The sequence below is a fragment of the Leifsonia sp. 10L418 genome, assembly GCF_056395445.1.
In genome coordinates this window covers 114,106-228,276 of record NZ_JBFTJN010000003.1, presented here as the reverse complement: position 1 = coordinate 228,276, position 114,171 = coordinate 114,106, and the positions used below count along the sequence as shown (strand labels likewise).

103 protein-coding genes, 5 tRNA genes and 1 other RNA gene (2 of these 109 cut by a window edge) are annotated in these 114,171 nt (G+C 64.8%); 72 read left to right on the top strand and 37 right to left on the bottom strand.

The annotated features are described in order from the left end of the window. From dnaG to AC1DCF_RS08965, 9 genes are all read left to right on the top strand, one after another. Positions 1–212, top strand: partial view of a DNA primase gene (gene dnaG, locus AC1DCF_RS09005; protein WP_477210712.1) — the 3' portion only. It extends 1,660 nt beyond the left edge of the window; 212 of the gene's 1,872 nt are visible here — the last part of the coding sequence; its start codon lies beyond the left edge, outside the window; the stop codon is at positions 210–212. 156 nt (positions 213–368) lie between these two features. Then, entirely contained in the window at positions 369–2,012 is a 1,644-nt protein-coding gene (locus tag AC1DCF_RS09000; RefSeq protein ID WP_477210711.1) for an ABC transporter substrate-binding protein, read from the top strand. A gap of 96 nt (positions 2,013–2,108) precedes the next feature. Continuing rightward, a complete protein-coding gene (locus AC1DCF_RS08995) occupies positions 2,109–3,200 on the top strand; it encodes an ABC transporter permease (RefSeq protein WP_477210710.1) in 1,092 nt (363 codons plus the stop codon). Positions 3,201–3,202: 2 nt separating this feature from the next. Beyond that, a complete protein-coding gene (locus AC1DCF_RS08990) occupies positions 3,203–4,297 on the top strand; it encodes an ABC transporter permease (protein ID WP_477210709.1) in 1,095 nt (364 codons plus the stop codon). Beyond that, positions 4,294–5,982 (top strand): dipeptide ABC transporter ATP-binding protein, encoded by a 1,689-nt coding sequence (locus AC1DCF_RS08985; RefSeq protein ID WP_477210708.1) that lies wholly within the window; start codon positions 4,294–4,296, stop codon positions 5,980–5,982. Before AC1DCF_RS08990 ends, AC1DCF_RS08985 begins: the two co-directional genes overlap by 4 nt. A 4-nt stretch (positions 5,983–5,986) precedes the next feature. Then, positions 5,987–6,853 (top strand): ATP-binding cassette domain-containing protein, encoded by an 867-nt coding sequence (locus tag AC1DCF_RS08980; protein WP_441791658.1) that lies wholly within the window; start codon positions 5,987–5,989, stop codon positions 6,851–6,853. Next, entirely contained in the window at positions 6,837–7,211 is a 375-nt protein-coding gene (locus tag AC1DCF_RS08975) for a TfoX/Sxy family protein (protein WP_477210707.1), read from the top strand. The genes AC1DCF_RS08980 and AC1DCF_RS08975 overlap by 17 nt, the downstream gene beginning before the upstream one ends. Further along, the gene (locus tag AC1DCF_RS08970) at positions 7,208–8,212 is read left to right on the top strand and encodes a D-isomer specific 2-hydroxyacid dehydrogenase family protein (protein ID WP_477210706.1); all 1,005 of its coding nucleotides are present in this window, start codon (positions 7,208–7,210) and stop codon (positions 8,210–8,212) included. Before AC1DCF_RS08975 ends, AC1DCF_RS08970 begins: the two co-directional genes overlap by 4 nt. Before the next feature lie 77 nt (positions 8,213–8,289). After that, positions 8,290–8,362 (top strand) — tRNA-Asn (locus AC1DCF_RS08965). 50 nt (positions 8,363–8,412) lie between these two features. Here the strand turns inward: AC1DCF_RS08965 and AC1DCF_RS08960 are convergent. Then, on the bottom strand, positions 8,413–9,180 hold the full coding sequence (locus AC1DCF_RS08960; RefSeq protein WP_477210705.1) for an EI24 domain-containing protein: 768 nt from the start codon (positions 9,178–9,180) through the stop codon (positions 8,413–8,415). Between the two features lie 68 nt (positions 9,181–9,248). After that, entirely contained in the window at positions 9,249–10,829 is a 1,581-nt protein-coding gene (locus AC1DCF_RS08955) for a deoxyguanosinetriphosphate triphosphohydrolase family protein (RefSeq protein WP_477210704.1), read from the bottom strand. Positions 10,830–11,088: 259 nt separating this feature from the next. Between AC1DCF_RS08955 and AC1DCF_RS08950 the strand changes: the two genes are divergently transcribed. From AC1DCF_RS08950 to AC1DCF_RS08940, 3 genes are read left to right on the top strand one after another with little or no spacing between them, the layout of a single operon-like run. Next, positions 11,089–11,967 (top strand): sensor histidine kinase, encoded by an 879-nt coding sequence (locus AC1DCF_RS08950; RefSeq protein WP_441791648.1) that lies wholly within the window; start codon positions 11,089–11,091, stop codon positions 11,965–11,967. Continuing rightward, entirely contained in the window at positions 11,942–12,691 is a 750-nt protein-coding gene (locus AC1DCF_RS08945; protein ID WP_477210703.1) for an AzlC family ABC transporter permease, read from the top strand. Before AC1DCF_RS08950 ends, AC1DCF_RS08945 begins: the two co-directional genes overlap by 26 nt. Continuing rightward, positions 12,688–12,993 carry an AzlD domain-containing protein gene (locus AC1DCF_RS08940; RefSeq protein ID WP_477210702.1) on the top strand — a complete coding sequence of 102 codons (306 nt, stop codon included), beginning with the start codon at positions 12,688–12,690 and terminating at the stop codon, positions 12,991–12,993. Before AC1DCF_RS08945 ends, AC1DCF_RS08940 begins: the two co-directional genes overlap by 4 nt. A gap of 3 nt (positions 12,994–12,996) precedes the next feature. Here AC1DCF_RS08940 and def read toward each other — a convergent pair whose 3' ends face one another. Next, positions 12,997–13,563, bottom strand: coding sequence for a peptide deformylase (gene def / locus AC1DCF_RS08935; RefSeq protein ID WP_477210701.1), 567 nt, complete (start codon positions 13,561–13,563; stop codon positions 12,997–12,999). A gap of 40 nt (positions 13,564–13,603) precedes the next feature. On the opposite strand from def, the gene AC1DCF_RS08930 reads away from it, so the two are divergent. From AC1DCF_RS08930 to AC1DCF_RS08910, 5 genes are all read left to right on the top strand, one after another. Continuing rightward, complete coding sequence (locus AC1DCF_RS08930; protein ID WP_477210700.1) at positions 13,604–14,518, top strand: DMT family transporter; 915 nt, start codon at positions 13,604–13,606, stop codon at positions 14,516–14,518. Positions 14,519–14,668: 150 nt separating this feature from the next. Continuing rightward, a complete protein-coding gene (locus AC1DCF_RS08925) occupies positions 14,669–15,928 on the top strand; it encodes a glycosyltransferase (RefSeq protein ID WP_477210699.1) in 1,260 nt (419 codons plus the stop codon). 81 nt (positions 15,929–16,009) lie between these two features. Further along, positions 16,010–16,083: transfer RNA gene (locus AC1DCF_RS08920), tRNA-Ile, on the top strand. 101 nt (positions 16,084–16,184) lie between these two features. Then, positions 16,185–16,493, top strand: coding sequence for a helix-turn-helix transcriptional regulator (locus AC1DCF_RS08915; RefSeq protein WP_477210698.1), 309 nt, complete (start codon positions 16,185–16,187; stop codon positions 16,491–16,493). Continuing rightward, entirely contained in the window at positions 16,493–17,680 is a 1,188-nt protein-coding gene (locus AC1DCF_RS08910) for a tyrosine-type recombinase/integrase (RefSeq protein WP_477210697.1), read from the top strand. The genes AC1DCF_RS08915 and AC1DCF_RS08910 overlap by 1 nt, the downstream gene beginning before the upstream one ends. Positions 17,681–17,732: 52 nt before the next feature. Here AC1DCF_RS08910 and AC1DCF_RS08905 read toward each other — a convergent pair whose 3' ends face one another. After that, positions 17,733–17,939 carry a hypothetical protein gene (locus tag AC1DCF_RS08905; RefSeq protein WP_477210696.1) on the bottom strand — a complete coding sequence of 69 codons (207 nt, stop codon included), beginning with the start codon at positions 17,937–17,939 and terminating at the stop codon, positions 17,733–17,735. A 1,605-nt stretch (positions 17,940–19,544) separates the two neighbouring features. Between AC1DCF_RS08905 and AC1DCF_RS08900 the strand changes: the two genes are divergently transcribed. Next, positions 19,545–19,829, top strand: a complete 285-nt coding sequence (locus tag AC1DCF_RS08900; protein WP_477210695.1) for a hypothetical protein — start codon at positions 19,545–19,547, stop codon at positions 19,827–19,829. Positions 19,830–20,956: 1,127 nt separating this feature from the next. Here the strand turns inward: AC1DCF_RS08900 and lepB are convergent. Further along, positions 20,957–21,613, bottom strand: coding sequence for a signal peptidase I (gene lepB / locus AC1DCF_RS08895; protein ID WP_477210694.1), 657 nt, complete (start codon positions 21,611–21,613; stop codon positions 20,957–20,959). Between the two features lie 375 nt (positions 21,614–21,988). Between lepB and AC1DCF_RS08890 the strand changes: the two genes are divergently transcribed. From AC1DCF_RS08890 to AC1DCF_RS08875, 4 genes are all read left to right on the top strand, one after another. After that, positions 21,989–22,582 carry a DUF4232 domain-containing protein gene (locus tag AC1DCF_RS08890; protein WP_477210693.1) on the top strand — a complete coding sequence of 198 codons (594 nt, stop codon included), beginning with the start codon at positions 21,989–21,991 and terminating at the stop codon, positions 22,580–22,582. Between the two features lie 39 nt (positions 22,583–22,621). Beyond that, the gene (locus AC1DCF_RS08885; protein WP_477210692.1) at positions 22,622–23,239 is read left to right on the top strand and encodes a class I SAM-dependent methyltransferase; all 618 of its coding nucleotides are present in this window, start codon (positions 22,622–22,624) and stop codon (positions 23,237–23,239) included. 454 nt (positions 23,240–23,693) lie between these two features. Beyond that, the gene (locus AC1DCF_RS08880; RefSeq protein ID WP_477210691.1) at positions 23,694–23,879 is read left to right on the top strand and encodes a hypothetical protein; all 186 of its coding nucleotides are present in this window, start codon (positions 23,694–23,696) and stop codon (positions 23,877–23,879) included. Continuing rightward, a complete protein-coding gene (locus AC1DCF_RS08875; RefSeq protein WP_477210690.1) occupies positions 23,879–24,688 on the top strand; it encodes a DUF3560 domain-containing protein in 810 nt (269 codons plus the stop codon). The genes AC1DCF_RS08880 and AC1DCF_RS08875 overlap by 1 nt, the downstream gene beginning before the upstream one ends. A 213-nt stretch (positions 24,689–24,901) precedes the next feature. Here the strand turns inward: AC1DCF_RS08875 and AC1DCF_RS08870 are convergent, their stop codons facing one another. Together AC1DCF_RS08870 and AC1DCF_RS08865 are read right to left on the bottom strand one after the other, a co-directional pair. Beyond that, positions 24,902–25,567 carry a hypothetical protein gene (locus tag AC1DCF_RS08870; protein ID WP_477210689.1) on the bottom strand — a complete coding sequence of 222 codons (666 nt, stop codon included), beginning with the start codon at positions 25,565–25,567 and terminating at the stop codon, positions 24,902–24,904. A gap of 14 nt (positions 25,568–25,581) precedes the next feature. Then, a complete protein-coding gene (locus AC1DCF_RS08865; protein ID WP_477210688.1) occupies positions 25,582–26,748 on the bottom strand; it encodes a NucA/NucB deoxyribonuclease domain-containing protein in 1,167 nt (388 codons plus the stop codon). Positions 26,749–27,635: 887 nt separating this feature from the next. Here AC1DCF_RS08865 and mobF point away from each other — a divergent pair. Beyond that, entirely contained in the window at positions 27,636–31,085 is a 3,450-nt protein-coding gene (gene mobF / locus AC1DCF_RS08860) for a MobF family relaxase (protein ID WP_477210916.1), read from the top strand. A gap of 512 nt (positions 31,086–31,597) precedes the next feature. Beyond that, positions 31,598–32,461, top strand: coding sequence for a hypothetical protein (locus AC1DCF_RS08855; protein WP_477210687.1), 864 nt, complete (start codon positions 31,598–31,600; stop codon positions 32,459–32,461). 175 nt (positions 32,462–32,636) lie between these two features. Here the strand turns inward: AC1DCF_RS08855 and AC1DCF_RS08850 are convergent, their stop codons facing one another. After that, positions 32,637–33,674, bottom strand: a complete 1,038-nt coding sequence (locus tag AC1DCF_RS08850) for an NAD(P)-dependent alcohol dehydrogenase (RefSeq protein WP_477210686.1) — start codon at positions 33,672–33,674, stop codon at positions 32,637–32,639. A 204-nt stretch (positions 33,675–33,878) separates the two neighbouring features. Here AC1DCF_RS08850 and AC1DCF_RS08845 point away from each other — a divergent pair, with 204 nt between their 5' ends. After that, on the top strand, positions 33,879–34,175 hold the full coding sequence (locus AC1DCF_RS08845) for a hypothetical protein (protein ID WP_477210685.1): 297 nt from the start codon (positions 33,879–33,881) through the stop codon (positions 34,173–34,175). An 84-nt stretch (positions 34,176–34,259) separates the two neighbouring features. Here AC1DCF_RS08845 and AC1DCF_RS08840 read toward each other — a convergent pair whose 3' ends face one another. Continuing rightward, positions 34,260–35,186 carry a PfkB family carbohydrate kinase gene (locus tag AC1DCF_RS08840; RefSeq protein ID WP_477210684.1) on the bottom strand — a complete coding sequence of 309 codons (927 nt, stop codon included), beginning with the start codon at positions 35,184–35,186 and terminating at the stop codon, positions 34,260–34,262. Beyond that, the gene (locus AC1DCF_RS08835) at positions 35,183–36,235 is read right to left on the bottom strand and encodes a LacI family DNA-binding transcriptional regulator (protein ID WP_477210683.1); all 1,053 of its coding nucleotides are present in this window, start codon (positions 36,233–36,235) and stop codon (positions 35,183–35,185) included. Before AC1DCF_RS08835 ends, AC1DCF_RS08840 begins: the two co-directional genes overlap by 4 nt. Positions 36,236–36,352: 117 nt before the next feature. Between AC1DCF_RS08835 and AC1DCF_RS08830 the strand changes: the two genes are divergently transcribed. From AC1DCF_RS08830 to AC1DCF_RS08810, 5 genes are all read left to right on the top strand, one after another. Then, positions 36,353–37,456 (top strand): substrate-binding domain-containing protein, encoded by a 1,104-nt coding sequence (locus tag AC1DCF_RS08830; RefSeq protein WP_477210682.1) that lies wholly within the window; start codon positions 36,353–36,355, stop codon positions 37,454–37,456. Positions 37,457–37,556: 100 nt separating this feature from the next. Beyond that, a complete protein-coding gene (locus AC1DCF_RS08825) occupies positions 37,557–38,603 on the top strand; it encodes an ABC transporter permease (protein ID WP_477210681.1) in 1,047 nt (348 codons plus the stop codon). Further along, positions 38,600–39,409 (top strand): ATP-binding cassette domain-containing protein, encoded by an 810-nt coding sequence (locus AC1DCF_RS08820; RefSeq protein ID WP_477210680.1) that lies wholly within the window; start codon positions 38,600–38,602, stop codon positions 39,407–39,409. The genes AC1DCF_RS08825 and AC1DCF_RS08820 overlap by 4 nt, the downstream gene beginning before the upstream one ends. Then, the gene (locus AC1DCF_RS08815; RefSeq protein ID WP_477210679.1) at positions 39,406–39,729 is read left to right on the top strand and encodes a putative quinol monooxygenase; all 324 of its coding nucleotides are present in this window, start codon (positions 39,406–39,408) and stop codon (positions 39,727–39,729) included. Before AC1DCF_RS08820 ends, AC1DCF_RS08815 begins: the two co-directional genes overlap by 4 nt. A 480-nt stretch (positions 39,730–40,209) precedes the next feature. Continuing rightward, a complete protein-coding gene (locus AC1DCF_RS08810; RefSeq protein ID WP_477210678.1) occupies positions 40,210–41,727 on the top strand; it encodes an HNH endonuclease signature motif containing protein in 1,518 nt (505 codons plus the stop codon). Between the two features lie 135 nt (positions 41,728–41,862). Here AC1DCF_RS08810 and AC1DCF_RS08805 read toward each other — a convergent pair whose 3' ends face one another. The 7 genes from AC1DCF_RS08805 to kdpF all read right to left on the bottom strand — a co-directional run bounded on the left by AC1DCF_RS08805 (position 41,863) and on the right by kdpF (position 50,749). Then, positions 41,863–42,633, bottom strand: coding sequence for a metal-dependent hydrolase (locus AC1DCF_RS08805; RefSeq protein WP_477210677.1), 771 nt, complete (start codon positions 42,631–42,633; stop codon positions 41,863–41,865). A 146-nt stretch (positions 42,634–42,779) separates the two neighbouring features. After that, positions 42,780–43,529, bottom strand: a complete 750-nt coding sequence (locus tag AC1DCF_RS08800; protein ID WP_477210676.1) for a response regulator — start codon at positions 43,527–43,529, stop codon at positions 42,780–42,782. Then, the gene (locus AC1DCF_RS08795; protein ID WP_477210675.1) at positions 43,526–46,135 is read right to left on the bottom strand and encodes a DUF4118 domain-containing protein; all 2,610 of its coding nucleotides are present in this window, start codon (positions 46,133–46,135) and stop codon (positions 43,526–43,528) included. The genes AC1DCF_RS08800 and AC1DCF_RS08795 overlap by 4 nt, the downstream gene beginning before the upstream one ends. A gap of 3 nt (positions 46,136–46,138) precedes the next feature. Further along, positions 46,139–46,750: a potassium-transporting ATPase subunit KdpC gene (gene kdpC / locus AC1DCF_RS08790; protein ID WP_477210674.1), complete on the bottom strand. Its 612-nt coding sequence runs from the start codon at positions 46,748–46,750 to the stop codon at positions 46,139–46,141. 41 nt (positions 46,751–46,791) lie between these two features. Next, positions 46,792–48,981: a potassium-transporting ATPase subunit KdpB gene (kdpB, locus tag AC1DCF_RS08785; RefSeq protein ID WP_477210673.1), complete on the bottom strand. Its 2,190-nt coding sequence runs from the start codon at positions 48,979–48,981 to the stop codon at positions 46,792–46,794. 5 nt (positions 48,982–48,986) lie between these two features. Continuing rightward, positions 48,987–50,660: a potassium-transporting ATPase subunit KdpA gene (gene kdpA, locus AC1DCF_RS08780; protein ID WP_477210672.1), complete on the bottom strand. Its 1,674-nt coding sequence runs from the start codon at positions 50,658–50,660 to the stop codon at positions 48,987–48,989. Beyond that, positions 50,660–50,749, bottom strand: a complete 90-nt coding sequence (gene kdpF / locus AC1DCF_RS08775) for a K(+)-transporting ATPase subunit F (RefSeq protein WP_441792221.1) — start codon at positions 50,747–50,749, stop codon at positions 50,660–50,662. Before kdpF ends, kdpA begins: the two co-directional genes overlap by 1 nt. Positions 50,750–51,177: 428 nt before the next feature. Between kdpF and AC1DCF_RS08770 the strand changes: the two genes are divergently transcribed. Together AC1DCF_RS08770 and AC1DCF_RS08765 are read left to right on the top strand one after the other, a co-directional pair. Next, positions 51,178–52,365 carry a ScyD/ScyE family protein gene (locus AC1DCF_RS08770; protein ID WP_477210671.1) on the top strand — a complete coding sequence of 396 codons (1,188 nt, stop codon included), beginning with the start codon at positions 51,178–51,180 and terminating at the stop codon, positions 52,363–52,365. Positions 52,366–52,521: 156 nt separating this feature from the next. After that, positions 52,522–53,055, top strand: coding sequence for a COG4315 family predicted lipoprotein (locus AC1DCF_RS08765; protein ID WP_477210670.1), 534 nt, complete (start codon positions 52,522–52,524; stop codon positions 53,053–53,055). Here the strand turns inward: AC1DCF_RS08765 and AC1DCF_RS08760 are convergent. Beyond that, positions 53,049–53,429, bottom strand: coding sequence for an A1S_2505 family phage non-structural protein (locus AC1DCF_RS08760; RefSeq protein ID WP_477210669.1), 381 nt, complete (start codon positions 53,427–53,429; stop codon positions 53,049–53,051). The genes AC1DCF_RS08765 and AC1DCF_RS08760 overlap by 7 nt on opposite strands. A gap of 57 nt (positions 53,430–53,486) precedes the next feature. Continuing rightward, positions 53,487–54,209 carry a VOC family protein gene (locus AC1DCF_RS08755; RefSeq protein ID WP_477210668.1) on the bottom strand — a complete coding sequence of 241 codons (723 nt, stop codon included), beginning with the start codon at positions 54,207–54,209 and terminating at the stop codon, positions 53,487–53,489. 158 nt (positions 54,210–54,367) lie between these two features. Here AC1DCF_RS08755 and AC1DCF_RS08750 point away from each other — a divergent pair, with 158 nt between their 5' ends. Next, the gene (locus AC1DCF_RS08750; RefSeq protein WP_477210667.1) at positions 54,368–55,111 is read left to right on the top strand and encodes a phosphoribosyltransferase; all 744 of its coding nucleotides are present in this window, start codon (positions 54,368–54,370) and stop codon (positions 55,109–55,111) included. Positions 55,112–55,175: 64 nt separating this feature from the next. After that, complete coding sequence (locus AC1DCF_RS08745) at positions 55,176–56,924, top strand: bifunctional 3'-5' exonuclease/DNA polymerase (RefSeq protein WP_477210666.1); 1,749 nt, start codon at positions 55,176–55,178, stop codon at positions 56,922–56,924. Between the two features lie 15 nt (positions 56,925–56,939). On the opposite strand, the gene AC1DCF_RS08740 is transcribed toward AC1DCF_RS08745, so the two are convergent. Next, positions 56,940–57,518: a PadR family transcriptional regulator gene (locus tag AC1DCF_RS08740; protein ID WP_477210665.1), complete on the bottom strand. Its 579-nt coding sequence runs from the start codon at positions 57,516–57,518 to the stop codon at positions 56,940–56,942. A gap of 240 nt (positions 57,519–57,758) precedes the next feature. On the opposite strand from AC1DCF_RS08740, the gene AC1DCF_RS08735 reads away from it, so the two are divergent. After that, the gene (locus tag AC1DCF_RS08735) at positions 57,759–58,280 is read left to right on the top strand and encodes a DUF3145 domain-containing protein (protein ID WP_477210664.1); all 522 of its coding nucleotides are present in this window, start codon (positions 57,759–57,761) and stop codon (positions 58,278–58,280) included. Between the two features lie 190 nt (positions 58,281–58,470). Here AC1DCF_RS08735 and AC1DCF_RS08730 read toward each other — a convergent pair whose 3' ends face one another. The 6 genes from AC1DCF_RS08730 to aceE form a co-directional block, all read right to left on the bottom strand. Then, positions 58,471–59,706, bottom strand: coding sequence for a beta-ketoacyl-[acyl-carrier-protein] synthase family protein (locus AC1DCF_RS08730; RefSeq protein ID WP_477210663.1), 1,236 nt, complete (start codon positions 59,704–59,706; stop codon positions 58,471–58,473). A gap of 99 nt (positions 59,707–59,805) precedes the next feature. After that, on the bottom strand, positions 59,806–60,054 hold the full coding sequence (locus AC1DCF_RS08725) for an acyl carrier protein (RefSeq protein ID WP_179577782.1): 249 nt from the start codon (positions 60,052–60,054) through the stop codon (positions 59,806–59,808). A gap of 62 nt (positions 60,055–60,116) precedes the next feature. After that, positions 60,117–61,121 (bottom strand): beta-ketoacyl-ACP synthase III, encoded by a 1,005-nt coding sequence (locus AC1DCF_RS08720; protein ID WP_477210662.1) that lies wholly within the window; start codon positions 61,119–61,121, stop codon positions 60,117–60,119. A gap of 63 nt (positions 61,122–61,184) precedes the next feature. After that, positions 61,185–62,105 carry an ACP S-malonyltransferase gene (locus AC1DCF_RS08715; RefSeq protein WP_477210661.1) on the bottom strand — a complete coding sequence of 307 codons (921 nt, stop codon included), beginning with the start codon at positions 62,103–62,105 and terminating at the stop codon, positions 61,185–61,187. A 163-nt stretch (positions 62,106–62,268) separates the two neighbouring features. Next, positions 62,269–63,474 (bottom strand): PucR family transcriptional regulator, encoded by a 1,206-nt coding sequence (locus AC1DCF_RS08710; RefSeq protein ID WP_441792233.1) that lies wholly within the window; start codon positions 63,472–63,474, stop codon positions 62,269–62,271. A gap of 8 nt (positions 63,475–63,482) precedes the next feature. Further along, positions 63,483–66,209: a pyruvate dehydrogenase (acetyl-transferring), homodimeric type gene (gene aceE, locus AC1DCF_RS08705; protein WP_477210660.1), complete on the bottom strand. Its 2,727-nt coding sequence runs from the start codon at positions 66,207–66,209 to the stop codon at positions 63,483–63,485. A gap of 237 nt (positions 66,210–66,446) precedes the next feature. On the opposite strand from aceE, the gene AC1DCF_RS08700 reads away from it, so the two are divergent. Beyond that, positions 66,447–66,914, top strand: coding sequence for a peroxiredoxin (locus tag AC1DCF_RS08700; RefSeq protein ID WP_441792235.1), 468 nt, complete (start codon positions 66,447–66,449; stop codon positions 66,912–66,914). Between the two features lie 3 nt (positions 66,915–66,917). Here the strand turns inward: AC1DCF_RS08700 and AC1DCF_RS08695 are convergent, their stop codons facing one another. Further along, entirely contained in the window at positions 66,918–67,343 is a 426-nt protein-coding gene (locus AC1DCF_RS08695) for a DUF1003 domain-containing protein (RefSeq protein WP_477210659.1), read from the bottom strand. 140 nt (positions 67,344–67,483) lie between these two features. Between AC1DCF_RS08695 and AC1DCF_RS08690 the strand changes: the two genes are divergently transcribed. The 3 genes from AC1DCF_RS08690 (at position 67,484) to AC1DCF_RS08680 (ending at position 68,819) form a co-directional block, all read left to right on the top strand. After that, positions 67,484–67,556, top strand: a tRNA-Val gene (locus tag AC1DCF_RS08690). Between the two features lie 82 nt (positions 67,557–67,638). After that, positions 67,639–68,073 carry a hypothetical protein gene (locus AC1DCF_RS08685; protein WP_477210658.1) on the top strand — a complete coding sequence of 145 codons (435 nt, stop codon included), beginning with the start codon at positions 67,639–67,641 and terminating at the stop codon, positions 68,071–68,073. Between the two features lie 140 nt (positions 68,074–68,213). Beyond that, positions 68,214–68,819 (top strand): HdeD family acid-resistance protein, encoded by a 606-nt coding sequence (locus tag AC1DCF_RS08680; RefSeq protein ID WP_477210657.1) that lies wholly within the window; start codon positions 68,214–68,216, stop codon positions 68,817–68,819. An 83-nt stretch (positions 68,820–68,902) separates the two neighbouring features. Here AC1DCF_RS08680 and AC1DCF_RS08675 read toward each other — a convergent pair whose 3' ends face one another. Next, positions 68,903–69,712, bottom strand: a complete 810-nt coding sequence (locus AC1DCF_RS08675; RefSeq protein WP_477210656.1) for a CPBP family glutamic-type intramembrane protease — start codon at positions 69,710–69,712, stop codon at positions 68,903–68,905. A 120-nt stretch (positions 69,713–69,832) separates the two neighbouring features. Between AC1DCF_RS08675 and AC1DCF_RS08670 the strand changes: the two genes are divergently transcribed. The 3 genes from AC1DCF_RS08670 (at position 69,833) to AC1DCF_RS08660 (ending at position 72,791) form a co-directional block, all read left to right on the top strand. Continuing rightward, on the top strand, positions 69,833–70,174 hold the full coding sequence (locus AC1DCF_RS08670; RefSeq protein ID WP_477210915.1) for a transposase: 342 nt from the start codon (positions 69,833–69,835) through the stop codon (positions 70,172–70,174). A 297-nt stretch (positions 70,175–70,471) separates the two neighbouring features. After that, the gene (locus AC1DCF_RS08665) at positions 70,472–70,891 is read left to right on the top strand and encodes a hypothetical protein (RefSeq protein ID WP_477210655.1); all 420 of its coding nucleotides are present in this window, start codon (positions 70,472–70,474) and stop codon (positions 70,889–70,891) included. Between the two features lie 244 nt (positions 70,892–71,135). Continuing rightward, positions 71,136–72,791, top strand: coding sequence for an AbgT family transporter (locus AC1DCF_RS08660; RefSeq protein ID WP_477210654.1), 1,656 nt, complete (start codon positions 71,136–71,138; stop codon positions 72,789–72,791). Here the strand turns inward: AC1DCF_RS08660 and AC1DCF_RS08655 are convergent. Further along, on the bottom strand, positions 72,788–75,175 hold the full coding sequence (locus AC1DCF_RS08655) for a glycoside hydrolase family 3 C-terminal domain-containing protein (RefSeq protein ID WP_477210653.1): 2,388 nt from the start codon (positions 75,173–75,175) through the stop codon (positions 72,788–72,790). The genes AC1DCF_RS08660 and AC1DCF_RS08655 overlap by 4 nt on opposite strands. A gap of 176 nt (positions 75,176–75,351) precedes the next feature. On the opposite strand from AC1DCF_RS08655, the gene AC1DCF_RS08650 reads away from it, so the two are divergent. From AC1DCF_RS08650 to rnpB, 6 genes are all read left to right on the top strand, one after another. Beyond that, on the top strand, positions 75,352–75,789 hold the full coding sequence (locus tag AC1DCF_RS08650; protein WP_477210652.1) for an SRPBCC family protein: 438 nt from the start codon (positions 75,352–75,354) through the stop codon (positions 75,787–75,789). Positions 75,790–75,900: 111 nt separating this feature from the next. Further along, positions 75,901–77,799: an APC family permease gene (locus AC1DCF_RS08645; protein WP_477210914.1), complete on the top strand. Its 1,899-nt coding sequence runs from the start codon at positions 75,901–75,903 to the stop codon at positions 77,797–77,799. 54 nt (positions 77,800–77,853) lie between these two features. Then, the gene (locus AC1DCF_RS08640; protein ID WP_477210651.1) at positions 77,854–78,411 is read left to right on the top strand and encodes a hypothetical protein; all 558 of its coding nucleotides are present in this window, start codon (positions 77,854–77,856) and stop codon (positions 78,409–78,411) included. 58 nt (positions 78,412–78,469) lie between these two features. Then, positions 78,470–79,288, top strand: coding sequence for a Nif3-like dinuclear metal center hexameric protein (locus tag AC1DCF_RS08635; protein WP_477210650.1), 819 nt, complete (start codon positions 78,470–78,472; stop codon positions 79,286–79,288). A gap of 77 nt (positions 79,289–79,365) precedes the next feature. Beyond that, complete coding sequence (locus AC1DCF_RS08630; protein WP_477210649.1) at positions 79,366–80,103, top strand: zinc ribbon domain-containing protein; 738 nt, start codon at positions 79,366–79,368, stop codon at positions 80,101–80,103. Positions 80,104–80,122: 19 nt separating this feature from the next. Next, an RNA gene (gene rnpB, locus AC1DCF_RS08625) (RNase P RNA component class A) lies at positions 80,123–80,523 on the top strand. A gap of 14 nt (positions 80,524–80,537) precedes the next feature. Here the strand turns inward: rnpB and ppgK are convergent. Beyond that, complete coding sequence (ppgK, locus tag AC1DCF_RS08620) at positions 80,538–81,347, bottom strand: polyphosphate--glucose phosphotransferase (RefSeq protein ID WP_477210648.1); 810 nt, start codon at positions 81,345–81,347, stop codon at positions 80,538–80,540. 107 nt (positions 81,348–81,454) lie between these two features. Between ppgK and AC1DCF_RS08615 the strand changes: the two genes are divergently transcribed. The 6 genes from AC1DCF_RS08615 (at position 81,455) to AC1DCF_RS08590 (ending at position 87,365) form a co-directional block, all read left to right on the top strand. Continuing rightward, on the top strand, positions 81,455–81,943 hold the full coding sequence (locus tag AC1DCF_RS08615; protein WP_477210647.1) for a ribose-5-phosphate isomerase: 489 nt from the start codon (positions 81,455–81,457) through the stop codon (positions 81,941–81,943). A gap of 2 nt (positions 81,944–81,945) precedes the next feature. Further along, positions 81,946–82,932, top strand: coding sequence for an Fpg/Nei family DNA glycosylase (locus tag AC1DCF_RS08610; RefSeq protein ID WP_477210646.1), 987 nt, complete (start codon positions 81,946–81,948; stop codon positions 82,930–82,932). A 107-nt stretch (positions 82,933–83,039) separates the two neighbouring features. Further along, positions 83,040–83,675, top strand: a complete 636-nt coding sequence (locus AC1DCF_RS08605; RefSeq protein ID WP_477210645.1) for an FMN-binding negative transcriptional regulator — start codon at positions 83,040–83,042, stop codon at positions 83,673–83,675. 270 nt (positions 83,676–83,945) lie between these two features. After that, complete coding sequence (locus tag AC1DCF_RS08600) at positions 83,946–84,908, top strand: hypothetical protein (RefSeq protein WP_477210644.1); 963 nt, start codon at positions 83,946–83,948, stop codon at positions 84,906–84,908. A gap of 198 nt (positions 84,909–85,106) precedes the next feature. Next, the gene (locus AC1DCF_RS08595; RefSeq protein ID WP_477210643.1) at positions 85,107–86,627 is read left to right on the top strand and encodes a sensor histidine kinase; all 1,521 of its coding nucleotides are present in this window, start codon (positions 85,107–85,109) and stop codon (positions 86,625–86,627) included. A gap of 42 nt (positions 86,628–86,669) precedes the next feature. Beyond that, entirely contained in the window at positions 86,670–87,365 is a 696-nt protein-coding gene (locus AC1DCF_RS08590) for a response regulator (protein ID WP_477210642.1), read from the top strand. Between the two features lie 11 nt (positions 87,366–87,376). On the opposite strand, the gene AC1DCF_RS08585 is transcribed toward AC1DCF_RS08590, so the two are convergent. Both AC1DCF_RS08585 and AC1DCF_RS08580 read right to left on the bottom strand, forming a co-directional pair. Beyond that, the gene (locus AC1DCF_RS08585; protein ID WP_477210641.1) at positions 87,377–88,147 is read right to left on the bottom strand and encodes a hypothetical protein; all 771 of its coding nucleotides are present in this window, start codon (positions 88,145–88,147) and stop codon (positions 87,377–87,379) included. A 60-nt stretch (positions 88,148–88,207) separates the two neighbouring features. After that, entirely contained in the window at positions 88,208–89,533 is a 1,326-nt protein-coding gene (locus tag AC1DCF_RS08580) for an MFS transporter (RefSeq protein ID WP_477210640.1), read from the bottom strand. A 101-nt stretch (positions 89,534–89,634) separates the two neighbouring features. Here AC1DCF_RS08580 and AC1DCF_RS08575 point away from each other — a divergent pair, with 101 nt between their 5' ends. Further along, positions 89,635–89,988, top strand: a complete 354-nt coding sequence (locus AC1DCF_RS08575; RefSeq protein ID WP_477210639.1) for an MmcQ/YjbR family DNA-binding protein — start codon at positions 89,635–89,637, stop codon at positions 89,986–89,988. A gap of 115 nt (positions 89,989–90,103) precedes the next feature. Further along, positions 90,104–91,480: an NAD(P)-binding protein gene (locus AC1DCF_RS08570; protein WP_477210638.1), complete on the top strand. Its 1,377-nt coding sequence runs from the start codon at positions 90,104–90,106 to the stop codon at positions 91,478–91,480. Between the two features lie 393 nt (positions 91,481–91,873). Here the strand turns inward: AC1DCF_RS08570 and AC1DCF_RS08565 are convergent. Next, positions 91,874–91,947, bottom strand: a tRNA-Gly gene (locus AC1DCF_RS08565). Positions 91,948–92,146: 199 nt separating this feature from the next. Here AC1DCF_RS08565 and AC1DCF_RS08560 point away from each other — a divergent pair. The 6 genes from AC1DCF_RS08560 (at position 92,147) to AC1DCF_RS08535 (ending at position 97,967) form a co-directional block, all read left to right on the top strand. Next, positions 92,147–92,223 (top strand) — tRNA-Pro (locus AC1DCF_RS08560). Between the two features lie 39 nt (positions 92,224–92,262). Then, positions 92,263–93,666, top strand: coding sequence for a trigger factor (tig, locus tag AC1DCF_RS08555; protein ID WP_477210637.1), 1,404 nt, complete (start codon positions 92,263–92,265; stop codon positions 93,664–93,666). A 211-nt stretch (positions 93,667–93,877) separates the two neighbouring features. Continuing rightward, complete coding sequence (locus tag AC1DCF_RS08550; RefSeq protein ID WP_345062255.1) at positions 93,878–94,477, top strand: ATP-dependent Clp protease proteolytic subunit; 600 nt, start codon at positions 93,878–93,880, stop codon at positions 94,475–94,477. An 18-nt stretch (positions 94,478–94,495) separates the two neighbouring features. Then, complete coding sequence (locus tag AC1DCF_RS08545) at positions 94,496–95,194, top strand: ATP-dependent Clp protease proteolytic subunit (RefSeq protein WP_441792263.1); 699 nt, start codon at positions 94,496–94,498, stop codon at positions 95,192–95,194. A gap of 145 nt (positions 95,195–95,339) precedes the next feature. Next, positions 95,340–96,620 (top strand): ATP-dependent Clp protease ATP-binding subunit ClpX, encoded by a 1,281-nt coding sequence (clpX, locus tag AC1DCF_RS08540; protein ID WP_477210636.1) that lies wholly within the window; start codon positions 95,340–95,342, stop codon positions 96,618–96,620. Between the two features lie 78 nt (positions 96,621–96,698). Then, positions 96,699–97,967 carry a benzoate/H(+) symporter BenE family transporter gene (locus AC1DCF_RS08535; RefSeq protein WP_477210635.1) on the top strand — a complete coding sequence of 423 codons (1,269 nt, stop codon included), beginning with the start codon at positions 96,699–96,701 and terminating at the stop codon, positions 97,965–97,967. Here AC1DCF_RS08535 and AC1DCF_RS08530 read toward each other — a convergent pair. Further along, a complete protein-coding gene (locus AC1DCF_RS08530; RefSeq protein ID WP_477210634.1) occupies positions 97,964–100,009 on the bottom strand; it encodes a M3 family metallopeptidase in 2,046 nt (681 codons plus the stop codon). The genes AC1DCF_RS08535 and AC1DCF_RS08530 overlap by 4 nt on opposite strands. A 55-nt stretch (positions 100,010–100,064) precedes the next feature. Between AC1DCF_RS08530 and AC1DCF_RS08525 the strand changes: the two genes are divergently transcribed. From AC1DCF_RS08525 to AC1DCF_RS08515, 3 genes are all read left to right on the top strand, one after another. Next, the gene (locus AC1DCF_RS08525) at positions 100,065–100,913 is read left to right on the top strand and encodes a class I SAM-dependent methyltransferase (RefSeq protein ID WP_477210633.1); all 849 of its coding nucleotides are present in this window, start codon (positions 100,065–100,067) and stop codon (positions 100,911–100,913) included. An 85-nt stretch (positions 100,914–100,998) separates the two neighbouring features. After that, on the top strand, positions 100,999–102,474 hold the full coding sequence (locus tag AC1DCF_RS08520; RefSeq protein WP_477210632.1) for a class I adenylate-forming enzyme family protein: 1,476 nt from the start codon (positions 100,999–101,001) through the stop codon (positions 102,472–102,474). Continuing rightward, complete coding sequence (locus AC1DCF_RS08515) at positions 102,458–103,705, top strand: thiolase family protein (RefSeq protein ID WP_477210631.1); 1,248 nt, start codon at positions 102,458–102,460, stop codon at positions 103,703–103,705. Before AC1DCF_RS08520 ends, AC1DCF_RS08515 begins: the two co-directional genes overlap by 17 nt. A gap of 62 nt (positions 103,706–103,767) precedes the next feature. Here the strand turns inward: AC1DCF_RS08515 and AC1DCF_RS08510 are convergent, their stop codons facing one another. The 3 genes from AC1DCF_RS08510 to valS are packed head-to-tail and all read right to left on the bottom strand — an operon-like array spanning position 103,768 to position 107,121. Further along, positions 103,768–104,034, bottom strand: a complete 267-nt coding sequence (locus tag AC1DCF_RS08510) for a hypothetical protein (protein WP_441792271.1) — start codon at positions 104,032–104,034, stop codon at positions 103,768–103,770. A gap of 2 nt (positions 104,035–104,036) precedes the next feature. Continuing rightward, positions 104,037–104,483 carry a GNAT family N-acetyltransferase gene (locus tag AC1DCF_RS08505; protein ID WP_441792272.1) on the bottom strand — a complete coding sequence of 149 codons (447 nt, stop codon included), beginning with the start codon at positions 104,481–104,483 and terminating at the stop codon, positions 104,037–104,039. A gap of 10 nt (positions 104,484–104,493) precedes the next feature. Then, complete coding sequence (gene valS, locus AC1DCF_RS08500; protein WP_477210630.1) at positions 104,494–107,121, bottom strand: valine--tRNA ligase; 2,628 nt, start codon at positions 107,119–107,121, stop codon at positions 104,494–104,496. 287 nt (positions 107,122–107,408) lie between these two features. On the opposite strand from valS, the gene AC1DCF_RS08495 reads away from it, so the two are divergent. The 7 genes from AC1DCF_RS08495 to AC1DCF_RS08465 form a co-directional block, all read left to right on the top strand. Beyond that, complete coding sequence (locus tag AC1DCF_RS08495; RefSeq protein ID WP_477210629.1) at positions 107,409–108,491, top strand: translation initiation factor eIF-2B alpha/beta/delta subunit family protein; 1,083 nt, start codon at positions 107,409–107,411, stop codon at positions 108,489–108,491. Further along, positions 108,488–109,690, top strand: coding sequence for a hypothetical protein (locus tag AC1DCF_RS08490; protein ID WP_477210628.1), 1,203 nt, complete (start codon positions 108,488–108,490; stop codon positions 109,688–109,690). The genes AC1DCF_RS08495 and AC1DCF_RS08490 overlap by 4 nt, the downstream gene beginning before the upstream one ends. Next, entirely contained in the window at positions 109,687–110,409 is a 723-nt protein-coding gene (gene mtnC / locus AC1DCF_RS08485) for an acireductone synthase (RefSeq protein WP_477210627.1), read from the top strand. Before AC1DCF_RS08490 ends, mtnC begins: the two co-directional genes overlap by 4 nt. Then, complete coding sequence (gene mtnB, locus AC1DCF_RS08480; RefSeq protein WP_477210626.1) at positions 110,406–111,062, top strand: methylthioribulose 1-phosphate dehydratase; 657 nt, start codon at positions 110,406–110,408, stop codon at positions 111,060–111,062. The genes mtnC and mtnB overlap by 4 nt, the downstream gene beginning before the upstream one ends. Positions 111,063–111,243: 181 nt before the next feature. Continuing rightward, on the top strand, positions 111,244–112,290 hold the full coding sequence (locus AC1DCF_RS08475; protein WP_477210625.1) for a BMP family ABC transporter substrate-binding protein: 1,047 nt from the start codon (positions 111,244–111,246) through the stop codon (positions 112,288–112,290). After that, a complete protein-coding gene (locus tag AC1DCF_RS08470) occupies positions 112,287–113,888 on the top strand; it encodes an ABC transporter ATP-binding protein (RefSeq protein ID WP_477210624.1) in 1,602 nt (533 codons plus the stop codon). The genes AC1DCF_RS08475 and AC1DCF_RS08470 overlap by 4 nt, the downstream gene beginning before the upstream one ends. Next, on the top strand, positions 113,885–114,171 hold the start of the coding sequence (locus tag AC1DCF_RS08465; protein ID WP_477210623.1) for an ABC transporter permease. 769 nt of this gene lie beyond the right edge of the window; only the first 287 of its 1,056 coding nucleotides appear in the window; its start codon is at positions 113,885–113,887; its stop codon lies off the right edge, out of view. The genes AC1DCF_RS08470 and AC1DCF_RS08465 overlap by 4 nt, the downstream gene beginning before the upstream one ends.

Sequence of the window (114,171 nt, the reverse complement as noted above, 5' to 3'; positions counted from 1 at the left end):
CACCGCTGCCGGAGCGCACAGAACGAGACCTGACGCGCTACGTGAAAGACATCGCTGTGGCACTGATCGACCGTGATCTGCTGCGTCAGAAGGCCGAACTGCTCGGGCGTCTGCAACGCACCGATACGAGCGATCGCGAGGTCTACGTGGCCATTCAGCGCGAGCTCGTGCGCGTCGAGGCTGAGCGCCGCAACCTGCGCGAACAGTCTTAAATTCGGCCGTCGGCCAACGTTGCAGCTTCGTAAAGACTTCTACCTTTTCTCCGACTGGCCCGTTTTCTGTGCTAGTTCTATCCCTACAGCAATGTCGCCGTAACCCCTTTTTTCGGCGACACCGCATGAGATAAACGACAGGAAGAGGTTACGGATATGACATCCGCACCCACGAACGGTAAACGCGTTTTCGCGGTCGCAGCAACAGCAGCTGCGGCCGCTCTCGTTCTCGCTGGTTGTTCAGCCGGCGGGTCGTCTGGAGGCTCCACGGACGCCGCCGGCGGCGGAACGATCATCATCGGCACGACCGACCTGGTCACCGTGCTCGACCCGGCAGGTTCGTACGACAACGGCTCGTTCGCCGTGATGAACCAGGTGTTCCCCTTCTTGCTGAACACGCCGTACGGCAGCCCGGATGTCGAGCCCGACATCGCGGCGACGGCCGAGTTCACGGCACCGACGGAATACACCGTCACGCTGAAGCCCGACCTCAAGTTCGTCAACGGCAACCCGCTCACCTCGTCGGACGTGAAGTTCACCTTCGACCGTCAGCTCAAGATCAACGACGCCAACGGTCCGGCCTCGCTGCTCTACAACCTCGACAGCGTTGAGGCGAAAGACGACACGACCGTCGTCTTCCACCTCAAGCAGGCCGACGACCAGATCTTCCCGCAGATTCTGTCGAGCCCGGCCGGCCCGATCGTCGACGAAGACGTCTTCTCGGCCGACGCGATCACCACCGACAAGGAGATCGTCGACGGTCACGCGTTCGCCGGCCAGTACGACATCACGAGCTACGACTTCAACAACCTCATCGCGTACAAGGCAAACCCCGACTACAAGGGTCTGCTCGGTCCGGCGAAGAACGACGTCGTCAACGTGAAGTACTACACCGACGCGTCGAACCTGAAGCTCGAAGTGCAGAAGGGTGACATCGATGTCGCCTGGCGCAGCCTGTCGGCCACCGACATCGACAGCCTCCGTAGTGACAAGAATGTCAAGGTTGTCGACGGCCCCGGTGGAGAGACGCGCTACATCGTCTTCAACTTCAACACCCAGCCGTACGGCGCGACCACGGCAGAAGCCGACCCGGCCAAGGCCTTGGCTGTGCGTGCTGCAGCCGCAGACCTCGTCGACCGTGCTGAGATCGCCAAGCAGGTCTACAAGGACACCTACACCCCGCTCTACTCCTACGTTCCGGCCGGTTTGACCGGTGCGACAGAGTCGTTGAAGCCGCTTTACGGCGACGGCAACGGTGGGCCGGATGCCGACAAGGCGAAGGCGGCACTGGAGGCAGCAGGCGTGACCACCCCGGTCGTGCTGAACCTGCAGTACAGCAACGACCACTACGGCCCCTCCTCGGGTGACGAGTACGCGCTGATCAAGTCCCAGCTGGAATCAACCGGTTTGTTCACGGTGAACCTGCAGACGACCGAGTGGGTGCAGTACTCAAAGGACCGCTCCAGCGACGTCTACCCGGCCTACCAGCTCGGCTGGTTCCCCGACTACTCAGACGCCGACAACTACCTCACGCCGTTCTTCCTCAAGGAGAACTTCCTGAAGAACCACTACGACAACCCGGAGGTGAACGACCTGATCCTGCAGCAGGCCGTCACGCCCGACGCGACGGAGCGCACCGCACTGATCGAACAGATCCAGGACAAGGTAGCGGGCGACCTGTCGACCCTGCCGCTGCTCCAGGGCGCCCAGGTGGCCGTGACCGGCGCCGACGTGACGGGAACCTCCGACACGCTCGACCCGTCGTTCAAGTTCCGTTACGCCGCACTCTCGAAGGGCTAGTCAGATCCACCGTTAGGTTCGCCCTAGCTTGAAATGACGGGGGCATCCAGTCGTACCGGCTGGATGTCCCCGTCGCCTTGAAATCGTAAGGACAGCATGACCACTGTGGCAACGGCGCCGGCAGCATCATCACACGCTCCAGCCGGGCGCAAACGAACTTCACCGGGCGGGGGGATCGGGCGCTACATCCTGATTCGTTTTCTGCTCATTTTCCCGACTATCTTCATCCTGGTCTCCATGGTGTTCTGGCTGATGCGCACCACCGGAGACCCGATCACCGCAGCACTCGGCGGCCGGCTCAGCGCCGACCAGCTCGCCGAGCGCATCCACGCGGCCGGCTACGACCGACCGATCCTGATCCAGTACGTCGAGTATCTCGGCCAGATTTTCACCGGAAACTTCGGCACGACGATCAGCACCAACCGCCCCGTCGTCGAGGTGCTCACCACCTACGGCACGGCGACGGCCGAGCTGGCGTTCTACTCGCTCCTCGTCGCGTTCATCGTGGGTATTCCGCTCGGAATGGTCGCGGCGTACTGGCGTGACCGGGGCCAGGATGCCTCCCTGCGCGTCTTCGCAATCCTCTGCTACGCCACACCGGTGTTCTTCTCCGGTCTGCTGTTCAAACTCGTCTTCGCCGTCTGGCTCGACGTGCTGCCGGTCTCCGGCCGGGCCTCGACGCGGGCCGAGCTTCAAATGCAGATGCTGCCGAACAAGACGGGCTTCTATACGATCGATGCGATCCAAACCGGAAACCCCGCGGTGTTGGCGGATGTCCTCCAACACGCCGTGCTTCCCTCGCTCGCACTCGGGCTTCTCACCGCCGGCGTCTTCTTGCGCCTTGTGCGCGCCAACGTGATCGGCACGCTCGGCACGGACTACGTCGACGCCGCGCGATCCCGCGGGGTCAGCGAGTTCCGCCTTGTGAGCAAGCACGCCTACCGGCCGGCGCTCATCCCGATCATCACCGTCATCGGACTGCAGATCGCGCTGCTGCTCGGCGGTGCTGTGCTGACCGAGACGACGTTCGAGTGGAAGGGCCTCGGCTTCATGCTCTCCGAATTCCTGAAAGCGCGGGACTTCGTCGCGGTGCAGGGCATTGTCGCCCTGCTCGCCGTCATCGTCGCGCTCTCGAACTTCATTGTCGACATCATTGCCGCGATCATCGACCCGAGGGTGAGGTACTAGCCATGACCGAACTCATCGACACCCCGACTGCCGACATCCGTCGCCCGTCGCTGTGGCAACGCCTTCCCGTCGTGCATCAGGTGCGGCAGAGCGTCGGACTGCAGCGCGGGATGCTCCTGGCCGGCCTCACGATCACCGGCTTGTTCATCTTCACCGCGATCTTCGCGCCACTGCTCGCGCCATACGGCTACGACCAACTGCGCGACGCGAGCGGAGTCTTCGGAGCGCAGCAACCGCCCGGAGGGGCCCATCTGCTGGGCACGACGGTCGGTGGCTATGACGTGCTGTCCCGGGTGATCTGGGGAGCGCAGACCGCGATCTTCGTGATCGTCGTCGCCGTCACACTGTCGCTGTTCGCGGGGGTGGCGCTGGGACTCGTTTCCGGCTACTTCGGCGGCTGGCTCGACCGCGTGCTCGTCGTCGTCTGCGATGCCGTCTACGCTTTCCCTTCGCTGCTACTCGCCATCGTCATGTCGATCGTGATCTCGGGCGGAAAGTCCGACCTCGTCGGTGGTGTGCTCGCCGCGGCGATCTCGATCACCGTGGTGTTCATTCCGCAGTACTTCCGGGTGATCCGTGCGGAGACCGTGCGGATCAAATCCGAGGCCTATGTCGAATCGGCGCGAGTTCTCGGCGCCAGCAACAGCCGGATCATGTTCCGTCACGTTCTGCGCAACGCCACCCGCACCCTGCCCCTGATCTTCACCCTGAACGCGTCGGAGGCGATCCTCACGCTCGCCGGACTCGGCTTCCTCGGCTTCGGTATTGAACCGTCGTCGGCCGCGGAGTGGGGTTACGACCTGAACAAGGCGCTCTCAGATGTCACGAGCGGCATCTGGTGGACCGCGCTGTTCCCCGGCCTGGCCATTGTGCTTGCCGTGCTCGGCATCACGCTCGTCGGGGAGAGCCTCAACGACCTCGCCGACCCGCGCCTGCGCGGCCGGCGCCGGGTCGGCCAAGACTCAGGTCTGGTGGCCGAAACCTCGGTGGTTCCCGGTGGCTCGCTCGACTCGGTGCCCGGTATTTCCGGCATCGAACCCAGCGGAATGCCCGACTACAGACGGCCTGAAGACGACGGATTCGAGGGACGACCATGAACGACATCGTGACAATCACCAACCTGGGGGTGTCCTTCTCGACCGACGCCGGAGCGGTGAAGGCCGTCGACGGGGTCAGCCTCACCGTCGCGCCGGGGGAAGTGCTCGCCATCGTCGGCGAGAGCGGCAGCGGCAAAACCGTCACCGCGAAAACTCTTCTCGGCCTCCTCCCGGAAACGGCGACCACCAACGGTGTCGTGATCCTGCGGAGCAAGGACGGCTCCGACCAGAACGACGTGCTCTCGGTCAGCAAGAGCCGGTTGCGCTCGCTCCGCGGCACCGACGTTTCGATGGTGTTCCAGGAGCCCTCCACGGCTCTGAACCCCGTCTACACCGTCGGCTGGCAGATCGCCGAAGGGATCATGGCGCACGGCAAGTTCTCCAAGGCCGAGGCGCGGGCCAAAGCGATCGACATCCTGGGCCGGGTCGGAATTCCCGAGCCGGAGGTGCGCGTCAACTATTACCCGCACCAGTTCTCGGGCGGCCAGAAACAGCGAGTCGTCATTGCGATGGCCTTGGTGCTCGACCCCGGCCTGATCGTCGCCGACGAGCCGACCACGGCACTGGATGTGACGGTGCAGGCTGAGATCCTCGATCTGTTGCGTCGCTGCCGTGACGAGTTCGGTACCGCGATCGTGCTGATCACCCACAACATGGGAGTCGTCGCCGATCTGGCCGACCGGGTCGCGGTGATGTACCAGGGCAAATTGGTCGAGGAAGCCGATGCCCAGACTCTGTTCAGCAACCCGCAGGCCGACTACACCAAGCGCCTGCTGGCCGCGGTGCCGCACGTCGGGCAGGGCATCGCGTATGCCCGGGCTCGCGCAGAAGCGCGGACTCCGGAGTGGGAGGCGCAGGCTCCGGTCGTCGTCGCCGACAATCTGCGCATCGACTATCCGGGACGGTTCGGCCGGGCCGCATTCACCGCCGTCGACGGGATCAGCTTTTCGATCAGACCGGGCGAGGTTCTGGGCCTGGTGGGGGAGAGCGGATCCGGAAAGACCACGACCGGGCGAGCGATCGCCGGCCTGACACGGGTCACCGGCGGGTCGCTGCAGGTGCTCGGTCACGAGATGAACGGGGTCAAGGAGCGTCGCTTCAAGAAGATCCGGAACAACATCGGATTCGTCTTTCAGGATCCGGCGTCGAGCTTCAACCCGCTCTTGACCATCGCCGACTGTGTGGCGGAGCCGCTCATCGTTCACGGGAGGTTCGCGAATCCCGCAACGGCGAGAAAGCGAGTCGACGAACTGCTCGAGGCGGTGCAGCTACCGCGTGCCTACGGCGATCGGTATCCGCACGAGTTGAGCGGTGGGCAGCGGCAGCGCGCCAGCTTGGCCAGGGCACTCGCCCTGGAACCCGCGCTGTTGATCGCCGACGAGCCGACCTCCGCACTCGATGTGTCGGTTCAGGCGCGTGTGCTCGAGTTGTTCGCCGAGCTGCAGCGCGAGTTCGGGTTCGCCGCACTGTTCATCAGCCACGACCTGGCCGTCGTCGATATTCTGGCCGACCGGATTGCCGTGCTCTACCGCGGCAAACTCGTGGAGGAGGGAACCGGCGCCGAGGTGCTCGGCGCGCCGCAGGATCTCTACACGCAACGGCTCCTCGCCAGCCTGCCGGTGCCGGATCCAGCCGAGCAAGCACTGCGGAGGGAAGGGCTTCGACGTCTGCGTGCGGCAGGATAGGAACATGACCAGCGGCAAAGTCTCAGCCTTTCCGATCTCGACGAGCGATCTGACGATTGAGTACCCGCCACACGGCGCCAGCGCGGCGTTCGTCGCGGTGCACGGTCTCACGCTGCGTCTCGCCCCCGGGGAGGTGCTCGGTCTGCTCGGCGAGAGCGGATCGGGCAAGAGCACCGTGGCGCGCATCCTCTCCGGTGCGGCGCTCAGGAGCGACTACGGCGATGTGCGCCCGGTGATCACCGGGGGAGAGGCGAGCGTACTCGGTCACAAGCTGCGGCGAATCGGTCGTCGGGCGCTCAACCAGGTCACCTTCGGGGTGGGCATGCTGGCTCAGGATGCCGCCGAAACGCTGCCGGCCACGATGACGGTTTCTGAGATCGTTGCGGAGCCGGTGCTCGACCGGGATCGCCGGTTCAACAACGTCGCGCTGGCGAACCGAGTGGCCACGATGATTGACGCGGTGCGGCTTCCGCTGGCGGTTCTCGACAAATTTCCCTACGAGCTCAGCAGCGGTCAGCGCCAGCGGGTTGCATTGGCCCGTGCGCTCGTGTTCGGGCCGGAGCTGCTAATCGCCGACGAGCCGACCGCCGGGGTCGATGCGACGGTGCGCAATGCGGTGATCGACCTGATCGGTGAGTTGCAACGTGAGCGCGAGTTCTCCGCCCTGGTGATCAGCCACGACCTGGCCGTGCTGCGCCGGGTGGCGAACCGGATCGCTGTCATGCACCAGGGTGTTCTGGTCGGACTCGGAACCATCGACGATGTCTTCACCGACCCCTGGCATCCGTATGTGGCCGAGATGGCGAAGGCGTTGACGATCACATCAGTCGATCATCACGAGAAGGCCAACAACCATGTCGACAAGCCCTGACACCGTTGCATTCATCGAAGATCAGCTCGGCGGGCTGAACGTTCGCACCCGGGCCATGTTCGGCGAATTCGGCCTGTACTGCGATGAGAAGATCGTGGCGCTGATCTGCGATGACTCCCTGTTTCTGAAACCCAGCGCCATCGATCAGGGGCTGCTCGAACGCACCGAGCTCGCGCCGCCGTATCCGGGGGCGAAGAACTACCACCGGGTGCCGGGCGACGCCCTGGAAGACCGGGACTGGCTGGGCGAGGTGGTGCAGGCCACCGCCGACGCGTTGCCGCTGCCGAAGCCGCGCGCGCCGAAGGCTCGCACCTCGAAATCAGCGTCGGGCCCGTCTTCGTCGGATAGCCAGCGATGACCTCGTCGGGCGCTCCACGCCACCGCGCGATTCTGGCCACCGAAGTTCTCCCGCTTCCCGCCCCGCGGCGCCCGGTTCCCGGCCCGATCGCGGTGCTGCCGAATGCCGAAAAGCTGTTCACCGACGCGGTGACGGATGCCGGTGGCACCCTGGCGCCGCTCTCAAACGAGACGCGAGGCCTCGTCTGGCTCTCCTACTCTCGTTCCGACGAGCTGGGGGAGATTCTCGCGGCACATCCGCAGCTCGGCTGGGTGCAGCTTCCCTGGGCCGGTGTAGACGCGTTCAGCGCCATTCTGGCGGCTCACGACCGCCCCGGACTGCTCTGGACAAGTGCGAAGGGTGCCTACGCACAGCCCGTTGCCGAGCACGCGCTCGCCCTGACGCTCGCGCAGCTTCGCGTGCTGCACACCCGCGCGCGGGCGACGGCGTGGGATTCGGTGCCGGCAGGTCGCTCACTGTACGGCCGCAACGTCGTCATCATCGGCGCGGGCGGCATCGCGCTCGAACTGATCAGCCTGCTCGCCCCGTTCGGAGCACACGTCACGGTGGTGCGACGGAGCGAGGCCCCGGTGCCCAGCGCCGAGCGTACGGTGCCCACCGGTGACCTGCTGCAGGTACTGCCGGAAGCCGACGTGGTGGTGGTGGCGGCCGCGCTCACCGGCGACACCCGCCACCTGATCGGCGCGGCCGAGCTGGCTGCCATGAAACCGGAGGCGGTTCTCGTGAACATTGCCCGGGGCGGCCTCGTCGACACCGCTGCGCTCGTGCAGGCTCTGGCGACGGGAGTGATCGCCGGGGCGGCGCTCGACGTCACCGATCCGGAGCCACTGCCCAATGGGCATCCGCTCTGGAGCGAGCCACGATGCCTGATTACCCCGCATATGGCCGACACGCCCGAGATGACTTCGCCGCTGCTCGCCGAGCGAATTCGTCTCAATGTGCGTGCGTTCCTTGAAGATTCAAGGTTCGTAGGCGTCGTCGACCCCGCCCGGGGCTACTGAACGGGCGGCTGAGGAGGCCTGCTGGATTTGGTGATGCGGCAACCTTTGATAAAGTAGCAACGCTGCTTCGGCAGTATTCCTCGATAGCTCAATTGGCAGAGCAGCCGGCTGTTAACCGGCAGGTTGTTGGTTCGAGTCCAACTCGGGGAGCGAAAGGCCACCAAGGGCTCCACCCCTGGTGGTCTTTTTTGCTTTAACCGCTACGCCGCCTTGGTTTTTGTGTTCCGACCGGATCCTGACGCAACGTCGAGCGCCGCGCGCGCAAGGAACGTCGACCCGGCAACGGCCGCCGGCATCGTGAACACAGCGCCCAGCGGAATCAAGTACAGCAGCTGAGTGGCCACCCCGAATCCGAGTAGCCGCCAGCGGATCCCACGGCGAAGCGTCCGCTGAGCAGGCCCGGGAATTCCGCGAGCGTCAAACGCTCGGGCACTGAGTTCCACAGCCAACAGGCGTCCCGACAGCACGACGCTCAGCGAAGGTGCCAAGAGGCCGCCAATGACGGGGACGAAGCCGAGAAGGCCGACGCCGAACGCGGTGAGAATTCCCAACCCGATCAGGCCCAGTGAGCTGCGCACCGCGCGCCAGAAGCCGGCGCCTGATTCTGGAACCACCCCGCCGGCATCCTGCTCGGCAGCACGCCAAATGCGCTCGTAGAAGGGGTCGCCGACCGCGAGCGTCAACGCGGTGAACGTCACGGCAGCGATAACGATCGCCATCGCAAGGATTGCTGCGCCGGTGGCGGCACTGATAACGCTGGGCCAGGGATCGGGCCACGTTTCATCGAATGGTGTCAGCCAGTCGACGAGCGCCGGCAGCGAGAATCCGAGCGCGATCAACGCGGCCACCATCAGGGCGAAGACAATTGCGGCCGGCACAAGCCCGAGCATCATCACCGCGGGGCGCCGTTTCCAGAAGCCGAATCCGCGAATCAGACAGGCGACACCTGAGAAGAACTCTCCTGGCACAGTCAGTATCGGAGGGTCGGGGAGTTATCGGTCGGCATTGCCTCAGCCTAGATGAGCGCTGCGGTTGCCTACAGGCTGCGGCCCGACTCCCAGAGGTTGTCGGAGGTTCCGCTGACGAGGGCCGCGACCGAGATCGCCTGCGCATCGGTGAATGAGGCGATGTAGTCGACGACCGCACGCGATCGGCCCAAACGCGCGAGATCGTTGTCGCTCGTGCCGAGGCCGACCGCTGTGAAGAACTCGGGGCCGTTCGCACGAAGCACACGGTACTCGGCTGTCGCAGCCTCGATCGAGTCGAGCAACCTGCGTGGGGCGCGCGGCGCGTCATCCGGATCATTCAGCCAGAGGTGAAAACCGTCGGCGAGCGTTTCGAGCACGCGAGCCTGGCCGCGCTGGTACACAGCCAGGTCGCTGCGGTCGAGCACGAAGCGGGTATGCACGAACTTGAGCACGACGACGTCGTGCCAGGCGTGGCTGCTGAGGCGAACGTGCCCGCTGCGCACGTTCGGGTTGTGCTCGACCCGGATGGAGCCCTTCAACCGGTCGATCCACCGCCGGGTGAACGCCGACACAGCGCGGTCGGCCTCGAGGCCGCCGTCATAGGGAATGGTGAGAAGCCCCTCGACGAGGTCGTTCGTGACGCGCTCGACCGATTGGCGGAAGCGCTCGGAATCAGCGATCCAGGAATCCTTCGCCCAGGTGTGCCGCCAGGCCGCCTCGAGCGCGTAGCCGGGGCGCCGCAGTGCGACTCCGGCCTGCAGCTCGAGGGCATCCAGTGCTCCGAGCACGCTTTGCGCCGCGAGCCAGCCGTTCAGCTCGGCCGACACAGAGGTGTACTGCAGAACGCCGGCGCGGTAGAAGTCATCGAGGTCGTGCACCGAGTAGGCGATGTCGTCGGCGATGTCCATCACCGAGCACTCGACGGTCTGCTGGTGCCGGTCGATCGCGGGGAATGCTGAGCGCACATCGGCCATCTCGAGGGCATCAATCGAGTACGCCGAGAACTTGATGGCTCCGGATGCCGAATCGGCGCCGACGCCGCGCGGGAGCAGTTCAGCAGGCTGCGGGGGCAGCGACCGCCACTCATTGCGGGTCCACGGGTACTTCAGCACTGCGGCCCGCACGGCCTTGGTGAGGTTGAGGCCGCGCGGGGTGGCGTCGCAACTGTCGAGAGCGGTGAGGATGCGGAAGGTCTGGGCGTTGCCCTCGAAGCCGTCGGGCAGGCCGAGCTTGGTACGCGCCACTCGATCGAGCACCTGCTCACCGAGGTGGCCGAACGGCGGGTGGCCGAGGTCGTGCGCCGCCGCGGCCGCCTGAACGACAACGGGGTCGCAGCCGCCGAGATCTGTGATCGTCGCGCGAACGACATCCGGGGCGTCGCGAAAGCCGACAGCGATCGAGCGCGCGACGGCGGAGACCTTGAGCGAGTGGGTGAGTCGGTTGTGCACGGTGGTGCCGGACCCGGCCTGCGGGATCACCTGGGTAACGGCCGAGAGCCGCGAAAAATAGGGGGAGAAGCGGATGCGCTCAAGGTCAACGCGAAACTCGTCCTCGCCCGGGGCGCCGGGCTCACCGGTTCCGGTCGCGGTGCTCTCGGCGATCGCGCGCTCGCGTCCGTCGCCGGTGTGTGATCGTGCATAGGTCTGCATAGTGTCAGTCAGCCTAGCCGCGTGACGGATGACGGTGAATCAAGCAGTGCCCGTATAGTGATCGAGGAGCAATCGCTGAGTGATCAGCGGAAATCCACGGATTTCGGTTCTTCCCGAACCACGCAAGACTGCGGCCGTTGCGCTGCTGACTCTGCGGAGTTCGATTCATTCTTCGGGGGCGAAAGACCATCCAGGGCCCACCTGGCGGTCTTCTCGTTTACCGCGCACGGCACAGGTCGTCGAACGAAAGGCGATTCAGATGGATCTCTGGCTCATCATCAGCGTGGGGCTCGCGGTACTCGCCGTCGCCTTCCTTGTGCTCTGGATCGTTGCAGCACGAAAGGCACGTCGCACCACGTTCGACCGCTCGGCGGCCGAGCGGGCGCGCATCGAGCTGGAGCTCTCACTGGCCGAGCAGCAGGGGCGTCTGGGCATCATCCGCGAGTTGCAGGATGTCGCTGTGTTGTCGATCTCCCGTCTGATCACTCGTGCAGAGGGTGCGAAATACACTGCGGAAAGCGATCCGTCGACCGCCGTGCGCGCGGTGACCGCCGTCGTCACGGACGGCCGCGATGCCCTCGCCGACATGCGCCGTGTTCTCACCATTGCCCGCGAAGGGGAATCAGTGGCGGCGCCAGGCCCCGGCCTGCAGTCGGCCCGCGACCTGTTTCGAGTCATGCGGGACGCCGGCCTCGTGGTCAGTTTCACCGAGACCGGACAGGGATTTGCGCTGAAGCCTGGTGCCGAACTGGCCATCTTCCGCATTCTGCAGAGCGCGCTGGCGAACACCCTCAAGCACGGCGGCATCGGCACCGAGGCCCGCATCTCTTTCACGTGGACCCAAGACGGCCTGCAACTGTTGATCGACGATGACGGCATCCGTGCCGCTGCGCGTCGTGAGAGCGCCGATGCCGGCGAGTTCGCCGCCCGCACGAGCTACACGATCGACGACGACCTCAAGGCTTTGAGCGAGAACATCGCCGGCGCCGGTCTCACCCAGATGCGCGAGCGCACTCAGCTGTTCGGTGGCGTCTTCAACGCCGTCACGGTTCCGGGGGTGGGTTTCACCGTCTCCGCCGTTTTCCCGTCTCTTCGCTTTCACAACGGTGTGCATGGTGTCGACCTCGCCCAGCGCTGATCTCGACGCTGAGGTCGGCGCCCTCACCCGTCAGCAGGCGACCAGGGCATCGCTCGCTGTGGGCATCGCCACCGCTGCCTATGGAATCTCGTTTGGTGCGCTGGCAGTCGCCTCGGGTTTGGATATCTGGCAAACCTGCTTTCTGAGCCTCGTGATGTTCTCCGGTGGGTCGCAGTTTGCAATGATCGGAGTGCTCGCATCCGGAGGCCTTGCGGCCGGACCGTCGGCAATCGCCGGTGCCGTGCTGCTCGGTACCCGCAATAGCATCTACGGGATGCGCACGTCCTCGATCGTCGGACCGGGATTCTGGCGGCGCGTGGCGGCGGCCTGGATCACGATTGACGAGTCAACAGCGGTTGCGCTGGCACAGCCGACGCCGCGGAGCCGATCGATCGGGTTCTGGGTGACCGGGCTGATCATCTTCGTCGGGTGGAACCTCACCACTCTGCTCGGTGCTCTGATCGGCGACGCCCTCGGCGATACGAGCGCCTACGGGCTCGACGCTGCTGCGGCGGCCGCTTTCGTCGGGCTTCTCTGGCCGCGGTTGAAGCGACTCCAGCCCGTTGTTGTTGCCGTGGCTGCGGCGGTAGTTGCAGCGTTGCTGACGCCAGTGCTGATGCCGGGACTGCCGATTCTCGCCGCGGCGGTCGTCGCGATTGTCGTCGGCTGGTTCAACTGGTTCGGTGAACCGGCGTCGGCCCGGGTGGGGGAGGCGACGCGATGACCCTCTGGCAAATCATCATCCTGGCGTCGATCGGATGCCTCGTGCTCAAGCTCGCCGGCTACCTGGTTCCGCCGTCGCTGCTGACGAAACCGGCGCCGGCCCGCATCGCGGACCTGCTGACGGTGGCCCTGCTCGCGGCGTTGATCGCGGTGCAGACGCTCGGGGCAGGGCAGGCGATCGTCTTCGACGCGCGGATTCCCGCCGTGCTCGTCGCCGTCGTGCTCTTCGCCCTGCGCGTGCCGTTCATCGTGGTGGTGATCGCGGCGGCCGGAGTGGCCGCCGCGATCCGTGCGTTCGTCTAAGCCTTAGCCCTCGAGGTCATCGACGCCGGGCATCCAGCTGAGACCGTCGACGCCCCAGCCGTTCTTGCGGCGCACCTTGACGGCGATCTTCGCGTAGTGGTGCTCCAAGCGGTCCACATAGAGAGTGCCGTCGAGGTGGTCGAATTCGTGCTGGAAGATGCGGGCGAGCCAGCCGTCGGCATGAATTTCGAACGGCTTCTGGTCGAGGTCGACGGCCTTCAGAATTGCCGATTCGGCTCGGCGAAGCGGAAAGCGTTCGCCGGGGAACGAGAGGCAACCTTCGACGTCCTCGTCTTCATCGGCCTCATCGGCCGGAACTGGGGTGATCCACAGTTCGGGGTTGATTGCGACGCCTCGCCACGCCACATCGTCGTCGTCGACGTACCCGAAGGTGAAGAGCCGCAGGGGCACTCCAACCTGGGGGCCGGCCAATCCGACGCCGGGGGCGGCATCCATCGTCTCGAACATGTCTTGCACCAACTCGCGCAGTGTGTCGTCGAAATCGACGACGGGTTCTGCGGGGGAGTGAAGAACGGGGTCACCTGAAATTACTATCGGTCGTACGGCCATTCAGCAAGAATATCTCTCCCGCGCTCGATAGGGTCGTTGAGTGACCCCCGACCTGATCAACCTCGCCGTGGACATTCCTATCGACCCGCGTCAAGCCATCGGAATCCCGCTGGCCCTGATCGGAGCTGTCTTTCTCTCGCTCGGCGCCCAGTTCCAGCATCGTGGCGTGACCAAGGTCGAGGCGCACACCGAAGAGGTCACCGGCGGACTCAATGTTCGTCAGCTGACACTGCTTCTTGCCCGGCCGTCGTGGGTGTTCGGAACGATCATGCTCGGGCTTGCGATTGTCTTTCAGCTCACGAGCCTCTACTTTGCACCGCTCATCGTTGTGCAGCCGCTTGGCGCGGTCGCCCTGGTGATCACGGCGATTCTGAATTCACGAATTTCGAAGGTCAAGCTCAACCGGTCGTCGATCATTGCGATCTGCATGTGTGTCGGTGGTGTCGGTCTCTTCGTCACGGTTGCGGCATTCACCGCCGTCGACAAGCCAGTGACCGACCAGAATCTGGTCACGATTCTGATCATCCTCGCGGTCGTGCTGCTCATCGCCGGCGTGGCCTTCTTCTTTTTGCGCAAGAGCTTCAAGGCAATCTTCTACATCATCGCGGCCGGGGTGCTCTACGGTTTCGTGGCGACCCTGGCGAAGGTAGTGCTCAACCGCGTCCAGCACGGCAATGTTGAGGTACTCACCGTGCTCTGTCTGCTCGGTCTGCTCACGGCCGCGCTGCTCGGCGGCTACTTCGTGCAGAACGCCTACGCCTCTGGGCCGCCAGACCTCGTGATCGCCGGTCTCACCGTCGTTGACCCGCTGATCGCGGTTGGTATCGGAATCCTTGTTCTCGGTGAAGCATCCCAAGCTCCGCTCTGGGCCGCCATCACCTTCGTGGTTGCCGGCGTCATCGCAATCTGGGGTGTGTTCTTGCTTGCGAGATACCACCCGCAGGCCAAGGACTGACCCCGGATTGTCGGCTCGCCAGGGTTTGCCGGACTCGTTCAGCCGCATCGGATTAGACTGGGACGCGAGCGAAGCTGTTCGGCGGGGGCCGTCGACACTCATTCTTAGCCGGTCGACATTCCCGGCCCACCAACGTAGGGATTATTCCTCTTGACTGATTCGACCGATTTGCCGAGCACCGTGCCTTCTCGCACAGAGCCGGTGGCGAAGAAGCCGATCCGGGTGCTGATTGCCGCTGACACTTTTGCACCCGATGTGAACGGCGCGGCCCGGTTCGCCGAGCGTCTGGCTGCCGGCCTGGTCGCACGGGGGCATGATGTGCGCGTTGTCGCACCGGCCGCGTCACGCAAGCACGGCACCTTTGCTGAAACGCACGAAGGTCAGCCGCTGACCGTGTACCGCCTGCACAGCTGGCGCTGGTACCCGCACGACTGGTTGCGTTTCGCGCTGCCGTGGATCATTCGCCGCAATGCGCGTCAGATTCTCGACACCTTCCAGCCCGACGTTGTGCACTTCCAGTCCCACATCAACATGGGTCGTGGAGTGACCATCGAGGCGGCGAAGCGGGGGATCCGCATCATCGGAACCAACCACTTCATGCCCGAGAACATGCTTGAGTTCTCCATGGTTCCGAAGGCGCTGCAGGACCGGGTGATCAAGGCGGCTTGGAAGGCTGCCCGTCGCACCTTCGGTCGTGCCGAGGCCGTCACCACGCCGACGCTGCGTGCTGCACAGTTTCTCGAGAAGTACACCGGGCTGACCGGCGTGCATGCCATCTCCTGCGGTATCAACGCCGACAACTACACCCCGAATTTCGAACCGCGCACCGAGAATCGCATCTTGTTCGTCGGACGCGTCACCGGTGAGAAGCAGATCGACGTGCTGTTGAAGGCCGTCGCGTTGCTCGATCCGCAGCTGAAGACTCAGGTCGAGATCGTGGGCGGCGGCGACCAGAAACGCAACCTTGAGAACCTGGCCGATGCCCTCGGCATCCGCAACCGGGTCACGTTCACCGGTTATGTGACGGATGCTGAGCTGCGCGCCGCGTACACACGCGCCACCGTGTTTGCCATGCCGTCGATCGCAGAGCTGCAGAGCATCGCCACGATGGAGGCGATGGCGTCTGGTCTGCCGATCGTCGCAGCGAATGCGATGGCATTGCCGCACCTCGTTCATGACACCGAGAACGGCTACCTCTTCGAGCCGAGCAATCCTGACGATCTGGCTGCGAAGTTGACGACGGTGCTCACGGCCAGCCCTGAAGAGCTCAACGCGTTGAAGAACGAGTCGTTGAAACTCATCGAGGCACACGACATCAATCGCACGCTCAACACCTTTGAGAGTCTGTATCGCGGTGAGCCGGTGGCCGAAAACGTCAACAACAGCGCAGCGGCGCACTCAACGGAGTAGCAGGTTCTCGCGAACCTGTATCGTAGGTCTTCGATGGCCGGACCGGCCATCGAATGTCGTGGGCGTCACTGACGCACACGCGGGGCGGTAGCTCAGCTGGTTAGAGCAGCGGACTCATAATCCGTCGGTCATGGGTTCAAGTCCCATCCGCCCTACTCTGAAACATCGATTGACCAGGGTTTCTTGTCCTAGCTGAAAAGACAAAGACTCGATGCGTTTAACGCTTATTCAACGAATATTCGTCGATACCCGCCTCGTGGAGGCCTCTCTCGACGCGGCGCACGGCCCGGTTCGGGCCAGCTGGGGTGGCCTCGAGCACCTACCGGCTATGGACACCGAACGCTTCTTGGGGCTTGGTCTTGAGCCCATTCTCACCACGAGCGAGCTCGCCGAGTATCTCGGCGTGCACGTGCAGGCCATCTACGATCTGCGCTCCGACGGGCGCGGCCCGTCTGGTATTCGAGTCGGCCGGGAAATTCGCTACCGCGTCTCCGATGTCCTCCGCTGGTTGGATGCTCTTCACGAGCCCTCATCCAGCATGAGGACCCGTGAGGGGGCGCGCTGATGGCCGGCCGACCACGCCTGCCGATCAGCACGTTCGGCTCGATCAAAACGACCGAAGTCGGCGCCGGGCGCTTCCGGGCTTGGACCCGCTTCCGCGACTGGGACGGTCAGACACGCCAGGTCACCGCTACCGGGTCGAGCCGGAACGGGGCGGCGACCGCGCTCAAGGTCGACCTTGCCCAGCGCATGCGCGCCGGCGATGCCACCGACTCGTTGGACGCGGGCTCGCCGTTCCCGATGCTTGCCGATGCATGGCTCGAGGACCTGCTGCTCGACGTCGACCGCGCCGAGAGCACGAAAGAGATCTACGAACGGGAGCTGCGGGGCCTCGTGCTGCCGTCCTTCGCGCACTACACAGTTCGCGAGGTGACTGTCGGGCGAGTCGAGCGGTACCTGAAGATGCAGCGCGCGACGTCGTACACGCGCGCGAAGCACTCGCGCACGATCTTGAGCATGGTGTTGGCGTTCGCGGTACGGCGGGAGATCATCCCTCGCAATCCCGTCAAGGAGACCTCGCGAATGAAGAAGCCCAAACGCACCCCCAAGGCGCTCTCCCCGGAGCAGATCGCAGCGATCCGCGCCGCGGCCCGCGAGTGGCGCACGGCGGAGGGCACGAAGGGGCCGAAACCCGACGGCCAGGTGCGTGACCTCATCGAGGTCATGCTCGGCACGGCGACGCGCATCGGCGAGACGCTGGCGCTCCGCAAATGCGACGTGGATATGGCCGCCGACCCGCCCCGAGTTCACATCAGCGGAACGGTCGTGGTTCGGACGGGTGCCGGCGTGCTCCGTCAAACGCATCCGAAGACCCACGAGTCGAACCGGGTCGTCGCAGTGCCGCCGTTCGCGGCCGAGGTCATTCGCCATCGACTGGCGTTGACCGCGGGGGAGGACGCCGAGCACCTGCTGTTCTTCACGCGGAAGGGAACCCCGCTCGCGCCGCACAACGTCAGACGCACCTTCCGCGAGATCCTCAAGGTCGCCGGTCTCGAGGGCATGGAAATCACCCCGCATTCATTTCGCCGGACCGGTGCTACGCTGCTTGCCAACGAGCTCGGTATTCAGGCCGCGGCCGACGTGCTCGGACACACTTCGACGTCGACGACGAAGGAGCACTACGCCGAACCCGACCGCACGGTGAAATCAGAGCCGGCGGCGGTGCTGCAACGGTTGGCGCCGGACTTATAAATTTCAGGTTTGACGGTGCCGCCACCGTGGCGGCACCGTCTGACCTGGCCTTTTACCGATCAATGGTGAACCGGGTGGCTTCCTGACGACGTGCGGCGTCTTCAGCGATGAGATCCCTGACCTCGCGGTACAGGGACGCGGCTTCGGAGCGCGCCAAATCGGCACCGGTGATGAGTCTCTCGACCGCGCCGGTGAGTTGCTCATGCAGCGCATCGATCTTCGCGTCGCGCGCTTCTCGGGAATCTGGCCTTGTGGCCATGTGCGCACCTCCATCGTCTGATCGCCAGAGCTCTGTGACTCTGTGACTCTGTGACGATGAGGTGCGCCAGGTGTGCCAGCCGGACATGGGGATGACGCTACGGCCGCCTCGCAGGACGTCCCAAGTGCTGTCGAACTACCGTTCACTACTTGATGCGCAACCGACGAGAAACCTCGGGTAGCAAAACGCGCGATTCTTCCGGCGCCCATTGACGAAACCCGCTGCCTGAGGAATTCCGCGCGATGAGCGCGTACCTGGAAGCTGAACGGCCGACTCTTTGAAACGAGAAGTGCCCACACTGGGCCCGCGCCTCAGCTGACAAATCGAAGAATTGTGTCACTTTCAGAACGAGTCTGCGCCTGAGCGGAAGGATCGATATGTGTGAGTCAGGCGTGGCCAGGGTTGTTGCGTATGACGCCCCCTCATCGGGCATAATGTCGGGCGGGGTAAACGCGGCGGCGCGCGCCGCCGAGCTCCTCGATCCCTGCAGCTGCGTAGGAGTGTCCGAATGCGGTCCGGCCTACGGGCTGGCCCGCTACTGGGCCCACTGGCGGGCGGCGGTCGGGGGTGGCACTTCAAATAGGGGAGCATTGCCCAGGGTCAACTGTTCGGGTCGAAGCTTCGACTTTGGGCGAGCTTCCCGCCGTGATGCGTAGACGGCCGAGCCATCTGATAGTCCATGATGAGGTCATGCCGCTGTACCCTCACCTTGCCAACCGATTGGCAAATGCCGTTCCTGGCCTGTGCCTTGTTGTATTCGCCGCATCGCAGCTTCCGAACGCGGAAGTCTCGTGGTTCCTCTTCATCATTGTCATCGCCGGGACATTATTAATGATCCGCGGGTACAGAATGGGCGCGCGATGCAACGAGTCCGCGGTAATCGTCTATGGACTCCTCTACACACGCACCATCGCGAAGAGCGCCATCACGTCCGCGCGGACACCGATGTGGATGCTTTCCCCTCTCTCCGTTGGCGAACCACGGGTAACAGACGGAGGTGGACCCCAATTATTGCCTTCTGGGGAGTCAGCCGGGAGTTCCAATCCATCCGCCTGATCAAGTTGCGAAGACTCGAACAACTCCGAGGCTGGCTTGAACGTGGACCGAGGCGATAAAGCAACGTCCACTGAGATCCCCACTACCGGCGGACAGAAAAGTGGTTCTGTGGTCAGATCGACTCGGAATGCGCCAGGAAACCGTCCCGCAAGGGGTTCCTTTCAGGAACGGCGCTCGCTCCCCGGGGACAACGGTCGGGCGGCCCAAGGTGCGTCCGTTCAACGTCAACATCGGGGAATCGTGCTCGCCGCGACCGGCCGGGAGAGCTGAGGCCGCCTGATCTCGAGGTCGCGTGCGGGCCGCGCTCGCGCCGATGTGCCCACCCTTGCCGCCGTCAATGGCACTGAAGTCTCTAGCCCTGAGTTACGGAACTCATTCTTCGGCCGATTGAAGAGTGTGAGGAGCTTTACGACAACCTCGTCAACTACACCTACCAGTGGGGAATTTCGTATGTCATTGAGCGTCAACTTCGCCCCATCGATCGCTGGACTCACCTTGAGTCGAACTTCTGCCCCTCGCCCCATCGAAGAGCCTTCGACCTACAACCTCATGTCTGCCTTGACGGCATCCGATCGAGAGATCGTCTATCAGGCGACCGGACGTCGAGTCGATGAAAACTCAAAACTCGTTTCCATCTTCGCCGTCGAAATCGCGTTGGACCGCCAGTCGGGATACCTTTCCGCCGGTGAAGACATTTCACCTGCCTACCTTCAGCAGATGGCCACCAAGTATGCCGGTGAAGAGTACGCACAATCGTTCGGGGTCGCCATCGGTAACGCATTGAGCTACCTCGCAGGACAGACGGCCCGAACAAGTCTCGACGTCACGGTGTAGCCCTCACCAAAACCTCTGTTGTATGCCGAGAGCAACGCTTCTCGTAGCTGCTAGACAAGTGGACATGAACAAGCAGGTATCCACGCGCTTCTGCGTTGTGGATTCCTGCTCGTTCGTTTTGCCTGTGTCACACTGGCGATCGCACACGACTGTCCTCAGCCAAGCTGAGCGGCGGATCGAGGCCAAGGGCCGCGCAGCCCGCCGGCGTTAACACCGTTGCAATCCGATTCGTAAGTGACGTGTCTCGTAACGTCTATGTGTCGAAACACAGGTTGCGAGACAGTATTGCTTGCGAGACATGTCGCGCTGAGGGTCCCTGCTGCGACACCGAGGCCGTCGGTCCTTATCCGAGTCCACTCAAGAGCCAGTCGCCGGTTCTTTGCATTGAGAAGAGGGAACTTGCGATGACGAGCAAAGCCACGAATGCCATGACTGCTATCAGCCCTCTAGACCGCTTCCAGATACTGAAACCGACTAGTGCGAGGGCAGTGAGGATCGCGATAGTTTGTCCTGCGACTTGTCCAAATGCCATCCGGACATACGCATCCGCGTCCGGCGCCTGCCAGCTGTTCACTGCAACGACGATCAGCATGGGAAGTATCACGATACCCAGGACACCGATCGAACCCAGCAATCGAGTGAATCGAGACTGGGCATCCGGCGACTTCACGCGCGCGCTCTGATCTAACCTCTGGGGCGACATTGGCCAAGCTTGGCATGCTCCATGCTTTCCGAACAATAGTCCTGCGGGAACGCCGACATAATCACCTCGCCATGGAGGTTCCTCTTCGCGGCGCCCTCTCGAGTCAAAGAGCATCATGCTAGACATCGAAACTGCGCTCTCTTGAAACACCCCGATGAGACTCGTTCCCCTCGAGGCTTCTGCTTTGCCCGGAAACCAGAACGGAGGCAAACCTAGACGCGCGGCCCAGCAGAGCCTAATTGCTCGGGCGGCCGGTCTTGGGCCGACGTAGGCCGAGCACCACCAGGATGATGCCGACGACCGCGACGATCAGCCCGATGGAGAGCCACATTCGGTTACCGGTCACGAAACTTCCCGGGATCAGGTTCATTCCCTACCCGGCGAGCACTCGCCGACTCTTCTGTTGTGGATGTGAATGGTCGGGCTAACCGACGGATGTGAGTTCAACAGGAAAGTTGTCAAGCCAGGCCCATCGGTCAAGCGGCCAGGACACGACGAACGCCCGCCCGACGACGCTGCCGAGCGGCACGAAGCCCTTGCTGGGGAGTGATTGTTGCTTGGACGAGTCTTGCGAGTTGAAACGATTGTCACCCATGACCCAAAGGCTCGCTTCCGGGACAACCACATCGAACTGGACTGAGGCCGCATTGATGTCGGTGTCCGAGCGGAGGATGTACGGCTCGTCCACCGGCTGACCGTTGATTTCCAAATGACCCTGTATGTCGCAGCAAACAATGTGGTCACCTGGCAGCCCAATTACGCGCTTGATGAGGTGGTCGTTGCTTTCGCTCGCTCCGAGCCCCACAAACGAGAGGAACGTGCTCGAAGCCTGTTCCCAGAAATTCAGGGTTGGCTCCGGCGCTGGCAGGAGCCATCCGCCCGGGTCTTTGAAGACGACTATGTCTCCGCGCTGGATGGGAAAGAAACGTGGCTGCAACTCATTGACCAAGATGCGGTCGTTTACTTGAAGGGTACTTTCCATCGAACCCGACGGAATGTAGAAAGACCTGACCAGGAAAGTCTTCACCAAGAATGCAACGGTTATGGAAACCAGCACGATAACGAGCAGGTCGCGAGCCAACCCAACAGCACCTGAGCGTCGACGCCTCTTTGGGCGCCTGATGGCCTCAAGCGCGTGAGCCAAGAGCCCTGCCCCCTAGGACCCATTCCAGGGCATTGGCAGTGGCAAAGTGGCCAACTCGCAAGTTTCTGTTCACACTTGGATTATTGCAGTCTCTACGGAGGCGCATCTCCGGTTTCCCGCATCGTGCGACGTCCTGTGCAGGCATTCTCGAGCCATCGATGGACATCCGTTTAGTTGCGCGTCTTCATCGCGAATTTCAGGAAGCCGGGTGCCCTGTAATCCTCGAACTTGGCGTCGGCGACATAAGGAAATGTTGAATGAAATGGGCCGGGTTCACCCCGAAATGAAGGCGACTCTGCCAGGATCACTGTCATGACACCCAAACTTCGAACTGGCGCGGTCGTTTTGACGCTCTCTTTGCTCGTCACTGTGCTCAGCGGATGCGCGGCCACCGGGCCGACCGCCGTCACACCCTCGGCCGAGGCCTCTGAACCAAGTGCGACGGCGACTGAATCCCCAGCTGCGTGCGCCGATGAATTCGACTTCTCAGTTCTCGAATCGGCCTACGATCCCGCCGTTCCTCAGGTGAGCTGGCTTGCAGCGACGAACGAAGGAGAGTCGTCCTGTGAGCTGACTGGGTTCCCCAAGATCACGTTCGAAACCGACGACGCGGCAGCGGTCGGAGTGTTGTCCGAGGCCGACGCATTTCAGCGTGCGGGCGATCCCGTTTCTGTTCCTGCGGGGGGACAAGCCTTCATCTGGACGTGGGTGACAACGGCTGATCTGCAGCAAGACTCCTGCGACGTGCCGACTGCTGTGCGAGCGCTTAACGTAACTTTGCCCGGAGCAACGAAATCCGTGTCCGTAGACAGGTCGTTCACGATCTGCCTTGGTAGTTCTCCCGTCGGCGATATTCAGGTTGGTCCGGTTGATTCGGAACCACGTACGGCCTCCAAGGGCTATTAGGACGCGATGCGTCGGTGGGGGGACACATTCGCGCGAGGGATGCAGCGGATCAATGCACGCCACCCGTGGAGTCACAACGACCACTTCCACGGCTGGATTGTTGCGAACCTCCCCAAGTCCTGCGGTTCAGCGCTCGATGTTGGTTGCGGCCAGGGCGAACTCCTCGCCTGCCTCGCGCCGCACGTTGACCGCGTCATCGGCAATGACACTGACGCCGCGATGGTCGATCAATCGGTAAAGCGCTGTATTGGGTTGCCCAACGTATCGGTCATCGACGGACCGTGGACCGCGGTTGCCGGACCGTTCGACGTGGTCACAATGATCGCAGTACTGCATCACCTCGCGATTGAGGAGGCACTACAAGAGGTGAACCGTCTCCTCGTGCCCGGAGGCCGCTTCCTCGCCGTTGGACTCGCTGTGCCGCGGTCGTTCCGTGACCATCTGTGGGAAGCCGCCTCCATCATCACGAACCCAATCATCGGGTTCGTGAAGCACCCCCGGCCCAGCAAGGCCGAAACTCATCCACCACCGTTTCCTATTCAGGATCCCTCGATCACTTTCAGTGAGCTACGGACCATTCTCGAGCGCGTCATGCCCGGGTCGACCATCAGACATCACTTGGGATTTCGGCACACCATCGCGTGGACAAAGCCATAAAGGATCCACAGGTGCGGGTTGAGAGGTCTGCCTTGCCACATGCCGTAGCCTCCTGCCATGCCACTTTCCTAAGCGTCCCGCTAAGGGTTCGGCTTTCGGGCGCCTCGGCTCAGCGTCGGCGCGAGCCATTTCATGCTTTCTATGCGCCCGCTGAACGTCCGGCGCATTCAACCCATCGTTGCAACGACTGGTTGAATCCGCCAGCCTTTTGCGGACAGCTGGCCAGTTTGGATTCCATCCAGATGCCTCGTCGACTTGCTCATTCCGAGAGGGGGGGGTCAGGCAAAAGGACCTAGGCCCTCTGCGTCAGGCTGGTTAGTCGACGCGGCAAACGCGGTGATCTGCACGGAACCGCAACGCCCGAGGGCGATCTGCAGGACCAATGTCCGGCATATGTCGGCGTCGAGTTCGACAGAAAACGAGAGTTCTCCCGCCATCTGAGAGAGAGAAACCCATGACCACCACGCACGCGCCCGATCTGCCCGGAGTGCTCACCGCCGAAAACCTCCTGGTCAGCGCCGACATGTCCACGTACTGGAACACGCAAAGCTATCCCAACCCTCGCGGCAGGTTCGTGATCATCCAGACCCCGAACGGCTCCCGCATCATCGATTGCCGCACCGAGGAAGAGGCACGCTGATGCTGACCATCACCCACACCCACGCTGCCGGAACCCTGATCGAGGGCACCAACCGAGGCGACGGAACCGCCGACGTGCTCAAAGCTTGCGGTTCGCGTTGGGGGCGCAGCATCAGCGCCTGGTTCGTGCCCCAGTCCCGCGACCGTCTCCCCAAGCTCCACATCATCACCCACACCGAGACGGCGCTGGAAGCGGCGGGCTTCGGCGTCGAGACCAACATCGACACCGCGCACCGCCCGATGGCCGACGTGGAGGCCGGAAAGATCGAGCGTCAGGCCGACCGGGTCGACGCCCTCGCCGCGAAAGCCGAGCGCAAGAGCACCGCCGAAGACGCAGCCTGGACCAAAGCCCGCGCCGCACACGACCGGCTACCCGAAGGAGGCGAACCGATCAAGGTCGGCCACCACTCCGAAAGCCGCCACCGCAACGCAATCGCCCAAGCAGACAACGCCATGCGTAAATCAGTCGAAGCCAGCACCGACGCCACCACCGCCCAGGCACACGCCGACGCCGCAACCCTCACCACCGACGCCCGCTACCGGCCGGTGACGGATTCCAACCGCATCGAGACGTTGGGGCGGAGCTTCGAAAGCTGGAACGACTTATCATCGCACCGCGTTACGACGACGCACGCGGCTACGTCGACGCAACCGAAGCGCAGCAGCAGGCACGCGCGGACCGCCTCACGCCTCACATTGAGGAGAAGCGCGACCAGCTCGCCTACTGGGAAGCCGTGCGCGCCGCCCAGATCGAGAGCGGCACAGCCACCGGCTACGACCGCAACACCGTCAAGAAGGGCGACCGGGTGATGATTCGCGGCCAGTGGCCCGACGTCGTCCGAGCCAACCTCAAAACCGTCAGCGTCACCACCGGTTACACCTGGACCGACACCGCCCCGTATGCGGAGATCCAGCAGCCAGCGGCCCGAGTAACACGGCCCCGCCGGCTGGCCCACACGGGCCGGCCGGCGTGGGGTATCCCCTCACGCTCCCCGCCTTGGACCCAGATGGAGGAGCCGGTGGCTACTTCGTTGGTGTCTCACCCGGTGGGCGGGGTGCGGTGCCTTTGGCGGTCGCTGCGCGAAGTGAGCTCTCCGCGCGGTTTCGTTGTTCGCGGGCGGCCTGACCAGCTTCGGTCGGCCCGCCGGTTTCTACCTTCCAGTCGGTGCCGAGGGCCAGATGGCGGCGCGTCGACTCGATCCAGCCGGCGCTCGTCTTCGATGCGGCCGCGATCGCCTCCGGAGCGGCAGCCGGCGCGAGCCAGCTGATGATGAGGTAGTCCTCGGTCGGTTCCGACACCGTCGCGTCGTAGGCGGTGTCGCGGCCGCGCCCGTAGACGCGAATCCGGTACGTACCGGCGCCTTGCTCGTCCAGGCGCGGGGCGGAGGCCTCCGGGGTGTCGAAGTGGCCGAGCAGTTGGAGGGGGCCGTCCTGCACCTCCACCGAGAACTCGGCGATGTCCTCCCACCCCGTCTCCGGGCGTGCCGGGGCGGCAGGGAGCGAGTCGAGCGTGATCGTCACCGGGCCTGCGGCAACCCCCGTCACCAGTTGGACGCCTGGACCCAGCGGTTCCTCCGCTACGAGGCCGGTGAGACCGAGGCTCGCCTTGAGCTGGGATGGCGACACCACACAATTGAGGAACCTCACCACGTGCCATTCGGCGTGAGGCTCGACAACGTGAGCCGCCATCCCCGCCCTCCTTCTCAGACGATATCCACGTAGAACGGGTCGCCGTCAATGATGCGATACGGCACGTAGAGAACACTGTTCAAGAGAGACCCTGCTGAACTGTTTTCCGCGGCGTCGATCATGCAAATGCTATAACCGGTCGCCCCGGTGGACGGCGGCCCGCTCAGGGTAATTTGGCACCAGGATTGAGTTCGTGCCGTCCCACCACCCGTGTAGGCGCCCTCCCACGAGGAGGCGAATGGGTACTCATCGCAGGATCTGTTCGGATCGGGGTGAGGCACACCGCCGCAAGCTGTGGCGCGGTTGAGGTTTCTGAGCGTCGGATCGGTCAACCTGTGAAGGGGCGACGATGTCACAGATCCGGGCAACCCCGAGGCTTGCGCTCCTGACACGTGGGCTCCGAATTCAATAAACGAGGTTCCGTCGTAGCGAATGAAGCCCGGAGCGTATGGAACGACACACCCAGCGGACGCAGAGCCGGGCAACGCCTGATCGCAGCGAATATCAGGGGCGCTTCGAGTCATCACGGCCGCATTCGCAGTGGACGGCGCTTTGAAGCGGAGAGTCCAGTCGGAGGATCCGAAACCCACATCACCCGACGCACCGAGCCAGTTGTAGTACGACTCACCGCTGGCCGAGACGCCCACTCCGGGAGTCTGCGCCGGGAACGAGGACGACGCGTAGACGCAGCTCCCCGTGCAGAACGGAGTGCCGGTGATCGTCGTGCCCGCGGCGGTGCCGCTGATGGTCGACGGCTGAACCTCAATCTGGTTCGCCCAAGTCGTCAGACTGCCCGACGTGTAGAGGTAGTTGTAGATCAAGAAGTTCATAATGCCGGTGACAGTGGTGACTCCGTTCGTCGTCGACGTCACCGTGAGGGTGCCGTTGAAGATACCGCACGCATCAAACCGCGAAACGTAGTAGGTGTTGGAAACGCCGGCATCGATGCACCACTGCGGTAGACCGACGACAGCTTGGGGTTGCGCCGGTGAGCCGAGCGCTTTGGAGTCCTTACCTACCGGCTCCCCCAGCGATACACACGACTGTGTGCCGGCTGCATCGATCGAGGTACATTGTTCGGCCGCGCCGGAGCGTCGCAACTCGTCGAGCGGGAGCGCTATCGGCGCTCCGCCGGTTTCCACACCGGTTCCGGCATCCGAAGTCAGCGACACTGGAGGCATGAGCGGCGGATCGGAGCTAAAACTGCCGGCTGTTGCCGGACCCGCCGGACCCGCCGTAATCGCAGTAAGAGCGATAAGCGCTGCGGCGGCAATGCCGATACAGGTCAGAAATGTTCGCGGTCTGTTCCGTGCGCTTGCATACATTCGCTTTTCCCCACTAGCTCGTGTTGAGTAAGAGCGACCCCCGCTCTCGTGAAACCGAACCTAGGCCAAGCAGTCTCCCGTCCGCGCCCCCACTATGGGGCTGCTACTTCGCGGGTGGCTCAGCCTATGTGCAACGGGCGGCGCCCTTGGTAGTCACTGCTCGAGGGTGAGCTCGTTGTGTGTCGGCCTTGTTCGAGCGGCTTCGTTGTGAGCGAGCCGCATGGCGTGCTTCGGCCAGTGAAGAGCGTGAGGAAGACCGTAGCGACAGCCATCACAAACGCGATGATCCCGACGATCCCGAACGCACTCAGGGCAAGGGACCGAGACCGCTCATCGAGCGGTATTCCAGAGGTAGAACACGTCACGAAATATTGGCCGCCCGTCTGTGTTCGATGAGGGTTCCTCTTCCGGGCAGGCCTGGCTTTCCGCGGGTGCGGCAGGAGGAATCAAGGTGCTGCACCCAGGTCAATAGCGTGCTGTTGGATGATCTGGACCGTGAACGCGCAGTGATCTCCAGAGCGCGCGCCCAGCCAGCACCCGAGATGAGTCTCTCGGCTGCGCCGGTGATCTGCTCATGTAGCGCGTCGACATTTGCATCCTGTGCTGCCCGGGCATCCGTCCGCGAGACCGATGAGCTGCCACGCTTCTTGCAGATCGAGGGTGCCCTGCGCTGACTGCATCTGATGCGCCCGGCCCCGGCGGTTCACCTTCTCTATGGAGGTGGTGTCGCGGTGACGGTTTCGATGCGGGTGATGAGCGCGGGCGACGGGTACAAGTATCTGCTGCGGACTGTCGCGGCCGGCGATGGTGAGAGATCGCTGTCGACTCCACTCACGAGGTACTACGCCGAGGAGGGATCGCCGCCCGGCCGATGGCTGGGGAGCAGTGTGCGGTCGCTCGGTGACGGTCAAATCGTCGTCGGAGATCCCGTCTCGGAGGAGCAGCTCCAGCTGCTCGTCGGTATGGGCCGCGACCCCATCACGGGCGAGACATCCGCTGCAATCGAAGTCGAGGAGACGGCCCGCGGCACCCGCCGCGCAGTTGCGGGGTTCGACTTCACGTTCTCCGTCCCGAAATCTGCTTCGGTGCTGTGGGCGGTCGCCGACGCGGGCACTCAGGCGCTCATCGTCGACGCCCACCACGCCGCGGTTGCGGAGATGGTTGCGTTCATGGAGCGCGAGGTTGCAGCCACCCGGACGGGCGCAACCGGACGCGACGGCGCCATTGCCCAGGTCGACGTCACCGGGTTGATCGCAACGGCGTTCGACCACTACGACTCCCGAGCCGGCGACCCCAACCTGCACACGCACGTCGTCATCAGCAACAAGGTTCGCACCACGTTCGATGAGAAATGGCGTTCGCTCGACGGGCGTCCGATGCACGCGGCCGTCGTCGCGCTGTCCGAGCTGCACGAAGCCGTGTTCGCCGATCACCTCAGCCGCGCGCTCGGCGTTGAGTGGGAACAGCGCGAGAGAGGCTGTGACCGCAACCCGTCCTGGGCGATCTCGACGGTGCCCGCGGAGATCGTCGCAGAGTTCTCCAGTCGGTCTCGGCACATCGACACAGAAGCGCGTCGCCTCGTCGAGGAATGGGCGGCGGCGCACGGGCGGCAACCCTCGAATGCCACGATCATCCGGCTGCGTCAGCAGGCGACTCTGACGACCCGCCCGGAGAAGGAGGTCAGGTCGCTTGCGGACTTGACGGCGGGGTGGCGTGAGCGCGCGAGCAACCTGCTCGGTCAGGATGCAACACGATGGGCGCGCACCGTCACCAACCATGAGACTCCCGTGCTGTTGCGTGCGGATGATGTGCCGTTGGACGTTGTCGCCCACCTCGGGCAGTCGGTTGTCGAGGCTGTGGGGGAGAAGCGCTCGACGTGGCGGCGGTGGAACCTGTATGCGGAGGCGGCACGGCAGACGATGGGATGGCGGTTCGCCAGCACTCGAGACCGCGAGGCCGTCGTCGGGATGGTCGTGGATGCTGCCGAGGCAGCCTCCATGCGGCTCACCCCGCCGGAGTTGGCGGCCAGCCCCGCGGTGTTCCAGCGCCCCGACGGGACGAGTGTGTTTCGGCCCAAGCATTCCGTGGTCTTCTCGTCGGAGGCACTTCTCGCCGCCGAGGACCGGCTTCTCGCACTTGAACATGACAGGAGCGGCCCAGTCGTCGGGCCCGACGTGGTGGAGCGGATCACCGAGCGCCCGGATGTGCGGGGCCGGCTGCTTGGTGGGGATCAAGCTGCCGCGTTGGCGTCCGTCGCGGTGTCCGGGCGCGTGATCGATGTCCTGGTCGGACCGGCGGGTGCGGGGAAGACCACGGCGATGAATGCGCTGCGCCGGGCGTGGGAGGTCGAGTACGGAGCGGGTTCCGTCGTCGGACTGGCACCATCCGCGATCGCCGCGCAGGTGCTCGCCGATGACTTGGGTATCGCCACGGAGAACACCGCGAAATGGTGGCAGAACCACCTCACTCACGGCACGACCTTCACCGCCAGACAGCTGGTCATCATCGACGAGGCATCTTTGGCCGGGACGCTCACCCTCGACCGTATCGCCGGGCTCGCGGCGGATGCCGGAGCGAAAGTGCTGCTGGTCGGTGACTGGGCGCAACTCCAGTCCGTCGACGCGGGTGGGGCGTTCGCGATGCTCGTCGGCGACCGAGACGACGCCCCCGAACTCGTCGACGTCCACCGCTTCACCCATGCCTGGGAGAAGACCGCCTCGCTCGGCCTCCGGCATGGCCGCCCCAGTGCGATCGACACCTACGCCGACAACGACCGGATCATCGGCGGCGATACCGAGGAGATGATGACCGCGGCGTACATAGCCTGGCGGCACGACCGCGCCGCCGGCTTGGCGTCCATCCTGATCGCCGAGACGGGGGAGGCCGTCACCGAGCTGAACAAGCGCGCCCGCGCCGACCTTATCCTCGACGGGATTGTCGAAGCGAGCCGGGAGGTCGGGCTGCGCGACGGTACTGCGGCCTCCGTTGGAGACATCGTGATCAGCCGCCAGAACGACAGGCGGCTGCGCTCGGGCCGGGATTGGGTGTGCAACGGTGACCGCTGGCGCGTCACCGGCGTGCGGGGCGACGGCTCGCTGACCGTGCAGCGCCCCGGCAGGAGGTGGGGCGGGTCACTCGTGCTGCCCGTCGACTATGTGGTCGCGCATATTGAGCTTGGCTATGCCGTGACGGCGCACCGCGCCCAAGGAATCACCACCGACACCGCCCACGCGCTCATCGGGCCGACCACCACGCGCGAGAACTTGTATGTGGCGCTCACCCGCGGTCGGGAGTCGAACATTGCCTATGTCGTGGTCGACCGGCCCGACGACGTTCACGCGATGCCGCGTCCCGGCGACCCGGCGGATGCGACGGCGCACAGCGTTCTCTACGGGGTACTCCAGCACGTCGGTGCCGAGCTGTCCGCGCACGAGATTATTGATGCCGAGCAGGATGTCTGGGGATCGATCGCACAGCTGGCTGCGGAGTACGAAACCATCGCCGCGGCAGCCCAACACGACCGGTGGGCGGCGTTGATCCGGGCATCCGGCTTGTCGGATGCCGACACAGAGGATGCGATCGCATCGGACGCGTTCGGGCCACTGGCTGCCGAGCTGCGCAGAGCCGAGGCCAACCATCACGACATCGACACGTTGCTCCCGCGGCTGGTGGCCGCGCGCGGGTTCACCGACGTTTACGATATCGCCGCAGTGCTCCACGCACGCGTGGCTCGGGCGACCGCTCGACCCACAGGTGCCGGACGAACCCAGCGCGCGCCGCGGATGATCGCCGGCCTCATCCCAGCGGCAACCGGCGCGATGAGCGCGGATATGCGCCAGGCTCTCGACGAACGCCGTGACCTCATCGAACAGCGAGCTATCGCCCTGGTCGACGCGGCGTTGTCGTTGTCCACGCACGAAGCGTGGATCGACGTAATGGGGGAGGGGCCACGTGGCCCACGGCAAGCTGAGGCGTGGCGGCAGCAGATGCGCGTCGTTGCCGCCTACCGAGACCGATACGGCATCACCGCAGACAGCGCGCTCGGTGCTCCCGCCGCGAATGCGGCCCAACGCACCGACGCAGCGCTTGCACGCATCGCGATGGACCGTGCACGACAGCTGGGCTCCGGTGTCGTTGACGCTGCAGCGCGTGCCCGGCGGGCGGGCGCCGAACGGGGCAGGCCGAGCTTGTAGTTGCGCGGGTCTTCCTGCTCTACGGCCGGGCGTACAATGACGCGCGAGGAAGGCTCTCTTAAACTTCGGGTCCTCCGGGACGTCCCATCGGGCGCTCATACATAGTTGCTTCCTCGGCGGAGTAACACGCGAGTGAAGAGCGACCCGACCACGTTCCGACTGCTTTGCAATTATCGTGTGGTTGGAGGTTGCTGGGCGGAGCACTGGGACTCGATGCGCGCACGTTTATTTAACGCTTATTGCGTCGAGACCGGCCTAGGCGAGCCGAGGCATTGCGATAGAATGAGCGTAGATCGCACAAGGAACACCTGGTCAGGGCGAGATTAGTCTAGGTTTCGGAGTGCAGGGCTGACCGGCGAAAGTGGGTCCGTCGCAATCCGTCGGTCATGGGTTCAAGTCCCATCCGCCCTACCAAAGTTTCATTGGGAACCACGCCTGTCGGCCCAAACGGGGGCAGTGCCGATCCCGTCCAAAAACCGTCCCATGTCGGATGCGACCGATAGTCTCCGAGGATGACACTGGAGTGGGTGCCCTTGGGCGAGGACGAGCTGAAGTACAAAGCGCTGCATGAAGATATCCCGGCGTGGTTAGTACGACCTCTCTGGACTTGGATTTCAGAAGTCACATGGTTTGAACAACGTTTCACCGCCCCTCGATGCAGGGCGATTTTCGAGAGACTCGATCTCGCACTAAGGCAGCCTCATTCTGCAACTGACGCTGTGTTCAGCATTCATGGATTGGATTTCCTCAAGAACAACTTTGACGCGGATCACATTCTGAAGATTGTGGACTTCCTCATCGTCGACAATCTGACATGGGGGAGTACGGCACACAACGATGACCTCGAAGCGCTGCTCAGCCAGGCAGGGTCCGCGTGGAGAGTCGGCCAAAGACGTGGCAACGTCGGGCTGGAACGACGAGTCCCGCTTGGCGTCCAGGAAGCGGCCGAAGGCGTAATGCAGTCAGCGGCGGACGCGGGGGTGCGATTGTCTGAGGCATGGCATGCGGTGTTCGGGCGCACGCCCGATCCTGACAAAGCATACAAAATGGCGATCGTAGCTATCGAGGAAGCAATGCTCCACAAGGTGACATCGCGAGATCTTCAGGGGACCCTCGGAAAGGCAACAACCACCCTTTTTCAGCAGGGCGATTGGAGTCTTCCTATCTTAGACAACCCTTCGAAGTCGGCCACTGACGTGGTGTACAAGTTGTGCAGGGCAATTCTGAACGGCGAGGAAGGAAGACACGGTGGCAACAACTACCGCAAGCCGACGCAGCAGGAGGCTGAAACTGCAGTGATGTTGGCGGTGCCGTTGGTTCACTTCTTCTCGACCGGCCTGGTTGATCGCCGCTCAACGGCGGTGGCCGTTCGCTAACTCACGGCGGCCCCCGCGCGAGCGGCATGCCTGGCGAACAGCGACGCAGAGCCGTAGCAATTTGAGGGTTCCCCGAGCAATGCGATCAGCAACACGCCATGGTTGAGTACGTAGGGGTATGAGACCCCGCTCATCATCAGGCGAACGGGGACCTTTGTCGCGGGAGCGATGACGGTCATGACATCGGTCCTTGCTCGCGGTGCTCGTTGGGGTCGGCGACGTGCAGCACGACGTTGCCGCGCTTGCGCCCGGTGTCGACGTAGCGGTGCGCCTCGACGACGTCAGCGAGGTCATAGCTGCGGTCAATGACGGCCCGGAAGCGCCCCGAGTCGGCGAGGCTGACGAGATAGGCGAGGTCGTCGGCGTTCGGCTTCCCGACGTCGGAGGTGACGAGTTTTCCCGACCTGCGGCTCTGTCCACGGCTTCGAAGCATCCCCCTGAGGTCCGAGATGACCAGGAGGAGGGCTCCGCCCGGGTTGATGGATGCACCGGACCGGTCGAAGGGGGCGTTGCCGACGCACTCGACGACGACGTCATACGTGTCGCCGGCCGTGGTAAAGTCCTGCTTCGTGTAGTCGACTACCCGGTCGGCGCCCAACGAGGTGACGAGCTCGGCATTTGCCCCGCTGGTCACGGCGGTGACCTGGGCGCCGAGCTGCTTGGCGAGCTGGATGGCGGCGGTGCCGACGGCGCCTGACGCACCGTTGACGAGCACCGTGGTGCCGTGCCCGATCGTGACCTTCTTGAAGAAGCCGTGGGCGGTGGTGCCGCCGAACACCAGTGTGACCGCCTCCTCAAAGGTCATGCTTTCGGGAGCTCGCGTGATCGCGCCATCCTGAGGCATGCACACATACTCGGCGTGCCCGCCGAAGGCGCCGGCCATCAACGCGATGACCCTGTCTCCCGGGGCAAAGGCGGTGACGCCGGTGCCGATGGCTTCGACGACACCCGCAGCATCCATGCCGAGGACGCGGTGGCTCGGCCGGATTATGCCGAGCCCGAGCGCGGCGAGCAGCCCGAGGCCGGCGGGGATGTCGCGGCTGCGGGCCCGGTGGTCGGCGACGCTCACGGTGCTCGCATGAACCCTGATGAGCACTTCGCCGGGCCTCGGCGTGGGGATGGCGAGTTGCTCGAGGCGGACAACGTCGGGTGCGCCGAAGTGCCGGTACACGGCCGCGGTCATCGTGGGACGGATGCTGGTTGTCATTGTCATACCTCGATGGTCGTCGCCGCGTCGCCCCCGGGTATCGGCGGAATGGTCAGAATCGGATCGGCCGAAAGTACGGTGTTCGCTGTGTATTGCCAATACTGTGCATTCTTTCGCACCGAGTTGCCGCGTAGTGGTGAGAGAGACTGCGGCGTACGCTGACAGCGCGGGGCTCGGGACCTGCCTGGGCTTTGCGTCTAGGAGGACAACATGAGCGTCATAGTGACGATGAGAGTCGCAGGGGATGCGACCAAGGTTGAGCAGGAAGACGACGCGTCGATGCAGAGCATCCTCGCAAAGGCCAAGGAGCACGGTGTCATTTCCCACCGCTTCTACGGAAACGACAAGGAGATCCTCGTCGTGGACGAGTGGCCGGACGAAGAGTCGTTCCGGCGGTTCTTCGACGCGAGTCCTGAGATAGGCGGCATGCTCGAGCGATCGGGCGCAACGGCCGCGCCTGAAGTGACATTCTGGCGGAGCCTCGACACGGGGGATGCGGTCGGCTGAGTTGTATGCACGGTGTAGTCGCGGTCTCAGAGCCGCCGACACCCGGCTCCGTTGGTACGCGAAAATTCGCGGTGGGCTGGGTGATTAGTGTGACGCCTGTGGCAGCGATCCGGGGTGCGGCTGGAGGAGCGCGCCCTCGACACGGCACGTTGCTGCTGCGGTATCCATGGAGTGTCCGAGCAGGCGAGCCCAGCCTTCCTCGTGCGCCGGGATTCCGTCGTGAACGAGGGCGCTGACCGCTGCCGCGAGAGTCGCGTCGCCTGCCCCCATCGTGTCGATCACCTCGCCGGGCATTTCGGTGATTCCGGATGCAGCGGTGATGCCGGTTGATGTCGTGATCGTTGCACCGTCGCGGCCAGCTGTGGCGAGAACCGTTCGTGTTCCTGCGGCAATCAACCGGTCTCGCAGATCGGCCAGAGAGGAGTTGTAGAGCAACTGCGCATCTTCGTCACCCACCTTGGTGAGGAGGCTCGTGCCGGCCAACGCCTCGAAGTTCTTCACGAACGCCGCCCTGTCGCTGAGCATGCCCGCGCGTGGGTTCGGGTCAAGGACCAGACGAGCCTCTGGTCGCAGAATGCTCGCAGTGAGTAACGCGGATTGCGCGGGGTTGTCGAAGGGAAAGCAGCTGACGACGACGAGTGTTGCGGTGTTAATGGCGGCCAAGACCTCCGGTGAGAAGGTGACTTCGCGTTGTTGGGCGGCCTTGTTGAAGACATATCGCGGCTCGCCGTCGACGCGCTCGGACAGGGCGACGGATGTTCCCAGCGCGGCCGGAGAGGCGAGCAGCGTTACGCCGTGGCCGCGGAGGTGCTCCCGCACGCGAGTGCCGTCGGCATCCGCCCCCAGCGTCGCAACAAGGGTGGTGGTGACTCCGAGTGTGCGGAGGCCGACGGCGACGTTGAGCCCGGCTCCGCCAACGAAGTCCCGGCGCTCGTCGCCGTCGACGATGCGATCGATCAGCGCGTCGCCGATCACGACGACGTGTGCGGCTGTGGGGGAGACGGCGCTCATGACGGGGTGATCTCCCCAGACCCGCGGGTGATGAGTTGGGTCGGCACTGCGTAGTTGCGTGCCGGTGACTCATCGCCATCGAGGCGCGCGAAGATGCGCTCCGCTGCGAGCTCGCCGATGCGCTGCGGGTTCTGGGCGACGACAGTGATGCCGGGTTCGAGCAGATCGGCGAGCGGGATGTCGTCGAAGCCGACAATTGCCACACGGTGCTGCAGGCCCCGCTCGCGGAGCGCGCGTACCGCCCCGATCGTGACGAGGTTCTGGCTGCTGAATACCGCCGTTGGAGGGGTTGCCGAGTCGAGCAGCGCGAGAAGTGCGATGCGCGCCGTCTCCTCATCGTGCAGGCCGTCGATCACGGGGATGTCTGAGGTGGCGACGCCCGCGCGGCCGAGCTCCTCGAGAAAGCCGCGGCGGCGCTCTTTGGCGCTTTGAATATCAACGCGGTCGCCGAGGTAGGCAATGCGGCGGTGCCCGTGCTCAAGCAGATGCCGAGTGGCGGTCGCTGCACCGGCCGCGCCGTCACTCGCCACGACATCGGCCTCGACGCCGGCTGGCTCGCGGTCGACGAAGACGACAGGGGTGCCCCGACGCAGTTCGGGCAGGAGATAGGCCTGGCTGCGGGAGACGGTCGTGAGAATCAGTCCGTCAACCCGCCGCCTCAGAAAGGCGTCGACCATCAACTCCTCGCGCTCGGGGTCGTCGTCGAGGCTGGAGGCGAACACCGCGATGCCGCGCGCGAGTGCTGCTTCCTCGACGGCGCGGTGCAATGCACCAGAGAAGGGGTTCGCGACGCTACCGACCAACAGCCCCAGTGTTTTGGTGCGCCCGTCAGCCCTGCGTAGGTTTCCGGCGTGCAGGTCCGGCTGGTAATTGAGGCTCGTCGCTGCCTTCATGACGCGCTCGATCGTGGCCTCAGAGACATTCGGCTCGCCGTTGATCACGCGCGACACCGTCTTGATTCCCACGCCGGCAAGGGCGGCGACATGTTTCATCGTCGGCCGGGGCTGCGTGTGGTGCGGCTCAGGAAGATGTTTTGACAACGATGTCACGTTTATGTCTCCAATGTGCTGAATGGACTTGACTCTAACAGTATCGATGACATAGAACTACCTATGACATCGTTGTCAGGGAGTTGAACTCCCTTCAAACCAAGGAGAGATTCACCGATGAATCGCACACCAAACAATCGATTCGCCAAGCGCCTTCTCGCGGCCGGGTCGATCACGGCAATTGCAACACTCGCCTTCACTGCTTGTTCCTCAAGCACCCCGGAGGCCGCCGGCGCCGCTGCCGACGCCGGATCAGACGCCGTTGGTGTCTCGCTCATCGTCAAGACCACGGCGAACCCCTTCTTCGTCGCCATGCAGGATGGCGCCAAGGCCGCGGCCAAATCGGCTGGAGTCACTCTCACCCTCGCTGCCGGCAAGACCGATGGGGACGAGGACACACAGATCCAGGCGATCGAGAACGCCATCTCCAAGGGCGACGCCGGAATCTTGATCACTCCGAACGGCCCTGGTGTCGAAGACGCCCTCGTCAAGGCACGCGATGCCGGACTCTACGTGATCGCGCTCGACACGGCGCCGTCCAACCCCGACTCCGTTGACATCACCTATGCCACAGACAACTTCCTCGCCGGCCAGTACATCGGCGAGTGGACGGCAGCCAAGCTCGGCGGCGAGAAGGCAACAATCGCCATGATCGACCTCTTCGACGACAAGATCGTCTCCGTCGACGTCGACCGCGACCAGGGCTTCCTCGACGGCATGGGCATCGACCTTGCCGATCCCGCGAAGAACGGCGATGAGGCCGACAGTGGAAAGTACAGTGGCGGCGAGTACGAGATCGTCGGCAATGCGGCCTCGCAGGGCGCTGAGGACGGCGGCCGTTCTGCCGCAGAGAACCTCATCAGCAAGAACCCGAAAATCAACGTCGTTTACACGATCAACGAGCCAGCCGCCTACGGCGCATCCCAGGCGCTCAAGGCGGCGGGAATCACCGACGCGATCGTGGTGTCGATCGACGGCGGATGTGCCGGCGTCGGCCAGGTTGAAGAAGGCATCATCAACGCAACGAGCCAGCAGTACCCGGTGAAGATGGCAGAACTCGGTGTGCAGGCGATCGTCGACCTCGTCGCCAACGGCACCAAGCCGGAGGTCACCCAGGGCCTCGACTTCTACAACACCGGGGTTGCTCTTGTCACCGACGACCCGCAGGCCGGCGTCGACTCGATCGACTCGACCGAAGCACAGACCATCTGCTGGGGCTAGCCACGCCCCGCCACGAGTAAAGCGGGTTCGGGGCGCCGCCCACGCGGTCCCCGATCCCCGCCGCCTCACCACCACCGCACGAAACCATCGGAGTTTTCACGTGAGTCAACAAACCAGCGCGGTTGCACCAGAAACCGCAGCGATTGATCTGGCCGAGGAGTTCCTCGACCGCACGACGCCCCTCAGCCGCGTTCGAAATGCGCTGCACCGCTACCCGGCAATCAGCCCGGCCATCGTCCTTGTGCTCGCGGTGATCGTGTTCGGGCTGCTCAACGAGCGCTTCCTGAATCCGGCCAACCTCTCGCTGATCACCCAACAGGTCGCGGTAGTCGGCACGCTGGCCATTGCACAAACCCTCATCATCTTGACGGCCGGAATCGACCTCTCCGTCGGAGCCGTCATGGTGCTGAGTTCCATGGTCATCGCCCAGAGCACCGTACAGGCGGGGCTGCCCGCCATCCTCGGGCTCGCCGCCGGCCTTCTCGTCGCCCTCGGCGCCGGCGCCCTCAACGGGTTCCTGGTGACGAAATTCCGTCTTCCACCATTCATCGTCACCCTCGGAACGCTCAACATCTTCGTGGCGCTCACGCTTCTCTACTCATCCGGTGCCACGGTGCGTGGCGCGGAGATGCCCGCGCTGCTCACGTGGACGGGCGAGACCTTCCAGGTCGGAGGAGTGAACTTCACAATCGGCGTCGTATTGATGCTCGCGGTTTACATCATCGTCGCCTTCATTCTCGGTCGAACGGCCTGGGGGCGTCACGTCTACGCGGTCGGTGACGACAAAGAGGCAGCACGTCTCGCTGGCATCAGTGTGAACCGAGTGCTGATGAGCGTGTACTTGGCCGCCGGTGCGATCCTCGCCATCGGCGCGTGGATTCAGATCGGCCGGAGCAATGCGGCTTCCCCGAACGCCGGGCTCGACCTCAATCTCGACTCCATCACCGCCGTGGTGATCGGAGGAACCAGCCTGTTCGGTGGCCGCGGCACCGTCTGGGGCACCCTGCTGGGTGCGCTCATCGTGGGCGTGTTCCGCAACGGCCTCTCCCTCGCCGGGCTTGACGTGCTCTGGCAAACCTTCGCCGTCGGTGTGCTCATCGTCGTCGCGGTCTCGGTCGACCAGTGGATTCGAAAGGTACGCAAATGACCCTCAGCACGCCCACCCAGCAGGCAGACGATGCCGCGGCCACAGAATCCCGCACGCCCATCCTCCAAGCAAAGCGCCTCGTCAAGACCTTCGGTCGAGTCGTCGGCCTCGATGGCGTGAGCTTGGAGCTCTACCGCGGCGAGGTTCTCGCCATCATCGGAGATAACGGTGCAGGCAAGTCGACACTCATCAAGTGCCTGACGGGGGCCGAGATCCCTGACGAAGGTGAGCTCTTCCTCGAAGGCCAGAGGGTCAGCTTCAAGCGCCCGCAAGACGCGCGCGCCGCCGGCATCGAGACCGTGTACCAGAACCTCGCCGTCTCGCCGGCGCTCGATGTCGCCGCGAACCTGTACCTCGGACGCGAGATTCGCAAGGCAGGTGTTCTCGGCTCGCTGTTCCGCATCGTCGACACCAAGGGTATGAGGCAACGGGCTCGCGCCGAGCTCAACGAACTCGGAATCACGACGCTGCAGGACGTGACCGTTCCCGTGGAGAACCTTTCTGGCGGCCAGCGCCAGGCCGTCGCTGTGGCGCGTGCCGCCGCATTCGGTTCCAAGGTCGTCGTGCTCGACGAGCCGACCGCTGCGCTCGGAGTGCGGGAATCGAACCAGGTGCTGGAGCTGGTCAAGAAACTGCGCGACCGAGGCATCCCGGTCATTCTCATCAGCCACAACATGCCGAACGTGTTCGAGGTTGCCGACCGCATCCACATTCAGCGTCTTGGCAAGCGTGCGGCCACAATCACTCCGCAGTCGCACTCGATGACGGATGCCGTCGCCATTATGACCGGGGCGCAGCGCGCGTGAGCACGCCAGTTTCAACCGGGACGGTCGCCCTCTCTGCAGAGTTCGCGGCCGTTCCGGGGCGCGGGGGTGAAGTCGAGAAGTTGATCGCTGCATTCGCCGACGTAGTTCGTGCGGAGCCCGGCAATCTAGTCTTCGACGTGTATCGCAAAGTCGACGCGCCCGATTGCTTCTTCGTCTACGAGATCTATCGTGACCAAGCGGCGTTTGAAACCCATATCGCAGCCGACGCGGGCGCCGTGTTCAACGCGGCCCTCAACAAACTCACCGTCGGCGACGGATCAACGCTCACCTTCTTGCGCGCAGTCGGCGGGCTCAACTGAGTGGTTGTCGCGGCGTAGTGGTTGTCACGGCGTAGTGGTGCTGCAGAGCGCGGTGCACGCTGACAGTGCGGGGCTCGGGACCTGCTTCGACCGGTTTCGACTCGACTACCGGCGGAATCGCCGCGGGCATCCTGGTGATGCTCGGCGCTGCACTTGCCTTCGTCGCAGCTCGACGTCGCACGGCGTAGCTCGACACTGCTAGTTCGAGATAGTGGGAACAGGCTCGACTCTTCGGAGTCGGGCCTGTTCTGCGTTGCTCTCGGTGATCGAGCTTGTCGAGATCCCGCGAGCCGATGCCTGAACGCGCCCCGGTGATCGAGCCTGTCGAGATCCCGCGAGCCGGCCTCTGAACTCACCCTGTTCTGAGGCTCACTCCTCACGTTTCCGAGCTTGCTCCTCCACAGAACACATGTTAGAAAAGTTATCCACTGATCCTGAGAAAAACTCGTATTCCAGTTCTGATTTTGAGAGAATTGAAGCATGGAATCAGAGCCTGTTTCCCTCATCATTACCCCGACCACCGACACTCCGGTGGCCGCGGTCATGGCGCAGGTTCAGGCGCTTCTGGTCGACGTGATGGCCGACCTTCAGCCCCATTTACTCTCCGACGATGACGTTCTCGGGAGCTTGGGGGCGATGGAGGCCGTGGGCCGCCTGGTTGATGCCGGCCGGGTCGCCCTCGCCGCCGATGTCGACGCGCGCTCCGACACGAGAACCCAGAACGAGTCTCTGGCCCGCACGCGCGGCTGTGCCACCGGCACCGACCTGATCACGATGGTCACCCGGGTCTCCGCCCGGGAGGCGAAACGCCGGGTCAGGCTCGGCGCGAAGACCCGGATCACCCAGGTCGTCGGCGCGACACTGCCACCGCGCTACCCGGTCGTCGCCGACGCGCTGACCGCCGGGATCATCGGCGTCGACGCGGCCGAGCAGATCGTCACCGGCCTGACCGACCTACCCAGCTTTCTCGCCCCGGACGCCGTCGATGCGGCCGAACGCGGTTTGGTCGCCTCGGCGACCGGCACGGTCACGGCCGAGAACGCGGGCCTGCCGAATGCGGGGTTCGCGTTCCCGGCCGACCTGATCCGCGGGCAGGTGCTGCAGTGGAAGGCGCTCCTCGACCCCGACGGCACCGCCCCGGCCGACGGGACCGCAATGGAGGTGCGCAGCACCGTCGGCTTCGGCCAATTCCGTGACGGGCTCTACCCCTTGCGCGGTGGGGTCACCCCGGAACTCCGCGGGGTGATGAACGGGATCTTCGACACCTATCTCAGTGCTCATTCTCAGCCCGTTCCGGCCGAGCCCGGCCGGTTCCCGACCGCCGAGGAACAAGCCACCCAGCAGGCCGAGGAGCAGGCCCGGATCGACGCCGGCGAGGTCATCCCCGGCGCCGACCAGTTCGAGGCGCTCGATACCCGCACCGGCGGCGAGAAGTGCGCCGACATCCTCCGCGGCGTGTTCGATGCCGCCGCGCGGGACGCCGGCACCCCGACGATGGGCGGGGCGGCGCCGACCGTGATGGTGCACGTGAATGCGACCGACCTGATCGATGGCACCGGGGTCGGCTGGGCCGACGGCGTCGAGGCGCCTCTGTCGATCAGCACCGTTCAACGCCTGGTCTGTGCCGGGGGGATGCAGAAGATCGTCTTCGCCGCCAACGGCGAAATCCTCCAACTCGACATGACGACACGGTTCTTCACCCGGGTGCAACGCCGGGCGATCCTCGCCCGCGACGGCGGCTGCGTCATCCCCGGCTGCCTCTCCCCGCCGAACTGGGCGGAGATGCACCACGTCATCCCCTGGTATCGCGGCGGCCCAACGAATGTCAACAACGGTGTCGCGCTCTGCTGGTACCACCACCACACGATCGACACCTCCGGCTGGCTGATCCAACTCGTCGACGGGGCCGTGCAGGTCAAGGCACCACCCTGGATGGGACTCGGCGGAGACTGGCTCCCCGCCAACCAGCACCGCGCCCACACCACACTCGGCCGGTAACGATCGGCACACCGGGTCTCGACAGGCTCGACCACCGGGATGGCCGCGTTCCCGAGATCGGCACACCGGGTCTCGACAGGCTCGACCACCGGGACGACCGCGTTCCCGAGATCGGCTCACGGGATCACCGGAACGTTAGCGCTGAACGACTCGCCACACCTCGAGGCCGACACCGGCAAGCGCATAGATCCCCAGTGGAACCATCAAGCACCACTCCCGCCAGGAGCCTGTGTTGCCGAGAATCGGCAAGGCAAAGTACCCGCCTTTGGACCAGAGGGCCTTGAGCAGTGGAGTCCGAGTGACCAATCGGGGTGCCTTGACTTTCAGCGGCCAGAACAGCGGGAGCCCTCCGGTGGTCAGAAAGTCGCCGGCGAGATGTGCGGCCCAACCGATGGCGATGCAGAGTGGCAGCCACTCCCACTGGTGCGGGCTCAGCCAGCTGATCAACGCCGCGATCGTGCCTCCGATCGCCCAGGCTTGGCACCATCCCGGCACGACAGTCAGCACCTTCACCGCGAATGCCAGTAGCGCAGCGGCGGCGATGGCCGATCCGACGAAGACCGCTCCGGTGCTGTCCTCGGCATACCAGCTCGACTGAGCGAGCCAGAGCGCGGTGCCGAGAACCAGAATCGCGGAGAGCAGTGAATGGGTGCCGTGGCGATGCCCACCTGACGCGGCACGGACGGCTCCGGTCGCGAGCCGTCCGACACCCGGCAGTGAATGGGCGATCGTCGCATTGTGGTGATCGGCATCGGGCAACAACGCTGCGCCGGCGCAGACGACCGCGCCGAGCACGATGCTCACCGGGCCGAGCGGATGCCAGCCCAAAGTCGGAATCTGAGTGGCGGTGGAGGTCACGGCGACCCACGCGGCGGCGCCGGTGATCGCGTGATGGGTTCCCATCATGGTGGTGCTGCTTTCGGGTCAACGGGCTGTAGCTTCGTTGCCCCGGGTTCTCCGGTCACGCCCACCACAAGCATGACAGCCACCACTGACACGACCCATGTGAGCGAGGAGTGCCCGGCCGGAGCCGGCCGAAGTCGGGCGACGTCCTACGCGTCAGGAGTGAAGCGATACCCCATCCCGGCCTCAGTCAGCAGGTACCGCGGTCGTGACGGGTCCGTTTCAAGCTTCTTGCGCAACTGAGCCAGGTAGAGACGAAGGTAGCCGCTGTCACCGGTGTGGTTCGGCCCCCACACCCGTGTGAGTAGCGCCTCCCGCGTGACGAGTCGGCCGGGGTTGCGCAGCAGCTCCTCGAGGATCAGCCACTCGGTGGGCGTCAGCCGCACTGCCTCCGTCTGTTGGCCGGAAGCCCCGTCAACGGTAGCCCCGTCAACCGTCATCCCCTCGCTGGCGGCTCCATTGGCCACGACTCGAGTGACCTGCTTGGCCGCCAAATTGACGGTGATGTCGCCGAAGCTGACCACCGGTTCGTCATCCGGCGCGACAACGCGGCGCGTGAGCGCACGGATGCGCGCAAGCAACTCATCGATCGAGAACGGCTTGGTGACGTAGTCGTCGGCGCCCGCATCGAGAGCGTCAACCTTGTCTGCGGCGCCACTGCGCCCCGACACCACGAGAATTGGAACCTGCGACCACCCGCGCAACGCGGTGATCACCCCGATGCCGTCGATGTTCGGCATGCCAAGGTCGAGCATCACCAGGTCAGGATGGTGCGCGATCGCCGCGTTGAGCGCCGCAGCACCGTCGTCGGCAGTGACGATCTCGTAACCGCGTGCACCCAGGGTGATGCGCAGGGCGCGCAGAATCTGGGGGTCGTCATCGGCGATGAGAATCTTCATGCGTCTGCCTTTGTTGGTGAGCCTGGTGAGCCTGGTGAGCCTGGTGAGCCTGGTGAGCCTGGAGCGTCTGGAGCGTCTGGAGCGTCTGGTGCATCTGGTGATCCCAATGCACCGGGAATTTCTGGAGATCCGGTCGCGACGGCCGGCAGCGAGATCACCATAGTGAGCCCGCCTCCCGGAGTATCATCGGCCTCGAGCGTTCCACCCATCCCCGCGACGAACCCTTGCGACAGAGCCAGACCGAGTCCGAGCCCGGTGAGATTGTCGGTGTCGCCGAGGCGCTGGAACGGAATGAAAACCACATCGCGGCGGTCTGCCGGGATTCCGGGTCCGTGATCGATCACCCTGATCTCCACCGTGCCGGCGAATTCGCTCGCCGAGATGCGGATGCGCCGCCCAGTGGGGGAGAACCTCGTCGCGTTGGCCAGCAGATTGACGATGACTCGCTCGAGCAGCCCCGGGTCGGCCAGGATCAGGCTGAGATCTGCAGGCAGGTCGAGTTCGACGTCGTCGGGCCCGAGCCCCAGCTCGTCGAGCGCCGGAAGGATGACCTCCGCCGCTTCAACCGGCTCGGCCGCAATGGCCAGCGCACCCGCCTGCAGCCGGCTGACGTCGAGCAGGTTCGTGATGAGCGCGGCGAGAGAGTCGAGGCTTTCACCGGCGGTCTCCAGAAGCTCGGCGCGGTCGTCCGCCGAGAGCGTCACATCCGTCGCCCGCAGCCCGCTCACCGCAGCCGTCGCAGCAGACAACGGCCGACGCAAGTCATGACCGACCGCGGCGAGCAAGGCGCTCCGGATGCGATCGGCCTCGGCCAACGGACCGATCTCGCTGGCCGTCTTGGCCAGGTCGTTGTGCTCGAGCGCCGCATCCATCTGGCTGGCAATGACGGTGAGCAGCCGGCGTTCCGACGATTCCAGGTCCGCGCCGTGAAGCTCAAGCACTGCCCGCTCGCCGACCGGAATGGTCGAGGTGTGATCGTCGGCGTGCGACTCGCCGTCTTCATAGACGACCGTGTCGCCGACCCGCAGCTGCACAGCGGTGAGGGAGAACGCCTCGCGCGTGCGGGTGACAAGCGCCTGCAGGGCATCTTCGCCGCGCAGCACACTGCTCGAGACGGTGGCCAGGAGTTCGGACTCGGCCGCCGCCCGCTTGGCCGTGCGCCCTCGCCGCGCGCTGATGTCGACCACATAGCTGACGAGCACCGCGTTGACGATGTAGAGCACGAGGGCGAAAAGATGCAGGGGCTCCGCCACGGTGATCGTGTAAAACGGCTCGACGAAGTAATAGTCGAGGGTGAGCCCCGACAACACGGCGGCGAACAAGGCAGGCCACATGCCGCCGACGAGAGCGACCAGAACGACGAGAAGCTGGTAGCTGAGCACATCACTGGTGATCGACTCGGTCGTGCGAAATGACACGAGCAGCCAGGTGAGGAGCGGGCCGCCGATGAGCGCGAGGGCGAAGCCGAGGATGCGCCGACGCAGCGAGAGAGCACCGCCGAGGCGGGGAAGCGCGAACTTGCCGCCCGCCGCCGAGTGGGTGACGATGTGCACGTCGATGTCGCCGGATTCCCGGATCACCGTCGACCCGATGCCCGGCCCGGTGAAGGCGGCCATCAGCCGGGTGCGCCGGCTGACGCCGAGCACGAGTTGAGTGGCGTTCGCGGCCCGGGCGAATTCGACGAGCGCGCGCGGGATGTCGTTGCCGACGACCTGGTGGTAGCTGCCACCCAGTTCCACAGCCAGGGCACGCTGATCGGCAAGGGCCTGCGGATGCGGCGTGCGCAGGCCGTCCTGACTGATCACGTGCACGACGAGCAACTCGCCGCCGGCCGAGCGGGCGGCGATGCGCGCGCCCCGGCGGATCAGGGTTTCCCCCTCGGGGCCACCGGTCAGCGCGACGACAACGCGCTCCCTGGCCTCCCACTTATTGCTGATGCCGTGCTCGGTGCGATACGCCTTCAACGCGCTGTCGACCTCGTCAGCCAGCCAGAGCAGGGCCAATTCGCGGAGCGCGGTCAGGTTGCCGAGCCGAAAGTAGTTAGACAGCGCCGCGTCGATGCGCTCGGCCGGGTAAACGTTTCCCTCGGCCAGACGGTCGCGCAGCGCCTGGGGCGCCAGGTCGACGACCTCGATCTGGTCGGCCTCCCGCAACACCGCGTCCGGCAACGTTTCGCGCTGCACGACGCCGGTGATCTGTTGCACCACGTCGTTCAACGATTCGATGTGCTGAATGTTGACGGTCGAGATCACGTCGATGCCGGCGGCGAGCAGGGTCTGCACGTCTTGCCAGCGCTTCTGATTCACCGAACCGGGGGCGTTGGTGTGGGCGAGTTCGTCGACGAGCGCGATCTGCGGGTGGCGTTCCAACACCGCAGCCATGTCCATCTCGGTCAGTTCGACGTCACGGTGCGAGACGGTGATCCGAGGGATGACCTCGAGTCCCTCCACCATGCCGGACGTGGCCGCGCGACCGTGGGTTTCCACGATCGCGACGACCACATCTTTGCCTTCCTCGCGGAGGCGTTTGCCTTCTTCGAGCATGCTGTAGGTCTTACCGACGCCCGGAGCGGCGCCGAGCAACACTCGAAGTCGGCCGTGTTTCATCGGTTACTGGTCCATCTCTGAAAGGGCGACGTTCAACTGCAGAACATTCACGGTGGGATCGCCCAGAATGCCGAGGTCCCGTCCCTGAATCTTAGACTCGACGAGGGTTCGCAGCTGCTCTGCGGAGACTCCGCGTGCCGTGGCCACCCGGTCCACCTGCATCAGCGCGTTGGCCGGGCTGATCTGTGGGTCAAGCCCCGACGAGGATGCGGTCAGCGCGTCGGCGGGGATGTCGCCGGGAGCGACGCCGTCCGTCGCGGAGATCTCGGCCTTGCGGGAGGCGATCGCGTCGATCAGATCTTTGTTCTCCGGACCCCAGTTGCTGCCGCTCGATGCTGCGGCGTCGTAGCCGTCGCCCGCGGCCGACGGCCGAGGCTGGAACCACTCGGCGAGCGGCTGACCCTTGTCGTCGGTGAACGACTGCCCGATCAGGGCGGACCCGACCGTGGTGCCCCCGACGGCCACGGCGGAACCATTGGCCTGCCAGGGGAGCGCCAGCTGGCCGATCGCGGTGATCGCGAGTGGATAGACCAGCCCGAGTGCCACGGTGAGAACCAGCATGGCTCGCACGGCGACCCAGTAGTGCCGAGCGGTGGAGCGTTGTGTTGAGCTCATTTTCCTATTCCGTTTCGAGAATTCAGCTGAGAAGTTCCGGTTTAGAAGCCGGGGATGAGGCTGACGAAGAGGTCGATCAGCTTGATTCCGAGGAACGGGGCGATCACACCGCCCACGCCGTAGATCAGCAGGTTGCGGTTGAGGATGCGTGAGGCATTCATCGGCCGGTATTTCACGCCGCGCAGCGCCAGCGGGATCAGCGCCACGATGATGATGGCGTTGAAGATGATCGCCGACAGGATGGCCGACGCCGGGGAATGCAGCTGCATCACGTTCAGCAGCGCGAGGCCAGGGAACACCCCGGCGAACATCGCCGGAATGATGGCGAAGTACTTCGCCACGTCGTTGGCGATCGAGAACGTCGTCAACGCACCCCGGGTGATCAGCAACTGCTTGCCGATCCGCACGATGTCGATCAGCTTCGTCGGGTCGGAGTCGAGGTCGACCATGTTGCCGGCTTCCTTGGCCGCCGACGTTCCCGTGTTCATCGCCACACCGACATCCGCTTGAGCCAGAGCCGGGGCATCGTTGGTGCCGTCACCGGTCATCGCAACGAGGTTGCCGCCCTCCTGCTCGCGCTTGATCAGCGCGAGTTTCTCTTCGGGGGTGGCCTCGGCCAGGTAGTCGTCGACGCCGGCCTCTGCAGCGATGGTCTTCGCCGTCAGCGGGTTGTCGCCCGTCACCATGATGGTGCGGATGCCCATGGCTCGCAGCTCGGCGAACCGTTCCTTGATGCCTTCCTTGACGATGTCCTTGAGGTAGACAACGCCGAGGATGCGGGCGTGGCCGGTTGCCGACTTCGTGGCCACCACGAGCGGGGTGCCACCGGCCAGCGAGATGCGCTGCACCTGGGCGTCGAGTTCGGCCTTGGCCTGCGCCGTGACGGCGTCGGCGTCACGCATGCCGGAGTCACGCATCCATTCGATCACCGCAGAGCCGGCACCCTTGCGGATCTCGGCGCCGCCGGCGAGGTCGATGCCGCTCATCCGGGTCTGGGCCGTGAACGGCACGATGTCACCGCTCAGCGCGGTCGGCCTGACGAAACCCTGTTCCTCGGCCAGGTCGACGATCGACTTTCCTTCAGGGGTCGGGTCGCTCAGCGACGAGAGCGCGGCGGCCTCGATCAGGTCGGCCATCGCCACGCCCGACAGCGGGGCGAATTCTGCCGCACGGCGGTTGCCGTAGGTGATGGTTCCGGTCTTGTCGAGCAGCAGCGTGGTCACGTCACCGGCGGCTTCCACCGCGCGGCCGGACATGGCCAGAACGTTGCGCTGCACCAGGCGATCCATGCCGGCGATTCCGATGGCGGAGAGCAGGGCGCCGATCGTGGTCGGGATGAGGCAGACCAACAACGCGATCAGTACCGGAAGGCTCACCGTGGCGTCTGAGTAGCTGGCGATCGGGTTCAGCGTCAGCGTGACGACGACGAAGACGATCGACAGGCTGGCGAGCAGGATGTTCAACGCCATCTCGTTCGGCGTCTTCTGGCGGGAGGCGCCCTCGACGAGGGCGATCATCCGGTCGATGAATGTCTCACCCGGCTTGCTGGTGATCTGCACGACGATGCGGTCGGAGAGCACCCGGGTGCCGCCGGTGACGGCGCTGCGGTCGCCGCCCGACTCCCGAACGACCGGGGCGGACTCTCCGGTGATCGCCGACTCGTCGACCGAGGCGATGCCCCAGATGATGTCGCCATCACCGGGGATCAGTTCGCCGGCCGTGACGACGACGACATCCCCGAGTTGCAGTTCGGCGGAGGAGAGGCCGCGCGTGGTGGCATGCAGTGCTGCAGGATCGCCGAGCGGGTTGTAGTCGCTGACCCGATTCGCCGTGGTGTCGGTGCGGGTCTGGCGCAGGCTGTCGGCCTGGGCCTTGCCGCGCCCCTCTGCCACCGACTCGGCCAGGTTCGCGAAGAGCACGGTGAGCCAGAGCCAGACGGCGATCGCCCAGGTGAACGAAGGCGGAACGGCGGAGCCGCCCGACTCGGCCGGGCCGCCGAGGAACGGCTCGGCGATCGCCAGAACGGTGGTGAGCACCGCACCGATCTCGACGATGAACATGACGGGACTCCGCCACATGAGTCGCGGATCGAGCTTGGTGAATGCACCGGGCAGCGCGGCCACGAGCTGAGCGACACTGACCGCGCTTTTCTGCGCGGGTCGGTGCGGCGCTTGCGGAGTGCCTGGAGCAGAGTGCTCCGGTGCCGAAGACATGCGTGTGAGCGTTGACATGGTTGTTACTGCAACCCTTCAGCTAGGGGACCTAGCGCAAGAACGGGGAAATAGGTGAGGGCGGTGAACACGATCGTCACGCCGACGAGCAGGCCGACGAACTGCGGCTTGTGGGTCGGCAGGGTTCCGGCGGTAGCAGGCACCTTGTCCTGAGCGGCGAGCGAACCGGCCAGGGCCAAGACGAACACGATCGGGATGAAGCGGCCGAGCAGCATGGCCACGCCGAGAGCGGTGTTGAACCACGGGGTGTTCGCGGTCAGGCCGGCGAAGGCCGAACCGTTGTTGTTCGCCGCCGAGGTGAACGCGTAGAGCACCTCGGAGAAGCCGTGAAGCCCGGAGTTCCAGATCGACGTGGAGAGCACATCCGCTCGCACGGCGGGAATCGCGAAGCTGAGCGCGGTTCCGAGCAAGACGATGGTCGGCGTGACCAGGATGTAGAGGCTCGCGAGCTTGATCTCGCGGGTGCCGATCTTCTTGCCGAGGTACTCGGGTGTGCGACCGACCAGCAGTCCGGCGAGGAACACGGTGATGACGGCGAGCACGAGCATGCCGTAGATGCCAGAACCGACACCACCCGGCGCAACCTCACCGAGCATCATGTTGATCATCGGGACCATGCCACCGAGTGAGGTGTACGAGTCGTGCATCGAGTTCACCGCACCGGTCGAGGTCAGGGTGCTCGTGGTGGCGAACAAGGTCGATCCGGCAATGCCGAACCGCGTCTCCTTGCCCTCCATCGCGCCGCCGGCCGCCATCGGCGCTGTGCCGGCCCCGGCGGACTCCAGCAGGGTGAGCGCCGTGAGTGAGACGACGAAGATCGTTGCCATCGCGGCGAGGATCGCGTACCCCTGCTTGCGGTTGCCGACCATGGTGCCGAAGGTGCGCGGCAGGCTGAACGGGATCATCAGCATCAGCACGACCTGAAAGAGGTTGGTCCAGGCCGTCGGGTTCTCGAACGGATGCGACGAGTTGGCGTTGAAGAAGCCGCCACCGTTGGTGCCGAGCAGCTTGATCACCTCTTGCGACGCAGCGGGCCCGCCTGGAATCGACTGCGTGCCGCCGCTCAGCGTGGTCACCTCGGTGAAACCGTTGAAGTTCTGGATGACGCCGCCGGCGATCAGGATGATCGCGCCGAGAGCGGCGATCGGCAGCAGCAGGCGCAGCGTGCCCCGAGTCAGGTCGACCCAGAAGTTTCCGATTGTGCCCGTCTTGCGGCTGGCGAATCCTCGGATCAACGCGATGGCGATGGCGATGCCGACGGCGGCAGAGACGAAGTTCTGCACGGCGAGACCCATGATCTGCACCGTGTAGCCCAGCGTCACGTCAGGCGAGTAGGACTGCCAGTTGGTGTTGGCGACGAAGGAGGCAGCGGTGTTGAACGAGAGCCCTTCCGGCACCGCCGGGAAGCCGAGCGAGTAGGGCAGGATCGCCTGGGCACGCTGAAGCCCGTAGACGAAAAGCACGCCGATGGCCGAGAACGCGAGAACCCCGCGGAGATAGGCCGGCCAGGTCTGCTCGGCCCGGGCATCCACCCCGATCAAGCGGTAGAAGCCGCGTTCGACTGCGAGGTCTTTCGAGCTCGTGTAGAGGCGTGCCATGTAGTCGCCGAGCGGGCGATACAGGGCAGCGAGGATGACGACCAGCGTGGCGGCCTGGAGAATCGCGAACCACGCGTTCATCAGAACTTCTCCGGTTTCACGAGGGCGTAGACAAGGTAGGCAATCGAAGCGACGGCGAGCGCTGCGGCCAGGATGTTGAAGAAGATCACAGCTTCTCCACCCCCCAAGCGACGAGGCCGACGAGTGCGAACACGGCGATGATGCCGAGAACGTAAACAAGGTCGAGCACGGAAACTCCTGCTGTTTGAGCGACGCGAACCCCCGGTCGGGGTGCGTGCACCACGGGGGTGCAGAGAACGATTAGATACCTCCTGGTAGCGCGTGGCGCTGGTCCTAACGGTTTCCTCACGGTGCCGGCGCAAAACCTAACGGTTCTGTTCCAGCACCGTGTTCTGCGATTCCTTGGAGGGTTCTCCTGGTTCCTTGGCGGGTTCATTGCCCGTGCAGAACGCGCTCAGTCAAGCTCCCTAGATATACCCCCCGAACGGGGGTATCCTTCGCGGCGTCAAGCCCTCGTTGCGTGAAGCGATTGCGAGCCCCCTTCGAGGCATCACCCATCGAAAACAGGGAGGACTCAATGAAAAAGCCGTTGCTTGTTGCCGCAGTAAGTGCAATTGCGCTCGCCGCGATGACCGTTGCCGCACCGGCGCTCGCCGGCGGCCGCGATAGAAGCTCGCCCCCGCAACCAGGAACTCCGGTCACCCTCACGGACGGCCTCACTTCGCCGCTCAGCCTCGCCGTGCAGCGCGACGGAATCGTCTACACCACCCAGAACTTCATCGGGCAGCTCACCCAGGTGACGCAAAGCGGCACGGCTTCGGTTGCGGCGAGCGCGCCCGGTCAGGAGATCGGCGCTGTCTCGGAGCGGGGCGGCACCGTCTACTACGCACAGAACGCGATGGATCACAGCAGCTCTTCACTGATGAAGATGGAGAACGGCGGTGCACCGACCCCGGTTGCCGACCTCTGGGCCTACGAAAACTCAGCAAACCCCGACCAGATCAACACCTACGGGTTTGAGGGGTTGCCACAGGCCTGTGCCGATCAAATCGACCCTTCGGCTCCGCCATACCAACCGGCCAGCTACACCGGCGTCATTGACACCCACGCCTATGGAAGCGTGGCACTCGATGATGCGGTCTATGTGGCCGATGCCGGAGGCAACGACATCCTGAGAGTGGACTACGACGGCACCGTGTCGACGACCGCTGTTCTGCCACCCGCCGATCCGATCGTCGCCACTGCAGAAGTGGTGGCTCAATTTGGGTTGCCGACGTGCACTACGGGATACAACTACCGGTTTGAGCCGGTGCCGACGGATGTCGAGCTCGGCCCCGACGGGTGGCTGTACGTCACCTCACTTCCGGGTGGCCCGGAGTCGCAAGAACTCGGCGCCCGCGGCTCGGTTGTCAAGGTCGATCCTGACAGCGGAGAGGTTGTGAAGGTGGCCTCCGGATTCGGTGGAGCCACAGGGCTTGCCGTCTCGCCGAAGTCGGGAACCATCTATGTAGCCGAGCTGTTCGGTGGACCGACCGGCAGCGGCCAGATCTCGGTCATCCCGCGCGGGGCATCCACACCCTCGGTATTGCTGGCGCTGTCGTCACCGGCAGCCATCGAACTGCACAAGGGCAGCCTCTATGTCACGACCGACTCGTTCGTGCCCGACGCGACAGGGAACCCGCAACCGATCGGCAAGGTCACCATCGTTCCGCTGGGCGGCCCGGGCAGTCATGACGGTCAGGGCAGTCACGACGACAGCGACTAAGGAGGAGGAGCAGGGTCACCGCGGTCGGGAGAACGACGAATGACCCAACGCCCGGTTCAGCGAGTCGGCTGAACCGGGCGGCTTCATGTCTCGTGTTCATGAGTGGGGGTTGCCCATCGTCGGAGAAATCACAAACCGGGGGAGAAAGACCCACTCATGAACACGAAGATTCGAGGAGCACTCGTCGTCGGGGCGTTGGCCGTGCTGGCGCTCGCCGGATGCTCCCAAACCGGTGGGGGTGGTGGCTACGGCTCGACCCCCAGCTCGTCAAGCAGCTCCTCGTCGAGCAGTTCGTCGACGGCCATGCCCGGCGCCTCGACGGCGGCCCTCTCAACAGCGTCGAGTTCGCTCGGCATGATCGTCGTCGACGGCACAGGAATGACTGTCTACGTCTTCGACAACGACACGGCCAATTCCGGCAAGAGCGCCTGCGAAGGCAACTGCCTTGCGAGTTGGCCGCCGGTGACGACCACGGGTACCCCGACGGCTGAGGGAGTCACCGGCACGCTCGGCACCATCACTCTCCCCGACGGAAAAGATCAGGTGACTCTCAATGGGCTTCCGCTCTACCGTTATGCGGCAGACACGGCAGCCGGCGATGTGAACGGGCAGGGAGTCGGCGGAATCTGGTGGGTGGTCGGTCCCGACGGGGCCAAGGTCACAACCCCGGCAGCGGGCGGCGGCTACTGAGTCGTCCCTGGCTCACCGGACTCACCGAGTTCACGTATGAAACGGTCGGGAAGCACCACATTGCTGGTGCTTCCCGCAAAGAGCGGCGCGATCTGGTGCGGCTGGTACCCCGCGATCCCGCAGCCGATCGCGGTGACCAAGAAACGCAGTTCCGGATGCGCCGCGGCAAACTCGAGAAACCCAGCCACCTCCTGCTCGATCACGGGCAAGCCGCTCATCGTGTCGATGCCGTAGCTCTGTCCGTGCAAGCCGTGGCCTTCGCCCCAGACGGCGCCGAATCGCTCCCAGGCCAGACGAGCGGCGCCCCCACCGTGCGCGCCGGCGGCGTTCGAGCCGAAAACGAAGACTTCGTTCGGAGCCAGTGTTGTGATCATCGGTGTCCCTTCAGTCAGGCCTGCTCGTCAGGCACGGTGGGTCACAACGTCAGTGGGTCACAAGGTCAGTGACGTGAGCTTGAAGAATGACCCGCCCGGGTCGGTAGCGCCGGCGAGCCGACCGAACGGAGTGTCTTCGGCCTCTTCGACGATGCTTCCGCCCAACTCGACGATCCGTGCCAGGGTGGCATCGACATCCGCTGAGCCGAAATAGACCTGCCAGCTTGACGGCACGCCCTCCGGCAGAAATCCGTGGGCGTCCATGATCCCGGCCAACTGTTCGGGCCCGGAGACCTGCACGGTGTAGCGGAATTCGTCGGTGTCTCCGGTGATCTCCGTTTGCCAACCGAAGACCTTCTGATAGAACGGCACGACGGCCGGGTAATCGCGGGTGTGCAATTCATGCCAGTACGCCGTTCCCGCCAGGCCATGTGCGGCGAACCCGGTGAGCTCATTCGGTTCCCACACTCCGATCGAGGCGCCGCCGGGGTCGGCGATCACGGCCATCCGACCGAGCGTCACCACGTCCATGGGCTGCAGCAGGATGGTTCCGGCCGCCGACTCCGCAGCGGACACTGTCGCATGGATGTCGACGCTCGACAGGTAGGTAGACCAGCCATCGGGATACCCGGAATCTGCCTCGTTCTTCATCAGCCCGGCAACGATGGCGTCGCCCTGGTACAAGCTGATGTAGCCGCCGTACTCCTCGCCGCCCTGTTCAGCGCGCCAGCCGAAGATGTCGCCGTAAAACGACACGGCACGATCGGTGTCAGAACTCATCAGATCGATCCAACACGGTGCGCCAAGAGGGGCGGTATATCGAGGTGCCATGGGAATCTCCTTTGACTCGTGGTCAGGGTAGCGGGGCGATGCGGACCGAGCGTAGCGCCCCCTGTCGTTCCTCTCAACCCGGGCTAGGCTTTCGACAAGGAAGCGAAATGGTGATGTTCAGCGACCGCAGACAAGCCGGGCGTCGACTCGCGACGCGACTTGTCGCGTTGCACCTCGACGATCCGATCGTGCTCGCCCTGCCGCGCGGCGGCGTTCCGGTCGCCCTGGAGGTGGCGCGGGCACTGGCAGCGCCATTCGATCTGCTGATCGTGCGAAAGATCGGTGCCCCCGGGTATCCGGAAGTGGCGCTCGCGGCAGTGGCGGATGCGGCGGATCTGCCCGGCGGCGCAGCGCGCGACGGTCTCGCTCACGACGCTGACGCGTGGGACGCCGATGCTCGGGACGATGCGGCACTCCCCGACACCGAGGCGCCGACCATCGTGAATCTCGACGTGTTCCGGGCCACGGGCAGCGACGTTCAGGGACTCGATGCGGGCCGCACCCGTGAGCTCGCGGAGATCGAGCGGCGTCGGCGACGCTATCGCGGTGACCGCCCGACTCTCCCGGTGCGCGGACGGGAGGTCGTGGTCGTCGATGACGGGGTGGCGACGGGCGCCACGGCAAAGGCGGCGGTTGCCGTGTTGCGACGGGAGGGCGCCGCACGGGTCGTGCTCGCGGTTCCGGTTGCGCCGGCCGATCAGCTCGATGAACTGGCTGAGGTGGTTGACGCCCTCGTGGTCGTGGAGGCGCCCCATGTCTTCTGGGCCATCGGGCAGTTCTATTCGGACTTTCACCAGTTGAGCGATGAGGAGACGTTGGCCTTGCTCGCGGAGGCCTGGGGCGAGAGCTGACGGGTCGAGCCAACGTTCAGACGTGTGGTGATGCCGTGTCAGTGGTCCGGGAGAGAATTGCAGTGTGTATCGCGTCGTGAGTGAGTCGGGTAGTGGGGGAGTCCTCGTGCAGAGCGTCGAACTCACCGCTGACGGCGTCGCTCCATCGGCCGCGCCCCAGACCTTCACCGAGGCGGAGTTTCACGCGTACGTGCTGGGCGAGGAGCCCGACGCCACCCGGTGGGTCTGGGACGACACCGCACGGTGGTATCCGGGATTGCTGCGGGCGGGCATCCGTGTGCAGCGCGCCCACGACTTGCGACTCTCTCACGCAATCCTGCGCAACTCCGAGTTGACCGCAGACAGCGGTCTGGCTCGTGCCGCACCCACCCAGTGGGATGGCGCGTCGGCGATCGCCGACGCCTCCGCCGTCGCGCCGGCCACACTCTTCGATTTCTTCGCATCCGAACCCGGCTCAAGCGACTCCGATGATTCCGAATCCGCCGACGGCGATGCTCTGGCCGAGTTCACCCGCCAAATGGATGCCGTCGCGACGTCGGCAGAACCGGCCGGACTGCGTCTTCTCCTGGCCGCGGAGTCGGTGGGCGCCCTGATCGCGGCAGAGATGCAGTTCGCCGGGCTTCCGTGGCGCACCGACATCCACGCTCAGCTGCTCACCGCTGAACTCGGGCCCCGGGTGCCGTACGGCACCCGGCCGAGCCGGCTCGAGCAGTTGGCCGGCCAGATTCGCACGGCACTCGGCGACCCCGTGCTGAACCCCGATTCGCCGCAAGACGTCTTGAAATCGCTGCAGCGGGCTGGGCTCCGGGTGACGTCCACTCGAGCCTGGGAGCTGCAGGAGCTCACGCACCCGGTCATCGCGCCGCTACTGGAGTACAAGAAGCGCTCGCGCCTGCTCACCGCGAACGGCTGGTATTGGATGGACACCTGGATCGTCGACGGCAGATTCCGGCCAGACTACGTTCCGGGCGGCGTCGTGACCGGGCGCTGGGCAGCCAAGGGCGGCGGCGCCCTCCAGCTACCCAAGCAGGTGCGCGGAGCCGTCGTCGCCGATGACGGCTGGAAGCTGGTGGTGGCCGACGCCGCGCAGCTGGAGCCGCGCATCCTTGCCGCGCTCTCCCGTGACATGGCGATGGCTGATGCCGGACGCGGCACCGACCTCTACGCCGGAATTGTCGCGCGTGGCGTCGTTGAGACGCGCGATCAGGCGAAGATTGCGATGCTCGGCGCCATGTACGGGGCGACATCCGGCGAGAGCGGCAGGCTGCTGCCGAGCCTGGCGAAGGCGTACCCGCGGGCGCTCGCGTTGACCGAGGCCGCGGCACGTGCCGGCGAACGCGGCGACGTCGTGTCGACCCGTCTCGGTCGCTCCTCGCCGCGCCCGGGCGAACGATGGCTGGCCACCCAGGCGCAAGCGTACGACCCCGCCGCCTCCTCGACCGACGAGCGGCGTGCACGCAGCGAGGCGCGCGATTGGGGACGCTTCACCCGCAACTTCATTGTGCAAGGAAGCGCCGCGGAATGGGCGCTGTGCTGGATGGCCGAGATTCGCAAGGCGTTGCTCGTGCTCGGCGTCCAACATCCGCAACCGGAGTCAACGGGCGCAGCGGCCGGGCCCTTCAGTGAAGCACCGCACCTCGTCTTCTTCTTGCACGATGAGGTGATCGTGCATGCACCGGCCGAACGAGTCGAGCAGGTGGTGGCGCTCATCCATGAGGCTGCGGCCCGGGCCGGCCGGTTGTTGTTCGGTGATTTCCCCGTTGACTTTCCGCTGACCGTCGCCGTCGTCGACAGCTACGCAGACGCGAAGTAGCAGGCGGGCGAACGGTCAGCCCGCGCTCTCCTGCACGTCGGTCACGTGTGCCGGCCGGCGGCCCCGCCGCGGGCGTTCGTCGCTCAGCTCACGCTCGAACGAACCGGGTTCGGAGGCACTGATTGCCGTCGCAGCCGCATCCAGCCAGGCCAGCGCCGCGGCGGCAAGGGCCGTCTCTGCCGCGGCGACCAGCCGTTCCTGTTCGTTCTCCGCCGGGCGCTCAGGGCTGGCCGACCAGGCTCGGCGGTAGGCCGCAATGATCTCAAGCGCATCAATCTCGGGCAGCGACGAGGCAATCAGCACTCGGTCAAGACACTCCGACCATTCCTCGCCGGCCACACTTGACGTGTCGTGTAGCCAGGCGAGCGCTTCACGGCGGCCGGGCTCGGCCAGCCGATAGAGCGGCAGGCCGTCATCGGTCACCCCGGCGGCGTCTACCGCTCCCTGCGTGACCAGGCGGTCGAGGGTGGCGTAGATCTGACCCACATTGACGGTCCGTCGCGCTCCGGTGCGTGAGCGCAGTTCAACATGAAGTTGAAATCCGTAGGCCGGGCCGAGAGTCAGGATCGCGAGAAGACTGCTTCGAACTGACATCGGGGCTCCTGATCAACTGACCGCTGAATATATACCGAATATACATAATTGCGCGGGTGCGGAGCTGAACGTTGCAGAACTGACGACGACACGCAGGTACATTTCCGCGGTTGTGGTCCTCGGAAGCGGTAGGGCATAATCAGCTAACGGCCTCACCGCCGCATAATTTCACAGCATTGCCGAATCAGATTCGTTTCGAGGTCGTTGGGGAAGACGCACCTCACCAGAACGGAGAAATTGATGACGGCAGCACAAACCCGTCAGGTACCCACTGCACGGGGAGTTATTTATGTTCACTCGGCACCGCGAGCGCTCTGCCCGCACGTCGAGTGGGCGGTTGGTCGAGCGCTCGGCGAGGCGGCGAATTTTGCCTGGTCTGAGCAACCGGTCCTGAAGGATGCCCAGCGCGCCGAGTATTACTGGGAGGGCGTACCCGGTACCGGGGCCTCTCTCGCGTCAGCCCTGCGCGGTTGGGAACACCTCCGCTATGAGGTGACGGAAGATCCCGGTCCCGGCACGGATGGCGGGCGTTGGCTGCACACGCCCGATCTCGGGATCTACTTCGCTCAGACCGACGCGGTGGGCAACATCGTGATCCCCGAAGATCGGCTGCGCAGTGCGCTCGAGCTGGCCGGGATGAACGTGCGCGAGTTGCATCGGGAGCTCCGCTTGGTGCTTGGTCAGGCCTGGGACGACGAGCTTGAGCCGTTCCGGCACGCCAGTGACATGAACTCAATTGTCTGGCTGCACAACGTGGGCTGAGATCGAGTATTCTGCCTGAACTTGCGGTTCAGGTTGCGTGGCGTCACATGCGCAGGTCGGTGGAAATGTCCCGGTCGTACACAGACGAAACGCCCTGAACCGCATCGAAGAAAAGACCCCGCCGGTGGCTTCCCGGCGGGGTCTTTCTGTGGGTGCTCCAGTCGGAGCGTGGCGGTGCGAGTGTTCGAGGTTAGACGCTGCGGAACGCGACGACCGCGTTGTGTCCGCCGAAGCCGAAGGAGTTGCTGATCGCCAGCAGGTCTCCGGCCGGCAGTGCACGCGGCGACGTCACAACATCCAGCGGAATCGCCGGGTCCTGCTCGGTCAGGTTGATCGTCGGCGGGGCCATGCGCTCGTGCAGGGCCTTCACGGTGAAGAGGGCTTCGATCGCTCCGGCGCCACCGAGAAGGTGGCCGGTCGAGGCCTTCGTCGCCGAAACGGGGATGCCGTCGAGCAGGTCGCCGAAGACGCGACGCAGTGCGTTGTACTCGGCGATGTCACCGACCGGGGTGCTGGTGGCGTGGGCGTTGATGTGGGAGACATCCGCCAGGCTGGCACCGGCGTTCTGGATAGTCGTGAGCATCGCCCGTGCCGCGGCGGAACCCTCGGGATCCGGCGCGGTGATGTGGTACGCGTCGCTGGTGATCGAACCGCCGAGCAGTTCGGCGTAGATGCGAGCGCCGCGGGCGAGAGCGTGCTCTTCGGTTTCGACGACGAGCGCAGCTGCGCCCTCGCCGAGCACGAAGCCGTCACGTGTCAGGTCGTACGGACGTGAGGCGGTGGCCGGGTCGTCGTTGCGCTTCGACAGCGCCTGCATCGCGGCGAACGACGCGATCGGCAGCGGGTGAATCGCGGCCTCGGAACCACCGGCGATGATCACATCGGCCAGGCCCGCCTGCAGGCGGTCATACGCGTTGACGAGGGCTTCGGTGCTGGACGCGCAGGCCGAGACGACGGTGCGGATGCCGGCACGTGCGTGCAGGTCCATGCCGATTGCTGCTCCGGGGCCGTTCGGCATGAGCATCGGAACGGTCATCGGCAAGACACGGCGGGGACCGCGTTCGCGCAGGGTGTCCCACGCGTCGAGCAGGGTCCAGACTCCGCCGATGCCGGTTGACCAGTCAACGGCGAGGCGTTCGGGGTCAACCTCAGGCGAGCCGGCATCCGCCCAGGCTTCACGCCCGGCGATCAGAGCAAACTGGCTGGAGGGGTCGAGGCGCTTGGTCTCGTGACGTTCGAGCACAGAGCTGGGGGAGACCTTGGCCTGAGCGGCGAAGGTCACCGGGAGCTGCGTTTCAGCAACCCACGGATAGTCGAGGGGGCTCGCGCCTGAGGCGCCGGCGAGCAGGGCGGACCAGCTGTCGGCGGCCGTGCCGCCGAGCGGGGAGGTCGCACCGATGCCGGTGATAACGATCTTTTTGGTCATAACGGTCAACTCTCCAAGGAACGGGGTAACACGAAGGGGCATGCCCCAGGGAGAGCTGGCCGACCGGTTTCCCGGCCGACCCGCTCTCGATACGAGGTCTTAGTCCTGTGCCTTGACGATGAACTCGACGGCGTCGCCGACGGTCTTGAGGTTCTTGACCTCTTCGTCGGGGATCTTCACATCGAACTTCTCTTCTGCGTTGACGACGATGGTCATCATTGAGATGGAGTCGATGTCGAGGTCGTCGGTGAACGACTTACCCAGCTCAACCGAGTCGGTTGCAATGCCGGTCTCGTCGTTGATGAGCTCGGCCAGGCCGGCAAGAACTTCTTCGGTGGACAATGCCATTTTTTTCTCCTTGGGGGGTGTCTCGTTTGACCGAGACCTAGTTTAGGGGGACGGGGGAGGCCTTAAGGCAGAACGACGACCTGCGCGCCGAAGACAAGACCGGCTCCGAAGCCGATCTGCAGGGCGAGACCGCCGCTGAGTTCAGGGTTTTCTTCGAGCAGACGGTGGGTTGCCAGCGGGATCGAGGCGGCCGAAGTGTTGCCGGTGGTTGCGATGTCACGGGCGATCACGACGGATGCCGGCAGCTTCAGCTGCTTCGCGAACTCGTCAATGATGCGCATGTTCGCCTGGTGCGGAATGAATGCGGCCAGGTCGTCGCTGGTGATTCCGGCGGCGTCGAGCGCCTGCTTGGCCACCTTGGCCATGTCCCAGACTGCCCAACGGAAGACCGTCTGGCCTTCCTGGCGCAGCGTCGGCCACTCGGATTCGCCGCGACGGAACTCGGCCAGCGTGTGGTTCATCGCCACAGCGCCGGCCTTCGATCCGTCGGAGCCCCAGACGGTGCTGGAGATGCCCGGGAATTCGCTCGGACCGATGACGACAGCGCCCGCGCCGTCGCCCAGAAGGAAGGAGATGCTCCGGTCGGTCGGGTCGACGACATCCGAGAGCTTCTCGGCGCCGATGACGAGCGCGTAGTGAGCGGCGCCGGAACGGATCAGCGCGTCGGCCTGAGCCACCGCGTAGGCGTAGCCGGCGCAGGCGGCGTTCATGTCGTAGGCGGCAGCCGGGTTGGCACCGACGGAGTCGGCCACGACGGCGGCGATCGACGGGGTCTGCTGAATGTTGCTGATGGTGGCCACGATCACGAGGTCGATGAGCTCGGGGGCGATGCCGGAGCGTTCGATGGCCTCACGGGCGGCATCCGTGGCGAGGTCGACGGCGTTGATGTCGCGGCTCGCACGAGTGCGGGTGATGATGCCCGTGCGCTGCTGAATCCACTCGTCGGAGGAGTCGATCGGACCGACCAGCTCGTCGTTCGGAACGATCAGGTCGCCGCGGGCGGCGCCGACGGAGAGGATGCGGGTGAACGCGGGGCCGTGCGACTGTACAAGGAGGGGCTTCGTCATGGGTATCTCTTGGTCGAGGGCTGGGTGGGCCGGGCTGTGTGGGCCGGGATGGGGGAGGAGCGATCAGGCGTGCTGATCGATCAGCTCCCAGGCGGCGGGAAGGTCATCCGGAGTGCGGATGGCCACGCTGGGAATGCCCTTCAATGCACGTTTGGCGAGTCCCACCAGGGCGCCGGCGGGGGCGACCTCGATGATTCCGGTCACGCCGGCCTCCGAGAAGGCGGCCATGCACAAGTCCCACCGTACCGGCGACGACACCTGGCCGACGAGAAGCTCGACGAATCGGGAGCCACTTGTCACGCGGCTCCCATCGTTGTTCGTCCAGATGGGAAGAGTGGGATCGTTCGTCTGCAAACCGGTCGCGACCTCGGCAAGACGCTCGACGGCGGGCTTCATATACCGGGTGTGGAATGCGCCGGCCACCTGAAGGGGAATCACTCGGGCGCGTGTCGGCGGGTTCTCGGCCAGGGCGGCGAGGGCGTCAGGTGCGCCGGCGACGACGATCTGTCCGCCGCCGTTGAAGTTGGCCGGTTCGAGACCGAGCTCGTCGAGGCGCGTAAGAAGTTCGGCTTCATCGCCGCCGAGGACCGCGCTCATGCCGGTCGGCGTCAGAGCGGCGGCCGCCGCCATTGCCGCACCGCGCTCGCGCACGAAACGCACGGCCTCAGCATCACTGAGGATGCCGGCACCTGCTGCGGCGGTGAGCTCGCCGACCGAGTGCCCGGCGATGCCGGCGACACGCTCACGACGGCCGTCGGCGAGCAGCGCTTTGAGGGTGAGGAGACCGGCGGCGACGATCAGCGGTTGGGCAATTGCTGTGTCGCGGATGGTGTCGGCATCGCTGGTCGTGCCGTGGGCAACCAGATCGAGTCCGACCGCGTCGGAAATCGCGCGCAGGTCTGCGGCGAAATCGGGGCGTTCCAGCCAGGGTGCGAGGAAACCGGGGGTTTGCGAGCCCTGTCCAGGGCAAACGACGACAATCACCTGACTAGTCTCTCAATCCTGTCGGAGGACGGTGTGTTGACACTCCACCAAGAATTGGCGTATCCCTTGTGGGAACACTCAGACGCTCGGTGATCGAGCCACTCCGGTGATCGAGCTTGTCGAGATCCGGTGACCTGGTCTCGACAAGCTCGACCAACGAACGCTAGCGCCGCCGCGTCGACCCGTCGTGATCGCTGATCGAGCCGAGAATCAATGCCGACTGCAGGATCAGCGCCTCCCGGGCGCCGGTCGCGTCGTAGCCGATCACCTCGGAGACCCGCTTCAGGCGGTAGCGCACCGTGTTCGGGTGCACGAAGAGCTCCCGCGCTGTCGCCTCAAGTGAACGACCGTTGTCGAGGTAGCACCACAGTGTCGTCAGAAGTTCGGTGGAGTGAGCCTGTAGCGGTCGATAGATGCGGTGAATCAAGGTGGCGCGAGCGAGCGGGTCGCCCGCCAGAGCGCGCTCCGGCAGCAAGTCGTCTGCCTGCACCGGCCGTGGAGCGTTGCGCCAGGAACGGGCGACGGCGAAACCGGCAAGGGCCGCCTTGGCGCTCTTCGACGCATCGACGAGGTTCGGAACCTCGTGGCCGAGCACGAGATGCCCCGGCCCGAAGTTGGGCTCGAGTGCCATCGCGATTTCCATGAAGGTCAGCGTGGCTGCGGTGCCGATCGCGTCGTCGCTGTCGACCGGGGTCGGGTGCGCGCGGCCGATCACCAGAACCAGCCGGTTGCCCTGCACTCCGATCAGAACGTCGGCCGACATGTGGCGGGCGGCGCGACGCAACTGGTCGACGTCCAGCATTTTGGGGGTGGTGCCGACGAGCACACACGCTTCGCCGTGACCGTGCCAGCCCAGAGCAGCGATGCGGCTCGGTAGCTCATCGTCATATTCCCCGGAGAGAATGGAGTCGACGACGAGGGCTTCAAGGCGGGCGTCCCAGAGGCCGCGGGCCTCGGCGGCGCGAGCGTAGACATCCGCCGAGGCGAATGCAATCTCCCGGGAGTAGAGCAGGATCGCTTCACGGAGAAGCTCGCCGCCCTCCTTCACCCGTTCTTCGACGACCTCGACGGTCACACGAATGAGTTGAAGAGTCTGCTGCAGGCTGATCGACCGCAGCAGTTCACGTGGGGCGGCGCCGAAGACGTCGGCAGCAATCCAGGGTGTCGACTTGGGGTCGTCGAACCAGGAGATGAACGAGGTGATCCCCGCTTGCGCGACAAGGCCGACGGCGGACCGCCGCCCTGGTGGCATTTCGCCATACCAGGGCAGCGTGTCCTCGAGTCGCTTGAGTGTCGCTGTCGACAGCTCGCCTGAAATCGTTCGAAGCCAGGCGAGCGTCTGCTCTTTCGTCTTGGGCGCCGGTGCCACGGTGTGAGTTAGCTCTCGCCCCCGGCAGAGCCGGTGGTTCCAGCGTTCACGTCGTGCAGCTGGTACTTCTCGATTGCTGCGGCGACCACGCTGCGGTCGATCTTGCCCTGACGGGCGAGCAACTGGAGGGTGCGCACGACCATCGACGGGCTGTCGATCTTGAAGTAGCGACGTGCTGCGGCGCGGGTGTCGGAGAATCCGAAGTCGTCGGCACCCAGCGTTGCGAAGTCGCCGGGAACGAACTGGCGAATCTGGTCGGGTACCGCGTGCATGTGGTCGGAGACCGCAACGAACGGGCCTTCGGCTCCGGCGAGCTTCTCGGTGACGTAGGCCGTGCGCTCGGCAGCTTCGGGGTAGAGGAAGTTGTGCTCCTCTGCCGCGAGGCCGTCGCGACGCAGCTCGGTCCACGAGGTGACAGACCAGACATCGGCCGATACACCCCAGTCGTTGGCGAGAAGCTGCTGGGCTTCGAGGGCCCACGGCACCGAAACACCGGATGCCATCAACTGCGCCTTCGGACCGGCGACGGTCGACTGGTTCAAGCGGTAGATCCCGCGCAGAATGCCGTCGACATCCACGTTCTCGGGCTCGGCCGGCTGCACCAGGGGCTCGTTGTAGAGCGTGATGTAGTACATCACGTTCGGGTCGGAGTGGGTGCCGCCGTACATGCGGTCGAGGCCGGCGCGCATGATGTGGCCGATCTCGTAACCGTAGGCCGGGTCGTAGGAGACCATGGCCGGGTTTGTCGAAGCGAGCAGGTGCGAGTGGCCGTCGGCGTGCTGCAGGCCTTCACCGGTGAGGGTGGTGCGACCGGCCGTGGCGCCCATGATGAATCCGCGAGCCATCTGGTCGCCGGCAGCCCACATGGCGTCGCCCGTGCGCTGGAAACCGAACATGGAGTAGAACACGTAGATCGGAATGAGAACTTCACCCTGGGTGGAGTACGAGGTTCCGACATTCGTGAACGCAGCCATGGCGCCGGCTTCGTTGATGCCGACGTGCAGGATCTGGCCCTGCGGGCTCTCCTTGTACGACAGCAGCAGTTCGCGGTCGACCGAGGTGTAGTGCTGGCCGTTCGGGTTGTAGATCTTGGCGTTCGGGAAGAACGCGTCGATGCCGAACGTGCGGGCCTCGTCGGGGATGATCGGCACGATGCGGTTGCCGAACTCCTTCGACCGCAACAGGTCTTTCAGCAGACGAACGAACGCCATGGTGGTGGCGATCTCCTGCGTGCCGGAGCCCTTCTTGGCGATCGCGTAGGTCGAGTCGTCCGGCAGGTTCACCTGGGTGTACTTGGTGCGGCGTTCCGGCAGGTATCCACCGAGTTCGCGGCGGCGTTCGTGCATGTACTCGATCGCCGGGTCCGACGCGCCGGGGGTGTAGTACGGCGGCAGGTAGGGGTTCTCTTCAAGCTGAGCGTCGGTGATCGGCACGTGCATGCTGTCACGGAAGGTCTTGAGGTTCTCCAGCGTCATCTTCTTCATCTGGTGGGTCGCGTTGCGGCCCTCGAAGCTCGGTCCGAGGCCGTAGCCCTTGACGGTCTTCGCCAGAATGACGGTCGGCTGGCCCTTGTGCTCTGATGCAGCCTTGAACGCGGCGTAGACCTTGCGGTAGTCGTGGCCACCGCGCTTGAGGTTCCAGATCTGGTCGTCGGTGTAGCCCTCGACGAGCTTGAGTGCACGCGGGTCGCGACCGAAGAAGTTCTCGCGGATGTATGCGCCGCTCTCGGCCTTGTAGGTCTGGTAGTCGCCGTCGGGGGTGACGTTCATCAGGTTGAGGAGGGCGCCATCGGTGTCGCGGGTGAGCAGGTCGTCCCACTCGCGGCCCCAAACGACCTTGATGACGTTCCAGCCGGCACCGCGGAAGAAGCTCTCGAGCTCCTGAACGATCTTGCCGTTACCGCGCACCGGGCCGTCGAGGCGCTGCAGGTTGCAGTTGATGATGAAGTTGAGGTTGTCGAGACCTTCGTTGGCGGCAACCTGAAGCTGACCGCGGCTTTCGACCTCGTCCATCTCGCCGTCGCCGAGGAAGGCCCAGACCTGCTGGTCGCTGGCATCCTTGATGCCACGGTTGGTCAGGTACTTGTTTGCCTGTGCCTGATAGATCGCGTTGATCGGTCCGAGACCCATCGACACGGTCGGGAACTGCCAGAACTCGGGCATCAGACGCGGGTGCGGGTAGGACGACAGTCCGCCGCCGACGTGTGACTTCTCCTGGCGGAAACCGTCGAGCTGGTTGGCGCTCAGGCGTCCTTCGAGGAAGGCGCGGGCATACGTGCCGGGGGAGGCGTGACCCTGGATGAAGACCTGGTCGCCGCCGCCGGGGTGGTTCTGGCCACGGAAGAAGTGGTTGAACCCAACTTCGTAAAGCGCGGCAGACGATGCGTACGTGGCGATGTGGCCACCGACGGCAATACCGGGGCGCTGGGCGCGGTGCACGAGCATCGCTGCGTTCCAACGAATCCAGGCGCGGTAGCGGCGTTCAACGTCTTCGTCGCCGGGGAACGCTGGTTCGTTCTCTGCGGCGATCGTATTGATGTAGTCGGTGGTCGGCACCATGGGCACGCCCAGGTGAAGTTCTTTGGACCGCTTGAGCAGGCTGAGCATGATCTCTCGACCTCGCTCATGGCCATGTTCGGCGACAAGCGCATCCAGCGATTCCGACCATTCGGCCGTTTCTTCTGGATCTGCGTCGGTGTTGTCCATCGAGTACGGGTCCTGGTCGTTGACAGTCACACTCGACCTCTCTGTGTTGGGCAGGTCGTGCCTGGGTTTCGTGCCGCATATCTGGGTGGGTCGGATCACGACCATCGGCACCACCCGCCAGCCTACTGATTCTTGCTGAACTCCGCGTACGCGCCGCAGCATCCTCGGTGCTCCCAGCGACCGTTCTTGGTTCCCGCAGCTGCCCGGACTAGGCTGTGCAGCTTGGCTTGCCACGGGTTCACCGTGGCGCGGAAAGGACGTTGCGCCATGGCACTGGAGAACGACACCCAGGCACCCGATTTTGTACTTACCAACCAGTTCGGACAGTCAGTCCAGCTCAGTCAGTTCCGGGGTGAGAAGTCAGTCGCGCTGGTCTTTTTCCCGCTGGCATTCTCGGGAATCTGTAGCAATGAGCTGTGCGAGCTGCGTGACAATCTGTCGCTCTTCGCCGACAGCGGCGTCGAACTGATCGGCATTTCCGTTGACTCCCGGCACACCCTTCGTGCGTGGGGCGAGCAGGAAGGCTATGAGTTCAGCCTGCTCGCCGACTTCTGGCCGCACGGCGGCGTGGCGAAGGAATACGGAGTGTTCCTTGATGCAAAGGGATTCGCTAATCGCGCGACCTTCCTGATCGACCAGAGCGGCATCATCCGTGCCAGTTTCATCACGGCCCCCGGTGAAGCACGTTCACTGGCCGCCTACCGGGCGGCGCTCGACGAGCTGCAGCCGGCCTAGCTGCTACGCCTCCGAGCCGACACGCTCGGCCGCGAGCAAGCGGTGCAACTCGGTGATCATCTCAGTCTGACCATGAGCGATGGTCATCAACTTGTCGATCGAAGCTTTGGCCGCGAGGTTCGTGTCATAGTCGTGCTGAGCCAAAGCGGCAGAGATTCCGTCTTGTCTTTTCGCGGCGATGAGCAGGATTGCGCCCTGCAGACCCGCCAGCATGCTGAGAAACAGGTTCAGCAGAATGAATGGGTAGGGGTCCCATTTGCTGTCATTCGGGAGCGCAATATTGATTGCGGCCCAGATGAGCATGATGCCGATGAATCCGCCGACGAACGGCCAGCTGCCCATGCCGTTGCGCATGATGTCGGCCGCACGAGCCCCACGACTCAGCGATTGGTTGTGTTTGGCGTGCCAGGTGAGTCCGTTGGTGGTCATGCGTCATCGTAGAACACAGCGGCGAACGTGCTGGAGTACACCCTGCGACGCGCGCGAGTTGCGAGCTCGATTCTGATCGGGCCCGGCGGATTGGCTAGGATGTAAACAACCTGATTCGCCACGTGAGTGGCTGGTTGTCAGGGCCTTTAGCTCAGCTGGTAGAGCGCCACGTTTACACCGTGGATGTCATCGGTTCGATCCCGGTAGGGCCCACAGCAGGAAGAAAGAATGGTCAGAGGCGGTGTTTCCGCCTCTGACCTTTTCTGTTTCCGGAGGCGGGAGTAGCCTCACCGCCATGACAAGTCGGGCCATCACCTCGTTTCTGGCCGCAGGAGCACTCCTGACGGCACTGATCACCTCCGGATGCACGATGAGCGAACCGCCCACGGCATCACCGGTGGCTTCGCCGGCGGTGTGTGGCGCGGTCGAATCGCTCAAGCAGTCGGTCTCTGACGTCAAGAACGTCGCGCTCGACCAGGGCGCGCTGGCGGAGCTGCAGACCAAGCTCACCCAGGTGCAGACCGACCTGAGTCAGGTCAAGGCCGACGCCAAAGATCAGTACGCCACCGAGATCGACGCCGTCGAGCAGGCTTCCGCATCGGTCGGCTCAAGCATTGACGCGGCCACGGCCGCGCCGACGGTCGAGTCTCTGACCGCCGTCGGCACAGCGGTCAAGACACTGGGCACCTCGTTGACAACGCTGACGGATGCGGTGAAGAGCACCTGCTGAGCGGGCCGAAGCCGCGATTCCCGCAGAAACGTACGCGAGATGCCGCGATCGACGACACGCCCTCGCAATATCGTGACAGGCGAGCGATGCTGGGAATAGCCTGAGCACAATTGCTCACCCGTTGCTGCAGGAGGTTTCAGATGTCCACTCAATCCGGTTCGGCTCTCGGCGGGTACTCGTTCACTTCAGGCGACCTCACCAAGTCCGCTGTCAACGGCATCCGCATCGCCCTGGGCGTTGGCGGAGTCGTCACTCTCCTCATCGGCCTCTTGATCACGTTTCAGCCGCAGGCCGCTGCAGCGACGATCGCCATCCTGTTGGGGATCTACTTCATCGTCGCCGGCCTGGTATACGTCGGCATCGGCATCTTCGCCCGAGGCATCTCAGGTGGGGCCAGGGCGCTCGACATCATCCTCGGCGTCCTCTTTCTGATCGGTGCCGGCCTCGCATTCGGGAACCTGTCGGGCACGGTGGAGTTCCTCGCCGTCTTCCTGGGAATCGCGATCGGCATCCTGTGGATCATCGAAGGTGTCGCGACACTCGTGCAGCTCGGCGATGCACCGTCGAAGACCTGGGCGGTCATCCTCGCGATCGTCAGCATCATCGCCGGTATCGCACTGCTGTTCGCACCGCTGTGGGGCGCGCAGCTGCTCTTCCTCTTGACAGGGATCGCGCTGATCGTGATCGGTGTGGTGCAGATCGTCCGTGCGTTCACGTTCGGACGCGGGATCACCACAACGGCCTAGGTTCCGCTCACCTGCAGGATTCCGCCAGGGCCAGGTCAGAAGCAATTCTGACCTGGCCCTTCTGCGTTGCCCTGGGCATCCTTCTACCCGCCGAACCAGTCCGGATTGTGCGCCGCGACGATGACGACGAAAACGACCAGGTCGAAGAGTAGGTGCACGGTCACCACATAGCTGAGTGAACGGGTCATGCGAAAGATCGCGCCCTGCACGAGCGCGAACGGGATGGTGAGCAGCGGCCCCCAGCTCTGGTAGCCGAGTTCCCACAGAAATGAGACGAAGATCGTGGCCTGCAATAGATTCGCGAGCCAGACCGGAAAATGCCGGCAAAGCAGCGTGAAGACCGTGCAGATGAAGAACAGCTCGTCCCAGATGCCGACCGCATTCACCCCGATGAACAGCCGGACAACCTCATCAGGCTCGTGCACCGCCGGCCAGTTCTGGTAGGAACCGGAGCCGATGAAGTAGGCAGGCAACAGCACGATGGCGGCCACCACCACGACGGCGATGTACCACCATTGCGCTCGCGTCCACGGCCAGGTTCCCTTCCACGGAAACCGGATGACCCTCTCACGGTAGACGTAACGCTGGATCAGGAACGGCACCAGAACGGCGGCGGACAGCACGACTCCGAAGAGCACCATGTTGGGGTAGTCGATGTTGGCCTCAAGCGAGATCGTGCTGATGATGCCGAGGCCACTGGCAATGAGCAGCAAGTCGCGAAACAGCGGCCGGTCGATGAACCAGGCGAGCAGGAGGCCGAGCACAAGCACCCCGTAGCCCGCCACGGGAACTTGCACGCCGAACAGCAAAACGGCGGAAGCCGAGATGAGCACAGCCGGCAGCAGCCGCCAGGTGAGGGCCGTCGGGGTTGCAGTGACGTTGGAGTCGAGCACGAATCCAGTATCGGGCCTGCCCGCCTCAGAGCGCGGACAGAATGAAGCCCGGCGCGGTGGCGAGTAGAACGTTTCTACTGGGTATCTGCTTAGGTGAAGTAGCGGTGAGTTGTGACTGACATGAGCGTTTCGGGTCCGCGATCCGGTGTCGACTTTCCATCGACGTTTGGTGAGTTCCAGGAGCGTTTCTCTTCGCAGCGCGATTGTCTTAAGTACCTTGCTGGCCTTCGGTGGCCGGCGGGCTTCGTTTGTCCGGCCTGCGCCTCGACGCGGTTCTGGCGGACTGGAGATGCTCTGTTTATGTGTCGCGACTGCGGTCGACGCACGTCGGTGACGGCTGGCACGATCTTCGACCGGACACGTACGCCGTTGCCGACATGGTTTGCGGCGGCGTGGTTCATCACTTCAGAATGGCGTCTCTGCGTTGGGGTTGCAGAGAGTGCTAGGTCTGAAATCGTATGAGACGGCGTGGGCGTGGATGCAAGAGCCGCGGACTGCTCTTCTACCGACTCCTCCAGCAATGCGTTGCCACGGGTCCACATCCGATCGAGACACTGGTAATCGTCCACAGACGGCGCAGGACGTGCCACCGTGGACCCATAACCATCCGGTGCGCATCTCGGAGAATTGCGGGTCCCCAGGTAGTGCTCGGGGCGGTGACTTCAGCGGTCGTCATAGGGGTTCTTGCTAAGCCAATAGCAAGGTGTTCTCAAATCGGCTCCTGCTCGACTGCCCTTGCGGGCTCGGTATCATGGGCGAATGATCGCTCTCACCGCATCAGCACGAGCGCTCAGAGTGTTCCAAGTCATGTGGGTGATCGGCTTTCTCGTTGGAACAACCACTCATACGGCGGATCTGATCGTCGGCGGATTAGACGCCTACAGCGCCTTCCCGCTCGGCGTCCGGCTGTTCTGGGTGACACTAACGATCCTGGATCCGGCCACCGCTGCGCTGATCATCTTTCGACGGCGCTCCGGCATCGTGCTCGGCAGCACCGTGATCATCGCCGACATCGCAGTGAACTGGACCGTCTTCGCTACGGTCGGCGGACTCTCGTCCTTCGGGGTCATCAGTCAAAGCCTTTTTGCGGTGCTCATCTTCGTCACGGCTCGACCCCTTTGGATATGGTTCGGGCAATCTTCTACACGAGAACGCGGCAACGTGACCAGAGAGGCCTGACCGCCCACGATTGCGAGACGGTTGACCGGGGCCCGAGAGCTAGGTGAGCTGACTAACGCTGCCAGAGTCAGACAGCCATGGCGACAGGCGACATCGTCGAAAAGTTCCGAAAGCTGAGTTAGCCCAGGGCTACTTCACCTAAGCAGATATCCAGTACGTTTCTTCTTCCCATTAGGGTGAGATCGGCGGCCGCTGGAGGCCGCATCAGCCCGGCTTCTGCCGAGGTGGCCGACAGGTGGGGGGCATGATGACGTCAGCAGCAGCGACTTCGACGACGAAGGGGTCAGGCACATTTCTCGACAAGATCGAGAGGTTGGGCAACAAGGTTCCGAACCCAACGATCATGTTCGTCTACCTGATTCTGCTCATCGCCATCATCTCCGCGATTCTCTCCTGGGCCGGAGTCAGCGTCACCGATGAGGTCGTCACCCCCGTGCCGACCGAACAACTTCAGCAGCTCAACGACGCGCTCGGTGGCACGTTGGTGCCCTTCGATACGAACACCGACGCGTTTGTGACGCTTCCCGACTACACCGCGAGCGAACAGACCTTCGCTGTGCGCAGCCTGTTCTCGAGCGACGGAATCCAGTTCTTCTTCTCCTCGTTTGTCGACAACTTTGCGGGCTTCGGCGTCGTCGCCGTGACCCTGGTCGCAATGGCCGGTGTCGGCGTGGCCGAACAAGCGGGCCTGATGGGCGCACTCATCCGCAAGGTCGTCAAGGTCGCCCCGCGCTGGTCGCTCGCCTTCATCCTCATCTTCGTCGGCGTGCTGTCGTCGGTCGCCTCCGATGCCGGATACCTCATCCTGATTCCACTGGCCGCCGCCGCGTTCCTCTCGGTCGGGCGTCATCCGCTGGCCGGTATGGCCGCCGCGTTCGCCGGTGTCGGCTCGATCTTCTCGGTCAACGTGCTCATCACACCGGTCGACTCGATGCTCACCGAAATCACCAACGAGGCGCTCGGCAGCATCGGCCTGCAGCCGCTCACCGTGACGGCCAACTTCTTCTTCAGCATCGCCTCGTCGATACTGATGGCGCTCATCGCCGTCGTCGTCACCGTGAAAATCGTCGAGCCGCGTCTGGGCGTCTACGAGATGGCCGAACCGGTGGATGTCACGACGGGCGAGCCCGTCAATGACGCCGGCGAAGCCCGTGGCCTGCGCCTGTCGATGTGGGGCCTGCTCGTCGTCGCGGCCATCGTGCTCGCGTTGAGCCTCCCGCCGGGAGCGCCGCTGCGCGATAACGCCACCGGCGAGCTCATTGGCGCCACGCCGTTCATGGCGAGCCTCATCTTCATCATCTCCCTCGGCTTCTTGGTGTGCGGCGTGTGCTACGGCATCGGGGCGAACACGCTGCGCGGCAGCAACGCCGTCGTCGGAGCCATCGCGAAGACTTTCGCCGGACTCGGCGGCCTGCTGATCATGTTCTTGATGATTTCGCAGTTCATCGCCCTCTTCAACTGGACCAATCTCCCCACCGTCGCTGCCGTCGAGGCGGCTCATGTGCTGGAGCAGGCGAACGTTCCCGCCGTCGTGCTCCTCGTCGCCTTCGTGCTCGTCATCTTCGTGCTCGACATGATCCTGCCCGGCGTTGTGCCGAAGTGGGCGATCTTCGCCCCGATCTTCGTGCCGATCTTCGCGTCGCTCGATGTGGCCCCGCAGACCCTGCTCGCGGCCTACCGCGTCGGTGACTCGCCGATGAACGTGCTGACCCCGCTGATGGTCTACCTGCCCTTCATCGTCACGATCGCGCAGCGCTACAAGAAGGATGCCGGAATCGGCACCATCATCGCGTTGATGGTGCCTTACACCGTCTGGATTCTGATCGGCTGGATCGTTCTCTTCGCCGCCTGGTTCCTGCTCGGTATCCCGTGGGGACCCGGCTCGCCCGTCAGCCTCTAGTTCTTCACTGCTCGGCGAGCTCGCCGCGCGTGGGGCGATGCGACATTGAGCACGCTCACGATGCGGTCCATCGTGTCGAGGCTGAGACGGCCGCCGGAGTTCGCCGAGAGAGCGCGCAGCGGCATTCCACCGACCACGGCGTGCATCATCGCCTGGGTGTCCTCATCGCCGGCGGGAAGCTGCTTGGTGATTACGCCGAGCAGCGCGCCGTGGAGACGCCGACCGAGCCATGTGGCGTGCAGATCGGCGACGGGGGAGTTGATGCTGAACGGCAAGAGCGCCTTCGCCAGCGGAACCGGGCCACCGAGTAGCCGTGCGAACTCGTCAGTCGTTGCGACGGCGCCCACGGGTCGCGCAACGGGGGTCACGGTCTCGCCACTGTCGAGGCGGATGCTCGTCGTCGCGCGGATGTCGCGGGAGGACGAACCGACGCGGATCTCGTAGTCGCCGGATTCCGCGGCCCACCGGGCACTCGCAACGTCGTAGATCGCGAAGGAACGGTGTCCGAGCACCAGGCTCACGCTCTGCGTCTCGCCCGGTGCGAGGTGCACTTTGGCAAACCCCTTGAGCTCTTGCTCGGGGCGGTGAACCGAGGAGCCTGAGGCGTGCACATAGAGCTGCACGACCTCTGAGCCCGTGCGATCACCCGTGTTCGTCACCAAGACGGTGATGGTGCGGTCCACGCCCTCGCCGGAGACCTCTGCTGCGCCGTATTCGAAGCTCGTGTAGCCGAGGCCGTGCCCGAACGGGTAGCGCGGGGCCACAGTGAATGTGTCGTGAAAGCGGTAACCGACGTAAAGGTTCTCGCGGTACTGCACCTGGGTCGGCGTCGTGGTCGGAAAGTGAGCCGCCGCGGGCAGGTCGGCTGCCGCGACCGGGAAACTCTCGCCGAGACGCCCGCCCGGCTCCGCGTCGCCGAAGAGCACATCGACGATGGCGGGGCCGGCCGCCTGACCGCCCAAGTAGGCCTCGAGGAGTGCGGCAGGTTCATCCGCCCACGGCAGCTCGAGCGGTGAGCCGTTGACAAGCACGACGACGGTGCGCGGGTTGGCCGCCGTCACCGTGCGCACCAGTTCGTTCATGGCGGGCGGGAAGACGAGGTGCTCGCGGTCGACCCCCTCAGCTTCTTTTCCGGCCGGGATCGCAAGCACGAGCACGGCGACATCGGCCGCGCGAGCAGCCGTCTGCGCTGCGGCAGAATCTTCGGCGCTGACGGCGCCCGATTGAGCATCGTAGCCACGCACAAAGCTGTACTCGGCGCTGTCGCCGAGTCGCGCGGGCAGCGCGTCGAGCACGGTCTCGACCGTGATTGCGTTGACGCTGGCACTGCCGACGCCCTGGTAGCGAGGCGTCTCAGCACCGGCGCCGATGATGGCGATTGTGCCTTCTGCGCAGAGCGGCAGGATGCCGTCGTTGTGCAGCAGAACGGTTCCGGCGGCGGCCGCACGGCGGGCGAGAGCGTGGTGGGCGTCGAGGTCGGCCGTGACGGCGGGGCCGGCCGCCTCGGCGGCGGCGCGCAGTGCCAGTTCGGCGACACGGGTGGCGGCGGTGTCCACGGCAGCCAGAGAAAGAGTGCCGTTGTCGAGCGCTTTCTTGACGCGCCCGGTCCAGAGCCCGCCATTGCCCGGCATTTCAAGGTCGAGACCGGCGGCGACGGCGGCCGGACGATCGGAGATCGCGAACCAGTCACTCATGACAAGGCCGTCGAAGCCCCATTCTTCGCGCAAGATCGTGCCCAGCAGGCGGGACGATTCGTCGGGGTGTTCACCGTTGACGAGGTTGTACGAGGTCATCACCGTCCACGGATCTGACTCCTTCACTGCGATTTCGAACCCGGTGAGGTAGATCTCGCGCAGTGTGCGCTCGTCGATGATGGAGTCCAGCCGCATCCGGAAGGTCTCCTGGTTGTTGCCGGCGAAGTGCTTGATCGAGGAGCCGACGCCCTGCGATTGCACTCCGCGCACAAGAGCGGCGGCGATCTTGCCGGCCAGGAGCGGGTCTTCCGAGAAGTACTCGAAGACGCGTCCACCGCCGGGGTGGCGCTTAATGTTGAGACCGGGGCCGAGCAGCACGCCGACGTCTTTCGAGCGGGACTCACGGCCGAGCGCCACCCCGACCTCTTCAACGAGTTCTACATCCCACGAGGAGGCGAGCACGGAGGGAGAGGGGAAACACGTGGCGGGCAGCATCTCACCACCGCCGACGTGGTCGCCGGCCGATGCCTGCTTGCCGACCCCATTCGGTCCGTTGGCGAGGAACGTCGAGGGAATCTCGCCCACGCTTGCAGTCGCCCACATATTTGCCCCCGAGAGAAGCAGGAGTTTCTCATCCAGGGTGAGCTGGGAGACGAGTTCGGCGGCGCGGGCGTGGTGCGATGTAGTCATTGGTCTTCCTTGATCAGAGTGCTGCAAAATCGGCGCACTCTATGTCTACTACGTCAAACCAGCACGATGCTCGGTTTTCGGAAGATTCACCGTCGAATTGTGGCTGCGAATTATGGCTGCGGCTCCTCGGATCCTCCGTGGGAGCACGGTGGGCCGGTCAAGCGTAGCCTGGGGTTATGCCGAGTGCATCGCGTGTGATTATGATCAACCGTCCTATCGACGTGGTGTTCGCCTTCTTCACCGAACCGGCGAATGACCCGCGGTGGCGCTCACATGTCGAGACCATCGCGGCGGAGGGACCGCCCGCCGTCGGTCGACGCATCGCGCAGACCGTCGCCGGACCCGGCGGGCGTCGCATCCAGGCCGACATCGAGGTGACAGACTACGACCCGCCTCTGCGGTACGGCTTCCAGGTTGTCGCCGGGCCGGTGCGACCCCACGGCGATTTTCGGTTCAGCGCGACCGATTCCGGTACAGAGGTCACGTTCTCACTGAACGCCGACCTTTCCGGCATCAAGAAGCTCGTGATGAGCAAACCGGTTCAGGCCTCGATGGACAGCGAGACGGCCGGCCTTACCGTCGCGAAGACACTGCTCGAGACTGCGGAAAGCTGACCGGGGCAACCGACGACTCCCCGTGAGAATTTCCGAGAGCTGAGAGCCCTCCGGGCGTACTCTGTGCAGGTGAGCAAACTGCGAACGCAGAGCACGGGTTTTCGTGGCTGGATGCTCGACGGCCTGGTCGACAAGACCGGATCGCACGTTGGCCCGCACGCCAAGGCCGTCGAGAAGACGCACGCATGGTGGCGCGTCATGTGCCTCACGGGTGTCGACTACTTCTCGACCCTGGGATATCAGCCGGCCATCGCCGCGCTGGCTGCCGGCCTCATCTCGCCGATCGCCACGATCGTGCTGGTCGCCCTGACCCTGTTCGGTGCGTTGCCGGTATACCGTCGCGTCGCATCCGAAAGTTTCAAGGGCTCTGGCTCGATACACATGCTCGAAAATTTGCTGCCCTGGTGGGCCGGCAAGCTGTTTGTGCTGGTGCTGCTTGGCTTTGCGGCGACGGACTTCATGATCACCATCACGCTCTCGGCAGCGGATGCTTCCGCCCACTTTCTCGAGAACCCGTTTGTGCCGAGCTGGCTCAATTCGCAGATGATCGTGACGCTGGTGCTGATCGCTTTGCTCGGGGCTGTCTTTTTGCGTGGATTCAAAGAAGCAATCGGGATCGCCGTTGTGCTCGTCGCCATCTATCTCGCGCTGAATCTCGTGGTCATCGCGGTCTCGATCGGTGAGGTGCTGCAGCATCCACACGTCGCCACTGATTGGTGGGCGGCGCTGACCACCGAACACGGCGATCCCTGGATGATCGTCGGAATCGCACTTCTGGTCTTTCCCAAGCTTGCGCTGGGTCTCTCGGGATTTGAAACCGGGGTCGCGGTGATGCCGCAGGTCAAGGGAGGCGCGGGGGACACCGACGAGAACCCGGCGACGCGGATCCGCGACACCAAACGATTGTTGACCACATCAGCGCTCATCATGAGCGGATTCTTGATCACCTCGAGCATCGTCACAACGTTCCTGATCCCGCAGAAGGACTTTCAACCCGGGGGACCGGCAAATGGACGCGCGTTGGCCTACCTGGCCCACGAGTATCTCGGCAACGGGTTTGGCACTGTCTACGACGTGAGCACCATCTGCATCCTCTGGTTCGCCGGGGCGTCGGCAATGGCGGGTCTGCTCAACCTGGTACCGCGATACTTGCCACGTTACGGAATGGCCCCGCAGTGGGCGCGGGCGGTACGCCCCCTGGTCCTCGTCTTCATCGCGATCGCGTTTCTCATCACCGTCGTTTTCGACGCCAACGTCGACGCCCAGGGTGGGGCATATGCCACCGGTGTTCTGGTGCTGATCACCTCGGCATCCGTCGCCGTCGCCCTGTCGGCGCGGCGCAAACGCCAGAAGTGGCGCACTGCGGGATTCGGCCTGATCTCGTTGATCTTCGTGTACACGACCATCGCCAACATCTTCGAGCGCCCGGACGGCGTGCGCATTGCGGCGCTTTTCATTCTCGGCATCGTGGGAATCTCACTGATCTCGCGCGTGCGGCGTTCGTTCCAGCTGCGGGCGACCTCTGTGGTGCTCGACGCGAATGCGCTCGACTATGTCATGGAAGACACGGAGGAGTACGACGCGGTGCGGCTGATTTCCCACGAGCCCGGTGTCGACACGGATGCCGAGTACCGCGACAAGAGTCGCGACGAACGCCGGTACGGGCACATTCCGCCGGGGTCGTCGGTGATTTTTCTCGAGGTGTACCCGTCGGATTCCTCAGACTTCGAAGAGGATCTCCTCGTTGAAGGGGTGGCGGCGCACGGTTATCGGGTGCTCAGGGTGACGAGCGGAAACGTGCCGAACACGATCGCGTCGGTGCTGCTCGAGATTCGCGATCAGACCGGAATCATCCCCGAGATCTACTTCGAGTGGACGGAAGGCAATCCGATTTCGAACATGTTCAAGTTCTTGATCACTGGTGCGGGGGAGATCGCGCCGGTGACACGCGAGGTGCTCCGGGCCTCCGAACCGAACGCGAAACGACGGCCGTCGATTCATGTGAGCTGACGGACAAATTGACGCTAACCAGCTGATTTGAGGATTTCTCACTAGAATAGTGGGATGTCAGATCGTGGCCCAGAGGGGCAGGATGGCGTCGAACCGACGGAACCGCCGACCGAGGCGGATCTGGCCATTATTGTCGGCGGTGATCCGGATGCCGTGACGACGACGTCGCATGACATCATCAAGGCCGGATTCGATGATTCGCTCGACGACGACGCCGACGATGTCGCCCTGGTTCCGTCGCAGCCGATCGCGAGTCCGCGCGTGAACGAGAGCGAGCATGTCGTGCCGTCCGCTCGCCGACGCTGGTGGTTCTCGCGCCATCACCACCACCGGGAGACGGACCACGGAAAGCGCGGCCACTACGACGAAAGCGTTCCGAGCGAGGACGTAGCGCCGCCGGTTGCGGCGGCGGGGTCCGCGGCGGATCCGCTGGCGTGGCTGCAGGCGGAGAAGAAGCCGCAACCGGGGGAGGCGGCGACGCCGGACGTGAAGCCCGACGTGGCTTCTGCGGTCGTTCCCGAGCCCACGCCTGAGCCCGCTCCCGAAGCTGCCCCGAATGCTGAACCGGTCTACGAGACGCGCGCGTCGCGGAAAGCGAAACGGCGCGAGTGAGTTCCACGGCCTGCATCTCCACAGGCGGCACGGTTGATGCGACCGGTAGGCTGGCAGGGTGTCTCTATCGCTCGCAGAAGTAACCTCAGTCATCCATGAACTGTGGCCGCTGTCCGGCGCGGAGTCCTGGGATTCCTCCGGGCTCGTCAGCGGAGACCCGGCTCGCCAGATCTCGTCGATTCATCTCGCCGTTGACGCCGTGTCCGACACCGTCGACGAGGCAATCGAAGCCGGGGCCGACCTCCTTCTTGTGCACCACCCGCTGTTGCTGCGCGGTGTGACCACGGTGTCAGAAGACCGCTACAAGGGCGCGCTTCTGGCCCGGTTGATCCGCGCGAACTGCGGACTGCTTGCTGCGCACACCAACGCGGATGTCGTCACCGACGGGGTCTCCGACATCCTGGCTCAGCGCCTCGAAATCCAGGACACACAGCCGATCACGTCGAGTGTCGAGCCGGGGACCGGCATCGGCCGGGTCGGCCGACTCGCCCGGCCTGTCACGCTCGGCCATCTCGCTCGTGTGCTTGCCGACCTGCTTCCGGCGACGGCATCCGGTGTGCGGGTGTCCGGTGACTACCAGCAACTCGTCGAGGTCGTCTCGCTCTGCGGCGGCGCCGGAGACTCGCTGCTCGCCCACCCGCTGGTGCTCGCTTCCGACGTGTACGTCACCTCCGATCTGCGACACCACCCGGCGTCGGAGTCGCGCGAACAAGCGAAAATCAGCGGCGGCCCCGCCCTCATCGATGTCTCCCACTGGGCCAGCGAATGGCTCTGGCTCGACACCGCGGCCGCACAGCTGCGCGCGGCGCTCCCCGGCGTCACGGTGAACGTCAGCGACCTGCGCACCGATCCGTGGGACTTTGTCGTCATGCACTAATTCTTCACCCGCCACCCCGGCACCACCGCCGGCCCCTCAACTCATTCACACTCAACATTCGTAAAGGTCAGGACATCGTGAAGGCAACTCCCGTAGAACAGAAAGAGCTTCTTCGGCTCCAGGCCCTCGACATCAAGGCCCAGCAGCTCGCGCACCAGACCACGGCGCTGCCGCAGCACGCCGAGCTGGCCGAACTGGGCAAGAAGGCCGACGCGAGTCGCCAGAAGTTGACCGCGCGCACGGGCGAGCTCGAGGATGTGCGCACCGAGTTGCGTCGCATCGAGTCAGACGTTGAGGTTGTCGAGAAGCGCATCGCACGCGACACCGAGCGCATGCAGCAGAGCTCGTCGGTCAAAGACATCCAGGCCTACGAGGGCGAGGTCGCTGCGTTGAAGAAGCGACAGGGTGACCTCGAGGAGATCGAGATCGCTGTGATGGAGCGCGTCGAGGAGCACGAAGCCGCCGTCGCCGCGATCGAGGTTGAAGGCGCGGCAATCGCCGAGCAGATCGCCGAGACCGAGCGCGTGCGCGACGAAGCACTGGTTGTCATCGATCAGCAGCGTGCCGAGGCCATTCGCGACCGGGCCGCCGTCGCGGCATCCGTCGCCCCCGAACTCGTCGAGCTCTACGAGAAGCGCTACATTGCGGGTCGCGGAAACGCTGCAGCGCTGCTGCGCGCTCGTACCTGCAGCGGATGCACGATGACGCTGACCGGAAATGACCTGGAAGCCGTGCGGATGGCTCCGGCCAACGACGTCATCTTCTGCCCCGACTGCGGCGCCATCCTCGTGCGCACCGAAGAATCGGGCATCTGAGCTAGGCTTAAGCAAAGAATGGGTCGGCAAGACGGTCGCGTTGTTCGTTTGTTTTTCAAACGGATGCCGAGGAACGTCCGGGCTCCACAGAGCAGGACGGTGGGTAACACCCACCCGGGGTAACCCGCGAGACAGTGCCACAGAAAGTAAACCGCCGCAGGGCGTTTTCCTCGGAAAACGCCCTGCGGTAAGGGTGAAACGGTGGTGTAAGAGACCACCAGAGGCCAGGGTGACCTGGTCGGCTCGGTAAACCTCGTCCGGAGCAAGGTCAGACAGAAAACGCTAAGGCTGCTCGCCGAGTTTTCGGGTAGGCCGCTAGAGGGTTGCGGCAACGTAGCTCGTAGATAGATGACCGTCGAGGGTGCGTGCGTTTCGACGCAGGCACTGAGACAGAACCCGGCGTAATAGCCGGCCCATTCCTCAAACTGTCACGGTTAACGAGTCGTCGTCGCCGGCACCTGTTCATCGACGAGTGGTCCCCGGGGCGTCGTCGGAAATTTCACGGCCAGGGCTGCCGCGCCGAGGATGCCGGCATTGTTGCGGTGTACGGCCGGGATGATGCGGGTCGAGAGATTCAGCAGGGGCAGAAACTCTTGGTAGCTCTTCGACACTCCGCCGCCGACGATGAACAGATCGGGCGAGAAGAGAGCCTCGAGAGCCGAGTAGTAGGTCTGGAGCCGATGGGCCCACTTTTCCCAGCTCAAGTCCTCGCGTTCCTTCACCGAGTACGCGGCACGCCGTTCGGCATCGTGCCCGTCGATTTCAAGGTGGCCGAGTTCGGTGTTGGGCACGAGCACGCCGTCAATCAGCAGCGCCGAACCGATACCGGTTCCCAGCGTGGTGAGGATGACCACGCCAGGCTCGCCCTTCGCCGCGCCGAACTGTGCTTCGGCGTAACCCGCAGCATCCGCGTCGTTGACAAAGTGGATCGGGTGACCGAGCCCCTTCTCGAAGCGTTCTTCAGCGGCGAGACCGATCCACTTCTCGGACACGTTCGCCGCGGACATCGTGTGCCCGTGCTTGACGACGGCCGGAAAGCAGACGCCGATCGGCAGGGAACTCGACCCCTCGGAGACCTTCTCCAGAATCTCTCGCGTGGTCTCGATGATGTCGTCGGGGGCGCCGCCCTTGGGGGTGGCCAGCTTCACCCGCTCCGAAATCAGCTCACCGGTAGACAGGTCGACCACCGCTCCTTTGATGCCGGTTCCGCCGATGTCGATTCCGATGGCTGTCGTCGCGCTCATGCAGCCAACTTATCGCGCACGACGCCTCTCGGGCGAAGTCTCGATGCGGCGACCGACGCGGCGCCCGGCGCGGCGAACTACCCGGCGCGACTAAATAGACTGTCTTCATGCGCATCCACATCGCCACCGACCACGCCGGCCTCGATTTCAGCCGTCACCTGATCGACCACCTCACCGGTGCCGGACACGAGGTCATCGACCACGGTCCCCAGTCCTACGATGCGCTTGACGACTACCCGGCCTTCTGCATCAACGCGGCCCAGTCCGTTGTCGATGACCAGGCCGCGGGCATCGAAGCGCTCGGTGTGGTCTTCGGCGGATCGGGCAACGGCGAGCAGATTGCCGCGAACAAGGTGACCGGGGCCCGCGCCGCCCTCGTCTGGAACCTGAGCACGGCCAGACTCGCTCGGGAGCACAACGACGCCAACGTCATCTCGATCGGGGCTCGCCAGCACACGATTGAGGATGCGACGAGCTTCATCGACGCCTTCATCGCAGAGCCGTTCTCCGACGAAGAACGCCATGCGCGTCGCATCGCCCAGCTCGCCGAGTACGAACTGACCGGCGACATCGCGGGCAAGGGCATTCGGCGCTAACAGTGCCTGAAGGTCATTCAGTCCACCGCATTGCGCGACAGTTTCAACGCAACTTCGTCGGCAGCCGGGTGTCGCTGTCGTCTCCCCAAGGCCGTTTCGCACTCGGCGCGGCTCAGCTCGACGGCTTGGTGATGACCGACGCCCGAGCGGTCGGCAAGCAGATGTTCCTCGAGTTCGACCACCGGGTCTGGCTGCGCGTGCACCTCGGCCTCTACGGCGCCTGGGATTTCTCCGGCGAGATTCTGATGGATGCGACGATCGCTTCAGCGAACGGACGGATGGGCCAGACGAACCAGCAGGGCACGGTTCTCGATCCGATCCATGACTCGGCCGGCGAGAACTCCCTGCACTCAATTGGGGCCCCGCGGCGCACCCGGGTGCGCATGTCGGAGCAGGAGAAAGAGACAAACGCTCCGGAGACCTTTCCGCCCGACCCGATCGGGCAGGTGCGGGTGCGTTTGCTGACCGAGACCGTCTGTGCTGACCTCCGCGGGCCGACCGCCTGTGAAGTGCTCGACCCGCAACAAGTAGATGCGGTGATCGCGAAGCTCGGACCCGACCCGCTACTCGATGCAAGCCCAGAAGCCGAAGACCGCTTCACCGCGGTCGTGCGCAAGAAGGCCACCCCGATCGGTCTCATCTTGATGGACCAGAACGTCATCAGCGGCATCGGAAATGTCTACCGGGCCGAACTGCTTTTTCGCGCCAACCTGAACCCCTATGCGCCCGGAAAATCGCTCTCCGAAGACACGGTGCGCGCGCTCTGGCGGGACTGGGCACACCTGCTGAAGATCGGTGTCGAAACGGGGCAGATGATGACCATGGACGACCTCGACGGTGACGACTATGTGTTGGCCATGGCCAATCGAGCCGACCGGCACTGGGTCTACAAACGTGAGGGCCTGCCCTGTCGGGTCTGTGGTACTCATATCACGCTCGAAGAGATGGGTGCCCGCAAGCTGTACTGGTGCCCCCGCTGCCAGTCCTGACGGCTCTCTGGACTGCGTGAGCTGCGACATCCGCTCGACCCGTAACATCCTGATTGACCAATAGCATCCTGCTCGACCTGTGGCGCCCCCGATGAAGTGAGGAATCCATGAGACAGAACCCCAGCTTCGTACTTGGCGAGATCGCCGAGATCAAGCGGCTTATCCGGGAAAACCCGTGGGTGACCATGGTCAGCAACCCCGACCAGGGCGGGCTGGTGGCGTCGCACTACCCGGTGATCCTCGACGAGACGTCTGACGAGATCGTCGTGCTGAGTCACGTCGGGCGCCCCGACGAACAGCTGCATGAGCTGGGCGCCCACGAACTGCTGCTCATCGTTCAAGGGCCGCACGGCTACATCTCGCCCGGCTGGTACGACGCGAAGCCCGCGGTTCCCACCTGGAACTTCGTGACAGCGCACCTCTATGGAACGCCGGAGCTGCTGAGCAACGACGACAACTTGGCGGTTCTCGACAACCTCGTCGACCACTTCGAAGATCGCATGGACGAGCCCCGTCGCATGAACGACACTCTGGAGAACGCCGAGTATGCCGCGCGGATCGTGAGCGGAACCGTGGGATTCCGGATGCGCGTCGACCGGTTCGTGGCGAAGAGCAAAATGAGCCAGAACAAACCGGCCGAAACGGTCGAGCGCATCATCGGCGAACTCGAGGGCAGCGGGCCGTACGCGAGTCAGGCTCTCGCCGCAGAGATGCGCCGGGTGCATGGTCGGCTCGGCCGGTAGTCCGTGCACTCGGCGCGGTCAGACGTTCAAATCTGAGAGTTTCTGAGAACTATTCAACTTGGATTGAATCGATTGCTGACCAGGCAGATTGCTGGTTTCCTCGCAGCGCATTGGCACGTCAAAATGATGACTCTCTCAGTTTCGCCCACGTAGGGTCGCTGGGTCGCCCCACCCCCCTCACAGGGGTCGAGGCGACTCAATCTGAGAGGGAAAGTTGTGATTCAAACCGCTCGAAAATGGTTTCGCCGCCATCCGAAAACGACGGGAACCGTGGGGGCTGCTGTGCTCGCCCTCGTCGTTGCCTCGACGCTGGGCGTGAACGCGGCCTCAGCCGAGGCAGACTCACGAAAGGCATCCGCACGCACTGATTCGTCGCGCGCCTCCACAGCAGACGGCCACCGTGACTACGGAACGAAGTCGTCCCAGACTTACAAGCACAACAAGAAGAAGCCGACAGCCACTCCGGCACCGAAGCCCAGTCCTTCTGCCACCGCAGTGCCGGTCCCCACCCCGCCTCCGGCGCCGGTGGCTCCGACGGCACCCGTCGCTCCGCCGGCCTCCACGGGTACCGGCGCCAGCACGTATCCGCTGCACACCGGGATCGTTGCGACCACGTTCTGGGTGGGCGAGATTTTCGATGCAAATGCTGAAGACGGAAGTCAGATGCTGTCGACCTACGACGCGAACTGGTTCGCCAACTTCGGTGGTTGCGATGGGATCGCCTCGAGCGGATCGTGTGAGACCGAGAAGCGCGTCGCCGCGAACGGATTCTTCCCGACGTCGATGTCGCCCAAGCAGAACCCGTTCTACCTCGATCTGCCCTACGACGACGTCAACGACTCGACCGGGTTCGCCAATCGCGGTTCGGTGATTCCCTGGGCCAACGATCCGGCCTACGCCGGCAAGGCAGGCGACGCCTCGGTCAGCCTGATGAAGAACCGTTGGGTCAAGCTGACGAAGGATGGCCAGACCTGCTACGGCCAGATCGCGGACGCCGGCCCCGGCGAGTACCACGACTCGGCCTACGTCTTCGGAGGCAACGACGCACGCCCGGCCAACGCTCGCTACGGCGGCGCGGGCATGGATGTCTCGCCCGCGCTGAACGGCTGCCTCAATTTCGCTGAACTCGACGGAGACGCCGACAAGGTCGATTGGCAGTTCGTCGAAGCAGCTGATGTTCCGGCCGGACCGTGGCTGACCGTATCGTCAAGCGACAACAAGGTGATCAACTAGCACCGTCGTTCACACCACGAGCACGCCAGCGTGCACGACAGAAGCCCCGCCGAACTTCGGCGGGGCTTCTGTCGTGATGAGGAGTCGTGATGAGGAGTCGTGATCAGGGGGATCTGTCGTCATGCGGGGGTTTGCCCCCGGAAGAAGTCGGATGCCCACCGGATCACTCTGCAGCCGCCCAGCGACCAGAGTTGAGTTATGTCGTCGAATACCGAGCCACCGTCTGCCACGCTGGAAAGCGTGCAGACCCATCCTGATCCCGCCACGCCAGCTGACACGGGGAACCCCACCGCGTCGAACACCACGGCCACCGCAACCACCACCGTAACCACCACCGCAGTAGCGGCCACGCCGCCGGCATCGCGCCGCGGCTATGGTGCGCTCTGGCGCGGAGTACCGAAGGAGCTCGGGTTCCTGCTGCTCACCCTGCCGGTCGTCATCATCGCGCTCTCGGTGCTCTCCACCGTTTTCTTCACCGGCGTGGGCATGATCGCCATCTTCATCGGCCTCTTCATCATCGTCGCCTCCCTCTACATTGCCCGCGGGTTTGGCGTGGTTGAGCTGGTCCGACTCCGCTGGGCCGGCCAGCCGGAAATCACGCAGCCGGCCTGGCAGCCGCGTGGTGTCGCCGCCACCCCGATGCGCACCTTGCTCGGCCCACTGATCAACGGGCACTACTGGCTGTACCTGCTCCACGGCATGATCGTGAACTTTCTGGTCGGACTCGTTTCCTGGGTCGTCACCGTCGTCTGGCTCTCGGTCGGCGTCGGCGGAATCACCTATTGGATCTGGGGTCGCTTCACCAACGGCGACACCGACGAGAGGATTTGGCTGAACCGCACCATCCTCGATTGGATGTTCCCCGGCAACACCATCAGCATCGACCCGTTCGTCGGCGAGACACTGCTCTTTCTCGTACTCGGCATCGTCTTTCTACTCACGCTCCCGCTCGTCACCCACCTCTTCGTGCGCGTGCACCAGGGAGTCGCCAGAGGCATGCTCGGCGCCTGGGGATCCGAAGCGTTGCGCCGCGAAGTGGCCGACCTCAGCGCGTCGCGCGGAGCTGCCGTGGCCGCAGAGGACAACTCGCTGCGCCGCCTCGAGCGAGACATCCACGACGGCCCGCAACAACGCCTGGTGCGTTTGCAGATGGATCTCGCGAGCGCCGAACGCAAGATCGACACCGACCCGGATGCCGCTCGCGCACTTCTCCAGGAAGCCCGCGGTCACGCACACGACACGCTCGAAGAACTGCGTGCGCTCTCGCGGGGGCTCGTGCCGCCGATCCTGCAGGACCGGGGCCTCGTCGCCGGCCTCGAATCGCTGGCCGCGCGCAGCACCGTTCCAGTGATTCTGGAGATGCGACTGGACCCCGAGCTTCGGCTTCCGTCAGAGATTGAACGCAGTGCGTATTTCGTCGCGGCCGAGCTTTTGACGAATGCGGCGAAGCATTCCGTGGCCACGAGCATCCGTTTGCACGCCACACTGCGTGAGCATGTCGACGGCAGCACCTGGCTCGACCTGTGGGTGATCGACAACGGCGTGGGTGGTGCGGTGGTCGCCCCCGGCCACGGGCTGGCGGGTCTCGACGAGCGACTGCGGGGTCTCCGCGGGATTCTCAGCATCGATAGCCCCGTCGGCGGGCCGACGACGATCGGAGCGCACATCCCGGTGGGCGAGACGGTCGCCCGCACGACCAGCGCGGGTTCCGCGGCCTGAGTCGTTTCGCAAGGCGGCAGCTCCGCGCCCTATCCTGAATGAATGTCTGACACGAGTGAACCCGGCGGCGACCCGACGATTTCGACGCCGCCGGCGAAACTCCGGCTCGTGCTGGCCGAGGATTCGGTGCTGCTGCGCGAAGGCCTGGTTCGGCTCTTTGACGAGGCCGGCTTCGAGACGGTTGCCGCCTACGGCGATGCCGACGCCTTGCTCGCCGAGGTTGAGGCGCTTGCCCCCGACCTGGCCGTGCTCGACGTGCGGATGCCGCCCACCTTTCGCGACGAGGGGGTGCGCGCCGCCCTCGAACTGCGCCGTCGGCTGCCGGGGATCGGCGTGCTGCTGCTCAGCCAGTACGTCGAGGGCACGTACGCGCAGGAGCTTCTGTCGGCCGGCGATGGCGGGCTCGGCTACCTGCTGAAAGATCGCGTCGCGTCGCTCGACGAGTTGAAGGATGCCGTGGCCCGGGTCAGCGCCGGCGGCACCGTGCTCGACCCGCAGGTCGTGCGGGAGTTGCTCGCCCGCCGCACCGACCCGCTCAGCGCGCTCACCCCGCGCGAGCGTGATGTGCTCGGGTTGATGGCGGAGGGACGCACCAACACCGGGATCGCATCCGCCCTGGTCATCGGGGTCGGCGCCGTCGAGAAGAATGTGACGGCAATCTTTCAGAAGTTGGGTCTCGAGGACTCGGGCACCGATCACCGGCGGGTGCTTGCCGTTCTGGCGTTTCTGCAGCGCTAGTTTCAGCCGCGTCAGGTTGGCGGTGCCGGGGGCGTCGGCGGTGCCTGGGAAGACTGCGGGGTGGGGAACATTGGAATGTGCCGCTTCCAGAATGTGAAGTAGCGCCGGCTGCCCCGCCAGAGCGATAGCGCAAGCAGGGCCACGCCGAACAGTGCGCCTACCGCCGCGGCGAGTGCGGTGGACGCTGTGACGAAACCGGCCGCCGCCGCGGTCAGCAGGCCGAGAAGTGTCGAGTTGACCGCCATGATGAACATCGCGCTACTGCCGAGAAGTTGGCTGGGACCCCGGGGACCTAGAAAATAGTAAGTCTCCCGTGACCCGGCCATGTCGTCGAAGCGGGATTCCATGAAGTAGCGTTCAATGCCCGGGTCGAGTTCGGCGTAGGCGGCGCGCAGCCGGTTCATAGCGAGCACATACTGCAGATCCTCCATCATGGTGTTCATCACACGCAGCTGGGTGAGCAGGCCGACGAGAAGCACGATTCCGAGCACCACGATTGCGAAGCCAGGGAAGATTCCGCTGAACTTGCTGGCCTGTCCGACAAGGGCGAGGCTTACGAGAGCGGCGGAGGTCAGGGTGAGGAACATGCCGATCCGGCTCAGCACCTCGCTTTGTGTGGTGCCGCGGGCGGCGAGCAAACCCCAGTGCTCGGTCGCGAGCAGCTGGGCGCGCACCGAGGCGGGAACCGGTGACTCGGCATCGGATGTGGGGGCATCCGGTGCATTGCCGGATGGGGGAGCATCCGGTTCATTCTCGGAGGGGGGATCCGCCATCTCTGGCATGGACCCATTCTGCTCCGGGATGCGTCATCGCGACACGGTGCCGGCGTGGCCCGCGCGCGACTACGGGCGCGGGTCGAGCGCGTCGTAGTGCCGGAAGGTGCGCTGCGCACGCACCAGAACCGAGACCAGCACGATGATCGCGAGGCCGCCGACAAGTGGAGGCAGCCAGAGGGCGCCAAGGACGGCGACCGCTCCGACATAGATGTCGCCGAGGCGCGGACCACCCGTGACGACCACCGTGAACACGCCTTGCAGCCGCCCACGCATGCTGTCGGGAACCGCGGTTTGCAGCATCGTCATCCGGAAGATGGAACTGATGTTGTCGGCCCCGCCGGCACCGGCCAACAGAACGGCGGCGATGACGATCGCGGGCACGTTGGCCCTCTCGATCGACGGTCCGACCGGGCCGAACCATCCGGTCGCCAGCACGGCCAACAGCAGCCCGAACCCGAGGATGAAGGCGCCGTAGGCGATGATGGCGCGGGAGATGGCCTGGCCCTGCATGCGAACGTGACCGAGGCGTCCAGAGAGGATGCTGGTGGCCAGCGCCCCGATCGCCCCTGCCGCGATCAGGATGCCGACGGTGATCGCGCCGCCGCCGAGCACGAGCGCGCCGACGGCGGGAAACAGCACGCGGGGCTGGCCGAAGGTCATGGCGATGATGTCGACGATGAATGACATCCGCACGTTCGGCGCGGTCTGGAGGAACCGGAATCCGGACACGAGCGAGGCGAGGCCCGGCTTGTCGACGTCGCCTTCCGGGGCCAGGCGGGGGAGTGCGAGGATGCCGAGGAACGAGGCGACGAAGAGGATGGCGTCGATCGTGTAGGTCCAGCCGAACCCGACGGTGGCCACGAGCACCCCGGCCAGCGCCGGGCCGACGGTGACCATCACCCCGACGCTGATGCCGCCAAGCGCCGACGCCGCCGGCAGCAGGTGTGTCGGAAGGATGCGCGGGATCACCGCGAAACGCACGGTGCCGATCACCGTCGCGGCCACCGCGTTCACCGTCGTGAGCAGATAGAACGGCCAGACCGTTTCGATGCCCAGCCAGGCCAGTGACGCGAGGGCGATAGTCGAACCCCAGGCGATCACCGAACCCCAGATCAGGATGAGCCGTCGGTCGAACGCATCGGCGAGCATCCCGCCGTAGAGACCGGCGAAGATCATCGGGATCAGCGCGAACGCGCCCACCAGGGCGACGGCCATCGTGGACTCGGTCAACGCGTAGATGTGCAGACCGACCGCGACGACGGTCATTTGGGCACCGATGCCGGATATGGCGCCGCCCGCCCAGAGCCGGGCGAACGCGGGACTCTCACGCAGCGGACTGATGTCGACGAGCAGCCCGCGGCGTGCTTGTTCGCGGGTCGGGTTCGTGGTCACCGTTTCGAGTATGCCATTCGGCTGCGCTCGGGCCGACGCCGGCGTGGTCGCACTCTGCGCCGCTGACGACCGGTGCCCCGCGCGATAGTCTGGCGAGCGAGATGAATCCAGACGAATTGACCGCCTTCCTGCTCGACCTGAACGGCGCCGAGGAAACCTACCCGTTCGGGCCAGAGGCCCGCGTGTTCAAGGTCGCCGGGAAGGTCTTTTCGATTGACGCACCGGATGCTCCCCACCCGAGGATCACGCTCAAGGCGTTGCCGGAGAACGTGCCGCGGCTGATCAAGAGTGTGGATGGCATCTACCCCGGCTATCACATGAACAAGAAGCACTGGGTGACGGTGAGCCTCGATGGCACCGTGCCCGACGACCATGTGCGTGAGCTCATCGCCGAGTCGCACGCGATCATTGTCGCGTCGCTGCCGAAGAGCATCCGGTTGGGTCTCGAGGGCTGACGTCGCTGCCGCTTCAAGAACCCTCGGCGCGGCGACGAACACACATGTCAGGGCCTTGTCGGCCGGACCTGGATGGGTCCTGGTGCCGCAGTTGCCGCGGTGATTGAATTGCGCCATGACGCGCAGCCTGCAGGCTGACTACCTCGTCGTCGGCGCCGGTGCCTCCGGTATGGCGTTCACTGACGCGCTGATCGATCACGCCGACGTTCGCGTGGCCGTGGTCGACCGACGTCACAGCGCCGGTGGGCACTGGTTGGACGCATATCCCTTCGTCCGTCTGCACCAGGCCTCCGCCTTCTACGGTGTCGCGTCGACGCCCCTGGGCGGCAGGGTGCAGGCGCATGGGCCGGAGGCCGGCCTGCACGAGCGGGCTAACGTCTCAGAGATCTGCGCCTACTACAGTCACATCCTGGGTGACCGGATGCTGGAATCCGGCAGTGTCGAGTTCTTTGCCAACTGCGAGTACGACTCGGCAGGTCAGATCGTCTCGCGCATCTCGGGTGAGCGGATCGACGTGTCGCCGCGCTGCCGGATCGTGGACGCGCGGTACCTCGCGCCCGATATTCCCGCGACCACGCCGCCCCCGTTCGACGTTGCGACCGACGCCCGGGTGATTGCGGTCAATGACCTTGCCCGTCTCAGCGAGGCGCCAGGGCAATACGTGATCGTGGGGTCTGGCAAGACCGCGACCGACGCCTGCATCTGGCTCCTGTCGCATGGTGTGGATGCCGCAGCGATCTGCTGGGTGAGACCGCGCGAGCCGTGGATGCTCAACCGGGCGGTAGTGCAGCCGGATCCTGCCGTAGTCCTCGGCATGGCTGCCGACACCATGGAAGCGGCAGCGGCCGCGACATCATTGGCGGAGCTGTTCCTCAGGCTGGAAGATGCCGGCATCATGCTTCGCATCGACCGGACGGTGATGCCGACGATGGCGAGGACGCCGACGCTGGCCGGCTGGGAGCTCGAGCAGCTGCGCACGATTGAGCACGTTGTGCGCCTGGGGCACGTGCGGCGGGTGGAGCGCGGGCGTATCACCCTGGAATACGGGGAGACAGCGATCGCGAGGGACGCGCTCGTCGTGCACTGCGCGGCGTCCGGTCTGAAGACTCCGCCACGCGTACCGATCTGGAGCCCGTCAACGATTACTCTCCAGCCGATCCGAGCCGGGTTTCCGTGCTTCGGAGCAGCTCTCGCCGGATACGTGGAAGCGACTCGTCGGGACGAAGAAGAGAAGAATCGGTTGTGCCCACCGACCCCGTACGGGAACTCGCTGGCCGGATGGGCGAACATGACACTCTTGGGCGCCCGCGCCACGCAGTCGTTCGGAGCCGAACCCGACATCAAGGTTTGGGCTGACGGCGTCGCGCTCAACCCGGCGCGGGTGCCGCCCGAGTACATGCGATCTGCAGAGCTGGAGAACACTCTGAGCCGTCTGCAGGCGGGGCTTCCCGATGGGCTTGCACGGCTTGCTGAGCTCAGCCAATCAGGCTGAGAGTGTTCAGTCCTCGGACGAACTCGCCGGCCGGATGCCATCGCGTGAGGGGGCGCACATCGACCTTCGTGGCGCCAACGAAGGTCGATATGCGACCCCTCACGGCTGGTGCTCCGGGCACTTGGTGCGAAACCGCCCCGGAAGCGGGGTGGTCGCATTCTTTCTGGGCCAGGGCGTCGTGCTTATCGTGCTGTTCTACTCGGAACTGGGCGTGGCTTGCCCCGATTGTGTCAATAGCCGGCAGCGTCGCAGCCTGCTTGTACTTTGTGTCGACGTTTCACGCGGCCCCACCCGAATTCGGGGGCTGAAGCGGGGAAGGGACGGGACGACGCAACCGTTAAACGAGTAAGACCCCCAACCGGCCCTTCGGGGCGATTGGGGGTCTTATTTATGTGGAGGGGATGACGAGAATCGAACTCGCATCATCTGTTTGGAAGACAGAGGCTTTACCACTAAGCTACATCCCCGCGACCCGGTAGAACCGGGCACTCAAATTATCGTAGTACACGTTCGGGGGTAGTTCGTGCCACGTCCTGCGTCCCGCGTGTGTCGCATCCCGTGCACCCCGGCACCTGCAACAGTGCAGTAGACTGACCGAGGTCAATCCGCACGGCACGTGAATTACTGCGCGTCTGTGGGTGGCTCAATCGGGTTGAGATGGCGATCCGGGGCGTAGCTCAGCTTGGTAGAGCGCTCGGTTTGGGACCGAGAGGTCGCAGGTTCGAATCCTGTCGCCCCGACCATCACCCCAGTACATCGTTCAGATACAGGAGAGTCCCCACGTGAAGTCCACGGTCGAACAGCTGAGCCCCACGCGCGCCAAGCTCACCATTTCGGTGACGCCCGAGGAGCTGAAGCCCAGCATCACCCACGCCTACAGCCACATGGCTGAGAGCATCAACATTCCCGGTTTCCGTAAGGGCAAGGTCCCGCCGGCAATGATTGACCAGCGCATCGGCAAGTCCGCTGTGCTTGAGCACGCTGTCAACGAGGGCCTCGACGGTTTCTACCGCGCTGCTGTCACCGAGAACAAGCTGCGCCCCCTGGGCCGCCCGCAGGCTGACATCGTCACCTGGCCGAGCGACAAAGACTTCTCCGGCGATCTGGAACTGGCCATTGAGGTCGACGTTCGTCCCGAGATCGAGCTGCCGAAGTACGACGGCCTGAAGATCGAAGTTGACGCCGTTGAGGTGTCCGACGAAGAGGTCGCCGAAGAACTCGACACCCTGCGTGCTCGTTTCGGCACCCTGATCACCGTTGACCGCCCGGCCAAGACCGGCGACTTCGCCCAGATCGACCTCGTCGCATCCATCAAGGGTGTTGAGGTCGACACAGCCAGCGGTATCTCCTACGAGGTCGGCTCCGGCGACTTGATCGACGGCATCGACGAGGCGCTCGACTCCCTCACCGCCGGCGAGACCACCACCTTCAACTCCAACCTGATGGGTGGAGACCACGAGGGCGAGACCGCTGAGATCACCGTCACCGTCAACGCCGTCAAGGAGCGCGAGCTTCCGGCCGCCGACGACGACTTCGCTCAGATCTCCAGCGAGTTCGACACCATCGCCGAGCTGACCGAGAGCCTCAAGACCCAGGTCGAGCGCTCGAAGGTCTTCGGCCAGGGCAGCCAGGCCCGCGACAAGATGGTTGAGCAGCTGCTCGCCAAGGTCGAGGTCCCGATCCCCGCCGCAATCATCGAAGACGAGGTGCACCGTCACCTCGAGGGCGAGAACCGCCTCGAAGACGCTGAGCACCGCGCCGAGGTCACCGAGTCCAGCGAGAAGACCTTCCGTCAGCAGATCCTGCTCGACACCATCGCTGAGGCAGAAAAGGTGCAGGTCAGCCAGGACGAGCTCACCCAGTACCTGATCCAGGGCGCCAGCCAGTACGGCATGGACCCGAGCGAGTTCGTTCAGGCCCTGTCCAGCAACGGCCAGATCCCGTCGATGGTTGCCGAAGTTGCTCGCAACAAGGCTCTCGCCATCGCACTCGGCAAGGCAACCGTCGTTGACACCAACGGCAAGAAGGTTGACCTCTCCGAGTTCACCGCCGTCGCCGACGCTCCGGCCGAAGACGCTGCCGACGCAGCTGCTGAGGCTCCCGCCGAAGACGCTGCCGAAGAGGTAGTCGTCGAAGCGAAGCCGAAGAAGAAGGCTGCAGCCAAGAAGGCTCCCGCAGCGGAGTAAGTTCCCACGCGTGTCGCACGCGTAGTTTCGCACAGAGCGAACGAGGGCCGGATGTCACAGACATCCGGCCCTTTCGCTGTCTTCGGGGCCTTCAGCGAGGCGAGTTTCCGCCGAATCGGGCCCTGGCAATCTGCCGAGGGCGAACAGAGCAGTTTGTGTGCGTTAGCTCCTATAGATTCAATTCGAAGCGATAACTGAAACGGAGCTTGACATGGCCGAACAGACACCCACACCCGGTGTTTTTGACCGACTGCTGAAGGACCGCATCATCTGGCTCGGCTCAGAGGTCCGTGACGACAACTCGAACGAGATCTGCGCGAAGATCTTGCTCCTTGCCGCAGAAGACTCGGAACGCGACATCTTCCTGTACATCAACTCGCCCGGTGGCTCGATCACCGCAGGCATGGCCATCTACGACACGATGCGTTTCGTGCCGAACGACATCGTCACGGTCGGCATCGGCCTGGCCGCCTCGATGGGCCAGTTCCTGCTGTCCTCCGGCACGAAGGGCAAGCGTTACATCACGCCGAACGCCCGCGTGCTGCTGCACCAGCCCTCCGGTGGCTTCGGCGGAACCGCCGCGGACATCCAGACTCAGGCCAAGGTCATCCTTGACATGAAGAAGCGGATGGCTGAACTGACGGCAGAGCAGACCGGCAAGAGTGTCGAGCAGGTTCTGATCGACAACGACCGCGACAACTGGTTCACCGCACAGGAAGCCCTTGAGTACGGCTTCGTCGACCACCTGCGCGAATTCGCGTCCGAGGTTGTCGGCGGCGGCGGAACCGACGATTCAGCGAACAAGAAGTAGGGACGGGCAGCAATCACCATGGAATTCACCAACTTCACGCAGCAGTCCGGCGTCGGTCAGTTCGGCGCGGGGCAAGCCGGCGGCCTGGCTCGCCCGGCTGAAGCCCGCTACATTCTGCCGACCTTCGAAGAGCGCACCGCATACGGCTACAAGCGTCAAGACCCGTACGCCAAGCTGTTCGAAGACCGCATCATCTTCCTCGGCGTGCAGATCGACGACGCCTCGGCCGATGACGTCATGGCCCAGCTTCTCGTTCTCGAGAGCCAGGACCCGGACCGCGACATCGTCATGTACATCAACTCACCCGGTGGCTCCTTCACCGCGATGACGGCCATCTACGACACCATGCAGTACATCCGTCCGCACGTGCAGACGGTCTGCCTCGGCCAGGCGGCCTCGGCTGCTGCCGTGCTGCTCGCCGGTGGAACGCCCGGCAAGCGCCTCGCGCTGCCGAACGCCCGCATCCTGATCCACCAGCCCTCGGCCGGTAGCCAGGGCGGCGGACAGGCTTCGGACATCGAGATCCAGGCCGCCGAGATTCAGCGCATGCGCACGTGGTTGGAAGAGACGATCTCCCACCACTCCAACCGCACTGCTGAGCAGGTGCACAAGGACATCGACCGCGACAAGATCCTCGGCGCCGCTGAGGCCCTCGAGTACGGCCTGATCGACCAGGTGCTGACCAGCCGCAAGAACGTTCCTGCGCTCGTCAAGTAAGTCAGTTCGATGAGCACGATTCGGCGTGTCGCCTCAGGGCGGCGCGCCGTTTCGTTTTTGTGTGCCGGTGCGCGCAAGTGTCGGGGCCACAGGATAGGCTCGTTTCAACAGCACCCACGATTGACCCGATGAAGGAGGCTGACAGATGGCCCGTATAGGCGAAAGCGCCGATCTGCTGAAGTGTTCCTTCTGCGGAAAGAGCCAGAAGCAGGTTCAGCAGCTCATTGCGGGCCCCGGCGTCTACATCTGTGACGAGTGCGTCGAGCTCTGCAACGAGATCATCGAAGAGCGTCTGGCCGAAGCGGGTGCCGAAGAGGCAACCGGCGAATTCGAGTTGCCGAAGCCCAAAGAGATCTACGGATTCCTTGAGGAATACGTCATCGGCCAAGAAGCTGCCAAGCGCGCTCTCGCCGTGGCCGTCTACAACCACTACAAGCGCGTGCGTGCACGCAGCACGCTCACTGCGGCAGAAGCCCTCCACGACGACGTCGAGATCGCCAAGTCGAACATCCTGCTGATCGGTCCGACCGGATGCGGCAAGACCTACCTCGCCCAGACGTTGGCCAAGCGCTTGAACGTTCCGTTCGCCGTGGCCGATGCGACCGCTCTGACTGAAGCCGGCTATGTCGGCGAAGACGTCGAGAACATTCTGCTGAAGCTGATCCAGGCCGCCGACTATGACGTCAAGCGTGCCGAGACCGGCATCATTTACATCGACGAGATCGACAAGATCGCCCGCAAGGCCGAGAACCCGTCAATCACCCGCGATGTGTCGGGGGAGGGCGTGCAGCAGGCGCTGCTGAAGATTCTCGAGGGCACCGTCGCCTCGGTTCCGCCGCAGGGCGGGCGCAAGCATCCGCACCAGGAGTTCATCCAAATCGACACAACGAACGTGCTGTTCATCGTGGCCGGTGCGTTCGCGGGTCTCGATGACATCATCTCGTCACGGGCCGGCAAGAAGGGCATCGGTTTCGGCGCCCCACTGCACAGCAAGGGCGACGACGTCAACCTCTTCAGCGAGGTGCTGCCCGAAGACCTGCACAAGTTCGGGCTGATCCCCGAGTTCATCGGTCGTCTCCCCGTCGTCACCACCGTCACGCAGCTGGACCAGGCGGCGCTGATGCAAATCTTGACTGTGCCGAAGAATGCGCTCGTTCGGCAGTATCAGCGCATGTTCGAACTCGACGGCGTCGAACTCGAGTTTGAGCAGCCCGCGCTCGAGGCGATTGCCGACCTGGCCGTGCTGCGCAAGACCGGTGCCCGTGGCCTCCGCGCCATCATGGAAGAGGTGCTCGGCCCGATCATGTTCGAGGTGCCGTCCAGCACCGAGGTCGCCCGCGTCGTCGTGACCCGTGAAGCGGTTCTCGACAATGCGGCGCCCACGATCGTGCCGCACAAGATCCACCGCGAAGAGAAGTCGGCCTAAGCCGCGCTGCTCGGCGTTGCGCATCGGTTCTCGGGCCGATGCGCTTTAGTCTGATGCCCTGACCGCGGTCGCTCAGACGTGCGCACCTGTGCCGGCGTGTGGCGCCGCGGCCTTCTTTTCGAGAAAGGGCGGCTCACCATCATCCAGCCAGTCTTCGCCGGAATCGTCGCGGCGATCACCGGGTTCGCGAGCTCCTTCGTGCTGGTGATCGCCGGCCTTCACGCGGTCGGCGCAAACGACGCTCAGGCCGCCTCCGGACTACTGGTGCTCTGCCTGCTCGTCGGAGTGATCTGCATCATCCTGCCCTGGTACTTCAAGGTGCCGATCTCGTTCGCCTGGTCGACACCGGGCGCGGCCCTGCTCGTTGCGGCCGGCAGCACGACAGACAACTTCGGGGCGGCGGTCGGAGCGTTTCTCGTCTGCGGCATTCTGATCGTGCTCACCGGGCTCTGGCCGGCACTGGGCCGGGCGATCACCCGCATCCCCAAGCCGATCGCCAGTGCGATGCTGGCGGGCATCCTCTTCCCGATCTGCCTTGCCCCGGTGACCGCTGCCGTCGAACAGCCGGCGCTCGCGCTTCCGGTGATCGCCGTCTGGCTGATCCTGCTTCGGTTCGCACCGCGCTGGGCAGTCCCTGCCGCGATGGTCGTGGCAGCGATCGGAATCGCGTTGACGGCGGGAACGGCTTGGCTGACCTCGCCGGCGTCCCAGCCGGCGTTGATCTTCACCGCTCCGGTGTTCGACCCGTTGGTCATCGTCAGCCTCGGTTTGCCACTGTTCATCGTGACAATGGCCGGCCAGAACGTTCCGGGCTTCGTCGTTCTGTCTACCTTCGGCTACCGCCCGGCGCCACAGCCGATTCTGATCGGTTCCGGAATCGCGACCGCCGCCGGGGCCGTGTTCGGTGGGCACGCGATCAATCTCGCCGCGATCACCGCTGCCCTGATGGCGAGCCCGGAGTCGCATCCCGACAAATCGAAGCGCTGGGTCGCCACCGTGACCTCCGGCATCGTTTATCTGGTGCTGGGTCTCGCCGCCGGATTCGCCGCGGCGCTCGTTGCGGCGTCGCCCCCCATCCTGATCGTCGCGGTCGCCGGTTTAGCCCTGCTCGGCGCCCTCGTGACCAGCCTGACCGGCGCACTCGACGACCCGCACCACCGCATCACCGCCATCGCCGTCTTCCTGGTGACGGCCTCTGGCATCGCGCTTCTCGGCATCGGCTCCGCCTTCTGGGGGCTCGTCGTCGGCGGGATCGTGATGCTCTGGTTGAACGTCGGACGCCCCCGGCCCGACCTGCATCCCGGCCAGCCTCCTGCGGACGACGAACCCGTCCAGAGACCGAGCTAGTTCAGGCCGCGACGGTCGAGTAGCGGCTGGATGTCGGCCTCCCGGCCCGCGAAATCACGGTAGGCCTGCAACGGGTCGCGTGAGCCCCCGACGCCGAGCAACCGGTGCCGGAACCGGTCGCCGTTTGCCCGGGTGAGCCCACCGTTCTCGGTGAACCAGGCCACGGCGTCCGCGTCGAGCACCTCGCTCCAAATGTAGGAGTAGTAGCCGGCGTCGTAGCCTCCGGCAAAGGTGTGAGCGAAGTAGGTGCTCGAGTACCGGGTGGGGACGACCGGATTGTCGAGGCCGACCTCCGCGAGGGCCGAAGCCTCGAATGCCGCGACATCCGAAACCTCTGCATCGGCGTCGATGCGGTGCCAGGCCTGGTCAAGCAGCGCCGCAGCGAGGTACTCACTGGTCGCAAAGCCCTCGTTGAAAGTGGTCGAGGCGTCGAGGCTGTCGATGATCTGCCGGGGGAGCGGCTCGCCGGTCTGATAGTGAGTGGCGTAGTTCGCGAGCACCTCCGGCCAGAGCATCCACATCTCGTTGACCTGACTCGGAAACTCGACGAAGTCACGGTGCACGTTGGTGCCGGCGAACTTCGGGTAGGTCACCTGCGCGAACAGGCCATGCAGCGCGTGGCCGAACTCATGAAAGAGCGTGTTCACTTCATCGAAACTGAGCAGGGTCGGCTCGCCGGCGCCCGGTTTCGGCACGTTCATCGAATTGGTCACGATCGCGGGCGTCTGCAGCAGATGGCTCTGCGACACGAGGGAACTCATCCAGGCGCCGCCGCGCTTGGAGTCACGCGTATAGAGATCGGCGATATACAGGCCGAGCGGGGTGCCATCGTCATTGCTGACCTCGAAGACGCGGGCCTCCGCATGCCAACCGACCAGGTCAGGGCGCTCCACAAACGTGATTCCGTAGAGCAGGGTTGCGGCGTAGAAGACGCCGTCACGAAGCACCCTCTCCAGCTCGAAGTACTCACGCATCGCTGCGGTGTCGATGTCGAAGTTGGCCAACCGCACCTTCTCGGCGTAGAAAGCCCAGTCCCATGCGCGGAGTTCGAACGACTCACCCGCGTCGTCGACGTGCGCCTGAAGCGTGGCTTGCTCGGCGCGGGCGTTGCGCCGAGCGGCGGGGGCGAGACGCTCCAACATCGCGGCCACGGCCTCAGGGGTCTTGGCCGTCTCGTCAGCAGTGACCGAAGCCGCATGTGTGGCGAAACCGAGCAGGCGGGCACGCTCGGCACGCAACCGAGTGATCTCGAGAACCAGTTCACGATTGTCGTGAGGGCCGCCACGGATGCCTCGTTCCCGGGATGCGGTCAGCACACGTTCGCGCACAGCCCGGTTCGTGAGAGCCGCCAAGGCCGGCTGGGAAGTCGGAAGCACCAAGGTGAGCAAGTAGCCGCTCGTCAGACCGCGTTCCTGTGCCGCGGCTGCAGCCGCAGAGACTTCGCCGGCGGTAAGTCCATCGAGCTCACTGACCTCCTCGACCCAGACGGCCAACTCGTTGGTGTCGGCCAGCAGGTTCTTCTCGAACTGGGTGGTCAGCGACGAAAGACGCTGGTTGTAGTCGCGCAGCGCGGCCTTGTTGTCGTCGGAGAGGCCCGCCCCGGCCAGGGTGAACTCAATGTGATACCGCTCGACGAGTCGGCGGGACTCGGCATCCAGACCCAGTTCGTCGCGCTGATCGTGCACGGCGGCGATCCGGGCATAGAGCTCGGGGTTCAGCGTGATCGCATCACGGTGGGCGGCCAGTAGCGGGGCGAATGTTTCGTCAATCGCTTGGATGGCGGGGTTCGAGTCGTTCGATGTTTTGGTCCCGAAGGCCACGAGCGCTCGCATCAACGTGCGCCCGCTCCGCTCCAGCGGGATCAGTGTGTTCAGAAAGCTGGCCGGCGCGGGATCGGCCAGGAGTGTCGCGATCTCGGCGAGCTGTTCGCGCATCCCCGCTTCAAGGGCCGGGGCGTAATGTTCATCGCTGATTTCGGCGAACGGCGGCAGCTGAAACGGCAATGTGCTCTGAACGAGGAGGGGATTCACGAAGTCGGCCATGTCACCAGACTAGTTATCACTTCAGAGAACCGGCCGGAGGTTCTAGGCTCACTGCATGACCGACGCACCAGAGCACGCGGAAACTGCACCCCGTGATGAGCCCCGAGATGAGTACATGCACGGTCATCACCCGAGTGTGCTGCGATCTCACGCCTGGCGCACAGTGCAGAACTCAGCAAGCTACCTCATCCCGCATCTGGGGCTCGGTCAGAGTGTTCTCGACGTCGGCTCAGGCCCGGGAACCATCACCGTCGACCTCGCTCGACGGGTGGCGCCCGGTCAGGTGATCGGGGTGGATGCCTCAGCCGAGATCGTTGATCAGGCGCGGGCGCTCGCCCACGACGAGGGCGTTCACAATGTGAGCTTTCAGGTCGGCGACGTCTCTGAGCTCGACTTTCCCGACAACTCGTTTGACGTGGTGCACGCGCATCAGCTGTTGCAGCACCTCGTCAACCCGGTGGAGGCGCTGAAGGAACTGCGCCGAGTGCTGAAGCCCGGCGGCGTGCTGGGTGTTCGTGAGGTCGACTACGGCGGGGTGACCTGGTACCCGCAGCTGCCCGGCCTGGCGATATGGATGACCGTGTACCGAGAAGTTCACTACTGGAACGGCGGCGACCCCGACGCGGGGCGTGCGCTGAAGGCCTGGGCACGATTGGCCGGGTTCGAGTCGGTCACGGCCAGCGCGTCGATCTGGTGCTTTGCCTCAGACGCCGAGCGCGAATGGTGGGGTTTGTCCTGGGCCGAACGCGCCACGGAGTCGAACTTCGCCAGCCACGCGATTGAGTCGGGAGCGGCAGATCTCGCCAGCCTGAAGGCCATTGCCGAGGCCTGGCGCACCTGGTCGAGCGACCCCGACGGTTGGCTCGGGATACCGCACGGCGAGATCATCGCCCGCAAGAAATAGTGGTTGGCCCGAATTCTGACAGCGTCGACGGCCGCCGCGTCTCCACAGGCGCACCCGAAGTTCGCGCCGGTAGGCTGGCCTGCTGATGCCATTTCTTGACCAACTCCAGCGCTGGGCCGACCTGCGCCCGGACGATTCGGCCGTCGAAGTCGACGGCCACCGGCTGAGTTTTCGCCAGCTGCGTGATGCGGCGACAGCCCAGCTCGCCGCAGGAGACACACGCGAGGGCGTCACTGCCCTGGCGCTCCCGAACGGAACAGAGTTCGTGGTGCAGTTTGCTGCTGCTGTGGCCGGCGATTCGAGCTGCGCGGTGCTCGACCCTGGTCTGCCGGGTTCGGTGCGGGAGACGATCGACCAACGGCTGAGCCAGGTTGCGACGGCCGGTGGTTCGGCAGTCGGCACCCCGACGGTGACGAGCCAGACGCCTCCTACGCTCCGAGACGGCTCCGGCGATTCGGTCTTTCTCTACGGATTCACGTCGGGCACCACCAGCGTGCCCAAGGCATTCACCCGCACCCGGCGATCGTGGCAGCTGTCGTTCGAGGCGAGCGCTGCGTATTTCGGGCTCTCCGCCGCCGACCGTACCCTGGCCCCAGGTCCGTTTTCCTCCAGCCTCACTCTCTATGCGCTCTGTGAGTCGCTCTTCGTCGGCGCGGCGTTCATCGCATTGCCTCGCTTCGACGTCGGTGCAGCCCTCACCTGCTTGCGCGAGGGCGGGATCACGCGGCTCGTCGCCGTGCCGTCGGCGTTGCAGCTGATTGCCGAGCGGGACGAGAACGGCCCGGCCGGATCGGATCTCCGGAGCATCGTCAGCGCCGGCTCCAAGCTGACCGGTGACACTCTCGAGTTGTTGCGCCGGTGGGCGCCGAACGCGACCATCTTCGAGTATTTCGGTGCAGCCGAACTCGGCTTCGTGACCGCGGTGGTGCACGGCCCGGCGTCGCTGCCTGAAACCATCGACAGTCGGGATGTCGGCGACCACGGCTCCGCCGACCAGGCGACTGCGGTCGGCATGGCCTTTCCGGGTGTCGAGGTGCAGATTCACGACGACGAGGGCGCTGAGCTGCGCGCGGGCGAGATCGGGAACATCGTGGTCAGGAGCCCGCTGGTCAGCGACGGCTATGCCTGGGGCGATGACGGAGCGGCATTCCGGCGTCGGGGAGACTGGTGCACCGTCGGCGACCTCGGTTCGCTCGACCACCACCGGGTGCTGCACTTTCTGGGTCGCCGAGCCGACATGGTCACGACCGGCGGGCACAACGTCTACCCGCACGAAGTCGAGGCCGTGCTGCAGGCCGTCCCCGGAGTGCACGCCGCACTTGTCACCGGCCTGCCGGACCTGCGGCGTGGGCACCGACTCGTCGCCGGCATCCGGGTGGACGACGACGGCGCCGACGTTGCTCTGCTGCGCGCCGAATGCCAAGCGGCACTGGCCGTGCCCAAACGGCCGCGAAACTACTACGCCCTCACCGAACTGCCGCTCACCGCATCGGGCAAACCCAGCCGAAAACTGTTCGCCCGTTGGATTCAGGATCGAGACCCCCGTGTCATACCCCTCTAGCCGTCACCGTTCCGTCACCGAGCAGCAGGACCCGCGGCGGATTCCCGTGGTCGTGCTCGGCCGGCGCACCCCGTTCGGACGCACTCAGGGTCTGTTCCGACAGCTGAGCGCCGCCGAACTCCTGACGCCGGTGCTCGTGGAACTGACTGCAGAGATCGCTGAGCGCGACGCCCAGAGGGGGAGAAGCGCCGTTGCCGGAGACGTGAACCCGGCGCGCATCGACGACGTCATCATCGGCAACGCCGTCGGTGGCGGCGGCAACGTGGCCCGCTTCGCCGCACTCGACGCCGGCCTGGGCGTCACCGTGCCCGGGCTCACGATCGACCGGCAGTGCGGCTCCGGCCTGCAAGCCATCATGCTGGCCTGCCGAATGGTGGCTGCCGGAGCCGGCACCCGATATCTCGCCGGGGGCGTCGAGAGTTGCAGTACCGCACCGCTGCGCGCGCATCGGCTGAGCTCTGAACCGGGCCGCCCCGACTTCTTCGACCGTCCGGCCTTCTCGCCTCCGTCGCTCGGCGACCCGGACATGGGTGTGGCCGCGGAGAACGTCGCCACCCGGTACGGCATCGACCGGGACCGGCAAGACGCCTTCGCGTTACGGAGCCATCGGCTGGCCGTGGCAGCGACGGATGCCGGCGACTTCGCCGACGAGATCGTGCCCGTCACGACAACGGCCGGCGATGTGGGCGCCGATGAAGGTCCGCGCCGTCGCCTCAGCGCGCAACTGCTCAGCCGGTTTCCGGGAGCGTTTCGCCCGGGCGGCACGGTCACGGCCGGCAATTCGTGTGCAGACGCCGATGGCGCGGTGGCGGTGCTGGTCACCAGCCTGGCTGACGCGCAGGAATCCGGGTGGAGCACCATCCTGCGCTTTGTCGATGACGTCGCGCTCGGCTCCGACCCCACATTGCTGGGCATCGCCGGCGGCGAGGCGGCACGCCTGCTTCTCGACCGCCACGGTCTGCAGGGTGACGCCCTCGGCCGAGTCGAGTTCAATGAGGCTTTCGCCTCCCAGGTTCTGGCCTCACTCGATCTGATCGGTGTGTCAGAGAACGAAGCCAACCGGCAGGGTGGTGCGCTCGCGTTCGGTCACCCGTTCGGCGCATCCGGAGCGATGCTCGTGCTGCGTTTGTTGCAGCAGCATCGCTCCGGTGGCGCGGGCGCGGGCCTCGACCTGGCTGCGATCAGCGTCGCCGGCGGAATCGGGCTGGCGTCGCTGTGGAATGCGGAGTAGTGCGGACGATCTAGTGCTGATCAGCTCGTGCTGACGAGTCGGCTCGCGCGAGGGGAATCGCGCTAGACCCAGTCCTCTTCGTCGTCGGCCGGACCCATCGGCTGCGTGATCGTGGCGCTGTCTTCGCTCGGGTTGTAGCGAATCACCGTGCCGTCATCGAGCTCGATGACCGGCTTGCTTTCAAGCCAGGTCAACGTCCAGCGCCAGGTGCTGACGTCGTCGCCGATTGCCTTCAACTCTTCTTCGACCGCCTGCACGGCGATTTCAACCACATGCGGCAGTCCGGACGGGACCGGGTCGCCGATCGGCCAGCGTGTTCCCAACTGCATGGCTAGATCGTGATTTCGTAGGTGACCCACGACGTGCGGGTTCCCATGTCGTCGTAGAGGCGCTGAGCGCTCTCATTGTCGGCTGCGGTGATCAGCTGGATGCTGCTGAGCTTGTGCTCGGCCGCGTAGCCGCGCACGAAGTCGATCAAAGCGCGACCGACACCGGCGCCGCGGGCGTTATCCGCGACGAAGAGGTCGTCCAGGAACAGGCCGGTCGTGGCGCTCAGCGTTTCGGGTACCTTCCGAAAATGGGCCAACCCGACGAACGTGCCGTCGTCGTCCACCGCGACTGCTCCTTCGAGCTCGTGGTTCTTGTCGATGATCCAGCTCCACACTTGCAGAGCCTTCTCATCGGTCAGCTCGCTCTTGTAGAACTCGCTGTAGCCCTCGAAAAGACCCAGCCACGAAAAGAAGTCCTTGTCGCCCAGCGCTCGTACCTGTACTGACATCCGGTTTCCCCTAACTTTCTGACACCGTGACGAGCACGATATCTGTAACAGCCAACTCGACGCCAGCAACAAACGACAATTCGTTGATTCTGCCCACAGCCTGAAGATCGGCGGCGGCCAGCTGCAGCAGCGCAATGTCGTCGGCCGGCCCGCTGATGAGAGCGGAATCGACGGCAGCTTTCTGAGACGCCTTGGCGTCGGTCTTCGCCCGGCGGATGTTGGTCAGCGCGCGGCTGGCCAGGTCGAGGAGCGCGGCATTGCCACTCGTCGCACCGGTCTGAAGTTCGCTGGCGAGCGGCCAGGAGGCGAGGTGCACCGAGTCGTCATTCGACCAGGACCAAGCTTCTTCGGTCGCAAAGGGAACGAACGGGGCGAACAAGCGCAGAAGCGTCGACAGTGCGGTGCGCAGCGCAGCGACAGCCGAAGCCTGTGCGTCGCCGCTCTCGCCGTAGGCGCGCTCCTTGACCAACTCGAGGTAGTCGTCGCAGAAGGTCCAGAAGAAGCTCTCGGTGGTCTCCAGCGCGCGGGCGTGGTCGAAGTTGTCGAAGGCGGCGGTGGCCGTCTCGACAACGGCGGCCAGGTTGGCCAGCATGCTCGCATCGATCGGCTCGGTGATGGGGGCATCGGCTGAGCCCTCGAAACCGAGGATGAACTTCGACGCGTTCAAGATCTTGATCGCCAGGCGACGGCCGATCTTGATCTGCGTCGGGTTCTGCGGGTCGAACGCGGCGTCGGTGCCGAGGCGAGACGACGCGGCCCAGTAACGCACCGCATCCGAACCGTGCTGCTCAAGCATTCCAGCCGGGGTGACGACGTTGCCCTTCGACTTCGACATCTTCTTGCGGTCCGGGTCGACGATGAAGCCCGACAGAGCGGCGTGCTTCCACGGCGAGGTGCCGTGCTCCAGCTCGGCACGCAGCAGGGTGGAGAACAACCAGGTGCGGATGATGTCCTGGCCCTGCGGACGCAGCGAGTAGGGGTACACGAGGTCGAACAGCTCGGGGTCGCGCTCCCAGCCGCCGGCCAGCTGCGGGGTGAGCGACGAGGTCGCCCAGGTGTCCATCACGTCGACTTCGCCGCGGAAACCGCCGGCGACGCCGCGCTGGTCTTCGGTGTAGCCGGGAGCGGTGTCGCTCGACGGGTCGACCGGCAGCATCTCGCGGGTCGCGACGATCGGCTCGTCGAAGACCGGGTTGCCGTCGGTGTCGAGCGGGTACCAGACGGGCAGCGGCACACCGAAGAAACGCTGGCGGGAGATCAGCCAGTCACCGGTGAGGCCGTTGACCCAGTTCTCATAGCGCACGCGCATGAAGTCGGGGTGCCATTCGAGGTCGTTACCGTGCTCGAGCAGGCGAGCGCGCAGTGCCTCGTCCTTGGCGCCGTTACGGATGTACCACTGGCGGGTTGAAACGATCTCGAGGGGCTTGTCGCCCTTTTCGAAGAACTTGACCGGGTGCACGATCGAGCGCGGCTCGCCGATCAGGTCGCCGCTGGCCTTCAGCAGATCGACGACGGCGGCTTTGGCCGAGAAGACGGTCTTTCCGGCAAGCTGCTCATAGGCGGCGATTCCGGTCTCTGAGGTGATGACGTCGGGCGCTTCGGTGATGATGCGGCCGTCGAAGCCCATGATTGCGCGGTTCGGCAGGTCGAGCTCGCGCCACCAGACGACGTCGGTCACGTCGCCGAAGGTGCAGATCATCGCGATTCCGCTGCCCTTGTCTTTCTGGGCGAGGTGGTGCGCGAGGATCGGAACCTCAACATCGAAGAGCGGGGTGCGCACGGTCGTGCCGAAGAGCGGCTTGTAACGCTCGTCGTCGGGGTGTGCGACGAGGGCGACACAGGCAGGCAGGAGTTCGGGACGCGTGGTCTCGATCTCGATGGTGCCGCCGTCGGTCTTCTCAAAGGCAACGCGGTAGTAGGAGGCCGGCTGCTCTTTATCTTCGAGCTCGGCCTGGGCGACGGCGGTGCGGAAGGTGACATCCCACAGCGTCGGGGCCATGGCCTGGTAGGCCTCGCCGCGCTCGACGTTGCCGAGGAACGCGAGCTGCGAGGTGAACAGGGCCTCGTGACCGATGGTGCGGTAGGTCTGGGTCCAGTCGACGCTCAGGCCGAGCGTGCGCCAGAGTTCTTCGAACTGCTTCTCATCTTCTTTGGTGAGGCGGTCGCAGAGTTCAATGAAGTTGCGGCGGCTGATCGGCTTCTGATCGGCGGCCTTGATGCTCTTGCCGTCTCCGCCTTCGTGCGGAGGAACGAACTCGGCGTCGTAGGGCAGCGACGGGTCGCAGCGCACGCCGTAGTAGTTCTGCACCCGGCGTTCGGTGGGCAGGCCGTTGTCGTCCCAGCCCATCGGGTAGAACACGTTCAGGCCGCGCATGCGCTGGAAGCGGGCGACGACATCCGTGTGGGTGTACGAGAACACGTGGCCGATGTGCAGCGAACCGGATGCGGTGGGCGGCGGAGTGTCGATGGAGAAGACGGCGCCGGTACCAACGGTGGTCGAGCCTGTCGAGCCCGCGCGGGCGGCAAGCGCTGCCTCACGGTTGAACCGGTAGGTTCCCTGGCCTTCCCAGGCGGATTCCCATTTGGCTTCCAACCCTTCGAGGGCGGGCTTTTCGGGGACGCGGTCGGCGGCACTCATAGTTCTCCGGTTCGTTATGTACGGCACCGTGTCGATGGTGAGGTGCCTCAAGTTTCTACTGTTAAACCTACCGGTCGCGCGCTGGCACGCGAAGTTGGCCGACCAGCAAACCAGCGAACTCGCCCGGAATTCCGCGGGCACGACATATTTCGACACACAGCAGCGCGCCTGATGGCAGGCGGTTGGGGCCGCCGCGAGTCGCATCGATGGCACGGCGTCTGGGGCAACGGAGGGGGCCGGTATCCTCAGCTGGTGCCCGCTGCCGGGCAATGGAATTGGGAGAAATCGTGAGCGAGCTGAGCGAAGACGGCCGAACCGGTTCGGAATTGAAAGCGGCGACGCTGGAGGATTCCGTGCGTATCGAGGACGGCGCCGTTCTCATTCTCGACCGACGTGTCTTCCCCGGCGAGATCAGCTGGGTCAGGTGCACGGATGCGTTCGAGGTCGCCGAGGCGATCCGTGCGATGGTGACCCAGAGCTCCGGACCGCTGTATGCGGCCTGTGCCGGGATCGAATTGGCCGCGCTCCAAGTCAGAGAGCTTTCGCTGGACGCGGCGCGCGCTGCCCTCACGTCGGCCGGTAACGCTCTCGCCAACGCCCGGCCCACGAACAATCATCCGCTGGAAGCCGTCGAACGGGTGCGCGCAGCCGGCGCGGGTGCCGGCAGCACCGCGGAGCTGGTGGACAGCGCAATCGAGGCTGCGCGCGCCGGTGCAGCGCTGTACCGCTCCCGCAGTCGTGCGCTCGGCGAACATGCCGTGCAGCTGCTCCCTGACGGCGCGCGACTGCTCACCCATTGCTGGATGGACACCTACCTCACCGAGCTGGTGAGGGCAGCCGCGCGTGTCGGCCGCCGGTATGAATGGATTGCAACCGAGACCCGTCCCTACCTTCAGGGAGCCAGGCTCACGGCCCACACACTGCGGGAGTTCGGACAGAAGGTCACCCTGATCACGGATGGGATGGGCGCCGCAGCTCTCGCCCCCGGCTCCACGATCGGCCCCATCGACGCGCTCGTCACGGCTGCCGACCGGGTCAGCCTCGACGGAACCGTGGTGAACAAGGTCGGAACCCTCGGGCTGGCCATTGCCGCCCACGCATTCGACGTTCCGTTCTATGCCCTGGTTCAATCACCGGACCCCGCCGCACCGACCGGCGCAGACATCCGGATCGAAGATCGAGACGGTCAGGAGGTGCTCTCCGCGCTGGGACATCGCACTGCGTCACCCCTGGTCGAGGACACGTGGTACCCGGCCTTCGACGCCACTCCGCCGCGTTTCGTCACCCGCGTCGTGACCGATCGCGGGGCGTTCGCGTCGAATGAGCTGGCCGGCTACTTCGACCCGTCGGCCGAGCGGCTCAGCGTATGAGTGACTACGAGCTGCTGGCCACAGAAGACGATGTCGTCGACTACCTCGTGACGGCCGGACTCCTGACGGGGCTGGCGGGGAGCAGGGACCAGGTGTCGGTGACCGAGGTGACGGCGGGGAACATGAACCGCGTCTTCATCGCGGTCGGACCGCTCGGGAGCCTGGCCGTCAAGCAGGCGCCGCCGTTCGTGCAGGTGGCCGGCCCGGGTTGGCCGATCGACCCCGCCCGGATCGGTGCAGAGGCGCGCGCCTATGAGGTGCTCTCCCGGATCGTGCCGGAGTCGGTGCCGCTGGTACTGCACTGTGACCTCGACCGGTTCATCCTGGTGATGGAAGACCTGTCGGAGCTTCGAGTGCTGCGCGACGAACTCGTCGACCAGATTCGCGCGGCGGCGAACGGTCACCCGGTCGCGGCAATCGATTTCGAGCATCTCGGCGCTGTCGTGGGGCGATTCATCGGTGAACTCAGCCGGGCCACGAGTGCCTCGCAGCTGGGCGCTTCCGCGCATGCCGAGCTGGTGAGCGTCTCGGCCAACCCCGAACTGTGCGATCTCACGTTCGACGTTGTACTCGATGAGCCGTTCCGCGAGCACGAGCACAACCACTGGCACCCCGCTCTGGAGTCGAGGGTGCGCGACCTCTATGCCAGCAGCGATGTCGAGAACGCCGCTCTCGGCCTGAGAGCGACGTTCCGCGATGCGGAGCAGGCGCTTCTTCACGGCGACCTGCACTCGGGATCTCTCATGGTCGGACGGGCGCTGGAGACAGCGCCGCACTCCGCCCAGGCCGCTGCGTCGGCTCCCGCCCAGCAGGTGCGGGTCTTCGACCCCGAATTCAGCTTCGTCGGCCCGATCGGACTTGACCTCGGCCTGTTCTGGGCGAACCTCGACATCGCCGCGGTTGCGGCCGCCGCGATCGGCGCGGATGACCTCGCCACCGCCCGGCGTACGGCCATCGACGCCAGCTGGGCCGAGTTCGCCCGGGTCTGGCAGCCGCACGCTGACCAGGATTGGCTGGACTCGGTGCGGGAAGACGCCTGGCGTTTCGCCGGTGCGGAGGCGCTGCGCCGCGTGGTGGGGTACTCCCACGCCGCCGATCTTGAAACTTTGCCGCTTGACGTGGCGGCGACTGCCCAGCAGAACGTTTTTGACCGCGCACGACACTGGCTCGTGACTGGAACCCCGAAGGAGTCCCTGTGACCCATCCTCTGCGCCTGAGCGCACGCATCCTCGTTCTCGACCTTGAAGGAACAACCAGTGCGGCCGGGTTCATCCTCGGCGACCTCTACGACTACGCCCGGCCACGCCTGGCGGGTTGGCTCGACGACCACGCTGACGATGCGGCTGTAGCCGAGGCGCGCGCCCAGGTCGTGGCCGAAGCCGGTCTGCCGGGGGAGGCGAGCACGGCCGAGGTAGTGGCGGAGCTGCACGGCTGGATGGAACAGGACATCAAGTCCACCCCGTTGAAGACCCTGCAGGGGCAGATCTGGGCGGAGGGATTTGCGCGGAACGAGATCAGTTCGCATTTCTTCGACGACGTCATCCCGCAGCTGCGGGCCTGGCACGAGAGCGGCGTGGTGCTGGCCGTGTTCTCGTCCGGCTCGGTCACCTCGCAGGTGCCGTGGTTTCGGCACTCACCCGACGGCGACCTGACCCCGCTGATCACCGACTACTTCGACACGGTCAACGCCGGTCCAAAGAAGGTCGCGTCGTCATACGACACCATCGCAGCCCAGCTGGGAGCGGAGCCAGGGGAGATCGTCTTCTTCACCGATCATCCTGACGAGGTCACGGCGGCTCGGGAGGCCGGCTGGCAGACCGTCGCATTCTCGCGTCCCGGAGAGCCGTGGTTCGTCGCGGATTTCGGGCCGTCGCCGGTCGTGTCATCATTTGCCGACGTCGAGGTGGTCGCCCCATGAGCGTCTTCTCGATCGAGTCGCTGACCCCGGAGGTGATCGAACGTGCGGGTGCGGCGCTTGCCGCCGAATCCGCCCGGTTCGCGGCGCGCGGGTGGATGCCCGGCACCGCCGGAAACCTGTCGGTCACCCTCGGCCGCGATCCGCTTCGCTTGGCCGTCACGGCATCCGGCCTCGACAAGGGCGAACTCACGGCCGGCGACATCGTGATCATCGATGGGCACGGTGACGGAGTACGCGGCGAGGGCGGATCGGGCAAGCGTCCCTCTGCTGAAGCCGGACTTCATGCGCGCATTGCGGCGAGAGCCGGTGCGGGAGCGGTGATTCACGTGCACGCGCTTGCGGCGGTGACCGCGGCACATTTCTGGCCGAATGGCGTCGTGCTCCGCGACCTCGAAATGCTCAAGGGCATCGGCCACGCGGCGCACGACGAGGAGGTTGTGATCCCCGTCGTGCAGAACTCCCAGGACATGAATGCGCTCGGTGACGCGTTCGAGCGGCTCTATCGGCCCGCGACGGACCAGACACGAGACGTTCCGGCGCTGATCGTCGCCGGGCACGGCATTTACGCCTGGGGTCGAGACCTCCGCGAGGCTCGGTGGCACCTGGAGCTCACCGAGGGCCTGTTGCAGATTGCGCTGGCAACACGGCTCTGACCCCGGCTCTAACCACGGCTCTGACCCCGGCCCGGCTCCGACCTCGGCCGATTGTGTCGTTGCGTGACGAGGCGGCAGAATGCGGCTGAGAACCCGCTGATAGCGTGTGAATCCACCCGATCCCCTGTGATCGCCGGCGCGTTTTCTTTCCACCCTCATCACAGCCCTTGAGGAGACCTCCATGCCCAAAATCGTCCACCGCGTGGGTGCTGCAGTTGCTGCCGCCGCACTGATCGGAACCCTGTCAGCCTGTGCCAGCACCCCCGATTCTGGCGCCGCCGCATCCGACCCGAACGCGAAGTCGATCATCCTGATCACGCCCACCGCGGTCGGTTCAAACAACTTCCTTCAGCTCGCCGTCGACGGAGCGAAAGCAGTGGGCACGGAGTCAGACGCCTCGGTCGATGTGTTCGAGAGCAAGGACCCGGCATCCATCCAGCAGAACCTGGATGAGGCGATCCGCACCGCCCCCGACGTGATCATCGGCGTGTCATACAGCGTGCTCGACCAGTTCACCCAGGCCGCCGCCGACAACCCCGACCAGCAGTTCCTGCTGATCGACACCTCCGCCGAGAAGCCGACGCCGAACCTCACCGCCGCAGTCTTCAAGGAATATGAGTCGAACTACCTCGCGGGCGTCGAAGCCGGACTGCTCTCCACCTCGAAGAACATCGGCGTCGTCGCAGCGCTCGACACCCCGTTCATCCACCGGTGGGTCGACCCGTTCTTCGCGGGCGCCCAGAGCGTCGACCCGGCAATCGCCACGGCTGTGCAGTATGTGGGCGGGGACAACCCCTTCGGTGACCAGGCCAGGGCCAAGGCCCAGGCACAGATCCTGGCCGACTCCGGCGTCGACTACATCAACGCAGCCGCCTCAGGTGGCAACCTGGGTGTCTTCGAGGCCGCGGCAGCAAACAAGATCGCCGCATTCGGTGTGGACACCAACCAGTGCCTCGACTCTCCGGGAAACGTCGTCGACAACTCGATCAAGCGTGTTGACGTGGCGCTGAAGAACGCCGTGACCGACATCTTCGCCGGCAAGGGTGGTGGCTTCAAGGCCTACGGACTCGCTGAAGGCGGGGTTGGCCTCACCGGCCTCGAGGACAACGTGGCTGATTCGAAGTGCCTCATCGCCGATCACCCCGACGTGATCGAAAAGGTCGCTGCCGTGCGCGACCAGATCATCTCCGGTGCTGTCGTCGTCGTGGACCCACTGACCGCCGGATGACGTTTCCCGCCGTTGAGCTGACCGGAATCAGCAAGAGATTCGGCGCCGTCGTGGCCAACGACGGCGTCGATCTCGTGCTGCGTACGGGAACCGTGCACGCCGTGATGGGGGAGAACGGCGCCGGAAAATCTACACTCATGTCGATCCTGTTCGGCCTCGTGCGACCGGATTCCGGCAGCATCGTCGTCGACGGCCGCCCGGTCAGTTTCGCCGGGCCGCTGGATGCGATCGCGGCGGGCCTCGGTATGGTCCACCAGCACTTCAGGCTGTTCGATGAGATGACGGTGGCCGAGAACGTCGTGTTCGGCGCGGAGCCGCGTCGGCGTGGCCTTCTCGACAAGCAGGCGGCCGCGAATCGGGTGCGCGAGCTGGCCGCCCGATACGGTCTGGACACCGATCCCACCGCGCGGGTCGGCGGACTCTCGGCCGGTGCCAAACAACGCGTGGAGATTCTGAAAGCCCTGCACCGCGACGCACGCATCCTGATCCTCGACGAACCCACGGCAGTTCTCACCCCGAGCGAGGTGACGTCCCTGTTCACTGTCATCCGCCGAGCCGCGGATGACGGCGCGACCGTGGTGCTGGTGACCCACAAGATCCACGAGGTCTTGGCGGTCTCCGACGAGGTGACGGTGCTTCGTGACGGCCGGGTCACCGGTCGCTTCGACGCCCGTAGCGCTACCGCAGAGGCGCTCGTGCACGCCATGACCGGCCGCACGGTGAACGATGTCGCCCACCCGGGAACAGGCATCCCGGGGGAGACCGTGCTGGAGGTCGACCGACTGTCGGTGACGAACGCGTCGACCACGCTGGTCTCTGACGTGTCGCTGCGGGTGCACGCGGGAGAGATCGTGGGCATCGCCGGGGTCTCCGGCAACGGCCAGCACGATCTCGTCGCTGCGATTCTCGGCACGCAGCAGGTGGCGTCAGGCAGTGTGCGGCTGCTCGGCCGCGACGTCACGCACGATCCGGTGCAGAAGCGCCGGGCACACGGCCTCGCCGTCATCCCAGAAGACCGTCGCGGCGAGGGAAGCGCGCTCACCATGTCGATCACCGAGAATGTGATGCTCGGACACCACCGCCGCCCGCCCATCGCCGCGGCCGGCGGCGTGACCCGCGGCTGGATGTCCCTGGCCGCCGCGCGCCGGATGGCCCAGGACCTCATCGCTGCCTACGACATACGCACCTCAGGTGAGTCCGTTCCAGTCGGCTCGTTGTCGGGCGGCAACGCCCAGAAAGTCGTCGTTGCCCGGGAAATGTCTCACCGGGCGCCACTGTTGATCGCGGAACAACCCACCCAAGGGGTCGACGTCGGGGCCATCGAAGCGATCCACGGCCGTCTGCTCGACTACCGCTCTGACGGCGGGGCGATCCTCCTGGTCTCCCACGAGATTTCAGAGTTGCGCGCTCTCGCCGACCGAATTCTTGTGATGTACGGCGGCGCCATCGTCGCCGAGTTCGACCGCCAGGAGGCAACTGTGGAACGCATCGGAGCGGCATTGGCCGGCGCCAGGTTGAGTTCAGAGACGGTGCGGTCGTCAGATGCGGTGCCTGTGTCAGAAGCGACGCCTGTGCCAGAAGCAGCGGTGGCCGAATGAGCATCCCCGCCCTCTCTCAGCGCGTGATCCGGCATCCGTCGGTCGTGCCGGTCGGCGCCGTGATCGCGGCCATCCTGATCGGCGCGGTGATCATGCTCGCTGCCGGCCTCAACCCGATCGACGCCTACGCCGCGGTGATCGCCGGCTCGCTGAATCTGCAGAACCTCGACTACACCTTCTCGGTCTGGGGCTTCATCTGCGGCATGGGCCTGGCCGCCGCCATCCCGCTGCGGATGGGCGAGTTCAACATGGGCGGCAACGGCCAACTCGTGCTCGGTGGCAT

Excerpts from the sequence above, each read along its gene's own strand:
- AC1DCF_RS08665 (WP_477210655.1), top strand. The coding sequence starts at position 70,472 with ATGATCGCTCTCACCGCATCAGCACGAGCGCTCAGAGTGTTCCAAGTC.
- kdpB (WP_477210673.1), bottom strand. The coding sequence starts at position 48,981 with ATGTCAACGCTCACACGCATGTCTTCGGCACCGGAGCACTCTGCTCCA.
- AC1DCF_RS08750 (WP_477210667.1), top strand. The coding sequence starts at position 54,368 with ATGGTGATGTTCAGCGACCGCAGACAAGCCGGGCGTCGACTCGCGACG.
- AC1DCF_RS08670 (WP_477210915.1), top strand. The coding sequence starts at position 69,833 with ATGAGCGTTTCGGGTCCGCGATCCGGTGTCGACTTTCCATCGACGTTT.
- AC1DCF_RS08520 (WP_477210632.1), top strand. The coding sequence starts at position 100,999 with ATGCCATTTCTTGACCAACTCCAGCGCTGGGCCGACCTGCGCCCGGAC.
- AC1DCF_RS08910 (WP_477210697.1), top strand. The coding sequence starts at position 16,493 with ATGGCCGGCCGACCACGCCTGCCGATCAGCACGTTCGGCTCGATCAAA.
- AC1DCF_RS08985 (WP_477210708.1), top strand. The coding sequence starts at position 4,294 with ATGAACGACATCGTGACAATCACCAACCTGGGGGTGTCCTTCTCGACC.
- AC1DCF_RS08990 (WP_477210709.1), top strand. The coding sequence starts at position 3,203 with ATGACCGAACTCATCGACACCCCGACTGCCGACATCCGTCGCCCGTCG.
- AC1DCF_RS08530 (WP_477210634.1), bottom strand. The coding sequence starts at position 100,009 with ATGGCCGACTTCGTGAATCCCCTCCTCGTTCAGAGCACATTGCCGTTT.
- AC1DCF_RS08975 (WP_477210707.1), top strand. The coding sequence starts at position 6,837 with ATGTCGACAAGCCCTGACACCGTTGCATTCATCGAAGATCAGCTCGGC.
- AC1DCF_RS08725 (WP_179577782.1), bottom strand. The coding sequence starts at position 60,054 with ATGGCATTGTCCACCGAAGAAGTTCTTGCCGGCCTGGCCGAGCTCATC.
- AC1DCF_RS08740 (WP_477210665.1), bottom strand. The coding sequence starts at position 57,518 with ATGTCAGTTCGAAGCAGTCTTCTCGCGATCCTGACTCTCGGCCCGGCC.
- AC1DCF_RS08870 (WP_477210689.1), bottom strand. The coding sequence starts at position 25,567 with ATGGCGGCTCACGTTGTCGAGCCTCACGCCGAATGGCACGTGGTGAGG.
- AC1DCF_RS08765 (WP_477210670.1), top strand. The coding sequence starts at position 52,522 with ATGAACACGAAGATTCGAGGAGCACTCGTCGTCGGGGCGTTGGCCGTG.
- kdpC (WP_477210674.1), bottom strand. The coding sequence starts at position 46,750 with ATGAGCTCAACACAACGCTCCACCGCTCGGCACTACTGGGTCGCCGTG.
- AC1DCF_RS08800 (WP_477210676.1), bottom strand. The coding sequence starts at position 43,529 with ATGAAGATTCTCATCGCCGATGACGACCCCCAGATTCTGCGCGCCCTG.
- kdpA (WP_477210672.1), bottom strand. The coding sequence starts at position 50,660 with ATGAACGCGTGGTTCGCGATTCTCCAGGCCGCCACGCTGGTCGTCATC.
- ppgK (WP_477210648.1), bottom strand. The coding sequence starts at position 81,347 with ATGAGCGCGACGACAGCCATCGGAATCGACATCGGCGGAACCGGCATC.
- AC1DCF_RS09000 (WP_477210711.1), top strand. The coding sequence starts at position 369 with ATGACATCCGCACCCACGAACGGTAAACGCGTTTTCGCGGTCGCAGCA.
- AC1DCF_RS08470 (WP_477210624.1), top strand. The coding sequence starts at position 112,287 with ATGACGTTTCCCGCCGTTGAGCTGACCGGAATCAGCAAGAGATTCGGC.
- def (WP_477210701.1), bottom strand. The coding sequence starts at position 13,563 with ATGGCCGTACGACCGATAGTAATTTCAGGTGACCCCGTTCTTCACTCC.
- AC1DCF_RS08650 (WP_477210652.1), top strand. The coding sequence starts at position 75,352 with ATGCCGAGTGCATCGCGTGTGATTATGATCAACCGTCCTATCGACGTG.
- clpX (WP_477210636.1), top strand. The coding sequence starts at position 95,340 with ATGGCCCGTATAGGCGAAAGCGCCGATCTGCTGAAGTGTTCCTTCTGC.
- AC1DCF_RS08475 (WP_477210625.1), top strand. The coding sequence starts at position 111,244 with ATGCCCAAAATCGTCCACCGCGTGGGTGCTGCAGTTGCTGCCGCCGCA.
- AC1DCF_RS08810 (WP_477210678.1), top strand. The coding sequence starts at position 40,210 with ATGGAATCAGAGCCTGTTTCCCTCATCATTACCCCGACCACCGACACT.
- AC1DCF_RS08840 (WP_477210684.1), bottom strand. The coding sequence starts at position 35,186 with ATGAGCGCCGTCTCCCCCACAGCCGCACACGTCGTCGTGATCGGCGAC.
- AC1DCF_RS08850 (WP_477210686.1), bottom strand. The coding sequence starts at position 33,674 with ATGACAATGACAACCAGCATCCGTCCCACGATGACCGCGGCCGTGTAC.
- AC1DCF_RS08755 (WP_477210668.1), bottom strand. The coding sequence starts at position 54,209 with ATGAGTTCTGACACCGATCGTGCCGTGTCGTTTTACGGCGACATCTTC.
- AC1DCF_RS08760 (WP_477210669.1), bottom strand. The coding sequence starts at position 53,429 with ATGATCACAACACTGGCTCCGAACGAAGTCTTCGTTTTCGGCTCGAAC.
- AC1DCF_RS08875 (WP_477210690.1), top strand. The coding sequence starts at position 23,879 with ATGCTGACCATCACCCACACCCACGCTGCCGGAACCCTGATCGAGGGC.
- valS (WP_477210630.1), bottom strand. The coding sequence starts at position 107,121 with ATGAGTGCCGCCGACCGCGTCCCCGAAAAGCCCGCCCTCGAAGGGTTG.
- AC1DCF_RS08885 (WP_477210692.1), top strand. The coding sequence starts at position 22,622 with ATGCAGCGGATCAATGCACGCCACCCGTGGAGTCACAACGACCACTTC.
- AC1DCF_RS08980 (WP_441791658.1), top strand. The coding sequence starts at position 5,987 with ATGACCAGCGGCAAAGTCTCAGCCTTTCCGATCTCGACGAGCGATCTG.
- AC1DCF_RS08655 (WP_477210653.1), bottom strand. The coding sequence starts at position 75,175 with ATGACTACATCGCACCACGCCCGCGCCGCCGAACTCGTCTCCCAGCTC.
- AC1DCF_RS08945 (WP_477210703.1), top strand. The coding sequence starts at position 11,942 with ATGGTGTCGACCTCGCCCAGCGCTGATCTCGACGCTGAGGTCGGCGCC.
- AC1DCF_RS08955 (WP_477210704.1), bottom strand. The coding sequence starts at position 10,829 with ATGCAGACCTATGCACGATCACACACCGGCGACGGACGCGAGCGCGCG.
- AC1DCF_RS08700 (WP_441792235.1), top strand. The coding sequence starts at position 66,447 with ATGGCACTGGAGAACGACACCCAGGCACCCGATTTTGTACTTACCAAC.
- AC1DCF_RS08595 (WP_477210643.1), top strand. The coding sequence starts at position 85,107 with ATGTCGTCGAATACCGAGCCACCGTCTGCCACGCTGGAAAGCGTGCAG.
- AC1DCF_RS08680 (WP_477210657.1), top strand. The coding sequence starts at position 68,214 with ATGTCCACTCAATCCGGTTCGGCTCTCGGCGGGTACTCGTTCACTTCA.
- AC1DCF_RS08550 (WP_345062255.1), top strand. The coding sequence starts at position 93,878 with ATGGCCGAACAGACACCCACACCCGGTGTTTTTGACCGACTGCTGAAG.
- AC1DCF_RS08490 (WP_477210628.1), top strand. The coding sequence starts at position 108,488 with ATGAGTGACTACGAGCTGCTGGCCACAGAAGACGATGTCGTCGACTAC.
- AC1DCF_RS08505 (WP_441792272.1), bottom strand. The coding sequence starts at position 104,483 with ATGTCAGTACAGGTACGAGCGCTGGGCGACAAGGACTTCTTTTCGTGG.
- AC1DCF_RS08970 (WP_477210706.1), top strand. The coding sequence starts at position 7,208 with ATGACCTCGTCGGGCGCTCCACGCCACCGCGCGATTCTGGCCACCGAA.
- AC1DCF_RS08585 (WP_477210641.1), bottom strand. The coding sequence starts at position 88,147 with ATGCCAGAGATGGCGGATCCCCCCTCCGAGAATGAACCGGATGCTCCC.
- AC1DCF_RS08695 (WP_477210659.1), bottom strand. The coding sequence starts at position 67,343 with ATGACCACCAACGGACTCACCTGGCACGCCAAACACAACCAATCGCTG.
- AC1DCF_RS08900 (WP_477210695.1), top strand. The coding sequence starts at position 19,545 with ATGTCTGCCTTGACGGCATCCGATCGAGAGATCGTCTATCAGGCGACC.
- mtnB (WP_477210626.1), top strand. The coding sequence starts at position 110,406 with ATGAGCGTCTTCTCGATCGAGTCGCTGACCCCGGAGGTGATCGAACGT.
- AC1DCF_RS08525 (WP_477210633.1), top strand. The coding sequence starts at position 100,065 with ATGACCGACGCACCAGAGCACGCGGAAACTGCACCCCGTGATGAGCCC.
- AC1DCF_RS08605 (WP_477210645.1), top strand. The coding sequence starts at position 83,040 with ATGAGACAGAACCCCAGCTTCGTACTTGGCGAGATCGCCGAGATCAAG.
- AC1DCF_RS08640 (WP_477210651.1), top strand. The coding sequence starts at position 77,854 with ATGTCAGATCGTGGCCCAGAGGGGCAGGATGGCGTCGAACCGACGGAA.
- AC1DCF_RS08855 (WP_477210687.1), top strand. The coding sequence starts at position 31,598 with ATGACACTGGAGTGGGTGCCCTTGGGCGAGGACGAGCTGAAGTACAAA.
- AC1DCF_RS08510 (WP_441792271.1), bottom strand. The coding sequence starts at position 104,034 with ATGCAGTTGGGAACACGCTGGCCGATCGGCGACCCGGTCCCGTCCGGA.
- AC1DCF_RS08865 (WP_477210688.1), bottom strand. The coding sequence starts at position 26,748 with ATGCCTCCAGTGTCGCTGACTTCGGATGCCGGAACCGGTGTGGAAACC.
- AC1DCF_RS08905 (WP_477210696.1), bottom strand. The coding sequence starts at position 17,939 with ATGGCCACAAGGCCAGATTCCCGAGAAGCGCGCGACGCGAAGATCGAT.
- AC1DCF_RS08545 (WP_441792263.1), top strand. The coding sequence starts at position 94,496 with ATGGAATTCACCAACTTCACGCAGCAGTCCGGCGTCGGTCAGTTCGGC.
- AC1DCF_RS08940 (WP_477210702.1), top strand. The coding sequence starts at position 12,688 with ATGACCCTCTGGCAAATCATCATCCTGGCGTCGATCGGATGCCTCGTG.
- AC1DCF_RS08890 (WP_477210693.1), top strand. The coding sequence starts at position 21,989 with ATGACACCCAAACTTCGAACTGGCGCGGTCGTTTTGACGCTCTCTTTG.
- AC1DCF_RS08645 (WP_477210914.1), top strand. The coding sequence starts at position 75,901 with ATGCTCGACGGCCTGGTCGACAAGACCGGATCGCACGTTGGCCCGCAC.
- AC1DCF_RS08820 (WP_477210680.1), top strand. The coding sequence starts at position 38,600 with ATGACCCTCAGCACGCCCACCCAGCAGGCAGACGATGCCGCGGCCACA.
- AC1DCF_RS08770 (WP_477210671.1), top strand. The coding sequence starts at position 51,178 with ATGAAAAAGCCGTTGCTTGTTGCCGCAGTAAGTGCAATTGCGCTCGCC.
- AC1DCF_RS08730 (WP_477210663.1), bottom strand. The coding sequence starts at position 59,706 with ATGACCAAAAAGATCGTTATCACCGGCATCGGTGCGACCTCCCCGCTC.
- AC1DCF_RS08660 (WP_477210654.1), top strand. The coding sequence starts at position 71,136 with ATGATGACGTCAGCAGCAGCGACTTCGACGACGAAGGGGTCAGGCACA.
- mobF (WP_477210916.1), top strand. The coding sequence starts at position 27,636 with ATGCGGGTGATGAGCGCGGGCGACGGGTACAAGTATCTGCTGCGGACT.
- AC1DCF_RS08830 (WP_477210682.1), top strand. The coding sequence starts at position 36,353 with ATGAATCGCACACCAAACAATCGATTCGCCAAGCGCCTTCTCGCGGCC.
- AC1DCF_RS08880 (WP_477210691.1), top strand. The coding sequence starts at position 23,694 with ATGACCACCACGCACGCGCCCGATCTGCCCGGAGTGCTCACCGCCGAA.
- AC1DCF_RS08795 (WP_477210675.1), bottom strand. The coding sequence starts at position 46,135 with ATGAAACACGGCCGACTTCGAGTGTTGCTCGGCGCCGCTCCGGGCGTC.
- AC1DCF_RS08570 (WP_477210638.1), top strand. The coding sequence starts at position 90,104 with ATGACGCGCAGCCTGCAGGCTGACTACCTCGTCGTCGGCGCCGGTGCC.
- AC1DCF_RS08685 (WP_477210658.1), top strand. The coding sequence starts at position 67,639 with ATGACAAGTCGGGCCATCACCTCGTTTCTGGCCGCAGGAGCACTCCTG.
- AC1DCF_RS08845 (WP_477210685.1), top strand. The coding sequence starts at position 33,879 with ATGAGCGTCATAGTGACGATGAGAGTCGCAGGGGATGCGACCAAGGTT.
- AC1DCF_RS08720 (WP_477210662.1), bottom strand. The coding sequence starts at position 61,121 with ATGACGAAGCCCCTCCTTGTACAGTCGCACGGCCCCGCGTTCACCCGC.
- AC1DCF_RS08735 (WP_477210664.1), top strand. The coding sequence starts at position 57,759 with ATGACGGCAGCACAAACCCGTCAGGTACCCACTGCACGGGGAGTTATT.
- AC1DCF_RS08590 (WP_477210642.1), top strand. The coding sequence starts at position 86,670 with ATGTCTGACACGAGTGAACCCGGCGGCGACCCGACGATTTCGACGCCG.
- AC1DCF_RS08615 (WP_477210647.1), top strand. The coding sequence starts at position 81,455 with ATGCGCATCCACATCGCCACCGACCACGCCGGCCTCGATTTCAGCCGT.
- AC1DCF_RS08805 (WP_477210677.1), bottom strand. The coding sequence starts at position 42,633 with ATGATGGGAACCCATCACGCGATCACCGGCGCCGCCGCGTGGGTCGCC.
- AC1DCF_RS08995 (WP_477210710.1), top strand. The coding sequence starts at position 2,109 with ATGACCACTGTGGCAACGGCGCCGGCAGCATCATCACACGCTCCAGCC.
- AC1DCF_RS08950 (WP_441791648.1), top strand. The coding sequence starts at position 11,089 with ATGGATCTCTGGCTCATCATCAGCGTGGGGCTCGCGGTACTCGCCGTC.
- AC1DCF_RS08575 (WP_477210639.1), top strand. The coding sequence starts at position 89,635 with ATGAATCCAGACGAATTGACCGCCTTCCTGCTCGACCTGAACGGCGCC.